The organism is Neisseria sp. P0024.S006, assembly GCF_051956595.1.
Taxonomy (GTDB): domain Bacteria; phylum Pseudomonadota; class Gammaproteobacteria; order Burkholderiales; family Neisseriaceae; genus Neisseria.
In genome coordinates this window covers 57,672-172,709 of record NZ_JBQCXH010000004.1, presented here as the reverse complement: position 1 = coordinate 172,709, position 115,038 = coordinate 57,672, and the positions used below count along the sequence as shown (strand labels likewise).

Sequence of the window (115,038 nt, the reverse complement as noted above, 5' to 3'; positions counted from 1 at the left end):
AACCTGCCAACGCTGCTTCATTGGCCAACACGACTTCGGAAATATTCAACTGGTTCAGACGGCATTGTGCCAGCAACTCGTCGCAGTTTTTGTATGGATACGGCACATCGGCATCTTCCTGCGCCTCTTGTGCAAACCCTTCGTCTGTTACGACAAAACCGCCGCCGACCGAATAATAAATCTGCTCTTTCAGCTTCCGGCCGTCTGAATGGTAGGCGATAAAGTTCAAGCCGTTCGGATGTTTGGGCAACACTTTGTCGCCGCGGATATCCAAATCTTTTTCGGGATTGAAGGCCATTTCGCGGCCGTTGAGTTTTAAAACGTGTTGCGTGCGGATGCGTTCCAAGCGTTGAGGGATATCTACCAGCGGAATATCGTGCGGCAGACTGCCTTCCAAACCGAGCAATAATGCGTCGAATGTACCGTGTCCGATACCGGTCAAGGCAAGCGAGCCGTACACTTCAATGACAATGCGCGCCACTTGTGTGTCCAAGTTTTCGGCATGCAGCAAATCGGCAAAGGCGGCCGCGGCCTTCATCGGGCCGACGGTGTGCGAGCTGGACGGGCCGATGCCGATTTTGAAAATATCAAAGATGCTGATCATAATTTTCCTATTATTGTGTGTGCGGTCTGTGTTTTTCAGACGGCCTTAAGGCCTAAAGAGGAATCTTGTGCGCCGCTTGCCAATGCAAGTACCAGATGTCCGACAGTCATCAAAGGATCGCCTGCTTCCGGCGAGGTGTATTTCAGCGTCAGCGGTTTTTTACGCAAGGGTTCGTAACAGCTGACTCTACAATGCGTGTCTTCCAAACTTGTAGAACCGGCGCGGTATCTGTATGCCAACAGCCGTAAATCGTTCAAGTCCATCTTCATGCCGTTGTCCAACAATTCGCGCAACTGGTTTTCCCAGGCAATATCGTTGCTTCCGTCTTTAATGGCAATCAAGATGGACTTTTCGAGGATTTTTTTGATGTGCTGGTTCAAGGAGCGGATTGGGAAATGCCCCAGCCACAACAAATCGGTCTCCGCAAATTGGGCGGAAAAATGCTCGATAAACCAGGAATGTAAACCTCGATAATCCGGCGAATGAAACAGGGTTGATTTAACCTTGTTGCCATCTTTATCCAACATGTAATGGCAGCCGATAATCACGCTGCAAGATTCGGCCGCCCATCTGGGGATAATGACTTTGGGGGTAAAGAGCGTTTCGAGGCGTTGCTCGGTAAATTGAGTGGTGAAATCGGGATTGTATTGCAACGATGTCGGCAAATAGCCGCGCCAAAGGTACATACCGATCCTGTTTTCGCCGATAACATCCAAAAGTTGTTCCAGCATGATACGGCTAGGACATAAAATAAATTCGTCCGCATCCAGCGGAAAAACGAAATCTATCGCTTCATCTTTTGCTACAAGCTGCTTCATCAGCTGGTTGACCAATTGCTCATGATTAAACTTGAGCGCTTGATATTGATAGATAAATATCGGCAAACCTTCTTCTTTCAATTGAATCAGGATTTCCCTTGTTCCATCGCTGCTGCCGTGATCGATGATGTGCATTTCATCCATCAGCTCGATATTGTGACGGACAAACGATTCGATCACGTCGTTTTCGTTGCGCACCATGCTGATGCTGATTAGTTTTTTTCCCATAAATTATGCAATGTATTGATAGGTTTTAATCATTTTTCAGACGGCCTTAATCCAGCCGGCAATGCGTTTTTCAATCGCTTCGGCACTCAAACCCAAGTCGTCCAACAATTTTTTCGGGTCACCGTGTTCGATAACTTTGTCTTCTACACCCAACAGCAACACCGGTTTGCAGATGCCGTGTTTCGCCAACACTTCCAACACCGCGCTGCCTGCGCCGCCTTGTTCGGCGTTTTCTTCGGCGGTAACGATGTAATCGTGGCTTCGGGCGAGACGGACGATCAGCTCTTCATCTATCGGTTTGACAAAGCGCATATCGGCAACAGTCGCGTTCAGTTTATCGGCAGCGGCCAATGATGGGGCAACCATGCTGCCAAAGGCGATAACGGCAATTTTCTCGCCTTCGCGACGGATGATGCCTTTGCCGATTTCAACGGTTTCCAGGCCGTCTGAAACAGTTGCGCCCGTGCCCGTACCGCGCGGATAACGGACAGCAGACGGCGAATTTGCCTGATAGCAGGTCGAGAGCAGCAGGCGGCATTCGTTTTCGTCGCTGGGTGCGGCAATAATCATGTTCGGCACGCAGCGCAAAAAGCTCAAGTCGTACAAACCGGCATGGGTCGGGCCGTCTGCACCGACAATACCTGCGCGGTCGATGGCGAACAAAACAGGCAGGTTTTGCAGGGCAACGTCGTGTACCAACTGGTCGTAAGCGCGTTGCAGGAAAGTGGAGTAAATCGCCACGACAGGCTTGATGCCTTCGCACGCCAAACCGCCGGCAAAGGTAACGGCGTGTTGCTCGGCGATACCGACGTCGAAATAGCGGTCGGGGAATTGCTGTTCAAACTCAACCAAGCCGCTGCCCTCGCGCATGGCAGGCGTGATAGCAACCAAACGCTCGTCAGCCGCCGCTTGATCGCACAGCCATTGGCCGAACACTTGCGTATAAGTCGGTTTGGCCGCGGCAGGCTTAATTTCCGGCGCAGGCACTTCGCTCGGCAGCTTGGCGACAGCGTGGTATTTGACAGGATCGTTTTCGGCGAATTTGTAGCCGTTGCCTTTTTTGGTGATGACGTGCAACAACTGAGGGCCTTTGCGGCCGCGCAAGTCTTTTAATACATCGACCAGATTTTCAACGTTGTGTCCGTCCACCGGGCCTGTGTAACGGAAACCGAAGTTTTCAAACAAAGACAGCGACTGCTTGGCGTGCTCCGCTTCGCCTGCCAAGGTTTTGATTTTGTTTTCGACTTTTTGGGCAAGCTCCATCGCGCCGGGCAATTTGTCCAACACTTTGCTCGATTGGGCTTTGATGGTGCTCAACAGGCCGTGCATATCGCGCACGACGTTGCTGGCGAGGTATTTCGGCAGCGCGCCGACATTGGGGGAAATCGACATTTCGTTGTCGTTGAGGATGACCAGCAAATCGACATCCATATCTCCTGCACAGTTCAGGGCTTCAAACGCCTGACCCGCCGTCATGGCTCCGTCGCCGATGATGGCGACGCTGCGGCGGTTGTTGCCCAACTGTTTGTCCGCAACGGCCATGCCCAAGGCCGCGCCGATGGATGTGGAAGAATGGCCCACGCCGAACGCGTCGTATTCCGACTCGCTGCGTTTCGGAAAACCGGCCAAACCGCCGTATTGGCGCATGGTGTGCATTTGATTTTTGCGGCCGGTGAGGATTTTGTGCGGATAGCTTTGATGGCCGACATCCCAGACCAAATGGTCTTCGGGCGTGTCGTACACATAATGCAGCGCCACCGTCAGCTCGACCGCGCCCAAGTTGCTGGCGAAATGGCCGCCCGTCTTACCGACGGAATCCAACAGAAATTCGCGCAATTCGGCGGCGACTTGCGGCAGCTGTTTTTTCTCCAGACGGCGCAAGTCCTGAGGCGTATCGATCATATCGAGCAAAGGGCTTGGGTTCATGATTTTTGGCGGTGATTTTTTGTGTAACGGACGATTATATCAAGAGATTGCACAACTTGTTACAAATGCTTTCAGACGGCCCGAACCTTTATCCTTTATAATACTGCCAACTGAAAACACAAGGCCGTCTGAAATGACCCAAAACGCAAACAACCTCTGCTGGCTCGATATGGAAATGACCGGCCTCAACCCGGAACACGACCGCATTATCGAAGTCGCCATGATCATTACCGACTCCGATTTGAACGTACTGGCGCAATCGGACGTATACGTCATCCATCAAAGCGACGAATTGCTCGATGGCATGGACGAATGGAACACCGCCACCCACGGCCGCACCGGCCTGACCCAACGCGTGCGCGAATCCAAACTGACCGAAGCCGAAGTCGAGCAAAACCTGCTGGACTTCATGTCCGCATGGATACCCGAGAAATCCACGCCCATGTGCGGCAACTCCATCCATCAAGACCGCCGTTTCATGGTCAAATACATGCCGCGCTTGGAAGCCTATTTCCACTACCGCAACTTAGACGTATCCACGCTGAAAGAATTGGCCAAACGCTGGAATCCGGCCGTTGCCAAAAGCGTGGTCAAACGCGGTTCGCACAAGGCATTGGACGACATCCTCGAAAGTATCGAAGAAATGCGCCATTATCGCGAGCATTTCCTCAAACTCCCTTCCGAACAATAATCCCAAGGCCGTCTGAAACCGGTTTGACACTATTCAGACGGCCTCATCGGCTTCCTTCATCTCATGAAAATCACCAAAATCTTTACCTTCGATTCCTCGCACATGCTCGACGGGCATGACGGCAAGTGCCAAAATCTGCACGGCCACACCTACAAACTCGAAATCACCGTCTCCGCGCCCGTTATCCAAGGCGGTGCAAAAGACGGCATGGTGATGGACTTTACCGACCTGAAAGCCATCGTTAAACAACACATTACCGACCCGTTCGACCATGCCTTCATCTATCACGGCAACAACGAACGCGAAAGCCAAATCGCCGCGCTTTTGGAAGGCTGGAACATGAAAACCCTGCGCCTGCCCTGCCGCACCACCGCCGAAAACATGAGCGTAGAAATGTATGGCCGTCTGAAAAACGCCGGTGTCAAAGTATGCAGCGTGAAATTATGGGAAACGCCGACTTCGTGTGCAGAATATGAAGGGGAATAAACCGGCATTTTGTATTTTTCAGACGACCTGTTCCCATAAATACCTCATACACTAAACATCAAAAGGAATCTTCATGAAACTCCTCTCCACCCTCCTCGTCCTCTTCGTCGCTGTCGAACATTTCTACATCGCCTGGCTCGAAATGACGCAAATCCCAAGCGAAAAAGCGTCAGAGCTGTTCAACATGCCTTACGAATTTATGGAACAAAAACGCGTACAAACCCTGTTTTCCAACCAAGGTCTGTACAACGGCTTCCTCGCCATCGGCTTGGTATGGGCTCGCTTTGCTGCACCCGACAACGCCGTTTATGGCGCGACCATCCTGTTCCTCGGCTTCGTCCTCATCGCCGCCGCATGGGGCGCGTTTTCATCCGGCAACAAAGGCATTTTGTTCAAACAAGGCTTGCCGGCATTTTTGGCCGCCGCAGCCGTCATTGCCGCTTAAGTACACACCAGCCATTCTTTCCTATTGAACTGACAGAAAGAATGGCTGCCTCACATCACTTCTTCAAACGCTTCACGACAACAATTCAATCCCACACACCTAATATTCATGACCATTCACATCACGCCGAACAATCCCCAATACCGCATTGTCGAAATCTTTGAAAGCCTGCAAGGCGAAGGCTGGAATACAGGCATGCCCGCCGTTTTCATCCGCCTGGGCAAATGCAATCTTGCGTGCAACTGGTGCGATACTGACTACCTCAAATTCGGCATGATGAGCCTGTCCGATATTTTGGGCCGTCTGAAAACCTACACGGCGCGCAACATCATCATTACCGGCGGCGAACCCACCATCCAACCGCATTTAGACGCCCTGCTCAACGCACTCAAAGCCGAAGGCTATTTTCTGTGTATCGAAACCAACGGCCTCAATCCCGCACCGCCGCAAATCGACTACGTTGCCACCAGTCCCAAAGCCTGTTACGCTGCCAAATACGAAAAAAGCTGCATCGAGAAAGCAGACGAAGTGCGCATTGTCGCCGACGGCGAAGTCATTGCATTTTGTCAGGAAATGGAACGCAAAATCCGCGCCCGACATTACTACCTCTCGCCTTGCGAACAAGACGGCGCGATGAATATCTACGACACCATCCGCCAAATCGGCGTGTTAAACAGCCGAGCCGACGCCCCCGTCCATTGGCAACTGAGCGTACAGACGCATAAATGGGCAGGAATAGAATAATTCGTTTGAAATCAATCAAAAATTAAACCTTTACAAAATATTGAATGTAAATACCATTCGATATTCAACCAAATGCACTACTGGCAAAGCGTTCAGGCCGTCTGAAACCCTATTTCAGACGGCCTTTTTTTGTTACAAACCTCTTGACCGATTACATAAGATTACGTAAAGTGTGCAACAGTTTCCATAAATTGGTATAACCAATTTACCTGATAACTAAACGCATCTGAGGATGCAAATATCTATTCGAAAAACATTTATTGCTCAACACATCGTATCAAACCGCCATTGCATTGACGGTTATGGTGCTTGTTGCCCCGAGGATATTCCTATGGCTCTCTTTCTCAGCATTTTCCCCATCATCCTGCTGATTTGGCTGATGGTTAAGAAAAACAGTATGCCGTCTTACATTGCGCTGCCGATTACCGCCGCGCTGATTTACGTCATCAAACTGTTTTATTTCGGCGACAACGCCATGTTGCTCAACGCAACGGCAGCGTCAGGTCTCGTTTCTACCCTGACCCCGATTACCGTGATTTTCGGTGCCATTATGTTCAACCGCATGATGGAAACCACCGGCTGTATCGACGTCATCCGCAAATGGCTGGCCACCATCAGCCCGAACCCGATTGCCCAATTGATGATCATCGGCTGGTCTTTCGCCTTTATGATCGAAGGCGCGTCCGGTTTCGGTACGCCTGCCGCCATTGCCGCGCCGATTCTGATGAGCTTGGGCTTTAATCCGCTGAAAGTAGCCATCTTTACTTTGGTAATGAACTCCGTGCCCGTTTCCTTCGGCGCGGTAGGCACACCAACTTGGTTCGGCTTCGCACCTTTGGGCCTGGATCAAAAAAGCATTATGGAAATCGGTATGCAAACCGGCGTCATGCACTTCTTCGCAGGTTTCATCATCCCTGTTATCGGCTTGAGCTTCATCGTGCCTTGGGCTGAAATCCGTAAAAACTTGGGCTTCATCGGCATTGCCGTCTTCTCCTGTACCCTTCCTTACGTCGCGTTGGCGATGGTCAATGAAGAATTCCCATCTCTGGTTGCCGGCGCAATCGGCCTGATGGTATCCGTATTTGCGGCAAACCGCGGCTGGGGCTTAAGCAAAGATTACGCCAAAGACCCGAATGCAGAAAAAGTACCTTTCGCACAAGTTGCCAAAGCACTGGCTCCTTTGGGTATGCTGATCGGTATGCTAGTAGTCACCCGTATCAAACAGTTGGGCATTAAAGGCCTGCTGACCAGCAAAGAAGAATGGTTCAGCTTCCAACTGCCGTTTGATTTGTCCAAAATCACCGTCAGCGACTCCCTGACCATCACCTTCGGCAACATCTTCGGCCAAGGCGTAAACGCTTCCTATCAAACCCTCTACGTTCCGGCTTGGATTCCGTTTGTCTTCACCGTTTGGATTTGCATCCTGCTGTACAAAACCAAATTCAAAGATGCCTGGTCTTTCTACGCTGCAACCTTCAACCAAACCAAAAAACCGCTGCTTGCCCTGATGGGTGCGTTGATTATGGTTCAACTGATGATGGTTGGCGGCGATGACTCCATGGTGAAAATCATCGGTAAAGAATTTGCAGCGATGGCAGGCGAACACTGGGTGTACTTCTCCCCTTACCTTGGCGCAATCGGTGCATTCTTCTCAGGCTCCAACACTGTATCCAACCTGACCTTCGGCCCGATTCAACAACAAATCGCGCTTGATACCGGCCTGTCCGTTACCCTCATCCTCGCCCTGCAATCCGTCGGCGGCGCAATGGGCAACATGGTCTGCATCAATAACATCATCGCCGTGTGCAGCGTGTTGAACGTGAACAACGCTGAAGGCGCGATCATCAAGAAAACTGTCATCCCGATGAGCATCTATGGCGTCATCGCCGTGACTATCGCTTCAATTTTCTTCTTGTAAACCGCTTCATATCAAAGGCCGTCTGAATATTCAGACGGCCTTTTTTGTATTCTTTCGCTATATTTCTTAAAGAATCATTAATGTATATATTCCGCAACAATCCGCATAGCCACTTTGCAACACCAAATTACAAACAACTTTCTATTAATAAACAATCGGGTAATCATAAGTAAACACTGTTTTGCAATTTACCTAATTGCCACTACCGACAAAACGCCTAAAATACGCTTCATCTGCAAACGGAAACCCTTTCTCATTTTGCAAGATAACACACAACCCTCATATGGAGCTTAGATCATGAAATTACTTTCTGTTATCACTGCAGCCGCATTGGCTACTGTTTCCTTCTCTGCTGCCGCTGCACCTGCCGGCTTCGTTTCTTACCGTTGTGACGGTGGCAAATCACTGAACGTGATGTACGGTTTCGACCGCAGCGGCCGCGCAGTTACTGCCGACGTAAACGCCGGTGGCAAAAAAGCCTCTTTGGTTGTCGACAAAAAACGTTCTGACAGCACTGGCACTACTTTCACCAACCGTCGTGGCTATGTAATGTCTGCCGGCTTCATCGACAAAAACACCCACACTACTTCTGAAGTAGTTGGCGTGAACGCCCCTAACGGCTCATTCCTGGTGAAAAACTGCGAACCACGTCCACGTTAATCCCAGTTTTCCTATTTAACCGAATCATCCCGGTTTAATCAAAAGGCCGTCTGAAAAACAATTTTCAGACGGCCTTTTGATTCAAGCCTATAAAAAAGAGCGTGTACCGTACACGCTCTTTTTGTTTGTCCCCCGCTTAAATACGCATCGGCATTACAATGTATTTGAAGTTCGGATTATTCGGCATAGTAAACAGCGTTGAGCGGTTGGCATCGCCGAAGGCAAGCTGCATATCGTCGGAGTGAATGTTACGCAACACATCCATCAGGTAGCCGATGTTGAAACCGACTTCAAGCTCTCCGCCTTGATAAGCGATTTCCAGCTCTTCGCGTGCTTCTTCCTGCTCGTTGTTACTACATACGACACTCAGCAAACCTGGCTGTAAGAACAGTCGCGCACCGCGGAATTTTTCATTAGCAAGAATGGCGGCACGTTCGAGCGCACCCAAAAGCTGGGTACGGGATACGAGGAAAATCTTGTCATTATCCAAAGGAATCACGCGGTTAAAGTCAGGGAACTTGCCATCGATGACTTTGCTGACAATAGTCGTGCCGTTGCATTGGAAGCGTACTTGATTGTCCAAAAGCTCAACGGTGATGGATTCGGACGGATTATTCAGCAGTTTGAAGAGTTCCAATACCGTTTTGCGCGGCAGGATCACTTCCGTTTTCGGCAGCTCTGCTTCAATTTGGCTGGCCGCATAAGCAAGGCGGTGGCCGTCGGTTGCAACAAGGCGCAGTTGGTTGCCTTCGACCTGCATCAGCAAGCCGTTGAGGTAATAGCGGATGTCTTGAACCGCCATGCTGTATTGCACTTGCGAAAGCATGGTTTTGAAGGTTTCTTGAGTCAGCGAGAAAGTCGCGCTGACATCGTTGCCGACACTCATCAAAGGAAAGTCTTCTGCCGGCAGGGTTTGCAAGGCAAAACGAGATTTGCCCGCACGCAGAGTCAAACGGTTGTCCGCCCAATCTAAGGACACCAGCGCACTGTCAGGCAGGGCGCGCAGGATGTCTTGGAATTTTTTAGCATTGGTCGTAATGCGGAAATCACCTGCCTGACTCTCAGGGCCGGCGGTATTGATTTGGATTTCCAAGTCGGTTGCCAAAAGTTTGGTTTGTCCGTCTTTGCTTTCCAGCAACACATTGGACAGAATCGGCAGAGTATGGCGACGCTCAACGATACCGGTAACGGCTTGCAACGGCTTGAGCAGACTGTCGCGGTCGGCTTGTAAAATCAGCATGTTCCATTCCTTTGAATTTGAAATCGGTTGATTTGGGTATTTTAAAATATTTTTTGTATTCAGACGGCCTCATATCGATATCAGGCCGTCTGAAATTGCATTGGGTCAGTTTTGAATCAAAATCAGCAGTTTTTCGTAGTCTTGCGCCAATTCGGGATCTTCTTCGCGCAGTTTTGCCACCGCTTTGACACCGTGCATCACAGTCGTATGGTCGCGGCCGCCAAAGGCATCACCGATAGAAGGCAGGCTGAGCGTGGTCAGCTCTTTGGTCAGGCTCATGGCGACTTGGCGCGGACGGGCGATATTGCGCGTGCGTTTTTTGCCCAATATATCGCTGATTTTAATCCGATAATATTTGGCCGTCGCATCGATAATGGTGTCGGCGGTAATGACTTTGTGTTTCTCGGCAATAATATCCTGCAAAGCCGTGCGCGCCAAATCCATGTCGATAACAGGGCGGTTCATAAAACGGCTGCTGGCGCTGACTCGGTTGAACGCGCCTTCCAGCTCGCGCACATTGGAACGGATCAGATTGGCAATAAACAAAGCGGCTTCGTCTTCGATACTGATACCGGCGGCTTCTGCCTTTTTCTGCAAAATTGCCACGCGCATTTCCAATTCGGGCGGCTCGAGTTCCAAAGTCAAACCCCATGAGAAACGGGACTTGAGACGGTCGTCCATGCCTTCGATTTTGGCAGGCAATACGTCGCACGTCAGGATGAGCTGTTTTTTCTCGTTGTGGAAATGGTTGTACAGATAGAAGAATTCTTCCATCGTACGGTCTTTGCCTTTGATGAACTGGATATCGTCGATAATCAGCAGATCGTATTGTTTGTATTGTTGCTTGAACACATCGTAAGTGTTGTTGCGCACAGCCTTCATAAAGCTGCGGATATAGTCGTCCGAGTGCATATAGCGCACTTTGGCATCGGGGCGGTTTTTCAGCAATTCGTTGCCGATGGCCTGCACCAAGTGGGTTTTACCCAAACCGGTGCTGCCGTACAGGAAAAACGGGTTGTAGCCCTGCCCCGGATTTTCAGCAATCGCTTGGGCGGCTGCGGCGGCAAGGCGGTTACCCTTACCTTCCACCAAAGTTTCAAATGTATAGTCGCGCGACAGATTGGTCTGTTCGTAGCGCGCTTCTTCCGCATCGTGTTGCGCGTCGGTTTTGGCTTTGGCAACCGCTTTAGACTCAGCCGGAGCGGCAGTTTGCACTTGAGGCTCATGCGGCAGGTTTTTCATGCGTTGCGCCAAAATCTCGGCAGCCGTCTTGGCTGCGGCAGGCTTGGACACCGTTTCAGACGGCCTGTCTTCTTCTACTGCAGCATCAGTTTGCAAAGGCATTTGAACAGGCTCTACACACTCTTCGACTTCAACAACTTCTTGCACTTGCACCGGCGCAACAGCCTGAGCCGCCATTTCATAATGCGTACCTACGCCCGGCTTAAACGCGAAAGCTACCTGCTGAGGCACCAATTCGGCACGCACGGCGTCAATCTTGGCGGCAAACTGGCTTTTGAGCATATTGCAGGCAAATTGGTTTTTACCATACACCACCCATACGCCGTTTTCTTCGCCCACGGTCAAAGGCGCAATCCATTGCGCAAACTGCCCGGCAGGCAACATTTCGTGAAGGCGGCAAAGGCACAGCGGCCAAAATTCAGCTAACGTCATGAGATTAAGCTCGGAAAATGGAAGATTTGGGAAATACAAGAAGGCGGAGCAGACAGGCAATCCAATAAAAATCAGATTTTTATAACACGCCCGCTGCTTTCAGACGGCCTTGCGCACAGAGAAAAGCAAGGTTGGGCGATTATACCCATTCCGCTCTTTTTTATCCACAACCGCCGCAAAATTTTATCCACAAATTCTATCAACGCATCAAACCCGTTGTCACACTTTAGCCGACGAAAAGTTTTTATATTGATTGACAAAAGCAACAAATTGGAGTGTAATTCACGGTTTAATTATCTACCAATTTTTAGGAAACATCATGAAACGCACTTATCAACCTTCCGTTACCAAACGCAAACGCACCCACGGCTTCTTGGTTCGCTCCAAAACCCGCGGTGGTCGCGCAGTATTGGCTGCACGTCGCGCCAAAGGCCGTAAACGCCTGGCTGTATAATTTTGAATTACGGCTTCTCGAAGCAGTATCGCTTATTAAAAACGGATGATTTTTCATCCGTTTTTGCGTTGAAAAACCGACGCAGCCGCGATTTGCTGCAAGTCTCCCAGTCCGCAGACAACGCGCTCGGCCATCCGCGCCTTGGTTTGGTCGTCAGTAAAAAGACCGCCAAACGTGCCCATGACCGCAATTATATGAAGCGCGTCATCCGCGACTGGTTCAGACTGAATCAACACCAGCTGCCGCCGCATGATTTTGTTGTGCGCGTGCGTCAGGCGTTTAATCGGGAAACCGCCCCAGAAGCCCGCAACCAACTTGCCCAGCTGATGAAAAAACGCCGATGAACACCCTGCTTTCCAAGCTCCTCCTTGCACTCATCCGCTTTTACCAATACTGCATCAGCCCCCTCATTCCGCCGCGCTGCCGCTATACCCCGACCTGTTCACAATACGCGGTCGAAGCCGTCAAAAAATACGGCGCATTCAAAGGCGGATGGCTGGCCATCAAACGCATCGCACGATGCCACCCTTTCGGCGGACACGGACACGACCCTGTTCCATAATGCTGCTGTCAACCATTTAAAGAACACGATTTCCTTTAATTTCCCGTCGGTTTCTATATAATGCCGTCTGAAGCAGTTTTCATCTCGATTACCTATCCGTCAATTCCAGGAATCTCTTATGGATTTTAAAAGACTTGTGGCATTTTTTGCCATCTCGCTGGCAATCTTTGCCGGCTGGGAACATTTTTTCCCCAGCCCCAAACCTAATCCGGCGCAACAAGCCGCGCAACAGCAAACGGCCGCCACTCCGGCAAAAGCCGCTGCCGAAGCCGCGCTTGCTCCAGCCACCCCCATTACCGTTACCACAGACACGGTTAAAGCCGTCATCGATGAGAAAAGCGGCGACCTGCGCCAGCTGACCCTCTTGCAATACAAAGCAACCGGCGACGAACACAAACCTTTCGTCCTGTTTAACGACGGCAAAGAATACACCTACGTTGCCCAATCCGAGCTTTTGGACGCGCAAGGCAACAACGTTCTGAAAGGCATCAGCTTTAGCGCTCCGCAAAAACAATACAGTTTGGAAGGCGACAAAGTTGAAGTCCGCCTGAGCGCACCTGAAACCAACGGCCTGAAAATCGACAAAGTTTATACTTTTACCAAAGGCAGCTACTTGGTTAACGTCCGTTTCGACATTACCAACAGCAAAGGCCAACCCGTCAACCTGAGCGCAGACTACCGCATCGTCCGCGACCACAGCGAACCCGAAGGCCAAGGCTACTTTACCCGCTCTTACGTCGGCCCGGTGGTTTACTCCCCTGAAGGCGGCTTCCAAAAAGTCAGCTTCTCTGATTTGGACGATGATGCCAAATCCGGCAAATCCGAAGCCGAATACATCCGCAAAACCCCGACCGGCTGGCTCGGCATGATTGAACACCATTTCATGTCCACTTGGATTTTGCAGCCTAAAGACGGCCAAAGCGTTTGCGCCGCAGGCGACTGCCGTATCGACATCAAACGCCGCAACGACAACCTGTACAGCGCAAGCGTCAGCGTGCCTTTAGCCGCCATTCAAGCCGGCGCGAAAGCCGAAACCGCCATCAACCTGTATGCCGGTCCGCAAACCACTTCCGTTATTGCCAACATCGCCGACAAACTGCAACTGGCCAAAGACTACGGCAAAGTACACTGGTTCGCCTCCCCGCTCTTCTGGCTCTTGAACCAACTGCACAACATCATCGGCAACTGGGGCTGGGCAATCATCGTTTTGACCATCATCGTCAAAGCCGTACTGTACCCATTGACCAACGCCTCTTACCGCTCTATGGCAAAAATGCGTGCCGCCGCGCCTAAATTGCAAGCCATCAAAGAGAAATACGGCGATGACCGCATGGCACAACAACAAGCCATGATGCAGCTTTATAAAGACGAGAAAATCAATCCGCTGGGCGGCTGTCTGCCTATGCTGTTACAAATCCCCGTCTTCATCGGCCTGTACTGGGCATTGTTCGCCTCCGTAGAATTGCGCCAAGCACCTTGGTTGGGTTGGATTACCGACTTGAGCCGTCCGGATCCTTTCTACATCCTGCCTTTGATTATGGCGGCGACCATGTTTGCACAAACTTATCTGAATCCGCCGTCAACCGACCCTATGCAGGCGAAAATGATGAAAGTCATGCCTTTGATTTTCTCCATCATGTTCTTCTTCTTCCCTGCCGGTTTGGTTCTGTACTGGGTAGTCAACAACCTCTTGACCATCGCCCAACAATGGCACATCAACCGCAGCATCGAAAAACAACGCGCCCAAGGCGAAGTCGTTTCTTGATAAAAGCTTAGGCAACACAAAGGCCGTCTGTTGTTCAGACGGCCTTTTTTTTATTTCCCCAAACAAATACAGTTTGAGATTGAATCCAATCCAGTTTTAAGCGGCATGCAACACAAAAATCGTCGGGCGTTTTTTCAAATTCGGCATTTCTTTTCTTTTTCGCCACTGCGCAATCGTCTGGCTGATGATTTCCTGTGTCGGCAAGGTTAAGTCCGTGGCCACGCATAATCGCGTTTCAGGATGCAGGTTTTCCACTGCATCAGCCAACAACGCATCGTTGCGATAGGGCGTTTCGATAAACAGCTGCGTTTCATTCTGCTGGCGCGAACGTTGCTCCAAAGCCTTCAAACGCTGAATACGCTCATTTTTTTCAGACGGCAAATAACCCTTAAACGCAAAGTTCTGACCATTCGCACCCGAAGCCATCAGCGCCAGCAACAAGCTGGACGGACCGACCAAAGGCCGTACTTCAAAACCGTGTTTATGCGCCAACGCCACCAAATTCGCACCCGGATCGGCAACAGCCGGGCAACCTGCCTCGCTGACAATACCCATACTGCGCCCTTCTTGCAAAGGTTTCAGTAATTCCGGCAAAGTCTTCAAATCCGTGTGTTCATTAAGCGTTTGCAGATTCAGCTCGCGGATAGGCGTAGTCACGCCCAAGTGTTTCAAATGCGCGCGCGCTGTTTTTTCCGCTTCCACGACAAAATCCGTCAGCCCGACAATCGCCTGTTGCTCATGCGGCAACAGGCATGGCGTATCAGGCGCACCCAAAGGGGTAGGAATCAAATACAAAATCGGTTTCATTCTTGCAACTCCCCAAAATCTCAGGCCGTCTGAACACATTCAGACGGCCTCAAACTATAAAACTTCCACACCTTCGTTTTTCAAAAAATCAATCAGACGGAAAATCGGAAGGCCGATCAAAGCATTAGGATCCGTACTTTCAATACGCTCCAACAAAGCGGCGCCCAAACCCTCGCTCTTCGCCGCGCCGGCACAATAAACCGCATCCGGCTCGCGTTCCAAATATCGGCTGATTTGTTCCTGCGACAACTGGCGCATGGTAACCACCGTATGATCGACATGATGCTGAACCTTACCCGTGGCAGTATTCAAAAGCACGATTGCACTGTAAAATTCAATCCGTTTTCCGCTTAAGTTTTCCAGCATCTGTTGTGCATTTGCGACGTCCATCGGCTTACCCAATTGACGTCCTTCGCACCATGCGACTTGGTCTGCGCCGATAATCAGCGCAGCAGGGAAAGCTGCCGCCAATGAATGGGCTTTGCCTTTAGCCAAACGCAGCGCCGTTTCGCCCGCATGCTCGCCCGCAATAGGCGTTTCGTCAAAATCAGGCGATGCCGTCTGAAAATCGACACCCAAACGGCGAAGCTGTCCGCAACGGAAAACCGAAGTCGACCCTAAAACCAAAGGCAGTTTTACTTCCATATTTTTACTTAAAAACATTGACGTTAGACCGCCGAAATTATATCATACTCCGTTTATGTCATACCCTAATTTGATTGACCCAGAAGTTTTCGCCGCCGAAGGGCAGAATCTGCAAGGCAGCTTCCTGCTCGAAGAATTGGATGAACGAGTCAGTTCGCACGATTATCCGGCCGACAAACAGACGCGCGTGTCGTTTACGCTGCAAGGCGGCCGCGACCGGCTGCAACGTCTGTTTCTCGATTTGAACGTCAAAGCCGACATGCCCCTGATTTGCCAGCGCTGCATTACGCCCATGCCGTTTCTGCTCGATGAAACCAGCCGTATCGTCTTGTTTGCCGATGAAAAGAGTTTGGACGAAGCCATGCTTGCCGATGAAGAATTGGAAGGCATGCTGCTCGAAAAAGAGCTAGACGTACGAACTCTGGTCGAAGACCAAATCCTGATGTCGCTCCCTTTCTCCCCTCGACACGAAGACTGCGGCAACAATGGGACACTGGAAGAAGTCAATCGGGACAAACCAAACCCCTTCGCTGTTTTAGCAGGTTTGAAAAGCAGTTAATTAGGACACAGTTTATTTATTTAGGAGCTTGAAATGGCCGTTCAACAAAACAAAAAATCCCCTTCTAAACGCGGTATGCACCGTTCACACGACGCTCTGACTGCGCCTTCTCTGTCTGTCGACAGCGCAACTGGCGAAGTGCATCGTCCACACCACATTTCTCCAAACGGTATGTACCGTGGCCGTAAAGTGGTAAAAGCCAAAGGCGAATAATCCGTTCGTCTGACTGAAAAAGCCAGAATATTGCCATGCAATGACTGGCTTTTTTGCATTGCACTCTGTATTTTCCTCTTCGGAAGCACACCATGAAATGTAAAATCTGGTACACCTACGACGACATCCACCGCGTAATCAAAGGATTGGCGGAAAAAATCCAAAACTCCGGCACCAAATACGATGCCATGATTGCCATTGGCGGTGGCGGTTTCATCCCTGCCCGCATGTTGCGCTGCTTCTTGGAAATCCCGATTTACGCCGTGACCACAGCCTACTACGACAACGATCACGAAGGTCAAGTGACCGAGGAAGTGAAAAAAGTTCAATGGCTCGATCCCGTTCCCGATGTACTGAAAGGCAAAAACGTACTGGTTGTTGACGAAGTGGACGACAGCCGCGTTACCATGGAATTCTGCCTGAACGAATTGTTGAAAGAAGATTTCGGCACCATCGGCGTGGCAGTATTGCATGAAAAAATCAAAGCCAAAGTCGGCAAGATTCCCGAAGGCATCCCTTATTTCAGCGGCATTACCGTAGAAGACTGGTGGATCAACTATCCTTGGGACGCGCTGGACATCGACGAACACAATAAATTGGCCGCGCAAAACCGATAAATCCGGCATGACCGTCGCAACAAGCCTTTCCATCTGATTTTCAATCCAGAAAATCAGATGAGTGTGCTTGTCCGATGGTCTGAAGCCGTCTGAAACACACAAACCGGAGAACAACATGATTACACTGGCCGTAGATGCCATGGGCGGAGATGCAGGCCTTGCGATTACCGTCCCCGGTGCAGTGGATTTCCTCAAGCAACAATCCGATGTACATCTGATTATGGTCGGCAATGAAGCAGCAGTCCGCCAAGCATTAAGCTCGGCAGGCGCGCCCATGGACCGCATTACCGTCTGCCATGCAGCGCAAGTCGTTGAAATGGATGAAGCGCCGCAATCCGCGCTGAAAAACAAAAAAGAATCATCCATGCGCATCGCCATCAACCAAGTTAAAGAAGGCAACGCGCAAGCCGCCGTATCGGCAGGCAATACCGGCGCATTGATGGCGACCGCCCGATTCGTCCTCAAGACCATTCCCGGCATTGAGCGACCTGCCATCGCCAAATTCCTGCCTTCCGACAGCGAACACGTTACCTTAGCTTTGGATTTGGGTGCAAATGTCGATTGCACACCCGAGCAACTGGTTCAATTTGCCATCATCGGCAGTGAGCTGGTACACGCCCTGCACCCAGAAAAAGGCAGCCCGCGCGTCGCCCTATTGAACGTCGGTACAGAAGACATCAAAGGTACGGATGCTGTCAAACAAACCTTTAAACTGTTGAGCAGCAGCAAACTCAACTTCATCGGCAATATCGAAAGCAACAGCGTTTTGTATGGCGAAGCCGATGTCGTTGTCGCAGACGGATTTGTCGGCAACGTTATGCTCAAAACCATCGAAGGCGCGGTTAAATTCATGAGCGGTGCCATCCGCCGTGAATTCCAAAGCACCCTGTTCAACAAACTTGCCGCTATTGCCGCCCTGCCCGCACTCAAAGGCTTGAAAGGCAAACTCGATCCGCGTAAATTTAACGGCGCCATCCTGCTTGGCCTACGCGGTATCGTGATTAAGAGCCACGGCGGAACCGACGAAGTCGGCTTCCGTTATGCTTTGGAGGAAGCCTACCACGAAGCCAAATCTGCCGGCCTCGCCCAAATCGAACAAGGCGTAGCCACCCAGTTGGCCGCTTTAGAAGCCGCCAAAGCAGAAGCAGAGCAGGAAGAGACCGCCGCTCCGGCAACGGAAGCTTAAGGCTGATATACACAGGCCGTCTGAAACTTCAAAATGTTCAGACGGCCTGTTTTTATCTTTGAAACACCAACTTCATGCTTCATATTGGGAATTTCCCCATTTTCGCTTACAATATCCGACTATCTGAATTAACTCTCTAAAAAGGCCGTTCTCATGCAATATGCCAAAATTTCCGGCACAGGCAGCTATCTTCCTGCCAACCGCGTCAGCAATGACGACCTTGCCAAAAAAGTGGACACTTCCGACGAGTGGATTACCACGCGTACAGGTATCAAATTTCGCCATATTGCAGATGAAAGCGAAAAAACCAGCGACTTGGCCGCCGAGTCAGCACGTCGCGCCTTGGAAGATGCCGGTTTGCAGGATGACGATATCGACCTGATTATCGTTGCCACAGCCACTCCCGATATGCAGTTCCCTTCTACAGCAACCATCGTGCAGCAAAAATTGGGCATAACCAACGGCTGCCCTGCCTTTGACGTCCAAGCCGTGTGCGCCGGTTTTATGTATGCCATGACCACTGCCAATGCCTATATCAAAAGCGGCATGGCGAAAAACGCTTTGGTTATCGGCGCGGAAACCTTCAGCCGCATCGTCGATTGGAACGACCGCACCACCTGCGTCCTCTTTGGTGACGGCGCAGGCGCGGTTGTCTTAAGCGCATCTGACGAACCGGGCATCATCCACAGCAAACTCAAAGCCGACGGCAACTACCTCAACCTTTTAAACGTCCCCGGACAAATCGCCAACGGCCAGGTTTGCGGGTCGCCCTACATCAGCATGGACGGTCCCGGCGTATTCAAATTTGCCGTCAAAATGCTGGCAAAAATTGCAGATGACGTTATCGAAGAAGCCGGATACACCGCCGACCAAATCGATTGGATTGTGCCGCACCAAGCCAACAAGCGCATTATCGACTCTACTGCCAAACACTTGGGCTTGAGCATGGACAAAGTGATCTTGACCGTCCAAGACCACGGCAACACTTCTGCAGCCTCCATTCCGTTGGCACTGGATGTCGGCATTAAAAACGGCCAAATCAAACGCGGACAAAACCTCTTGCTCGAAGGCATCGGCGGCGGTTTTGCCTGGGGTGCGGTTTTAGTGAAATACTAACGATTGGGCCGTCTGAACACCTCTTTCAGACGGCCTATTCTGCTCAAACCCATGAAATCCCTAACGTTTGCACTCTGCATCAGCAGCCTGTTTTTAAGCATAACGGCTGTAATATTGCCCAAACTGGCAATCGCCTATCTCGCACTGAGTGCATACGTTTTCCTGCTTTACTACCAAGACAAACAGCGCGCACGCAACCACGGCAGGCGCATACCCGAAGCAAAATTGCATCTGCTCAACCTGCTTGGCGGTTGGCCAGGCGGTTATTGCGGCAGCCTCGCATTCCGGCATAAAACCAGCAAACCCGAATTTGTCCGCACCTTTCGGCTGAATGCCGCAACCAATACTGTCGCCACCCTTCTTCTGCTGGCAGACACCCTCAAACATTCAAACCAATAAGGAATTACCATGTCTTTCGCATTCTTCTTCCCCGGACAAGGCTCACAAAGCCTAGGCATGATGAACGGCTTTGCCGAGCAAGCCATCGTTAAAGCCACATTTGACGAAGCTTCCGCCGTATTGGGTCAAGACCTGTGGGCAATGATTAACGGCGAAGATGCCGAATTAATCGGACAAACCGTCAACACCCAGCCCATCATGCTGGCCGCCGGCATTGCCACCTACCGCGCCTACTTAGAAGCCGGCGGCAAAACCCCTTCCGTCGTTGCAGGCCACAGCCTCGGTGAATACACCGCCCTCGTCGCTGCCGGCGCATTGGATTTTGCAGATGCAGTCAAACTGGTCCGCCTACGCGCCGAACTCATGCAATCCGCCGTACCGCAAGGCGTAGGCGCAATGGCCGCTATTTTGGGTTTGGAAGACGAACAAGTCAAAGCCATTTGCGCCGAAGCCGCACAAGGTGAAGTCGTTGAAGCCGTCAACTTCAACTCCCCAGGCCAAGTCGTGATTGCCGGCAATACCGCTGCAGTCGAACGCGCTATGGCTGCCGCCAAAGAAGCCGGAGCCAAACGCGCCCTGCCGCTGCCCGTTTCCGTTCCCTCACATTGCAGCCTCATGAAGCCCGCAGCGGAAAAACTTGCTGAAGCATTGAAAGACATCACCATCAAACAACCGCAAATCCGCGTCATCCATAACGCCGATGTTGCCTCTTATGATGATGCCGACAAAATCAAAGATGCCCTAGTACGCCAACTGTACAGCCCGGTGCGCTGGACAGAAACCGTCAACGCGCTTGTTTCCGAAGGCATCACCGAATCCGCCGAATGCGGCCCCGGCAAAGTCCTCGCAGGCCTCGCCAAACGCATTAACAAAGAAGCCGTATGCAGCGCATTGACCAATGCCGACCAAGTAGCTGCATTTATCGAAGCCCACTAAAACGTTTTCAGACGGCCTTATCCTGTCAGGCAAGGCCGTCTGAAAAATCAGCTCCACTCCAATCCGAATACATTATGAAAAAAACCATTATTCTTGCCGTTCCCTACATGTACGGACTGGATCAATGTATCGAAAAAAATCTGCGTTTTCTTGGTTTTGAGGTCATCAACCTGTGCTATGACGACCGAGATTCCTATTACCCGAACTTGGGCAGCAGACTCAAAAACCTCTACCACAAACACATCACCAAAGACGGCAACTATAAAAAATACCTCAAATACAGCCGCCACCTCGACGACATTCAGCAAAAATTAGCCTCGCTAAACGGTAAAAAAGCCGACTATGCACTCTGTATCCGCGCCAATATTTACCCCAAAGAAATCATCGCCACCATCCGCGAATACAGCAATGTTTGCGTGAATTATCAATGGGATGGCGTAGGGCGCTTCCCAGACATTATTGAATATTTGGATTATTTTGACCAATGCTGGGTTTTCGATCCCGACGATATTCAAAAATATCCACAATGCTGTTTCAAAGCCACCACCAATTTTTACTTTGACTTTCCCGTGGCGGAATATGCGCCTACCAACAAACTCTACTTTTTGGGCGGCTATGAACTCCGACGCGAAGAGCAAACCAAACGCTTTATCCAAGAAACTGAACGCCTCAATTTACCCTTGGATTTCCATATCTACTGCAAAGATGACAGGGCCGAAAAAGCCTTCGGACACAACGGCATCCGCTATCTCGACCGCAGCAGCATCCTCAGCTTTGAAGAAAACCTCAGCCAAGTACAAAGTTGCGGTGCGGTCGTCGATTTTGCACAATTCGAACATTACGGCTTATCATTCCGTATCTTTGATGCGTTGCGTTTCGATAAAAAACTGATTACCACCAACAAACATATCTTAGAGACCGACCTATACCACCCAGACCGTGTGTTCGTATGGGATGGCGGTAATTTAGACGCATTGCCTGAATTTTTGGCACGCCCGTATCAGCAACCTGACCCTGAAATCAAAGCCTATTATTCATTTACACAATGGCTAAACCGCCTACTCGGTATTGATTAATCCTATGCCGATAGCAAATATCCCTGTCTGACAAAATATTATATTGAATACATTATGAGTAAGAAAAAAGTCATTCTCGCCATGCCGGAACTCTTCAAAATCCACGAACTCATTATTGAGAACTTGGAGAAATGCGGATTTGAAGTGCTGTCCCTGACCTATGAAGAAAAAGAGTTCAAATACAAAAACGTATTTCAACGGCTGAAAAAAATCTGGTATCGAAATATTCTTGGGCAAAAAGACTTCAAAAAACGGACCATGTTCCGCGCCGTAGAAGAACGCCTCAATACCCTGTTAAGCGAACATCCCGAACAAGCAGATTATTGCTTCATGATTTGGCTGGGTGCCTATCCGAAAGATTTCATCGCCAAGCTCAGAGCGCATTCCAAACTGATGGTGTACTACAACTGGGAAGCCCTGACCTTCTTAAAAGAAGACTTCGACAACATCGAGTTTTTCGACAAATTTTACTTTTTCGATCCGTTTGACCAGGGCAAACATCCCGAATACACCGAAAAACTCTTTCCAACCACCAGCTTCTACTTTGACTGCTTCAGGCCGTCTGAAAACCCGCAAAACAAAATCTTGTTTATCGGCTCGTACGCTGCCGACCGCAACAACGACATCCGCGCATTTTGCGAAGCTGCACGTTCAATCGGTTTAGAAATAGATTTCCGCTTGGCCAGCAAGAAAATCGAAGAAGAAAAAGCGACTTTGGGCATTCCCGAAGTCGAGTTTTTCTCCTTTGAAAACGCCCTCTCCTATCGTCAAAACTTAGAAGAAGCGGCCAAATCCTCCGTATTGGTGGATTTCCTCAACCGCAAGCACTACGGCCTCTCTTTGCGGATTTTCGAAGCGATTGGTTTGGACAAAAAACTGATTACGACCAATCCGACCATCGTACATTACGATTTTTATCACCCGAACAATATGTTCTACTGGGACGGAAGCAACCTTGAAGAACTCAAAGCCTTCCTGACCTTGCCGTATGTACCGCTTGCCCCAGGCTTGAAGCACAAATACAGCTTCAGCAACTGGATCAGCTGCGCCTTTAACATCGAACCCAACATCCCCATTACCCTGCCCCAAGCGGACCCGTCCATTTTGGAGAAACAGCATGTTTGAAAAAGAAAAACTACTAACTGCCGTCCTGCCAGTCAGACAAAGGCCGCCTGAAAAAAATACACGGCACATCGTCTATGCAGCCGATCAAAATTACATCCGACATATCGGCACATCCATGCTTTCCGTATTGGAAAACAACCACTTCCCCATCCACTTCCACCTACTGGTCAGCGGATCGGAAAGCTACGACTTCAGCATTTTCAACCATCTCGAAACCATCAATCCCAACTATGCCGTAACGGTTTACCACCTCAACACCGAATACTTTACCACCCTGCAAACCAACAGCTATTTCACCATAGCCATGTACTACCGCATGTGCATACCTGCCATACTTGGCGGCATCAGTGATACTGCTCTTTATCTCGACACCGACGTATTATGCTTGGGCGACATCTCTGAACTCTTTACCATAGACCTTACAGGCCAACTCGTCGCTGCAGCTCCTGATACCATATTCCGCGCTTATATCTGCAAGCTAAATCCTGTCGGCTTCAACGACACCGCCCCCTACTTCAATTCCGGCGTATTACTATTCAACATCCAAAACTGGAACGATTCACAAACAGACAATATATTACAAAACAAAATAGAAGCCGTGGAAAACGCTGACATCCGCCTATCATGCCCCGACCAAGACATCCTCAACCTTACTTGTATCAATAAAATCCGCTGGCTTCCCGATACATACAACTGGATACATTGGCAAAAAAAAGCTTATGAATTAAACAAAAACCCAAATGCAATCAAACTCGTACACTTTACCGGCCACGTCAAACCATGGCACGTCTTAGGTTTCCATCCCGTTTACGACCGCTACTATCAAAAATCGCCTTGGAACGAAGGATATATTCATCAACCGTTAAACACATGGCTGCCCTTTCCTAAGCCTTACCAAGCCTTCAAACAAGCCGCCAAAAGACTTTTAAAGCAAGGGGATAAAAAACAAGCCTGGGCATATTACAAAGAATACCTGCTCAGAAAACTCAATCCAAACAGATTCAAAGCACCAGATTTTTAACTGTCAAATAGAAAGTTCAGACAGCCTACTTAATAAAATTAGATTAAAAAACCTATTCGTGGTATAAGGCCGTCTGAAACCATTTTTCCAATCGCAATTAAGGAATAAAACATGAGTACACAAGATTTGAGCGGCAAAATTGCTTTGGTAACCGGCGCATCGCGCGGTATTGGTGCGGCGATTGCCGATACTTTGGCTGTGGCCGGTGCAAAAGTTATCGGCACGGCCACCAGCGAAAGCGGCGCGGCTGCAATTAGCGAGCGTCTGGCGCAATGGGGCGGCGAAGGCCGTGCATTGAATTCCGCCGAACCCGAAACCATCGAAAACCTGATCGCCGACATCGAAAAAGAGTTCGGCAAGCTGGATATTCTGGTCAACAACGCCGGTATCACCCGCGACAACCTCTTGATGCGTATGAAAGAAGAAGAGTGGGACGACATCATGCAGGTCAACCTCAAATCCGTGTTCCGCGCCTCCAAAGCCGTCTTGCGCGGCATGATGAAGCAACGCGCCGGCCGCATCATCAACATCACATCCGTTGTCGGTGTGATGGGCAATGCCGGTCAAACCAACTATGCCGCGGCAAAAGCGGGCTTAATCGGTTTCTCCAAATCCATGGCGCGTGAAGTCGGCAGCCGCGGCATTACCGTCAACTGCGTCGCCCCAGGCTTTATCGACACCGATATGACCCGCGCCCTGCCGGAAGAAACCCGCAAAACCTTTGAAGCGCAAACTTCTTTGGGCAAATTCGGTGAAGCGCAAGATATTGCTGATGCAGTCTTGTTCTTGGCTTCCGATCAGGCAAAATACATTACCGGTCAGACACTTCATGTCAACGGCGGCATGTTGATGCCTTAAACCGTTCGTTTATTTAAAGGCCGTCTGAATATTTCAGACGGCCCTTTTTGTCAATCAAAACACTATTTTACATTCTATCTTGATATAATCTTAATAATCCGTTAGATAACGCTCGAAACAGTAAATCCAAATAAGCATGATACGGGAAATCAAATCGCAGAAATGAAGTTCATTCTGTGCGTTTTTATTTGGGTTTACTGTCAGTTTTCGACGTGTTTCAGACGGCCTATATAACAATAGCTACTTTTAATGAAAGGCCGCCCACTCTATGCACGAATTTTCCCTTGCTCCCATTGTCATTGTTCTGTTGGTTGCCGTTATTACTGTTATCTGCTGCCGCAAATTCAACATTCCTTCCATGCTCGGTTATCTTTTGGTCGGTTTTATTGCCGGCCCGGGTATGTTCAGACTGATTCCGCAAAGCCACGCTACCGACTATTTGGGCGAAATCGGCATTGTGTTTCTAATGTTCAGCATCGGCCTCGAATTCTCCCTGCCTAAACTCAAAGCCATGCGCCGCCTCGTGTTCGGTTTGGGCGGTTTGCAAGTCATCGTTACCATGCTCTCGATTATGGGCATTTTGATGGCGATGGGCACGCCGTTCAACTGGGCGTTTGCCACCGCCGGTGCACTGACCATGTCGTCCACCGCCATCGTCAGCCGCATTTTGTCGGAGAAAACCGAGCTGGGTCAGCCGCATGGTCAAATGGCCATGGGTGTTTTGTTGATGCAGGATATTGCCGTTGTACCGCTGATGATTCTGATTCCGGCGCTTGCAGGCGGCAGCGAAGGCAACTTGTGGGTAGAACTGGGCTTGGCCGGTTTGAAAATGTTGCTGACCTTGGGCATTTTGTTTGTTGTTGGCAGCCGTGTGATGTCGCGCTGGTTCAGACTGGTTGCCAAACGCAAATCGTCCGAACTCTTCATGATCAACGTTTTACTGGTTACTTTGGGCGTAGCCTATCTGACAGAGCTTGAAGGCCTTTCTATGGCATTGGGCGCATTTGTCGCCGGTATGCTGCTTTCCGAAACCGAATACCGCATTCAGGTGGAAGACGACATCCGTCCATTCCGCGACATCCTGCTCGGCTTCTTCTTCATCACCGTCGGTATGAAGCTCGATATTCAGGCGCTGATCGGCAATTGGCAGCAAATCCTGATTTTGTTAGTCATCCTGTTGGTCTTGAAAGCACTGGTCGTTTTCATCATCGCTTTGCGCATGAAAAACCCTGTAGGCGACAGCCTCAAGAGTGCACTTTATTTGGCGCAAGGCGGCGAGTTCGGTTTCGTGATGCTGGCCATTTCCAGCAAAATCAATATGGTTTCGCCCGAATTGGAACAAGCAGCCACCGCAGCCGTCTTGCTCTCCATGATTACCGCACCATTTATCTTGGGCAGCAGCGATGCCATCATCGGCCGCTTCGTCAAATCCGACTGGGACATGAAAGCCTTGGACTTGCACTCCATGCTGGTGGAAACCATGAGCAAATCCGAACACGTCCTGATTATCGGTTTCGGACGCGGCGGCCAATCGGTTGCCCGCGTATTGGCGCAAGAAGGCATCCCCTACTTCGCCCTCGACTTGGACATTGCACGCGTACAAGTGGCACGCAACGCAGGCGAACCGGTTTCCTTTGGCGATGCCAAACGCCGTGAAGTCTTGGAAGCCGCCGGCTTGGGACGCGCCAAAATGGTGGTCATTACGCTGAACAATATGCACGAGACCCAACATGTTCTCGGCAACATTATGTCCATGCATCCGAGCATGCCGGTTTATGTTCGCGCCACCAATGACGATTACGTCAAAACCTTCACCGAAATGGGCGCGGAAGAAGCCGTTTCCGACACCAAAGAAACCAGCCTGGTGCTGGCAAGCTATGCCATGTTGGGCCACGGCCTCTCCTACAACCACGTTTATCAAACCATAACCCATATCCGTCACAGCCGCTATGCATCGTTGCAAGACTTGTTTATCGGTAGCGACGATGACAGCTTCTCAGACGAAGATAGCAAAGCCATCTCCCGTCACGCCTTCCCGTTGCACGGCGAGGCACACGCCATCGGCAAAACCATCCGCGAATTGCCCTTGTCCGCCCATCATCTGAAGCTATTGTTTATCCGCCGCAAGACCGGAAAAATCCAAGATCTTGATCCTGATTTTGTTTTGGAAAACGGCGATATTTTGATTGTCGCAGGCAAGCAGGAAGAAATTATTTCCTTTGAAAACTGGTGCTTGCAGGGAGATATCTAATAATCGGCAAATAAATCTTGCGCGCATCAGGATTTTTTGGTTTAATAGCGTCTTCGCAATTTTGCGCACGGGTGATTAGCTCAGTTGGTAGAGCGTCTGCCTTACAAGCAGAATGTCGGCGGTTCGACTCCGTCATCACCCACCACTTTCCTTTTCATTGTCTTTGACAGTGGATGCGCGGTGGTAGCTCAGTTGGTTAGAGTACCGGCCTGTCACGCCGGGGGTCGCGGGTTCGAGCCCCGTCCGCCGCGCCATTATTTAAAAATACTGATTTTTCAGTGTCTCCCTTTTTCGGGTGATTAGCTCAGTTGGTAGAGCGTCTGCCTTACAAGCAGAATGTCGGCGGTTCGACTCCGTCATCACCCACCACTTTCCTTTTCATTGTCTTTGACAGTGGATGCGCGGTGGTAGCTCAGTTGGTTAGAGTACCGGCCTGTCACGCCGGGGGTCGCGGGTTCGAGCCCCGTCCGCCGCGCCATCAAGTTAAAAATAAAAATATCGGTTTTTACCGGTATTTTTTTCGTCTGTACCCTATTTTCGTAAAGAGCCTGATTATTTAGACAAGAGAAGCCGGAAATAAACTTAAAACATACGTCTTCAATACCAAAGATAAAACCATCCATCTCAAGCTGATTCACACCAAACGCTTATTCATCCAATCCCTCTGAATTATCCTTCAAAATAGACATAAATACTTGCCCCTTCTTACACAAAGGCCGTCTGAAACGTCAATACATTTTCAGACGGCCTTTTTTAGCTTATCAAGCCTGATACCTCATCACGCAGGAAGCTTTAGCATCAATCCAATGTTCGCCACCGGGCTGAACGATTTTAGACACCAGCTTATCCAAATCGCGTAAATAATCGGTTGATTTCTGACTATTGATAATGACGACAACCACTAACGGCTTTTCGCCCAACCAATATCCAGCCAGTGCGCGGACATCTTTGAGCGTACCGGTTTTGAGGCGCAGGTTTTCACCGGGCTGCTTCAAGCGTGTTTTAAGCGTACCGTCTTTACCGGCAATCGGCAGCGTACTGATAAACTCGTTTTTAAACGGGCTGAAGTAGGCTTTTTCCAACATTTGCGCCATCATTCGCGCATTGAGCCGTTCTACGCGGGACAGGCCTGAGCCGTTTTCCAACACCAGCCCTTCCGTATTGATACCGGCAACCGCCAACTCGCTTTTTACGATAGAGGCAGCCTTGGCCTGCGCCTGCTTGTAATCAGACATATGTCCGGCAAATTTAAGGAAAACCGAACGGGCAATCAGATTATTGGAATGCTTGTTCATATCGGTGAGGATATCGGCAAGCGGTTTGGATAGATGGCTCGCCAACACATGAGCGTCATGAGGCGCAACACCTGTCGTCAGGCCGTCTGAAACCGTGCCGTCTTGTTGACGCCATTGGTTGACAAAACTTTTGCCGACAAATTCTTTCATGCTGTACATATTCAGATACAGCTCTTTGCCCAAGCAGCTTTCCGGCAGCTTGCCCGATACGGTCAGCGTATTGTTTTTATAGGAAGTTTTCATGTGGTTTTTTAAAACGCTGCACTTCCCTTCCTTATCTTCAAGCGTCAATTTGTTTTGAATGTTCAGATTCGGCAGCGGCGGATTGGTACGGATGACCAAGCGTCCGTCTGCTTCTTTTTCGGCGCTAAGTTCAACGGTTTTATACGCCAACATATTGGGGTCGGGCGGCGTCATAAAGCTTTCGGCAGAATCGGAAGCAAAATCATCCGGATTCTTCACATCGCCCCACAGGCTGCGGTCGAGTATCAGATGTCCGTCAATATGGCGTATGCCCTTATCGCGTATCTGTTGCTGCATTTGCACCAGATCATGCTGGTCAAAAACAGGATCGCCGCTCCCCACCCAATACACATTGCCTTTCAGCGTATCGCCTTTAATTGCGCCGTTGGTTTTAAACTCGGTTTTCCAACGATAATCGCCGCCCAACACACGAAACGCGGTAAACGCCGTTACCAGCTTCATGGTTGAAGCAGGATTGCGCAACTCATCGGCACGGTGTTCCACAATCACTTTGCCGCTGTCCAGTTCCTGCACATAAACGGAAATTTCATTTTCAGGAATACGGCCGAAATCCAAAGCCCATGACGGACACGCCGCCACCATCAGGCTGATTAATAAAATATTTTTTAACTTCATTGTGTTACGAAAAATTGATACATCTGTACGAGGTACTGAGGCCGTCTGAACGTTTCAGACGGCCTGTTATTTATTTCTGATGCGCTTTCAAACGCAAAGCAAACATAACGACAACGACACCGACAACCAAAGCGCAACCCATCGCCAAATGGATACCGTCCAGCATTGCCTGTTGCGGCATATCTGCGCTGGAAAGTTTCTCGCCGATATTGGTCGCACCGACGAAAAACGCCGCGCCGATGGCACCGGCAATCGGGTTGATGGTGGTCAGAATTGCCGCACCGTGCGGATTGAGCGTTTTCGGCAACGCGTTCAGACCATGGGTTTCGCCGGTTACACAAGCAGACACGGAAAGCGCCAACAGCGTAAACATCGCCGTCAACATCACCACTTGCGTATCAATCCGCAAAAACAGCCACAATACCGCCAGCGACATCACCACCATCACTGTTGCCGGCAAAACGACAAAGCGTCCGCCCTTTTTGTCCAACAATTTGCCGAACAACGGCGCGGCAACTGCTTGGGCAATACTGGCAGGCATCAGAATCAGGCCGGTTGCCGTACCAGTCAGCATCAACACTTGCTGCGTGTACATCGGCACCATCAGCTCCAAACCCAAGAACAGGAATATCGCACCGGCCAAAATCACAACGCAATATCTGAACTGCTTGTATTCAAACGCACGAAGGTTCAACAACGGCGTAGCCAAACGGAATTGACGGTGCGCAAACCAACCCACCAGCACAACGGAAGCGGCAAAGAGCAGGATAAATTCCACCAACGGCATATGGGCAAAATTACTGCTCGCATAAACCAATCCGCCGAAGCCTGCAATCGACAACACGGCCGACAACATATCGATCTTCGGACGGCTGATGTTGCTCAAATTGACCGTCAGATACTTGCCCACCAACACCATCGCCGCCAGCATAAACGGCGCGGTAAAGCCGAAAAGCACGCGCCAATGCGTGTGGTCGATGATGATGCCCGACAGCGTCGGCCCCATTGCAGGCGCGGCGGTAAACATCATGGTAATGACGCCCATCGCCGTTCCACGCTTGTTGGGCGGGAAAATCGACAATACGCCGTTAAACAGGAGCGGAACGAAAAACGCGGCAGACACTGCCTGCACCATCCGCCCCACAACCAGAATTCCGAAAGTCGGCGCAAACGCGCAAATCATCGAACCAGCCAAAAACGTTGCCTGCGTAAACAGTACCATTTTGCGCGTTTCAAACCATTGAATCACGCCTGCCGTAATCGGCGTAAATGCACCCATGACCAGCAAAAAGCCCGTCGTCAGCCATTGAACCGTCGTCTTATCGACCCCGAAATCTTTCATAATCGGCGTAAGTGCGACATTCAGCAACGTGTCGTTGAGATAGCCGAAAAATGCGCCGATAAACAGCGTCGCCACAATGGTTTTAGCAGGAAAATCAGGATTATCGGCGTGGTATTCGTGCGCCGTATCATTCTCTTGAAAATCAGAAGCGTGCATAATAATTTGAAATATCAGCGAAACCGTTATTTTAGCATAAACTGTTTTGACAGGCCGTCTGAAACCTTGACCGCTTCCCTAGACAACACTAAAATCTAGAATAGTTTTCATTTTTATTATCAAACAGGAGAAAAACATGTCAAAAAAAGTCAGCATCTTGGTCGGCAGCCTGCGTAAAGGTTCGTTCGCACGAAAAATCGCACAAAACGTCATTTCCATGTTCCCCGAAGGCTACGAAGCGCAAATCGTCGAAATCGGCCATTTGCCTTTGTATAACTTCGACTACGACGATCCTGCCGTTACCGACTTCCCTACTCCGTCCAGCTATACCGAGTTCCGCGAAACCATCAAAGCTTCAGCCGGCGTATTGTTCGTGACTTCCGAAAACAACCGTACCGTCCCGGCCTGCCTGAAAAACGCCATCGACATCGGCTCCAAACCCAATGCCGATGTTGCCTGGAAAAAAACACCGGCCGGCATCATCAGCCATTCCGTCGGCAAAATGGGCGGTTATAGCGCGCAAAAAAATCTGCGCCTTGCCCTTTCGTATTTCGATATGCCGCTGACCGGCCAGCCGGAAGTATTCCTCGGCAACTCGCCCACCCTGTTTGACGACAACGGCCGACTCATCGAATCTGCGCGTGAATTTGTCCAAGGCTATATCGACCAACTGGTTGCCTTGATTGAGAAAAACCCTAAATAATCGGGATTGAAGCATACAGGCCGTCTGAAAACCGAATTTCAGACGGCCTCATCGTTTGCAAAAATCAGTTTTTCAACCCTTCCTAAATTTTTACTAATTGAGTGCGGTTATAATCACTGTCCACCCACTCTTTGGAGAACTTCCATGCGCGTATTATTGGTTGAAGACGATGCCATGATTGCCCAAGCCGTCAGCGCCAATCTGAAAGACGCCGGCTACGCTGTCGATTGGGTCAGCCGCGGTTCGGAAGTGGCCGCGGCAGTGGCGGCGCAGGCATACGATTTGCTGCTCTTGGATTTGGGTTTGCCCGGCAAAGACGGTTTGGACGTATTGGCGCAAATCCGCAACGGCGGCTGTACCGTTCCCGTCTTAATCGTAACCGCGCGCGATGATTTGCACAGCCGCCTCAACGGCCTGGACGGCGGCGCAGACGACTACATCGTCAAACCCTTCGACATGGCGGAACTGCAAGCCCGTATGCGCGCCGTATTGCGCCGACACGGCGGACAGGCGCAAACGCTGCTGAGCAACGGCATCATCACGCTCAACCCTTCCACCCATCAGGCAGAAGTGGTCGGGCAGGAACAGGCCATTATGCTCAGCAACAAAGAATTTGCCGTCCTCCAAGCCCTGCTGCTGCGTCCGGGCATGATTCTGTCGCGCAGCGATTTGGAAGACAAAATCTACGGCTGGGGCGAAGAAGTCGAAAGCAACGCCGTTGACTTCCTGATTCACGCCTTACGCAAAAAACTCGGCAAAGAAGCGATTCAAAACATCCGCGGGGTCGGCTGGCTGGTTGCACAAAACAACCAGGCCGTCTGAAAAACCATAACAATATCAACACACAAACCATGCAACGCCTTATCCACACCATCAAACAATCCCTGCAAGTCCGAATCAGCCTCGCCCTGATCTGCATGCTCCTGCCCCTCTCCATCCTTGCAGGCATATTTTCATATTACGATACTTATCACGAGACCCAAGAGGTTCAAGACGACCTGTTGCGCCAAGTCGCGAACTATCTCGACCCGAGCGATGCCGATGACGAGAAACACTCACTCGACAATGACAACAAGATTTCCGTTCAATTTCCCAATACGCCCAACCCCATTGTCAGCCTGCCTGAGAAGATTTCAGACGGCCTGCACACCATTCAGGCCGATGACGACGACGATTACTACCGCGTTTACACCCGCACCACCAAACAAGGCCGAATTACCGTCATGCAGGAAAGCGACTACCGCGAAGAGCTGGCCGAAATGGCCGCCGTGCAGAGCATCCTTCCCATGCTCCTCGCCCTACCCCTGATTATCCTGCTCACCGTCTGGATTACCCACCGCACCATGCGTTCCGTCAAAACACTGTCCAACGATTTGGAGCAGCGCCAAATCAACGACCTCTCGCCGATGGACACGCAAGACATTCCCAGCGAAATCCAAGGCTTTGTCGTCGCCATTAACAACCTGTTGCAACGTACCGATGAAAACGTCCGCCAACAGCAACGCTTTATCGCCGATGCCGCACACGAATTGCGCAGCCCCATGACCGCCCTTTCCCTTCAGGCAGAGCGGCTCAACAATATGCAGCTGTCTGCCGAAGCGCGCGAGCAGTCCGCCCTGTTGCAACAAAGCATACAGCGCAACCGCCACCTGCTTGAGCAACTCCTTTCCCTCGCACGCGCCCAAGCGCCCGAAATCCAACGCCCCAAAACCCTGATCAGCCTGCAAAACCAGTTCCGCCGCGTCTTGCAGGAACTCATGCCGCTGGCGCTGGCCAAAGGTCAAGACATCGGCGTTGCCGTTGAAAACGACTGCCAAATCCACGCCGACGACACTGAAATCTACACCCTTATCAAAACCTTTACCGACAACGCCATCCGCTATACCCCTAAAGGCGGCCGCATCGATCTGGGCTTTGACGAAACCGCCGAATACCTCAACATCTGGGTAGAAGACGACGGCCCCGGCATTCCCCCAAGCGAACGCCAACGCGTTATCGACCCTTTCTACCGCATTCTCGGCACCGAACAACAAGGCACCGGCTTGGGGCTTTCCATCGCAGACACCATTGTCAAACGCCATCAAGGCCGTCTGAAACTGGCCGACAGCCGACGCTTTGACAGCGGCTTGCTGATTATTGCCGAGTTGGATAAAAAGACGCTTTAAATAATTGATCTGCCCAAATTGGTTTATCTAGCTTTAAGCCGATGAATCAAAACGCTTTAAAATCAAAGGCCGTCTGAAAATGACTTTCAGACGGCCTTTTTATATTTTGAAGCAAACCTACTTCATTCCTCACAAATACGGCTGCAAGGTTTGGCGGAGGATTTCCATATCGGTAATTTCGGTAATATTGGCTTTGCCCAAGTATTCCAAACCGACAAAACGCATGATGCCGCTGCTGACTTTTTTGTCGTGGCTCATGTGTTCAATCCATTTTTCAAAGGAGAAAACGGGCGGCGCAGACGGGAGGGAAGCGGCTTCCATTAAAGCGGCAATGCGGTCGGTATCGGCTTGTCGGGTTTTGCCCAAGATGTGCGACAAACGGGAAGCGAGGACGCAACCGGCGGCAACGGCTTCTCCGTGCAGCCATACGCCGTAGCCCATTTCGGCTTCGATGGCATGGCCGAAAGTGTGGCCGAGATTAAGCCATGCGCGGATGCCCTGCTCGGTTTCGTCTTGGGCAACAATATCGGCCTTCATTTTGCAGCAATGGTAAACGGCTTCCGCCATTTTTTCTTGATGTTGCGCCATCAGGTCGGCCATATTTTCTTCCAACCAGGCAAAAAATTCGGCATCGCCCAATGCGCCGTATTTGATGACTTCGGCCATGCCTGCGGAAAGTTCGCGTTGCGGCAGCGTTTGCAAGGCGGTCAAATCGGCCAAAACGGCCTGCGGCTGGTAAAACGCGCCAATCATGTTTTTACCGAGCGGATGGTTGATGGCGGTTTTACCGCCGACCGAGGAATCAACCTGGCTGAGCAATGTGGTCGGCACTTGGATAAAAGGTGCGCCACGCTGATAAGTCGCTGCGGCAAAACCGACCATATCGCCTATCACGCCGCCGCCCAAAGCGATTAAAGTGGTTTTGCGTTCGGCACGGTTTTGCATCAGGCCATCGTAAATCAGGTTGAGCGTCTGCCAGTTTTTATATTCTTCGCCGTCGGGAAGGATAATGCTGAAATGCGGCACGCCCAATCTGTCTAAGGCCGTCTGAAGCTGCTTGAGATAAAGCGGCGCAACGGTTTCGTTGGTAATGATGGCCGCTTTTTTGCCTAAATAGGGCTGAAGCAGCGTATCGGCCTGCTCGATCAGTTTATGCCCGATAAAGATGGGGTATTGATGGGACGGGGTTTGGACAGTCAGGGGGCGCATGGTGTTCCTTTGTAAAGCGTGTTATTCGCTCAATATTTCAATCAGCCGTTTGAGCGTTTTGTGGCAGCTGTCGGATTCGATGACGAAATGGGCGGTTTGACGGTACAGCGTATCGCGCTGGTCATACAGCTCTTGCAGTTTGGCCAAAGGATTGGCAACTTGCAACAGCGGCCGGTTGCTGTCGTAACGGGTACGCTCCAGCAAGGTTTCAGGGCTGGCATGTAGATAAACAACCGTGCCGTTTTGGCGCAGAATCTGTCTGTTTTCACTGCGCAACACGGAGCCGCCACCGGTCGATAAAACGATGTTGTGCCGGGAAGCGAGCTTTTTCAGCATATTGGTTTCGCGGTTGCGGAAGCCTTCTTCCCCTTCCATCTCAAAAATGGTCGGAATGGATACGCCCGATGAAGTGCAGATTTCGTAGTCGCTGTCGTAAAACGGGCATTCAAACATTTGGGCAAGCTGCTTGCCCAAAGTGGTTTTGCCCGCGCCCATCAGCCCGACTAAAATTAAATTGCCGTTGATTTTTTCCATAAGGGTCATTTTATACGATATGGCGGTTTCGTGGAAAAGTTCGTGGTTTTTCAGACGGCCTGAAATAAAAAGGCCGTCTGAAAACGAAAACAGGCATACCTTTGCAGATATGCCTGTTTGTCATTTTAAAATCAATAACGCAGATTGTTACCCACATTGTCCATAATGCGCGGCGTGATGAAAATCAACAGCTCACGGCGGTTTTCACGCTTGCCGCGTGATTTGAACAAATTGCCGACAACGGGAATATCGCCCAAAATAGGTACTTTGTTCACCGCATTGGTGCTTTCTTCCTCGTAAATACCGCCGACAATCAGCGTACCGCCATCTTCAACCATGGCTTGGGTATTCAAGTGTTTGGTGTTGATACACTTGGTTGTCAGAGAATCTACGGTACAGTCGATCGGGGTATCGCGATTAATCTTCACAGTCATGATGATTTGACCGTCAGGCGTAATGTTCGGCGTTACGGTCAAGCCCAAAACGGCTTTCTTGAAGGTAATCGAAGTCGCACCGCTGGAAGAAGCTTCTTGGTAAGGGATTTCCGTACCGGATTCAATTTTGGCTTCTTTACGGTCTTGCGTCAGTACGCGCGGATTGGAAATGGTTTTGCTCTTACCTTGTTCTTCAGACGCGCTGATTTCCAAACCCAATGCGCCGGACGAGAATGCACGCACCAGCGCAATGCTGTTGACTGCGGCTGCGGTCGGCAGGCTGACGTTCGGATCCAAAGACCAAGTAGGATAGCCGACTTCACCACGGTTAAACGAAGCATTGGTGTTATGGTTGGCTTGCGCATTACTCCAGTTGCTACCCCATGCCGTACGGCCGCTCGCACCACCGGAACCGAATTTAACGCCCAAGTTGCGGAAGAAGGTATCTTCTGCTTCCACAATACGCGCTTCCACCATTACTTGACGGGTTGGAACGTCCAATTCATCAATCAGTTTGCGGAATTTCTCAATCACGCCGCGGTTGTCGGTTACGATCAGCGTATTGGTGGCCGGATCGATTAAGGCGCTGCCTCGGTTGCTCAACAGAGTGTTGCGGGTATTGGAATTATTGCTGTCGTATTCTTCCAAACGCAAAATTTTGCGGAATTCTTCCACGTTTTTGTATTTCAACTGGAAGGTTTGAGAATACAGCGGACCCAATTCGGCAATCTCTTTTTCAGCCTGCAAGAAGGCTTTGTCTTTTGCTAACAATTCATCGCGGGGGGCGATATTGATGATGTTGCCTTGACGGCGCATATCCAAATTGCGCGCCTGCATAACCAAGTCCAAAGCCTGATCCCAAGGTACATCTTTCAAGGACAGGGTCATAGTGCCTTTGACGGTATCGCTGGCAACAATATTCACGCCGGACTCTTTCGCCAAAATCTGCAAAATGGTACGAACCTCTACATCTTGGAAGTCCAAGGAAATTTTACGGCCTTTAAACGATTTATTCGCATTTTGGTTCAAGCCGCCGGATTCGGTATTGGCGGCTTTAGGCGATACTTCAAATACAAAACGGCCGGAAGAGGCTTTGGTATTGATGTCCCAATTCGCATTATTGTTGCGGATAATGAGCTGGGTAGAATTGCCGATACGTTTGAGCGTAACGTTTTGTACAGGCGTATTGAAGTCAGCCACATCTAAACTGCGTTGCGCTTGTGTCGGTAGCGTATGGTTTTTCAAGGTAACAACGACGCGGTCGCGTTGCTGTTTAATGTCCGGCTGTCCGCTGAAACCCGGGGCAGACAGTTCAATAATGCCGGAATTGCGTGCGCCTTTGCGGAAATCGATATTGGCGGCCGAAACGGCTTGATAAGCCTGAGTAGCGCGCGCGGTAGATGGTGTAGCCGCACGTTCATTTACAACGGCCGCATTGGTTTGGTCAGTAGATTCGTTTACGAATACCCAAACTTCGTTGCCGCGAATTTCAGTATTGTATTGGCTGATTTTGTTCAAACCCAAAACCACGCGTGCGCGGTCGTTGTTTTGTGCCGCAGTAATTTGATTCAGCAAGGGGTCGGCATATTCCAAAACAGGCTGGGGCAAACGGATATTGGTGTTGGCAAAATCCAATGCAATACGCGCCGGAGTAGATGTTACAAAACCATGAGGTGTGGTGACGTCTTTGTCGAAACGGATTTTGATGATTTTTTGGTTGTCAGGCAAAGTGGAAACGTTGATATCGGTAATATTGCCTGCAAAGGCCGTCTGAACAGCGAGGGCAACGCTGAAGCCGGCAAATAATTTTGTCATGTGCTTGGTTTTCATAATCGAGTGAGACCCCTAAATTAATTTGAATTCGAACTATCTGAGCTATCGGAAGAATCCGCGTCTTTGCTGCTCAACGGCAATTCGGCCTTCCGGTACACCCAGTTGCCGTAGCTGTCTTCAACTTGCTCGGTCAGGATAATTTTATCTTCAGTAATACTTTGGATTCTGCCGTAATTCTGACCGATGTAGTTTCCGGGATAAACGGTATAAACATGGTCGTTGACTTTGATAAATCCGGAAACTTTGCCGCCGCTTTGCAGCGTTCCGACAAAAGCCATGTTTTCCAGACTGAAGGCTTCCAAGGTTTCTTTCGGACGGTTTACATCCGGCGCATTACCGCCTTTAGGGGCGGTATCCAGACGGCGTGAATCAAACGCATTCAAGCCTTTAAAATTTGGAGGGTTATACGGCTTGGGCAATGTAACCGTAGGCTCTTCGAATGGAATAATCTTGGACTTCGCCTCCTGACGGGTTTGCGTCATCCATTGAGTCAAATCTTCATAGCTTTGCGTGCAGGCTGCCAAGGGAAGAAGACTTAAGAGTAAGATGATTTTTTTCATGATTTCCCTATTCTTTTATTTTTGCTCATTCTCGGCAGATTTGCCTTCTTCCTGCGCCTGTTGTGCAGCCAATTCAGCAGCAATCTCTTCGGCAGGACGGGCTTTGTAAGTCGTCGCAATCGCGCTCAATGTCAACTCGCCTTTATTGCCTTTGCCTTCTTTATCCTCGCCTGCGTTTACGAGCTTCAAAGAATCCAGCGTAATAATGCGCGACAAATCGCCTACGTCACGGGTAAATTGGCTGATCTGAGCGTATTTGCCTGTGATGGAAATCTGATACGGCAGTTTTTGAATCGGGCCATCGTTTTCAGGTTGGAGCGGTGCAACGCTGTCCAAACGCAAGCCGTTGGTCGAACCTGCCTGATGCAGCTCTTGAATCAGGTTCGGAATTTCCGCGTCAGTCGGCAGTTGTTTCAACAAAACGTCGAATGCAGAACGAATCGAAGCCAATTCTGCTTTCAGATTATTCAAACTTGCCGCCTGAATGCTTTTACGCGTAAAGGTTTCCTTCAGCTCATCTTCTTTGGCTTCCTGCGTGTTCAAGGTTTCAATCTGATCTTTAAAGACGCCGACATAGCCCAAAGCCAACATACCGACAATCAATAAACCTGCCAGCAAAAGTTTTGAAGGCATATTGAGCAGGTACAGGTTTTGTACGTCCAATTGTTTTAGGTTTTTAGATGCCATTATTGAGCCTCCGGAGCAGGTTCGGCCACAGGCTCGGCCATTTCACCGCTGCTTTGGGCAGTCGGTGCAGGAGCCGGCGTACTCACCTGGTTGATTGAAGATTTCAAAGTAAATTCTTGGTAGTTATCTACTTTTTTAATGCTCAACAATTCAGGCTGCAAGAAAATACCTGTACTTGGCAGGGAGCGCATCATAACGGCGATTTTATTGTCGCTGATGGCATGGCCGCTGATTTTATAGCTGGTCGGGCTTTCGGCTTCCAATGCGGTCAAATAAGTATTATCGGGCGTAAGCGTATTCAAAGAATCAAGGATATAGGCCGCTTGATAGCGTTTTTCCTGCAATTCTTCCACTTTCAGCTTTTTAGCCAAGAAGGCTTCTTTTTCTTGCTGAAGTTTATCGATTTCGCCCAATTCCCTATCGAGTCGGTCGATTTCGGTTTGCAGGAAGTTGTTGCGCCCTTCTTGATTGCTGATGGCGTTGTCAATACCAAGATAGGTTGCGGCCACCAAGCCCAAACCCACGGCAAAAGCGCTAAGCATCAATACTTTAAATTGCTGCTGCTTGCGCTGTTTAATCTCTTCCCGATACGGGAGAAGGTTGATTCTGGTTAATTCAATCATGTTCTCAAAGTCCCCTTAATGCCAATCCGAACGCCAAAGTCAGTGACGGCGCATCAATTTGAAGCTGCGGCAATTCTACTTTTGCACTGCGTTCCACATATGAAATCGGATGCAGATATTCTGTCGCCGTATTGGTTTGCGAGAAAATGCTTTCCGCCAAACCTGCCTGCTGCGCAGTAAAGCCGGTCAGCAGAATGTGTTTGATATTGGAGAAAGAATCAGTGGCCTGCGTGGTATAGTAAAATTGCAAAACACGCTGAACTTCTTGTGCAACCTGTACGTTAAAACGGTCGGCAATCTGAGATTGGTAGTCGGAAGGCTTGTTTTGAGAAGCCATCATTTGCGCGGCTTTTTCTTCCGTTACCTGATAAGTACGCTGAATCAGCTGATTGAGCTGCTCTGTACTGACCGGCGTTTCTTGTTTGTAGAGGATGCGGCCGTTTTGCAGGATCAGGGCATACATTTGCGTTGCATGAATGCCGAACACGGCAACTTTTTCATCTGCCATCTCGGGGGCATGCGTATTCATCCAATAGACGAAGGCATTGCGTTGCGCCAGCAAGTCCAAATCCAAAGCCGACAAAGGCAGGCCCGCATTCTCGAACATTTCAATGCGCGACTCGACATCGTCTTTTTTGGCGGCAACCGCTAAAACATGCTGACCCGAACCGACTTCTTCGGCTTGAAAGTCGTAGTTCATTTCTTCAATCGGCGCAAATTGGCCGACTTCCGCTTCGACAAACTCTTCCAAGTCCAAATCGGTATCACGCGGGTTGTAAATAATTTGTTCGACTGTCGCTAAGTTTTGTGGCACGGCCGCAACAATATTTTTGCAAGAACTGCGTAATTGTGCGTAAGTATGCTGGATGTAGGTAGCAAGCTGATCGTAGTCTTGAATTTTGTTGCCTTTGACAATATTTTTAGGCAATTTGGTAATAACGTATTTTTCCAGCTGAATTTGGTTTAAACTACGGCCTGTCAGTTGTACCATCTTAATGGCATGTTGACTGATGTCGACGCCGATGGCAGAGCGGTTGTTCAATCCGCTAGAAGCCTTGCCTGTTTTGGTATCTTTCGTGCTTTTAAATAAGCGCATGATTTGACTTCCCTGTATCATTTAGGAGTGAGTAACTGTTTCGTTATCCGTAAAGGACTTCTTATTCTTTGCACAGTATTGACTGTGGCTGATAGAAATCGTTTCCCATTTTACTTTATTTATCGCCATTAATGGCAAATTATTACTTAGTCATGATTAAAAAGATTATAACGACCTGCCTGGGTCTCTTATTGGGACTGGCTCTTTTCGGTGTGGGGCTGCTTGCAATTGCAATTTTGGTCACCTATCCGAAGCTGCCGTCTTTGGACACTTTACAACACTACAAACCCAAAATGCCGCTGACGATTTATTCTTCAGACGGCCAAGTGATTGGCGTTTACGGCGAGCAACGGCGTGAATTCACCAAAATCGGTGACTTTCCCAAAGTTTTGAAAAATGCCGTGATTGCCGCCGAAGACAAACGCTTCTACGACCACTGGGGCGTGGACGTTTGGGGTGTGGCGCGCGCCGCGATCGGCAACGTCATGGCCGGCGGCGTTCAATCCGGTGCCAGTACGATTACGCAACAGGTTGCCAAAAACTTCTACCTGAGCAGCGAGCGTTCGTTTACCCGTAAGTTCAACGAAGCCCTGTTGGCCTACAAAATCGAGCAGTCTTTGAGCAAAGACAAGATTTTGGAGCTGTACTTCAACCAAATCTATTTGGGTCAACGCGCTTATGGTTTTGCATCTGCCGCCCAAATTTATTTCAACAAAAATGTTAACGAGTTAACATTGGCCGAAGCCGCCATGTTGGCCGGCTTGCCCAAAGCCCCTTCCGCCTACAATCCGATTGTAAACCCTGAACGCGCCAAACTGCGCCAGGCTTATATTCTGAACAATATGCTGGAAGAAGGCATGATTACCCTGCAGCAACGCGATCAGGCTTTGAAAGAAGAGCTGCATTACGAGCGTTTTGTACAAAACATCGATCAAAGCGCCCTGTACGTTGCCGAAATGGTGCGCCAAGAGCTGTTTGAAAAATACGGTGAAGATGCCTACACGCAAGGCTTCAAGGTATACACCACCGTCGACACCGCACACCAGCGCGTGGCCACCGAAGCCCTGCGTAAAGTCCTGCGCAATTTCGACCGCGGCAGCAGCTACCGCGGTGCAGAAAATTACATCGACCTGAGCAAAAGCGACAACGTAGAAGAAACCGTCAGCCAATACCTTTCTACACTTTACACCGTCGATAAAATGATTCCGGCGGTTGTATTGGAAGCCTCCCGCAAAGGTGTACAGATTCAGTTGCCGAGCGGCCGTAAAGTGACGCTGAACAGCCACGCTTTAGGCTTTGCCGCCCGTGCCGTCAACAACGAAAAAATGGGCGAAGATCGCATCCGCCGCGGCTCCGTCATCCGCGTTAAAGGCAGCGGCGATACCTTTACCGTCGTTCAAGAGCCTTTGCTGCAAGGCGCATTGGTGTCTCTAGATGCGAAAACCGGCGCAGTCCGCGCATTGGTCGGTGGCTACGACTACCACAGCAAAACCTTCAACCGCGCAACTCAAGCCATGCGCCAACCCGGCTCGACGTTCAAACCGTTCGTTTATTCCGCCGCTTTGGCAAAAGGCATGACTGCTTCCACCATGATTAACGATGCGCCGATTTCCCTGCCGGGCAAAGGTGCAAACGGTAAAGCGTGGAACCCGAAAAACTCAGACGGCCGCTACTCCGGTTACATCACGCTGCGCCAGGCTTTGACCGCTTCGAAAAACATGGTGTCCATCCGTATCCTGATGTCTATCGGTATCGGTTACGCGCAACAATACATCCAACGCTTCGGCTTCAAGCCGTCTGAAATCCCTGCCAGCCTGTCTATGGCTTTGGGTACAGGCGAAACCACGCCGTTGCGTATTGCCGAAGGTTACAGCGTCTTTGCCAACGGCGGTTACAAAGTGTCCGCCCACGTCATCGATAAAATCTACGACAGCCAAGGCCGTCTGAGAGCGCAAATGCAGCCTTTGGTAGCCGGTGAAAACGCGCCTCAGGCCATTGACCCGCGCAACGCCTACATTATGTACAAAATCATGCAGGACGTTGTCCGTGTCGGTACCGCACGCGGTGCAGCCGCACTCGGTCGCTCTGACATCGCCGGTAAAACCGGTACCACCAACGACAACAAAGACGCATGGTTTGTTGGCTTCAACCCTAGCGTTGTGACTGCTGTCTATATCGGCTTTGACAAACCGCGCAGCATGGGTCGTGCAGGTTACGGTGGTACAATCGCCGTACCGGTATGGGTAGAATACATGCGCTTCGCCCTGAAAGGCACCAGCGTCAAACCGATGAAAGCCCCAGAGGGCGTGGTTTCGAACGGCGGCGAAGTGTATATGCGCGAACGCATGACCACCAGCTCCGACCTGGCCTTGGACAACAGCGGCGTTGCACCGCGTCCCGCTCAACCTGCCCGTCGCGCGGTTCCGAATGAAAACCGCCGCCGCACCGAGAGCGGCAATGCGCCAGCCCGTGAAGAATTAGACGAAACCCCAGTTCTGCCAAGCAATACCGGCAACAATAACAAACAACAACTGGACTCTCTGTTCTAACAAATCAAGGCCGTCTGAAACGTTCAGACGGCCTTTTTTGAGAAAATTCAAAGCAAAACCATGATTGATTTACACTGCCATTCGACCGTTTCAGACGGCATGCTCTCCCCAACCGAAGTCGTCCGACTCGCCCGTCAAAACGGTTGCACCCTGCTCGCCCTGACCGACCACGACCATACCGGCGGACTGGCCGAAGCACGCGCCGAAGCCGATACCCTCGGCCTCCCCTTCGTCAACGGCGTGGAAATATCCGTCACTTGGCGCGGCCGTACCATCCACGTTGTCGGCTTGGACTTTGACGAACACAACGAAACCCTGCAAAACCTGCTTGCCGAAGTCCGCAAAGGCCGTCTGAAACGATTGGAAGCCATCGCGGCCAAACTGGAAAAAAAGGGCATCACAGGCGCGTATGAAGGCGCACTGGCATTGGCCGCCAACAAAGAAATGGCCAGCCGCACCCACATTGCCGAATTCCTCATCCGCGAAGGTCATGTTAAAAACAAACAGCAGGCGTTTACCAAATACCTGGGTGACGGCAAATCCTGTTCCGTCAGACACGAATGGGCCACACTGGAAGACTGCGTAACCGCGATTAAAGGCGCGGGCGGCATGGCCATTATTGCCCACCCGATGCGCTATGAATTATCCGCCACCGCCAAACGAAACCTGTTTCAAGAATTTAAAAATCTCGGCGGCGCGGGGATTGAAGTACACAGCGGCAACTGCTGCAAAAACGACCGCCTCAACTATGCCCTGCTTGCCGACCGCTTCGACTTTCTCGCCAGCGCAGGCAGCGACTTCCACCGCCCCAACGACTTCAGCGGCGGCATACTTGGCGCCTGTCCCGACTTACCCGAACAATGCCGCCCAGTCTGGGAACACTTTAAGGCCGTCTGAATTTTTGACAGCAATTTTTCAGACGGCCCGCCAAGTATGAGACAGTTATAAACATATCACACTCTACATATTGAAACTGCCTGCCCGATACACCATAATAACCCTATAAATACCCCAAAAATAAAGGTTAACACCATGTGCCAACTGCTCGGCATGAATTGCAACACTCCCACAGACATCATGTTTTCTTTTGAAGGCTTCCGCCGTCGCGGCGGCATTACCGACCACCACGCCGACGGCTTCGGTATCGGCTTTTTCGAAGGCAAAGGCGTGCGCTTGTTTCACGACGACAAACCCAGTGCCAACTCGCCCGTTGCCGACTTGGTACGCGCCTACCAAATCAAATCTGAAAACGTTATCGCCCATATCCGCAAGGCCTCACAAGGCCAGACCTCATTGTCGAACACTCATCCCTTCATGCGCGAGATGTGGGGCGAATATTGGCTGTTTGCACACAACGGCCATTTGATTGATTTTTTCCCCGAGCAGGGTGAGTACTACCATGCCGTCGGCTCAACCGATTCCGAACGCGCGTTCTGCTTTATTCTCAACCGCCTGCGCAGCCGCTTTGCCACCAAGCCCGAACCTGAAGTTTTGTTTGACGCCATTGCCGGCCTGACCCATGAAATCCGCCGCTACGGCTTGTTCAACTTCGTCATGTCCAACGGCGACTGCCTGTTTGCCCATGCCAGCACCTTGCTTCACTACATCGTGCGCAAAGCCCCGTTTGGCAAAGCGCGTTTGCTGGACGATGATGTCATGGTCGATTTTTCAGAGGTGACCACCCCGAACGATAAAGTTTCCGTCATCGCCACCCTGCCCCTGACGCGGGATGAAACCTGGTCGCAATTGGCAGTCAATGAATTGGTGATGTTTCAAGACGGCGACATTGTCCTCAGCGACCGCCCCGACAATCCGGTTTACATGAGCGCGGAAGAAGGTTTGGAAATCGCCCGTGCCGTCGGCGTATCGGTTTGACGTTTGATTGACTGAAAAACACAAGGCCGTCTGAAAGCCCGACTTCGCCAAAGTTGCCCTTTTAGACGGCCTTTTTATACCTAAATTCTACGCAAAAGCCTTTACTATACGAAAATAACGCAATCCGCTACAATAATAGTTCACAAACAATAAATTCAATTGCTTAGCGACCTTGCCGAGCGTATGACAAGGAAACCCGATGAAGTGCCCGTTTTGCCAACACCCCAACACTCAAGTAACCGACTCGCGATGGCTGGAAGACACCAACAGCATCCGCCGTCGCCGCAAATGCTTGGAATGCGGACAACGCTTCAGCACTTTTGAAACCGTTGAAATGCGGATGCCGCAAGTTATCAAATCCAACGGCACACGGGTTCCCTTCAATCCGCACAAACTGCAGACCAGCCTTGAGCGCGCGCTGCACAAACGCCCTGTCACACAAGAACAAATCGACGAAACCGTTGCCCTGATCGAGCAGCGCCTCTACCGTTTGGGCAAAAAAGAAGTCGCTTCTCGCATCGTCGGCGAAATGGCGATGGAAGAGCTGGCAAAAATCGACCAAGTCGCTTATGTCCGCTTCGCGTCCGTCTATAAAAGCTTTAAAGACGTTTCCGAATTCACCCAAGTCATCGCCGAATGCAAAGCCAAATAAGGCCGTCCGAAACCATGTTTTCCGCACTTGATACCCAAATGATGCAAACCGCCCTCGAGCTGGCCAAGCTTGGGCGGTTTTCTACTTCCCCCAATCCCCGCGTCGGTTGCGTCATTGCACACGGCGCCCAAATCGTCGGAGAAGGTTTCCACGTCAAAGCAGGCGAGCCGCACGCCGAAGTTCACGCATTGAGGCAGGCCCAAGCGGCGGCAAAAGGCGCAACAGCCTATGTCACGCTGGAACCTTGCAGCCATTACGGTCGCACGCCGCCATGCGCCGAAGCGCTGATTCATTCCGGCGTAGCGCGCGTGGTCGCCGCCATGACCGACCCTAATCCATTGGTCGCAGGCAAAGGTTTGTCCATGCTGGAAGCCGCCGGAATCCGTACCGAAAGCGGTTTGCTGGAAGCACAGGCACGCGAGCTCAACCGCGGTTTCCTATCGCGTATCGAACGCGGCAGACCGTTTATCCGCCTCAAATGCGCCGCCAGTTTGGACGGCAAAACCGCCCTTTCAGACGGCCGCAGCTTTTGGATTACCGGCAAAGCAGCGCGCGAAGACGTACAAATTCTCCGCGCCGAAAGTTGCGCCGTTTTGACCGGTATCGGTACCGTACTTGCCGACAACCCGAAACTCAACGTCCGCAGCTTCCCCACCTTGCGCCAACCTGCGCGCATCGTCTTAGACAGCCGGCTGCAAATCCCTTTGGACTGCCACCTCATGACCGATACCGACAGTCCGACCGTTATCGTTACCCTTTCCTCAGACGAACAACGTTTGCAGGCTCTAAGTGCATTTGAACATATCCGCATCATCAGGCCGTCTGAACACATCAACGGCCGCATCAATCTTCCTTCCCTCATGCCGCAACTGGCAGAGCTTGGCTTTGGCGAAGTTCTGGTAGAAGCCGGCTCAACACTTGCCTCAGCCTTCCTGAAGGATGACTTGGTGGATGAAATCGTCCTCTACCAAGCGCCGAAACTATTGGGCGCAGGCAAACCTCTATTCTCCCTCCCTGAAAATCCGGCCGCCCTACTTTCAGACGGCCCTTGGCACAGTCAATCGGTAGAAATCATCGGGCAGGACATCAAATGGGTTCTACGGAAAAATCCGTCTGATTGCTTGTCATAAATAATTTAATTATTTTCAATAGAGTTATTCTATTGTTTATATAGCAATAAATGTGATTTATTCATCAATCTATTATAATGACTATAGCGTATTTCAATTTAAAACTTTGACTTAGGCTCATTATAATTAACCTGATTGTCAACAAAATTCTTTTTTTCTTCACGAAATAATAAACTTTTAAAATAAGTTAAGCCGAGAAAATTTATTAAAAGTTTTTATTCTAGAAGGGTTTTAAACGGCATAACCGACAGCTTGATTTCATGAACTAAGCATTTGACAGAAAATTATCCAAAATTAAAACATGTAGTTGCATAAAACCTTTTAAAATTAAATATTCAAAAATACCGTTTCCATACCTCAGAGGCCGTCTGAACGACCGTTAAACTTTTTTGATTGAGACGAATCAGATAAGTGCTTATGATTTCGTCTGCTGGGATTATAAGTACGGTTTTGAGGCTTCACACGATACGGCAGCAGCAAACAACTCAGGCATCGGGCAAACACTCCCGATTTACTCATTCATTACACGAAAGACATCATGAAAAACATTACGATACAAAAATTTGCCGATAAGACCGCAAAAATCGGCATCGTCGGCTTAGGCTACGTCGGTTTACCACTGATGCTGCGCTATGTGGACATCGGTTACCAAGTTTTGGGTTTCGACATCGACAAAACCAAAGTCGACAAGCTCAACAAAGGCGAAAGCTACATCGAGCATATTCCTTCCGACAAAATTGCCGCCGCTTCCAACAGCCTGTTTGAAGCAACGACCGACTTCTCCCGCATCGGCGAAGTAGAAGCCGTGATTTTGTGCGTACCGACTCCGCTGAACAAATACCGCGAACCGGACATGAGCTTTGTTATCGACACTACCGACGCGGTCAAACCTTACTTGCGCGCCGGTCAAGTGCTGTCCTTGGAATCCACCACCTACCCCGGTACTACCGAAGAAGAATTGCTGCCGCGCATGGAAGAAGGCGGCTTGAAAGTCGGTCAAGACGTGTTCTTGGTTTACTCTCCTGAGCGTGAAGACCCGGGTAACCCTAACTTTGAAACCCGTACCATTCCAAAAGTCATCGGCGGCCATACCCCTGCCTGTTTGGAAGTCGGCCTGGCGCTGTACCAACCTGCCATCGATAAAGTTGTTCCGGTAAGCTCCACCAAAGCTGCCGAGCTGACCAAACTTTTGGAAAACATCCACCGTGCCGTAAACATCGGCCTGGTGAACGAGATGAAAATCGTTGCCGACAAAATGGGCATCGACATTCATGAAGTCATCAATGCCGCGGCAACCAAACCGTTCGGCTTCGTTGCTTATTACCCGGGCCCCGGCTTGGGCGGCCACTGTATCCCTATCGACCCGTTCTACCTGACTTGGAAAGCCCGCGAATACGGCGTAAACACCCGCTTCATCGAGCTGGCAGGCGAAGTGAACTCCCACATGCCCGACTACGTTATCGAAAAAGTCGGCCTGGCTTTGAACGACCACAACCGTTCCATCAAAGACAGCAAAATCTTGGTACTGGGTATCGCCTACAAGAAAAACGTAGACGATATGCGTGAAAGCCCGTCTGTGGAAGTGATGGACCGCCTGCACAAACTGGGCGCAGTGGTTTCCTACTCCGACCCGCACGTTCCAGAGTTCCCACACATCCCCGGCCACCACTACTTCGACTTGAAGAGTGAAGCGCTGACCCCTGAAACTGTCGCCCAATACGACTGCGTGGTTCTGACCACCGATCACGACAAATTCGACTATGACATGATTACCGAACATGCCAAGCTGATTGTCGATACACGCGGCAAATTCCCAGTGAAAAATCCTAAAGTCATCAAAGCATAATCTTGCTTCAGACGCATCCGGCTGCCTCCGGTTTCCCCACCGGGACGGCGGCCGGTTTCCCAAGGCCATTTGTTTTTTCAGACGGCCTTGGGAAACCGGCAACGGTAACAACGCATCTCTTACGAAAAACGCTCAGCTCGAACTTCCGGCCGTCTGAAAACAAATAATATGAACGCGAAAAAAATACTCGGCTACGCATTGGGCCCGATAGGAAGCGCCGCTTTCGGCCTGCTTTCCCTGCCGCTCATCTCATGGTACTTCCCTGCGGAAGACATCGGCCGTATCGTACTCTTGCAGACCATTGCCGGACTGAGCATCCTGTTGCTGGGCCTGGGGCTGGACCAATCCTATATTCGCGACTATTACGCCGTTAAAGACAAGGCCGCGCTGTTCAAATCCGTTTTTTTATCACCATTGATTCTGACGGTGGCGGTTGTGGTTTTAGTGTTGCTGATAAACGCATCATGGCCGTCTGAAATCATTTTCGACATCCCCAGTGCGAATTTGGGGATTCTCTTCCTGATTTTCTTGGCCACCACGCTGATTATCCGTTTTTTAGCCTTGATTTTGCGGATGAAAGAGCAGGCACTGGCTTTTTCACTCAGCCAGCTTGCGCCGAAATTTTTGATTTTGGTGTTGGTTTTTGCCGTGATTGCTTCCGGCCTGCCCGCCAATACCACTTCGCTGGTTTTTGCCTACACCGCTGCCCAAGTGCTGACCGTTGCGCTGTTGATCTATCAACTGCGCCGAGACCTGCAAGCTGTTTCCCATGCGAAATGGTCGCCTGAGTTGCATCGGGACGGCCTGCGCTACGGCCTGCCGCTGGCATTCGGCAACTTGGCCTATTGGGGTTTGACTTCGATTGACCGCTTTGTCCTCAAGAATATCTCGGGCTTGGACGAGTTGGGCATTTATTCGATGGCAGTCAGCTTTGGCGCCGTCGCCTTGATTTTCCAAAGCGTGTTTTCCACCATTTGGGCGCCTTTGGTGTTCAAATGGGTGGAAGAAAAAACCAATCTGGACAAAATCGGCGACATCACGCTTTCCATGACCGTCCTCATCAGTGCAATGATTTGCCTCATCGGGATTTTTTCGCCGATGGCGACCTGGATACTGCCGGAAAAATACACGCAGGTTCAATTTATCCTGCTCTCGTGTATGCTCTTCCCCCTGTTTTACACGCTGACCGAAGTCAGCGGCATCGGTTTGAACGTCGTCCGCTCGACTTGGCTGATTACCGCCATCAACATCGTTGCCTTTATCGCCAATACCGCCCTGCTCTATCTGATGGTGCCGAAATTCGGTGCAAAAGGTGCGGCTATGGCCAGCGCAACGGCTTTTTGGCTGTTTTTCATCTTGAAAACTGAATTCTCTTCACGCCTGTGGCAACCTTTGCCGCGCCTGAAGATTTATACCAACTCAACGCTCTGCCTGATAATCTGCCTTGCCTACACTTGGCTGGGTACGCGCGACAACTACATTTGGTTTGCGCTGGCATGGGCAGTCGGACTGGGTTTCCTGTTCCTAAAATACAAACACGCATTATTTGCCGCGACCGAAAAAATCAAAGCCAAATTAAACCGTTCGGCAAAATAGCCAACCTGAGATTCACGTCTCTACGATAACAACAGCACGACTATGAAAATAAAACGTCTGAACTTATACACTTACATCCTCTACATCATGCTCGCAGCCTATATGCTGGGGCCCGCGCTGTCCTTTAAGGTCGGCGTGCCGCGTATCGACAACCCCTTGACCCTGATATTTGTACTGCTTGGTTTTGTCGTATTTTTTCTGGAAAGCAAGCATATTCCGCGCAAGATTTTTGCCATGCTCTGCGCCCTGACCGCCATGTGCATCTGGCCTGCCATCCACATGGGCATTACGTCGCTGACGCCGACGCAGTACATGGATATTTTGTTTTTTATGGCGGTTCCGGCTTTCTTCTACTTGTTTTACCAAGTATTGAAGCGCGCCGACGACCCTTTGAGGACAATTCAGAAGTTCCTCGTCGTATTTACGCTGTTTATCGCCGTGCCGCCATTTGCAGAGCTGGCCACCGGTATTCAGTTTGTGAGCGCTAGCGATGAATTGGCTATTGATGAAGGTTCGCTCAAAGGCTTGTTCTTTAACCCGAATAACCTTGCCGCCACCGCAGTCTGCCTTGCGCCTGCCATTTTGTTTTTCTTCCAACTCCAAGGACGGAAACACAAAGAAAAACTGCTGGGCTGGGGCTTGTTCCTGCTGTTGGGCATGGCCATTTTCGCCAGCGTATCGCGTACCGCCATCGGCTGTTACCTGTTAATTTTGCTGGTTTATACGGCCTATCGCAAAAACGGTTTTATTACGGTCGGCGTAGCAGGTTTGCTGGCGTTGGTGTTGTCGATGATTCCGTCTCGCGCAATTGCGGAATTTTTGCTCTCACTCAACGGCAACCAGTTTTTGGAACGCTTTTCCAGCCGCGTGTACCTCTTCCTGTATGACTTGGGCAGCGACAACTCCGTGTCCTACCGTCAGGAGATTTACAACTACTTTTGGAACAATCCGCCCCTGCTGCTGACCGGCTACGGCCCTAAAAACTTCCGCGAATATTTCGGCGGCCATTTGAGCGACAGCTTGGGCTTTGAAAACCCGCACAGCTTCATCATCGAGCTGTATCTGGGTTTCGGCATGATTTCCCTGCTCGGCTTTATTGCCTTTGTGGCGTGTTATTTCCTCTACACCGCCTCAAACCGCGCAGTAACCGGCAAATCGCGCGTTTTAGCTTGGGTTGCCTTGGGCATTTTCCTCATGGCCGGTTTTATTCCGTCCACCATTTTGCGTATGCCGTTTATCTGGCTGCCCTGCCTGCTGATTTTTATTTACAGCGTATTTGTCGCGCCCAAGCTGAAAGATATGGCCGCTTACGCATACAACGAAACACTATACGATACGAAGAAACCATCATGAAAATCATCCTGACTACCTCCATGTCCGGCCTCGGTGGCACTGAAAACGCCACTTTCCGCCTCGGCCGCCTGCTCAAACAACGCGGACACGATATCGTATTGGCCTCTTCAGACGGCCCTTTGATTCAGGAAGCGCAAGCATTGGGCATCCGTTGGCAGCCGATTGATTTTTACCAAGGCGGTCTTTTGGGTTACATCAAAGGCATGTTTGCCTACATGAAACTGCTGAAAAAAGAGAAACCCGATGTGATTCACTGCCAAATGGCGCGTATCGTTCCGGCCTGCGCCATTGCGGCCAAGTTTGCCTCGCCGAAAACCAAAGTGTTCTACCATGCGCGCGGCCTTGATCCGGAAACTTATCCGAAAATTGCCAAGCTTTTCGACAAGCTGGGCGTGTACATCATCGGCAACTGCAAACACGAACGCGAAAAACTCATCCGTTACGGTTTCCCTGCCAACCGCATCACCTACACTTACAACGCCCTGCACAAAGCGGATTACGTTCCTGAAAAAACAGTCAAAGACTATGTCCAACTGGGCACGCTTTCCCGTTTGGACACCGTCCGCGCCGTGCATTTAATGCTGGATATTTTGAAGAAAATGGTTGACCGCGGTATGCCTGTACGCCTTAACGTTGCAGGTATCGGCGAAGAAATGGACAACCTCAAAGCCCAAGCCAAACGTTTGGGCATCGAAGACAAAGTTACCTTCCTCGGCGGAGTCCGCGATTTGACCGGCTATTTCAAAGAAGTCGATATTTTGGTGAACACGCCGCATTGCGTGGGCGACCACGGTGCAGGCGTCGGCAACAATATTTTGGAGGCTGGCCTTTACGACACACCTGTCGTGACCTACAACATGGCGGGCATTTCCGAAATGGTCATCACCGGCCAAACCGGCTACTGCATTCCTTTCGGCGATGACGAAGCGTTTATCGAAGCCGTCGATACACTCATCAAGCATCCAGAGCTGCGCGGCCAAATGGGCAAAGCCCTGCACAAACACGTCGAAACTTTATGCTCCGACGACGAAATCTACCGCACCACCATGGCTGCGTACGAAATGTAAGGCCGTCTGAAACATGAACATTACCATCGTCGCCCCTTATTGCTCGCTGCCGTCCGAGCCGCATTTCAACCGCTTCTGGTATCTGGCCGAGCTGTTGTCGCAGTCGCATGACGTATTGCTGATTACCAGCAACTTCAAGCACTACGACAAATCTTTCAGACGGCCCGAAGATGCCGAGGCCGCCTCACAAGGCCGTCTGAAAGTGATGCTGTTGGAAGAAAGCGGATACAGCAAAAACGTGTCTTTAGGGCGCGTGACCAGCCATCACCGCTTCGTCAAACATTTTGAAAAATGGTTGGAAAACTGCCGTCCGGGCGAACAAGACGTCGTCTTTTCCGCCTATCCGCTGATTGCCACCAACCTGCTCTTGGGCAAACACAAAACGCGTTTAGGCTACAAGCTGATTGTCGATGTGCAGGACGTATGGCCGGAGTCCTTCTCCTCAGTCGTACCGTTTTTGAAAAAAGTACCGCATAACCTGCTGCCCTTTGCTTCACGCGCCAACCAAGCCTACCGCTACGCCGACGCGCTGGTTGCCGTATCGCAGACTTATCTCGACCGCGCCAAAGAAGCCAATCCGAACGTACCTGGCGAAGTCGTTTATATCGGCGCAGATTTTCCCAAACTCGATGCCGCACCTGCCAAAGATTTTGGCGACGATAAAACCCGCTTTTTCTACTTGGGCACACTCAGTTACAGCTATGACGTGGAAACCGTGTGCAAAGGCGTTCGCAAACTGTTGGACGCCGGCAAAAACGTCGAATTGCACATCATGGGCGGCGGCCCCGATTTAGACAGGCTCAAACAATATGCCTGCGACGGCATCCAGTTTTACGGCTACATTCCTTACGCCGAAATGATGTCGGTCGCCAAGGGCTGCGACATCTCCGTCAACGCCATCCACTCTTACGCCATGCAGTCGATTACCAACAAACTTTCCGACTATATGGCTTTGCAAAAACCGATTCTGAACAGCCAGGTCAACGACGAAGTTGCCGAAGTCCTCACCCTGCTGCCGCATGCAAACTACCGTTCCGGCGATGTGGACAGCTTCGTTAAAGCCGCCAAAGATATTTTGAAGCGCAAAGACGATCCTGTTCAGTCCGAAGAAATCGTCCGCCGCTTCAAGCGCGACGTTGCCTATCAAAAAATCGTCAACCTGATTGAAAGATTAGCTCATGAATAAATTTTTCAAACGCCTGTTTGACATTGTTGCCTCCGCCTCGGGGCTGATTATCCTGTCGCCTGTGTTTTTGATTTTGGTGTACCTCATCCGCAAAAACTTAGGCTCGCCCGTGTTCTTCATCCAAGAGCGGCCGGGCAAGGATGGCAAGCCGTTTAAAATGATTAAATTCCGCTCCATGCGCGATGCAATCGATAAAGACGGCAACCCGCTACCGGACAGCGAACGCCTGACCGATTTCGGCAAAAAATTACGTGCCACCAGCTTGGACGAACTTCCTGAATTATGGAATGTCTTAAAAGGCGAGATGAGTTTGGTTGGCCCTCGTCCGCTGCTGATGCACTACCTGCCGTTGTACAACGACTTCCAAAACCGCCGCCACGAAATGAAACCGGGCGTAACCGGTTGGGCGCAAGTCAATGGCCGCAACGCTATTTCATGGGACGAAAAGTTCGCCCACGATGTTTGGTACATCGACCACTTCAGCTTCTGGCTGGATATTAAAATTTTGTTCCTGACGGTTAAAAAAGTCTTCGTCAAAGAAGGCATCTCAGCCGAAGGAGAAGCCACTATGCCTTATTTCACGGGTAATAAAACTGATGAAAAAAAATAACATACTGATTCTGTCGGCAGGCCGCCGCGTCGAATTGGTGCAGGACTTCCAAACCGAAGCCGCACGTTTTTCAGACGGCATCGGCGTGTTTGCCACCGACCTCAATCCCCACATGTCTTCAGCCTGTCATGTCGCCGACCGCGCTTTCAGCGTACCACGCATCGACGCAGCCGAATATATCGACAGCATTTTCGAACTGGCCCAACAACACAACATCGGCCTGATTGTGCCGACCATCGATACCGAACTGCTCAAGCTGGCCGAAGCACGCGACCGTTTTGAAGCCGAAGGAATACACATCGTCATTTCCGACGCCAAACTGATTACCCTGTGCCGCGACAAGCGCCTGACCGCGGGCCTGTTTGCACAATACGGCATCCGTTCGCCTGAAATTTACGAACGGGACAGCCTGGCCTTCCCGTGTTTTGCCAAGCCTTACGACGGCAGCCGCGCCATCGGTGCGAAAAAAATCAACACTCCGGCCGATCTGACCGCCGACATTGCCGAAGATCCGAAAATGATGTTCGCCCAATACATCGATATTGAAAATGCTTTTTCCGAGTTTACCGTCGATATGTATTACGACCGTCAAGGCCGTCTGAAATGCGCCATTCCTCGCGAGCGTTTGGAAGTGCGTACCGGCGAAGTCAGCAAAGGCGCGACCCGGCGCAATGCCCTGTATGAAGAGTTGGTTGAAAAAATGGCCGTATTGGAAGGCGCACGCGGCTGCATTACCGCGCAGTTCTTCGTCAGCAAAACCGACAATACGACCTACGGCGTGGAAATCAACCCGCGTTTCGGCGGCGGTTTCCCACTGACCTACGCCGCAGGCGGCAACTATCCGGGCTGGCTGATTCAAGAATACATCGGCGGCCAAGACATTCCCTTCTCCGACGACTGGGAAAACAATTTAATCATGCTTCGTTATGATGCTAAGGTTTTGGTAAGAGAACATGATTAAGCCGGAAGAATCCGTCATCGTTTTTGACCTTGACGATACGCTTTACTCCGAACATGACTACAAATGCTCCGGAATACGGGCAGTTGTAGAGATGATTACGTCGCTTTATCCGCAATACAATGCCGGCGTACTATATGAAATTGCCGACAATAAAAGTAAAGACTGGCTCGACAATTTGTGTCATCATTGCAAATTAAACGAATCAGAGAAACAATCACTCTTGTGGCAATATCGGCTGCATCGGCCTGCCATCCGACCCTATGTCGAACCGTCTTTTTTACAGAAGCTGATGCGCCCTTTTGCCGCACGCGCCCTGATTACAGACGGCCGCAGCCTGACACAGCGGTTGAAAATACAGGCCTTGGGCCTGACCGATTTGTTTGACGACATTTTGATTTCGGAAGCCATGCAATCGGAAAAGCCCGACGACAAGCGTTTCGTTTTCCTGCAAAACAAATATCCGGCCGCAAAACGTTTTATTTACATCGGCGACAACATCAAAAAAGATTTTGTCGCACCCAACAAACTGGGTTGGCTCTCCATAGGCATCATGCCTAAGCCGCACAATATTCATCAAGCCGAGCCCGAGCAATACGGCCGCGAATACCAGCCTACCCTTTGGATAAACACCCTGGAAGAATTGACTACACTGACAACTTCCGCCACCGAAAAAGTAAATGCATAAGGGACATTTCTCCATGAAAATCTTATTTATGGGTCGTAAACAGGTTTCCGCCAACCTGCTTCGTTTTTTGACCAAACAAGACCATATCGAAATCGTCGGCGTTTTGACCGACAGTCATCTGCAAGGCTCGCCGACCACGGCTGCCGCGCAGGAATTGGGCCTGCCCCTGTACACCTTCGATACGGCTTTGGAAGCAATGCGTGAAGGCCGTCTGAAATACGATTTGGGCTTGTCCGTCCTTTACTGGCGCAAGCTGCGTGATGAATTCCTGAGCATTCCGACTTTGGGCACGATCAACTTCCACCCTGCGCTGTTGCCCGAATACAAAGGCACAGGCGGCTACAACCTGGCCATCATGGACGAGCTGAACGAATGGGGCAACACCGCCCACTACGTCGATGCCTCCATCGACACCGGCGAAATCATCGAAGTGGACCGCTTCCCCATCGACGCCGAAACAGAAACCGCCCAATCGCTCGAACGCAAAACCATGCAGGCGCTGGAGCCGTTCGCACAACGCATCATCGCCCGAGCCATCGAGTCGAAAACCAAATTGCCGACCACGCCAAACATTGGCGGCCGCTACGTCAGCCGCGACGAAATGGAAGCCATGAAGCAAATCCTCGACGGCGACAATATCGAGAAGAAAATCCGCGCCTTCTGGTTCCCGCCTTACGACGGCGCATACGTCGAAATCAACGGTCAGAAATATACCCTGATCAACCGCCAACTGCTGGAAGAAATCGCCCCCAAAGGCTCAACCAGTCTTTTCGCAGGAAAAACAAATGCTTAATACATCACTCTCCCCATGGCCAAGCTTTACTCAAGAAGAAGCCGATGCCGTTTCCAAAGTCCTGCTGTCCAACAAAGTCAACTACTGGACAGGTACGGAATGTCGCGAATTTGAAAAAGAATTTGCTGCCTTTGTCGGCACGCAATACGCCGTCGCCCTTTCCAACGGTACGTTGGCTTTGGACGTAGCCCTCAAAGCAATGGGCATCGGCCAAGGCGATGATGTGATTGTCACTTCGCGCACCTTCTTGGCTTCCGCATCCTGTATCGTGACCGCCGGCGCCAATCCGGTTTTCGCCGATGTCGATTTAAACAGCCAAAACATCAGCGCCGAAACCATCAAAGCCGCTTTGACGCCAAACACAAAAGCCATCATCGTGGTTCACCTGGCCGGTATGCCTGCCGAAATGGACGACATCATGGCTTTGGCCAAAGAACATAACTTGTGGGTTATCGAAGACTGCGCCCAAGCGCACGGCGCGAAATACAAAGGCAAATCCGTCGGCTCTATCGGCCACGTCGGCGCTTGGTCGTTCTGCCAAGACAAAATCATGACCACCGGCGGCGAAGGCGGCATGGTCACCACCAACGACAAAGAGCTGTGGAGCAAAATGTGGTCGTACAAAGACCACGGCAAAAGCTACGATGCCGTGTACCACCGCGAATACGCCCCCGGCTTCCGCTGGCTGCACGAAAGTTTCGGCACCAACTGGCGCATGTTGGAAATGCAGGCGGTCATCGGCCGCATCCAGCTCAAACGTATGCCCGAATGGACGGCGCGCCGCCAAGAAAACGCCGCCAAACTGGCTGAAAGCTTGGGCAAATTCGCCAGCATCCGTTTGGTTGAAGTGGCCGACTACATCGAACACGCGCAATACAAGTTCTACGCCTTCGTCAAACCCGAACACCTGAAAGACGGCTGGACACGCGACCGCATCGTCAGCGAACTGAACGCGTGCAAAGTCCCCTGCTATCAAGGCAGCTGCTCCGAAGTGTATTTGGAAAAAGCCTTTGACAACACGCCTTGGCGTCCGAAAGAGCGACTGAAAAACGCTGTCCAACTGGGCGACACCAGCCTGATGTTCTTGGTGCATCCGACCCTGACCGATGAAGAAATTGCGTTCTGCAAAGAAAACATAGAAGCCGTATTGACTGAAGCCACGGCATAATCATTTTCAGACGGCCTGCAACTTCAGGCCGTCTGAAAAAAGCAAAACAGCCTGCTTCAAACAATCCGTACCAAGCCACATTACAACACTCAGACACGTAAAAAATAAAATGAACTTGGAAACCCTGCTGGCTCTGCCGCGCAATCTAAAAAAAACCTTCTTCGTCATTCACGATATCTTGATGATCTTCGTGGCGTTTTGGTTTGCCCAAAGCCTTAAAGTGCAATACTCCGACGAATGGTTGAGTATCGCCAACTGGCTGGCTTTCGGCAGCACCGCGTTGCTGACCATCATCCTTTTCATCCGTATCGGCCTCTACCGTGCCGTTACGCGCTTCGTCAGCGTCCGCGTCCTGACCGCCGCCGCATTCGGCAGCATTATTTCAGCAGTCTTGTTCTGCCTGACCACCCTGATTTTTGAGCAAAAACTGCACCTTGCACTGCCCATCGTCTATTTCTTGGTCTTGGTGGTCGGCGTGACCAGCTCGCGCATGATCCTGCGCGCTATTCTGACCGATCATCACCGCAAACAGATGACCCCCGTCATCATCTACGGTGCAGGCCAATCCGGCCGCCAATTGTTGGAAGCCATCAAACAGGTTAACGAATACTCGGCCATCGCCTTTGTCGATGACAACCCGAAAATCCAACGCACCGTCATCTATGACCTTGCCGTCTACAACCCCAACGAAATCCCGATGCTGATCAGCCGCTACGGCGTACGCAAAATTCTGCTGGCGATTCCAAGTTCTACGCCTGAAGAACGCAAAGACATCATCCGCCGCCTCGAAGCCTACAAATGCGAAGTCCTGACCATTCCGGGCATGAAAGATTTGGTGGACGGCAAAATCAGCGTCAGCTCATTGAAAAAAATCTCCGTGGTCGATTTGCTCGGCCGCGCCCCTGTGGCACCGCGCCCTGAATTGATGAGTGCCGACATCAGCGACAAAGTCGTGATGGTGACCGGCGCAGGCGGCTCTATCGGCTCCGAGCTTTGCCGTCAAATTCTCAACTGCCGTCCGACCAAACTGCTGTTGTTTGAATTGTCCGAATTCGCCCTGTACAGCATAGACAAAGAATTGCGCGAAACCCAAGCCGCGCAAGGCAGCCTAGTCGAAGTCGTACCGCTTTTGGGTTCGGTTCAAAACAAAGAACGCCTCAGCAGCGTCATGAAGGCCTATCACGTCGATACCGTCTATCATGCCGCGGCCTACAAACACGTCCCTATGGTCGAGTTCAACACCATCGAAGGCATTCAAAACAACGTGTTCGGCACACTCTGCTGCGCACAGGCCGCCGTAGATGCGGGTGTTTCCACCTTTGTTTTGATTTCCACCGACAAAGCCGTCCGCCCGACCAATACCATGGGCGCCAGCAAACGCATGGCCGAACTCTGCCTGCAAGCCCTTGCCGCCGAGCCGGAACAAAAAACACGCTTCTGCATGGTCCGTTTCGGCAATGTATTGGGCTCGTCCGGCTCCGTTGTCCCGGTATTTGAAAAACAAATTGCCGAAGGCGGCCCGATTACCCTGACCCACCAAGACATTACCCGCTACTTCATGACCATTCCCGAAGCGGCGCAACTGGTTATCCAAGCCGGCGCAATGGGTAAAGGCGGCGACGTCTTCGTCCTCGACATGGGCGAATCCGTCAAAATCATCGACCTTGCCCGTCAAATGATTGTCCTCAGCGGCCTCAAAGTCAAAGACGAGCAACACCCGCACGGCGACATCGAAATCAAGATTACCGGCCTGCGCCCGGGCGAGAAACTTTATGAAGAACTGCTCATCGGCGACGAGGTGCAAAAAACCACTCATCCCCGGATTATGACCGCCAGTGAAGTAATGCTTCCATGGACGCAATTATCTGACATACTGTCGGAACTCCAAACCGCTTGTCTCCAAAGCGATCAAAACAGCCTGCGCCAGCTTCTGTTGCGTGCACCGACAGGCTTCGTACCCAAAGACGGCATCTGCGACTTGGTTTGGCAACAAAACAACAAGGCCGTCTGAACATTTTCAGACGGCCCGGACACCATACTGCAAGGACTACTACATGAAAAAAACGCTCTCCCTGCTTACTCTATTTGCACTGGCTGCCTGTAACAGCACGACAGTCATTCCCGGTTCGACCATCAAAACCCGAACCAAAACCATTGTTTACACCGACAACGACACCGCAGCCGATACCAACCTCGACAGCCGCGTTGCCGTTTACCCCATCACGCCCAACCTGATTGAAAAAATGCGTACGCCGCCCGTACTTTCCCAAGCCAACCAAGGCTTGGAGCAAAGCAAAAGCGCTTACCGCTACCGCATCGGCAGCGGCGACGTCCTCAACATCATGGTTTGGGCGCATTCCGACCTCAACTCCCCCATCCAGCAAAGCAACCCGCAAACCAACCAAGTCAGCCGCGGCGCCTGGGTGGATGAGGGCGGTTACATCACTTACCCATTGGCAGGCAAAATCCAAGCCAAAGGCAAAACTTTGGACGAATTGCAAAACATCTTGACCAACCTTTTAAGACGCTACATCAAAAACCCTCAAGTCGCCATCAACGTTACCGAGTTCCGCTCGCAACGCGTTTCCGTTTCCGGCGCCATCAACCAAGCCGGCCAATTACCGATTACCAATATCCCGATGACCATTTTGGATGCCATCAACCAAGCCGGCGGCGTTACCCAAAGCGCCGACACCCAGCACATCAAATGGACGCACAACGGCGTTGACCGCACCATTTCCCTGCAAAATATGCTGCAATACGGCGATATGTCGCAAAACCACCTCCTCAGCCATGGCGACATCGTTTACGTTCCTAACAGCAGCAACAACAAAATCTACATCATGGGCGAAGTCGGCAAACAAGCGACCCTGCCGATCGGCAACCACGGCCTCAACCTGACCCAAGCGCTCGGCGAAGTGGGCGGCATGAACCAAGCCTATGCGGATGCAACCGGCGTATTCGTGATCCGCCGCGTACCTGAAGATGCGGCCAAACCTATCCACATCTACCAGCTCAACCTGAAAGATGCGACCTCTTACGCACTGGGCAGCGAATTCAAACTGCGTTCGGAAGACACCGTTTACGTTACCTCCGCCCCGGTTACCCGTTGGAACCGCGTAATGTCACAAATTACCAACTCCATCAGCAACGTCAACACCCTCGACAATACGTTTAAATAAGCAGTGGTTCCTGCTGTCAGACCCCGTTTGACAGCAGGATACAAAATCACGCACAATCCGACCAAATTACATAAACGGCATATAAAAGCCGTACACACCGCACAAACGGAAAAGCAGTACCTTATAGTCTGACTCACGCTTTTTTCAGACCATAAACCGAAACAATATCATGTACCACAACATACTCATCGTCTGCCTAGGCAACATCTGCCGCTCCCCCACCGCAGAGCGGATTATGCAGAAAAAACTACCCGGCCACCGCATCAGCAGCGCCGGCATAAAAGCACTGGCAGGTAAGGATGCCGATTTCCAAGCCATCAAAACCGCACTCAAACACGGCGTTATCGTTGCAGGCCATACGGCACGCCAACTGACCGCCCAAATGTGCGAACAGGCCGATTTGATTCTCGTCATGGAGCCCTGTCAAATCGACATGGTGGCCGACATCCATCCGCCGGCACGCAGCAAAACCATGCTGTTTGCCCAATGGTTGCCGAAGAAAACCGTACCTGACCCATACAAACAAAGCAGCGAAATGTTTGAAGCCGTTTTCGAACAGCTCAATGCTGCCGCAGACACTTGGAAAACCAAACTAAACGGAAAAACTCAACCGGTATAAAACCGGCATGAACAAGAAAGCAAGCAATGAAAAAAACGACCTACACACCTTATAGCGCAGACAACGACGAAATCGACTTCGGCCAACAGCTCCGCGTCATTTGGATGCACAAATACAAAATCCTCGCCGCCCTGCTTGCAGGCGGCATACTCGGCGCAGCCTTCAGCCTGGCATCCACCCCGCAATACCGCGCTGATGCCATGCTGGAAATCGAAACGCGACAAAACCAAATCCTGACCGAAATCAACAGCATCTTCAACAACCAAACCACGCCGTCTGAAGCAGAAGTCGAGCTGGTTCAATCACGACTGGTGCTGGGTAAAACCGTTGACGACCTCCAACTCGACCAAGAAGTCAAAGCCAAATACACGCCCGTTATCGGCAGCCTGATGCACAATCTCAGCGGCAACCCCAATCCCAAACTGACCGTCGGCAACTTTACCGTACAAGAAGAATGGTTCAACAAAACCTTCACGCTGACCGTCAAAAACAACAAAGCCTATACCCTCACCCTTCCCGACAAACACGTTGTCGAAGGCAAGGTCGGCGTGCCTCTGAAAATCAACAACCAAACCATCCTCAAAATCGATCAAATCCTGGCCGATCCGGGCCAAGAGTTTGCGTTGACCAAGTTCTCACGCATCAGCGCCATCGAAAACATCCAAAGCAAACTGGCGGTCATCAGCAAAGGTAAAACCAGCCCCATCATCAACCTTACCTTTACCGGCACCGACCCTAAACGCACCAGCGTCATCCTCAACAGCATTGCCGACAACTATGTTGCGCAAAACCGCGAACGCGACGTCCAAGTCGCATCCAGCGGCTTGGCTTTCATCAGCGAAGAATTGCCACGCTTGAAAGAAACCTTGCAAGACGCTGAAAACAAACTCAATGCCTACCGCCAACAATCAGGCTCCCTCGACATTCCGCTCGAGTCAAAAGGCGCATTGGAAAGCCTGACCGGCATCGAGACCCAAATTACCCTGCTCAAAACCGAAGAAGCAGGTTTGGCCGAGCTGTACACGCCGGAACACCCTTCCTATAAAGCCGTATTGGACAAACTCTCCGTCCTCGAACGCGCCAAAAACAAAATCAACCAACAAATCGCCGAATTGCCCAATACCCAACAAGAAGTCATCCGCCTGACCCGCGATGTAGAGACCAACCAAGCAACCTACGTCCAACTGTTGAGCAAACAACAAGAGCTCAACATCATGAAAGCCAGTGCGCAAGGCAATGTCCGCATCGTCGATTATGCTTACGTCCCTGAAAACCCGGTTGCACCGCGCAAAGCCGTCATCACGCTCCTGAGCGCACTTGCCGCAGGCTCGTTAACCGCTTTATGGCTGATGATTCGCAACCGCATGAAAAACGGCATCACTTCATCCGAAGAAATCGAAAACCTCAATTTGGAAGTCGTCGCTCTTGTTCCGCATTCCAAAACCCAGCAAAAACGAGACTTCTTCAAAAACAAATTCAAAAAAACCGGCGGCCGTTCCAACTATCTGCTGGCCAGCGAAGACCGTACCGACACGGCCGTCGAAGCCATCCGCGCCCTGCGCACCAATATCTACTTCTCCATGCTGGACGCGCCCAACAACGTCCTCATGATTACCGGCGCCGCGCCTGAAGCAGGCAAGTCCTTTATCTCCGCCAACCTTGCCGCTGTAATGGCGCAGTCGGGCAAACGCGTTCTGCTTATCGATACCGATATGCGCAAAGGCTATCTTGACCGACTCTTCGGCCTTACCCCCGAGTTCGGCTTGTCCGACATCCTAAGCGGCAAAGCGGCTCCGGCCAAAGCCGTACAAGAGACCGGCATTGAAAACCTCCACCTCATCAGCAGCGGCAGCTATCCCAGCAATCCGTCCGAACTTTTGATGGACAACCGCTTCAACGAGTTGCTCGCCCACGCACGCCAACGCTACGATTACGTCATCTTGGACACGCCGCCCGTATTGGCCGTGACCGACGCCGTCATCATCGGCCAACATGCCGGCACCGTCCTGATGATCAGCCGTTATGCACACACCCGTGCACGAGAGCTTGAGGCCAGCGTCGAACGCCTCAAACAAAACCACATCAACATCAAAGGTGTCGTCCTCAACGGCATGAAGCGCGAAGCCAACAACAGCTACGACTACTACGCCTACGATGCCTACCATTCCGGCAACAATAAATCATAAACCGAAGCAGGCCGTCTGAACTTTCAGACGGCCTGAGGCTTTTTAAACGGCACAAAATGTTTTTCACAAACGCCGCCCTTGCACCCCAAAGCCGTTTGTTTTAAAGTAAGCCCCGTTCCCATATGGAAGAGAAACATGAAAATTACCGTCATCGGCGCAGGTTCGTGGGGTACAGCTCTCGCGTTGCACTTTGCGCACCACAACAATGAAGTCGCCCTTTGGACACGCAATCCCGACCAAATCCGCACCCTGCAAGCAGACCGCGAAAACAAACGCGGCCTGCCCGGCTTCCCTTTCCCCGAGTCCCTGAACGTTTATGCCGATTTGGGTGAAGCGCTGAAAGACAGCCAACTTGCCTTGATCGTTACCTCCGTAGCCGGCCTCAGAAGCAGCGCCGAGCTGCTCAAACAGCATAACGCCGCCGATATTCCCGTTCTCGCAGCCTGCAAAGGTTTTGAACAAGATACCGGCCTTTTGACTTTCCAAGTACTGAAAGAAGTCCTGCCAAACAATAAAAAAATCGGCGTTCTCTCAGGCCCGAGCTTTGCCCAAGAACTGGCCGCCCAACTGCCTTGCGCCGTCGTTCTCGCCTCCGAAAACAAAGAATGGGTGGAAGAAACCACCGCCCAACTGAACACCAACGTAATGCGCCTGTACGGCAGCACCGACGTCATCGGCGTTGCCGTGGGCGGTGCCGTTAAAAACGTCATGGCGATTGCCACCGGCCTTTCAGACGGCCTCGAATACGGCCTCAATGCACGCGCAGCCCTAGTAACGCGTGGCCTCGCCGAAATTACCCGCCTTGCCATCGCCATGGGCGCGCAACCCAAAACCATGATGGGTTTGGCCGGCATCGGCGACCTTATCCTGACCTGTACCGGCGCACTCTCGCGCAACCGCCGCGTCGGCCTCGGCCTTGCAGAAGGCAAAGAATTGCATCAAGTACTTGTCGAAATCGGCCACGTTTCCGAAGGCGTCAGCACCATCGAAGAAGTCTTCAATACCGCCGCCAAATACCAAATCGATATGCCCATCACCCAAACCCTGCTGCAACTCATCCGCAAAGAAATGACCCCGCAGCAAGTCGTTGAACGACTGATGGAACGAAGCGCGCGCTTCGAATAAACGGTCGCGCCGTCTGCCATTCAGACGGCCTGACGCACAATATGACGGCCATCAGGCCGTCTGAAGGGAAATACATGAACCAATCATTGAACAATCTGGAAATCAACGTTTACCAACTTGTCCAAAAATTTGAAACGCTGGTGTCAGAAAACCGCCGCCTCAATGAAGAAATCGACAGACTCAAACTCGAGCAAGAGCAACAAAAACGCCAACACGACGCGGCCATTGACGAACTCAGCGAAGCCTTGCTGGTTCAAGTCGGCAAACTCAAAGAAGACCTGCAAAGCAAAATTGACAGCCTGACCGTCGAAAAAGAAAACTACCGCAACGCACTGGCCCAAAGCGCAGACCAAATCCGCAGCCTCATTGCCCGACTGCCCCAAGAAACACAACAATAAAAGGACACCCCGTGAGTATCGAACAAGTCAATCTCGACATCATGAATGTCAACTTCACCATCAACACGCCGAGTGAAGAAAAAGCCACCCTCCTGCAAGCCGTTGAAATGCTCAACAAAAAAAGCGACGCGATTAAAGAAAGCGGCCGCATCGTCGGCACGGACAAAATCGTCGTCATGGCAGCCCTCAACGTCGTACACGACCTCTTAAAAACCACCCTCAACGACGATTTGGCAATCGGTGAATTTGAGCGTAAAATAACCGACATGAACAACGCGTGCCAAAAAGCACTGGCGCGCTTGGAGCAAAACTAATTTCCCCTTTTCCCTGCGGTGTTCGCGAAGGCATATATTCCTTTGAACCAATACGTTCGCTTTAGGTTGCCGGGAGCTGTAGTGGGCGCGAGCGTCCGTTTGCCGGACGCACCCGAAACTACCCGAGGTGACCGCCTTGTCAGCAAGGTTCAAGCGGATTCAGCCTAAACGGCACTCGTGGGGATTCCCTAAAAAAGCCATACCGAGAGGTGTGGCTTTCCCCTTTCCGAGTAAAGACTTTCGTAAAGATTTCCGGCCGTCTGAAAAAACCGCATATTCATGCATCAAACACGCTCAATTAAGATTGACAAAAACCAATCTCCTCTTTAAAATCCATAACTTTCTATATATATCTGGATTCCAACCATGAAAACCTTCTCTGCAAAACCCCATGAGGTGAAGCGCGAATGGTTCGTCATTGACGCAGAAGACAAAGTTCTGGGTCGTGTCGCAGCCGAAGTCGCACACCGTCTGCGCGGCAAACACAAACCCGAATACACCCCTCACGTTGATACCGGCGACTACATCATCGTCATCAATGCAGACAAACTGCGCGTGACCGGTGCTAAATTCGAAGACAAAAAATACTTCCGTCACTCTGGTTTCCCAGGCGGCATCTACGAGCGCACTTTCCGCGAAATGCAAGAGCAATTCCCTGGCCGCGCTTTGGAACAAGCCGTAAAAGGCATGTTGCCTAAAGGTCCTCTGGGCTACGCCATGATCAAAAAACTGAAAGTGTACGCCGGTGCCGAACACGGCCACGCTGCACAACAACCTAAAGTTTTGGAACTGAAATAATAAGGACACGACATGAACGGTAAATACTACTACGGCACAGGCCGCCGCAAAAGTTCAGTGGCTCGTGTATTCTTGACTAAAGGTACCGGCCAAATCATCGTAAACGGCCGTCCCGTTGACGAATTCTTCGCACGTGAAACCAGCCGCATGGTTGTACGTCAACCTCTGGTTCTGACTGAAAATGCCGAATCTTTCGACATCAAAGTTAACGTAACTGGCGGCGGCGAAACCGGTCAATCCGGCGCTATCCGTCACGGCATCACCCGCGCCCTGATCGACTTCGACGCAGCCCTGAAACCAGCTCTGTCTCAAGCAGGCTTCGTTACTCGCGATGCTCGTGAAGTTGAACGTAAAAAACCAGGTTTGCGCAAAGCACGTCGTGCAAAACAATTCTCCAAACGTTAATACGTTTTCAGAATCGAATCAAAAGCCTTGCTCTGCAAGGCTTTTTTCATTTATCAAACAATCATTCAATCTTTTTTTCACGGCAAATACATGACGAAAACCCTGCTCCACTACGCCAAATCATTGCTTCAGGCCGTGATTATTTTCATCTTTCTCTCCTTGATTGTCGACTGGGTACGCAAACCCGACCAACCCTTGCAATCAGCAGCGCAAACCCTCACGCTAACCAACGGACAAACCACCTCCCTCCAATCCTTCAGCCAGAACCGTGTTGCCGTTGTTTACTTTTGGGGTAGCTGGTGCGGTATTTGCTCATACACATCACCGACCATAGAAAAACTGCATCAAGACAATATTCCGACTCTGGGCGTAGCCTTACGCTCCGGAAACGACAATGATATTGCCCGCCATATGCAAGAAAACAATCTATCCTTTCCAAACGTCAACGATTCAGACGGCCTGATGGCCCAAAAATGGAATATCGCCGTCACACCGACCATTATCATATTAAAAGATGGAAAAATGATTCATCACACATCCGGACTTTCCAGCTACATCGGCTTAAAAATCAGAATTTACTTAGCAGACATCTTCGGCTAAATTCATTGAAAATCCACTAAAAATAGAAAATCCAAAGAATCATCTCCGCCGAATATATTCACCCTATTCCATTTCATAAATAAATAAACTATCTCTTTCCCGATAACATATGATTTTGTTGAGATTATAAAGAAAATAGACTAAGATATAACCATAAGAACAATTGGAAACATTATTATCAAAACAAACTGTTAGAGATCTTCATCTAATATTGTGGCCGTGATGCTTTTGTTCCCATAGATCCGGTTGCCGACGGCAGCCTTAAAACAGCAATATTCGCCTTTATTAATTTACCTCACGCTTCAACGGTTTGATTTTTGATAACCCCGGAGACTTAGTAATGCCCAACCAATCTAAACATGCATCTATCAATATCGGTCTGATTCAGGCAAGGGAAGCATTGATGACCCAATTCCGCCCTATTCTGAACCAAGCCAATATTACTGACCAGCAATGGCGTATCATCCGGCTCTTAGCGGAAAACGGCACTCTCGACTTTCAAGATTTGGCCAATCAGGCCTGCATCCTCCGTCCCAGCCTGACCGGCATTCTGACCCGCTTGGAAAAAGCAGGTTTGGCCGTGCGCCTGAAGCCTTCCAACGACCAACGCCGCGTTTATCTGAAACTGACGCCCGAAGGCGAGAAACTCTATGAGTCCACCGGCGCATTGGTTGACGAGCGCTATGACGCAATTGAAAAAGTCCTTTCCAAAGAAAAAATGGCACAACTCAAAGAACTCTTGGCAGAGCTGGCAAAAATCGAACAGGCATTAAAATAAAGCGAGCCGGATGACAGATTCAACACACACACTCAAGAGATCCTTCCGAGATGCCATGGCCTCCTGTGCCGCCGGTGTACACGTTATCACGACAGACGGTGAAGCAGGGCGCTATGGCATTACCATGACTGCCGTCACTGCCGTTACCGACGAGCCGCCGACGGTCATGCTGTGCATCAACCGCCAATCCGCCATCATCCCCATCCTACAGGGCAACCGCGATTTGTGTATCAACACGCTCAACGACAGCCAGCAGGATGTTGCCGAACACTTTGCCGGACTGACCGACCTCTCGCCCGAAGAACGCTTCGAATACCATATTTGGCATAGAGGGCAAACCGGACAGCTCGAAGTCGAAGGCGCGCTGGCGCACCTGCACGGCAGTATTGTCGATCAACGCGAAATCGGCACACATTACGTCTTTTTCGTTCAGATCAACGAAATCCGCAATACCGACGCGCAAGCGCCGGCATTGCTGTATTTCCGTAGGCAATTCAAATCTTTGGCATAAATAAAGGTCTCAGGCCGTCTGAAACATCGGTTTCATTTTTTCAGACGGCCTGAGACTTTTTCTGTTTCACACATTATAGGCACACCCATGAAAGCAATGATATTGGCCGCCGGCCGCGGCGAACGCATGCGCCCCCTAACCGACCACACGCCCAAACCTTTACTCGAAGTGGCAGGTACGCCGCTTATCGGCTGGCACTTACGCCGCCTGCGGAAGGCCGGTTTCACTGAAATCGTCATCAACCATGCCTGGCTTGGCCAACAAATCGAAGATACATTGAAAGACGGTTCAGCCTACAGCGTACACATTGCCTATTCTCCCGAGCGTGCCGGAGGCCTGGAAACTGCAGGAGGCATTGCCACCGCCCTGCCGCTTTTGGGCAACGAGCCGTTTTTGGTCGTCAATGGCGACGTGTTGACCGACATTGATTTCCAAGCTGCACGACTGGCTGCACAGCGCATACAGGAACACAACCTTCTCGCCCATTTGTGGTTAGTGGACAATCCGCCCCATCATCCTGAAGGCGACTTCGGCCTGCTTTCAGACGGCCTGGTATCCGCATCATCCACAGACGGCCAAGCCCTGACTTTCAGCGGCGTGGGCGTTTATCATCCCGCGCTTTTCAAAGACACCCCGGCACACCAGGCTGCCAAGCTTGCCCCTCTGTTGCGTCAAGCCATGAGCCAAAACCAAATCAGCGGCGAACACCACAACGGCCTTTGGTTGGACGTCGGCACAGTCGAGCGCCTGCAAGAAGCCGACCGTATTGCCCAAAGCTGGTAAAACAAAAGGAACGTATCCAATACATCCCTTTCAATATCAAAGGCCGTCTGAAAATATTGATCAAATCATTTTCAGACGGCCTCAATCCATCAACCAAGCTTTGCCCATTTCTTTTCTTTCTTCATTCCCAACAGGCCATTGGCAATCATCACGCACAATCCCGACCAAATCAGCCCGTAGCCGATCAATGCGCCGCCTTGTACCGGCTCGCCCAGCCACACAATCGACACAATAAAAAGCAATACAGGCTCCAAATAGCTCAACATACCGAACACTGCCACCGGCAGCAACTGATTCGCTTTCAAATTCAAATGCATGGATATTGCACTATTAAAACCCAGCAAAACAATAAAAAAGATTAAAACCGGTTTGGCCGCAATCATCGCCGGCGTATCCGTTGCCAGCACAATATACGCCAACGCAAACGGCGTAATCATCATCAAATCAAAGGTCAGCCCGATTAAGGAAGGCACGCCCAGCTTGCGGCGCAGCAGATAATAAAACGGATAAGTACCGAACACCCATACAGTCGTCCACGAAAACGCGCCCGACCGCACCAATTCACATGCCACGCCTGCACACGCCAAGATTACCGCCACCCTCTGCAACCGGTTCAAACGCTCTTTAAACCAAATCCGTCCGCCCAGCATCATTGCCAAAGGAAACAGGAAATAACCCATGGCAATGTTTACCCCTTCCCCATTGACCGGCCCCCAGACAAACAGCCACAACTGGCTGGCAAATATCGGCGTTGGCAATACAATCAGCAGCCATCGTTTCCAATCCCGGCCGACGCCATAAGCAAAACGCATTGCCGCCTGCCAACCGTTGACCATGGTCATCAGCACGCACAAAGCCGACAGCATGGCGACCATGCGCCAGGCAAACACCTCTGTCCCCGTCATCGGCCTCATCCACATACCGTACAGAAACAGCATGGAAAATAACAAATTGGACGCTACCGCAGCCAGCAAACCTTTGGATAAATTCGTCATTTCAGACGGCCTTTTGCAATCAATCAAAGTTAATATTGTAGAAAAAACGGATGAAAAAATTACTCATCTTTTTGAATGAAGTTTTACCGCAAACATCTATTTCATTAAAGGCCGTCTGAAAACCCTGTCTTCGGGTTTTCAGACGGCCTTTCATTACATCGAAGCAGTCTAATGTATCAACCTTGCTTCACAATATCCGACAGCGGCCAGCGCGGCTTGACATTGAATGCACCGACAGCCTGACGCTCGGCAAGACGCATCGCGCCGGCAAAGGCAATCATTGCGCCGTTGTCGGTGCAATATGCTATCGGCGGGAAATAGACGTTGATTTTTTCTTCCTGCGGCTTAGGTTTGCCTTTTTCAGACGGCATCTTGACGGTCAAGCGCGAAAATTCATCGCGCAGTTTCCAGTTTGCACCCACACCGCCGGCAACTACCAAAGTTCTGAAACCAGTATCCAACAACGCTTTTTTGGCTTTGGCCGCCAACACGTCAACCACCGCATCTTGGAAGGCGCGACAAATGTCGTTGCGTGTTTGGTCCGGAATTTCATCGCAACCGGTTTCGGCACGGACTTTTTCGACAGCGGTCAAAACGGCGGTTTTCAAACCGGAAAAGCTCATCTGCAAATCGTGTGAATGAAGCATGGGGCGTGGGAATGCGAAGGCATCAGGCGTACCGAGTTTGGCCAACTCGGATAATTTGGCGCCGCCGGGATAAGGCAAACCCAACAGCTTGGCCGTTTTGTCAAACGCCTCGCCTGCCGCATCATCCACACTCTCGCCCAGCAAGGTGTAATCGCCGATACCGCGTACAGCCATAAATTGCGTATGTCCGCCCGACACCAGCAATGCGACAAATGGAAATTCAGGTTTATTATCTGCCAACAAAGGCGAGAGCAAATGGCCTTCAAGATGGTGGACAGGGATAACGGGCTTGCCGATGGCAAATGCCAACGCATTGGCGAAGCCCGAACCGGCCAGCAATGCGCCGCCCAAGCCCGGGCCTTGCGTAAAGGCAACCGCGTCGATGTCGGCATAACCTACGCCTGCTTCCTTCAAGCAACCTTGCGTCAACGGCACGACACGGCGGATATGGTCGCGGCTGGCCAATTCGGGGACAACGCCGCCGTATTCGGCGTGCATCGCCATTTGTGTGTGCAAATGATGCGCCAACAGGCCGCGCTCGGTATCGTAGAGCGCAACGCCGGTTTCGTCGCAAGATGATTCAATTCCTAATACCAACATGGTTTGAGGCCGTCTGAAAAAATGATTAAAAACGATTCAGACGGCGTTTTCTCCGAAAACGGAAAAAGGCCGTCTGAAATAAAGTGCGGAATAAGCGGTTTACAAAGTGCCGTAAGAATGCAGGCCGCTCAAGAACATATTCACGCCGATAAAGGCAAAGGCGGTAATGACCAGGCCGATGACCGCCCACCAAGCCAACACTTTGCCGCGCCAGCCTGCCACCAGCCGCAAATGCAACCAGACCGCGTAATTCAGCCAAACGATGAATGCCCAAGTCTCTTTCGGGTCCCAGCTCCAATAGCGGCCCCACGCGTCGGCCGCCCACAATGCGCCGAGAATGGTAGCAATGGTGAAGAACAGGAAACCGACGGCAATCGCTTTGTACATGACTTCTTCAATGACTTGAGATTGCGGCAGCCATGATTTTTTGCCCGCATCTTCTTTTCTGAGCGCCAGCAGTTCGGCAATACCCAGCATGGCGGCGATACAAAATGCGCCGTAGCCGATAAAGTTGGCCGGAACGTGGATTTTCATCCACCAAGACTGCAAAGCAGGAATCAGCGGCTGAATGGCATGAGCCTCGCGCGAAACGCTGTACCACAAGACAAATCCGACCACGACCGCCATAAAGCTGAAGACAAAGCCACCCAGTTTTTGTACGGCAAAACGGCCTTCGTAATAGAGGTACATCAGCGCCGTAATGACCAAGAACAAGATGAATACTTCGTAAAGGTTGGAAACCGGAATATGGCCGGCATCGGGACGCAGCAGATAGCTTTCATGCCAGCGTACCAGCAGGCCGACAAAGCCCGCCATCGCGGAAACCCACGCAAACACGCTCCCCATGCCCAAAAGCGTATTGGACGGCACATTCTTGCGCACCGCCGCTATCGCGCCGACGATATAGGCAAACAAGGCAAAGAATACAAACGCGCATTGCCACATAATCGCCGACTGGCTGCTTAACAGGTATTTGAGCAGGAAGCCGTCTGCGCGTTTGATGTCGCCGCCATACAAATCAACAGCCAAATACGCCAGACACACGCCCACAGGGATAAACCAGCGCATCGGTTTGAAAAACCAACCCAGAAAAACGGCAATACCGGCACTCGCCCACAAAATCACCATTTCGTAGATGTCCATGTGCAGACCGGCCTGGGTTTGGGCAATAAACGCACCGATGGCAATCAGCAGTGCGAATGCCCAGTCGAAGAGGTTGAGGTTTCGGATAAATGATTTGTGTGTCAGAAGCTCATGCTCGGGCAAGGCCTGATGTTTGTTATTCATGGTTCAAATCCTTGGCAAGCTGCTGCAATTGCCGTGTGTGTTGCGGAAATTCTTTCTGCAAGTCGCGTTCGTTGCGGCTGGAAGACATGGCAAAACGGATACGGCCGTCTGAAAACAGCAGCCAAGCGCGTTTTTCACGAATATAGAACATAAACACCGTACCCAACACCAGCAATACCGAACCCAGATACACCAAGAATGCGCCCGGCGAACGGGTCATCTGCAATCCGGAAGAACGCACTTCGGAATAGCCGTCCAATTGCAGCAACATCGGCGCAGGATACTCGGTCAAACCGGTGTACGCGTCCATTGCATGCAGCAGGAAGCGGTTGCGCTTTTCGTCTTGCGGCCAAGCCGGCAGGTTGTATGTACTGATCGTGTCTTCCAAAGCGGCATTCATCACGCCATAGAGCATCTCGTAGAAATAGCCCTGCATTTTTTCCTGCTGGTCTTTGGGAATATTGGTGGTAACAAATTTGTCCAAAGCCAAATAGCCGCCTTTGGCAAAAATCGACAAAGTATTTTCCGCCGCCGCCATGAATTGCTCGCGGATTTCGGCGGGTGCGCCTTTAACGGCGTTGGCAACGGTTTTACGGCGTGCCGCATCGTCTTTCAAATATTGGCGCAAAGCCATAAAGGTATCGATTTTACCGTTTTTATCCATCGGAATGCGCAACCAGCGGTATTGCTGCGCCAAGCCGCTGCGCGTACCGGTAATGAAGAAATAGTCTTCATCTTGTTTCAGCGGCAACATATAGTTTTTATATTCGACCGCCTGCCCCGCTTTGTCGCGGATGCGGTAAACGATAGACGGGCCGATATTGGTGTATTTTTTGCCTTCTTGACGGACGGAGCGGACATCATTAAGGGCGGATTTCAGGTTTTGCTCTTTTTCAGACGGCTCGCTCATGTCTTCGACGTTCATCGAAGTAAACTGGTCGAATTCCAGTTTATAAGAAGCCTTGCCCAAATCCAGCGGAAACTCGCGCATGGAAGTTGCTTTGAGTTTGACCGGAGTGCGGTCGGCATCGGCCAGATTCCACGCTTTAAACGTCAAGTCCGAGCCGCCGTCAGCGAAACTTGCCTGATAAACCGTAATACCGTGCAACGTCAAAGGATGGTTGACGCGGATGGTGTGTTCGCTGACTTTGCCGGTTGCCTTGTCCGTGACTTCCAAGTCGCTGGCGAAATCGCGCGGCATACCGGTATCGTAAAAGTCGATATGGAATTTCTTCAATTTGACGGAAAACGGCAAGTCTTGCACGAGCATGCCGTTATCCGCATTCAGAAACACTACGTCCGCGCTCTGCCCTTCCGAAATATTGACATTGCCCCTAAACGACAAATTGGACGCACCCAACACGCTTTCGGGCTTAAAGTCTTTGGCGTAAACCGCCGTATTGTCCGGTACGACCCGGCCGGTGAGCATGCCAATTTTCAGCAGGATGTTGCTGTCTATCAAACCACCCAAACAAATCACAATCAGCGCAGCATGGGCAAAGATATAGCCCCATTTGTTCATCGCGCCTTTTTTCGCCGCCACCAAAACCGAACCGTCTTCACGCGTAACGGTTTTGCAGCCGTAGCCCTGCACTTCCAAATAACGTTGCGCGACTTCGGGCGTTACCTGTCCGTCTAAAACGATGGAATGGCGCATTGCTGCCAGCGATTTTTCCTTGGCGTTTTCACGGAAGGAACGAATCTCGCGCAAAAACGGCGGAACATTGCGAATCAGGCATAATCCGGTGGAAATCACTAAAAACATCATGATGACAACGAACCACGCCGAGGCGTACACGTCGTACAGACCCAAAAAGCCGAAAATCTGCGACCAAAACGGGCCGAATTTCACCAAATAATCGACTTGCGGCTGGTTTTGTTGCAAGACCGTACCGATAATCGAAGCCACGCCCAACAGGCTGAGCAGGGCGACGGCAAAACGCATGGAGCTGAAAAAGGCAAACCACGGTCTGCGGATGAGTGGGACGGATGAAGAAGATTTACTCATGTCTCAAATGTCGGCTTGGGGCAACCCGATTGATGGAACGGACTGCTATGACGTGTGATGCGAAAGGAAGAATACTGCATATTGCAGTAAAAATCTTGCCGTCGCTATTTGAAAAAACCAATCAGGCTTATCGGTTTATATTGGCTAAGGCCGTCTGAAGGGTTTTCAGACGGCCTGTATCAATAAACTCGTTTCAGAACGAAATTTAGTGCAAACCTTGAATGAAGTTGGCTACTGCGTTCAACTCTTCTTCGCTCAGGCGGTTGGCAATATCGGCCATGATGGCGTTTTTACGTTGGCCGGATTGGTAAGCTTTCATTTGCTCGACAACGTAAGCTTTGTGTTGGCCGCCCAGACGAGGATAGGCTTGGATTTCAGTACCGCCGCCAGGGATACCTGCGCCGCTAGGACCGTGGCAAGACATACATGCCGGCAGTTTTTTAGCGCTCAGGCCGCCGCGATAGATTTTCGCGCCCAGCTCTGGGTTTTCTTTAGGATTGGCTTCGCCCGGTTTACCTTGTTGTTTGGCGTAGTAGGCGGCAGCGTCGCGGATGTCTTGTTCGGACAAGTTCATCACCATCGGTTTCATCACGCCGGCGGCGCCGTGGGTACGGGTACCGTCTTTGATGGCCATGGTTTGGCCGTAGACGTAGGCCGCAGCCTGACCTGCCAGTTTAGGATAAGTTGCGATACCGCTGTTACCATCGGCTGCGTGACACGCCGCACAGATAGTAGTCGCTACCTGTTTGCCTTTTTCAGCATCTGCTTTAGGGGCAGCGGAAACCGCACCGGCAGCCAATACCAAGGCCAATAAAGTCAATCGTTTCATGGAGTGCTCCTGATTACAGCATTGCGTACCGCGTCAATGCCTTTTTTATACTCAAATACCGGGGAATTTTCCCGATTAAAACCGATAATTCTATAAACGTGCTATTCTATACCAAGTTTACATTAAATTACTACTCAAATTACCAAACTGCTGCAACATAAATGCCCGATACAAATTATGATGTTGCAGTTTTGTTTCCATGTAAGGAAATACTGATGAACCTTTTTCAAAACGCCAAATTCTTTACAACGGTCAACCATCTGAAAGACCTGCCCGACACGCCGGCCGAGATTGCCTTTGTCGGCCGAAGCAATGCCGGCAAATCCAGCGCCATCAACACGTTAACCAATCATGTGCGCCTTGCCTATGTTTCCAAAACACCGGGCCGCACCCAACACATCAATTTCTTTGAACTGGAAAACGGCAATTTCATGGTCGACTTGCCCGGCTACGGCTACGCGCAAGTACCGGAAGCCATTCGTGCGCACTGGGTCAAACTCTTGGGCGACTACCTGCAACAACGCCGCCAACTGATCGGCCTGATTTTGATTATGGACTCGCGCCATCCGCTCAAGGCTTTAGACATTCAGATGCTGGACTTTTTCCACATTACCGGCCGCCCTGTGCATATCCTGCTGTCAAAAGCAGACAAGCTGTCTAAAAACGACCAGATTAAAACTTTGGCGGCGGTAAAAAAATCACTCAAACCCTACACCGAACGCCAAAAAATCAGCGTTCAACTGTTTTCCAGCCTGAAAAAGCAAGGTATGGACGAAGTCAATCAAGTGGTCGGCTCATGGTTTGACGCGCATCGCGAAGAAATCGAGAATTTTGCAGGCGAAACATCGCCTGAGTGATTGTAAAACAAGGAGGAATAAGATAAGTTGACCAACCGCAAATCTTATTCCGTCATTTGGTTTCTCAACATCGCGTTTACCATTTAATTCGGGGCATGTCTCACACATGCCCTTTTTTTCATCACGCTTTTTTGTTTTCACACGCAAACCACAATCTCCACCAAATATACCATCATAATATATCAGCAAGACCGTCTGAAAGCGTGGCTTCAATCTCCATTATTATTAAAGTGTTAATTTTAGTATTGCAACTAATTACACATCTTAGCATTTTGCTCATATTCAGCTAATTGTTGAGGCATAGAATGCATTCATCGTTCAACAACACAGTAGGAAAGAAAATCATGAAACGCATTAATGCTTTTATTTCAAAAAAACTCATCATTGCCGGTATTATTGCTTCAAGTTTGGGCGTTGCCGGTGCTGCGGGTGCCGTGGCTTTTAAAGAAGGCATGTTTGCGCAGGTTTCCGGTCAGCAAGCGGCAGCAACGGCAGTGGTGCAAGTTGGCGGCGTGGCCAAAGATGTTGATTATAAATACAAACAGCATTTGGGTGGCCGTTATAAGGTGGAAATTTTAAAAGACGGGGTCGAATATGAGGCTCTGGTTGATGCTCAAAGCGGCAAAGTATTGGCGGTAGCGCAAGATAACGATCAAGACAAACGACACTTTGATAAGTATGATAAGCATGATAAGCATCATAAACATGACAATGCTGAGCCCTCTTCATCGCAAAATACAGATTATCAGGCTCCTGCCGATGCTGCACCTGGCACACCTGAAAATGCAACCGCTTCCGAGGTAACAAAATCTTAATTTATTTAAACTTTAAAAAAGCCAATGCCGTCTGAAACTTTCAGACGGCATTGGCTTTAATGCAGCATTGTTTGAAACACAGCTCCTATCAAGCCCAATCGTTTTCAGACGGCCTTTGCCTCATCTTCGCCATCAGTCCAACCCGCTTCTTTCAATTTCCGCTGTTGCGCATCATATCTGGCTTTTTCCGCCCAATACATTGTCTGGATACAGGCATCGCCGCACTCGCTGCCGCAACATTCCCACGACTCAGGGCGGATAGGTTCGTCTAAAAGCGGCTCGCCCAAGATGGCTTCGGCTTTATTCTTCAGGGTCGTATCCATCGGCGATTTCCAAGCGCGCACCGTCAAACTCAATCACTTCGCCGCCACGGATTTTGGCGGTCTTACGCGTTTCGGTTTCGCCGTTGCGCAACACCAGCCCTTCGGCGATAAACGCTTTTGCCTGTCCGCCGCTTTCGGCAAGACCGACCAGTTTCAATAAGTCGCACAAAGCGATGTATTCGTTGTCTTCAAGATAGACAGTTGCTTCCATCATTTAATCCTTTTCAATAAGGGCGATATTTTAACATGGCCGTCTGAAAGAAAGCCCCCTTCTGTTTTATTTGCTTTATCCAACCCCATTACATTTGGTTTTCAGACGGCCTTTAGCTGCCAACCCTGCTACAATACGCCTTTTATTGTTCACGCCGATTTTGCCATGACCGAGCCGACCTACATCCCCCTGCGCCTGCATACCGAGTTTTCGATTACCGACGGTATGGTGCGGATTAAAAAACTGATTGCCAAAGCGCAGGAATACGGTTTGCCTGCTTTGGGCATCAGCGATTTGATGAACGAATTCGGTTTGGTGAAATTCTATAAAGCCTGCCGCGGCGCGGGGATTAAGCCCATCGGCGCGGCGGACGTATGGATAGGCAATCCGAATGCGCCCGACAAGCCGTTCCGCGCCATGCTGATTATCCGCAACGATGCGGGCTATCTGCGCCTGAGCGAGCTTTTGACGGCGGCTTATGTCGGCAAAGACCGCAATGTCCATCATGCGGAACTCAATCCCGAATGGCTGGAAAACGGCAACAACAGCGGCTTGATTTGTTTGAGCGGCGCGCATTACGGCGAAGTGGGCGTGAATCTGTTGAACGGCAATGAAGACGCGGCGCGTGCGGCGGCGTTGAAGTATGCGGCGTGGTTTCCCGATGCGTTTTATCTGGAGCTGCAACGACTGCCCGAACGCCCCGAATGGGAGGCTTGCGTTTCGGGCAGCGTGAAGCTGGCAGAGGAATTGGGTTTACCGGTGGTAGCGACGCATCCGACGCAGTTTATGAGCCGCGACGATTTCAACGCGCACGAGGCGCGGGTGTGCATCGCGGGCGGCTGGGTGCTGACGGACAAAAAACGTCCGCGTGATTTTACGCCGAGCCAGTTTTTCATTCCGCCGGAAACGATGCTGGAGCGTTTCGCCGACTTGCCCGAAGCCTTGGAAAATACGGTGGAAATCGCCAAACGCTGTAATCTACACATCACATTGGGCAAAAACTTCTTGCCCCTGTTCCCGACGCCAGACGGCCTGTCGCTGGATGATTATTTGGTGAAACTGTCCAACGAGGGTTTGCAGGAACGAATGGTTCAGCTTTATCCCGACGAGGCGGAGCGGGCGGCGAAAATGCCGGAATATCAGGAGCGTTTGGATTTTGAGCTGAACATCATCATCCAGATGAAATTCCCCGGCTATTTCCTTATCGTACAAGACTTTATCAACTGGGCAAAAACGCATGGCTGTCCGGTCGGGCCGGGCCGTGGTTCGGGCGCAGGCTCGCTGGTGGCGTATTCGCTGAAGATTACCGACCTTGATCCGCTCAAATACGCGTTGCTGTTTGAACGTTTCTTGAACCCTGAACGCGTCTCCATGCCCGACTTCGACGTGGACTTCTGTCAGGCAAACCGCGGTCGCGTGATTGAATATGTGCGCGAAAAATACGGCGCGGAGGCGGTAAGCCAAATTGTGACCTTCGGCACGATGTCGTCCAAAGCGGTCATCCGCGACGTGGGGCGCGTGCTGGAGCTGCCGTTTATGCTGTGCGACAAACTGTCCAAGCTGATTCCGTTGGAAGCCAACAAACCCCTGAGTTTGGAAAAAGCCATGGAGGCCGAGCCGCAGATTCAGGAATTAATCGAAGCGGAAGAAGCGGACGAACTGATTACGCTGGCGAAAAAGCTGGAAGACCTGACGCGCGGTTTGGGTATGCACGCAGGCGGCGTGTTGATTGCGCCGGGCAAGATTTCCGATTACAGCCCTGTGTATCAGGCGGACGAATCCGCCTCACCCGTATCCATGTACGACAAGGGCGACGTGGAAGACGTGGGTTTGGTGAAATTCGACTTTTTGGGTCTGCGCAACCTGACCATTATCGAAATGGCGCAGAACAACATCAAAAATACCACCGGCGATATCGTCGATGTCGGCAAGATTCCGCTCGACGACCAAGCCGCCTACCAAATCTTCCGCGATGCGAACACCACCGCCGTCTTCCAGTTCGAGTCGACCGGCATGAAAAAAATGCTGAAAACGGCGCACACCACCAAGTTTGAAGAACTCATCGCCTTCGTATCGCTCTACCGACCCGGCCCGATGGACAACATCCCCGACTTCGTCGCGCGCATGAAGGGTCAGGAATTCCAATACATCCACCCGCTGCTCGAAGGCATCCTCGCGCCGACCTACGGCATTATGGTGTATCAGGAACAAGTGATGCAGGCGGCGCAGATTATCGGCGGCTACTCGCTCGGCGGCGCGGACTTACTGCGCCGCGCCATGGGTAAGAAAAAACCCGAAGAAATGGTGAAACACCGAGAAATCTTCGCCGAAGGCGCGGCAAAACAAGGCATTTCGCGCGAAAAATCCGACGAAATCTTCAACTACATGGAAAAATTCGCCGGCTACGGTTTCAACAAATCCCACGCCGCTGCCTACGCCCTGATTTCCTACCAGACCGCATGGCTCAAAGCCCATTATCCCGCTGAGTTTATGGCGGCAACCATGTCGTCTGAATTGGACAACACCGACCAGCTCAAGCATTTCTACGACGACTGCCGCGCCAACGGCATCGAGTTCCTGCCGCCCGACATCAACGAATCCGACTACCGCTTCACGCCGTATCCGAACATGAAAATCCGCTACGCACTCGGCGCGATTAAAGGCACGGGCGAAGCCGCCGTCGAATCCATCATCGCCGCACGACAAAGCGGCGGCAAGTTTACCGGCCTCTTGGACTTCTGCGAGCGCGTCGGCAAAGAACACATGAACCGCCGCACCCTCGAAGCCTTGATACGTGGCGGCGCGTTCGACAGCATCGAACCCAACCGCGCCATGCTCTTGGCAAACATTGACCTCGCCATGAACAACGCCGACCAAATAGCCGCCAACGCCAATCAGGGCGGGTTGTTTGACATGATGGAAGACGCCATCGAACCGGTGCAGCTCATCGATGCGCCCATGTGGAGCGAATCGGAAAAACTCGCCGAAGAAAAAACCGTCATCGGCTTCTACCTGTCCGGCCACCCGTTCGGCCCGTATGCCCAAGAAGTCCGCCAAATCGCTCCGACCAAATTAGGCCGTCTGAAACCGCAAGACAGCGTGCGCCTCGCCGGATTCGTTACCGCCGTGCGCACCATGATGGGCAAGCGCGGCAAAATCGCCTTTGTCAGCCTCGAAGATTTGAGCGGGCAGATTGAAATCATGGTCAGCGGCCAGACGCTGGAAAACTGCGCCGACTACCTCAAGTCCGACCAAGTGCTGATTATCGAATCTAAAGTCAGCCGCGACGACTATGGCGGCGGCGATGGGTTGCGCATCATGGCAAACCAAGTCATGACCCTGCAAATGGCGCGCGAACGTTATGCCCGCAGCCTCAGCCTAGCCCTCGCCCCCGGCCACGATATCACCCGTCTCGCCGCCATTCTCACCGCCCACCGCCTGCCCGACACGTCGCACATTCCGCTGCAACTGTCGTACAGCAACGGCAAAGCATCAGGCAAATTGAAAATTGCGCCCAAATGGATGGTAACACCAAGCACCGCTTTGTTTGAAGAACTGGAAACATTGCTCGGCAGCAGGGCAGTCCGCGTGAATTGGTAACATAAAGGCCGTCTGAAACCATACGTTCAGACGGCCTTTTTCAATTTCATTACAAAAGCTATTTTCCTTTATGATTTTTCTAGAATGAAAGTATTGCCATAAAATAAATACCCTGTAGTTTTAACAAATTCTATCCGGCGTATTCATTCCTAAATCAAAATATTGTGCCCAAACATAAGACCGTACCATCACCGCAATAAATATTGCAAGCACCAATATACAGAAAATCTGTCGTCGTTTGGTCTTTTATGTAGAAATCACAACATAGCCTAGCTTTCCCGACGCGGTACTTTCAACCCCATACTCTTCACGACACCGTTCTGATCGGTTTCTTTAACCGTCAATGAAAACCCGTCAACGACAATGCGGTCGCCCTCGACGGGCTGCGCGCTGCCTCCTCTGGATTGAAACCATTCGAGCAGGCTCATACCGGCTTCGCCGTCTTCCAGCTTCAACCCGTACGCCGCTGCCAAATCGCCGGTATTGACATACGGGTCGACGGCAAATTCGCCGAAGAAATCAAAATTTTCGCGCACATTCTGCCCGGTTTCACTGAAGTATTTCGCCATTTTGTCCACTTGGCTGTCAGGCAGGATATACCAAGCCGTATCGCCTTCCCTCAAAACTGTATCATTCTGCATTTCGATTTTCCGCCCGTCACGTATCAGAGCGAAACAGCGCAAGTCAAACGATTCCGAAATGGGGGCGACGGCATCGGGATGCTTGCCTTCCGCCTCAGATTCCTTCGTTACCTTGAAAGAAAACAAAGCCACAGCTTCGCGTTCCGACAGCCAAATGTCGTGCATTCCTTCCGGCTCGGGTTTGGGTGGCATGGCGACCTTGAGCAGACGCGCCATGACGGGTATCGTCGTTCCTTGAATCAGCAGGGAAAGTACGACGACGGCAAAGGCGACATCGAACAACAGTTCAGAATTCGGCACGCCCATGACCAAAGGCATCATCGCCAAAGAAATCGGTACTGCGCCGCGCAACCCGAGCCAACTGATGTAGGCTTTTTCACGCACACTGTATCCAAATTTCCACAAGCCGCTGAAAACGGCAAGCGGACGGGCGACCAGCATGAGGAATACGGCGATAACCAAGGCATCGACGCTTTTTTCCCAAACGCTGCTGGGCGTTACCAACAAACCCAGTACGACGAACAAAGTCGCCTGCGCCAGCCACGCCAGGCCGTCCATCACACGCCAAACGTGTTCGGTTGCGCGGGCATGCTGGTTGCCGACGATAATCCCCGCCAGATAAACCGCCAAGAAGCCGCTGCCACCGATGGTATTGGTAAATGCGAATACCCACAGGCCGCCTGACACAATCATCAGCGCGTACAATCCTTCCGCAAGGTTCAGACGACGTACGAGTTTCGCCAACACCATTCCGCCCGCCCACCCCATCAGCAGGCCGAAGCCGATTTGGAGCAGCAGCATCCATAAAAACGCCAACACACCTGATTGTTCGGGGTTAGTAATCATGGTAATCAGGGCGGTAACTAAAAAAATCGCCATCGGATCGTTCGCACCGGATTCGATTTCCAAAGTCGCCTGTACCCTGTCATTTAGGCGCACGCCGCTGTGGCGCAGCAGGCTGAACACGGCCCCCGCATCGGTTGAGCCGACAATCGCCGCCATCAGTACACCGAATTTCCAATCCAAACCCAAATAGAACGTGGCGAACAATCCTAAAGGCAACACAGTGGCAAACACGCCCCATGTCGCCAATACCGCAGAAGGCTTCAATGCAATTCGGAAACTTGAAAGCTGGGTCCGCAACCCGCCGTCAAGCAAAATGACGGCTAACGCAAGCTGACTGATGACGTTGGCCAAAACGAAATTGTCAAAATCGATGCGCCCGATACCGTCCTCACCCGCCAACATTCCAACCGCCAGAAACACTAACAAAAGCGGCATCCCCAGCCTTGCCGACAAAGTGGTCGAAACCACGCTTAAAAACAATAACGCCCCGCCGAGCAAAAACAGATTGTTCATCCAGTCCACGTTGCAAAAGTCCTACCGTTAATAAAAACGAGGCGAAATTGTATCATAAAATCAATAAGATTTACTGAAGGCCTACCCATTATACAGAAATAAAAAAACCGTCTGAAAGACGGCTTCGTTCATACAACAAACCGCTTTACCCAAACGGCTTTTTCTGCCAATAAAACTTACCCCTTCTCAGGCGGCCTTATTGAATAGAGCAATTATCTGAAAAGCTTATTGCATAAAACCTTTGACTAATAAGGAAAGATAACCCACAACAAAGGGGAACGACAATGCCGAAAGAATGCCAAGCACCCAGTAAATACATTGGTTCAGTACAGTTTTTGAGGCGGTAAGCCGCAACAGTTTGAAATACAGGGATAAACAAGTAAAGGGGGTGAAAATACACCCCCCCCTTTTTCTACAAATGCCCCATATTAAAGGCCGTCTGAAAAACAGTTTTATTTAACGATTTCAACCGGGCCGTGGTCGTCGCAGTGGTCTCCGTGTTGGTGATGCAGACGGCCGTTGACGATGTAGTCGACGTGATCACCGTGCGGTACGGCTTCGTGGCCGCAACCTTCACCGTGAACGTGGCTGTGGCAGGTGTCAACCGGATGGCAACCGTCAGGGTTGGTTTCATTGACGCTCAGGGCGTGCTCGTCATAGTGGCCGTTGTGTTCATGGTGCAGGTGGCCGTCGTGCAGATAATCGACGTGGCCTTCGTGTTTGATGGCAGTGTGGCCGCAGTTTGCGCCGTGAACGTGGTCATGATGTTCGTGGGTTTTGCAGGTCATTTTTTTCTCTCCTAATGTTCAGTGAATAGCAATCTTTCTCGATTGATTATTCCATCTTATCTTTTTTTGATGCAAGCGTAAAAAAATTTACAGTTATTAATATATTGTTACGATATATCATCTATTGATATATCAGCCTATTTTGTTTTTCAGACGGCCTTTTATTTATCATTCATTTATTTTCAGCGGGTAATTTAACCCTTTCCGCCTATGCTGAATATCGAATTTTTCAGCCGTAACGGGTAATATTGAAACCAAGGGATGAATCCTTCAAACAAACAGGTACTGCAATGGGAAAACAAGCCAGACTTTATATGGTTCGCAGCACGCAAGGTGCGCTTTATGATGTATTTTTTGAACGCGGCGTGGCGGCATTGGCCTGGCCTATGCTGGCCGAAGCGGCGGCCAAGGGTTTTGGCCGTGAGGAGCTGACGGATATTTACCGTTCGGCCGTGCCGGATGTGAAGTTGAGAACGGCGCAATCGGGTGCGGCTCAGATGTGGCGGTTTGTCAACGAGTTGGCCGATGGAGATGCCGTACTGACCTACTCGCCCGCCCTGCGCCGTTATCGGGTCGGCAGGATTACGGGCGGCGCGGTGCATTGTCCGCAATGGGACGATGAAAAAATGTCGCTGGTGCGGCCGGTTGAGTGGCTGGGCGAAGTGTGCCGCGACGATTTGAGCGCGGCGGCGCAACGGGCTTTGGGCAGCGTGGCGACTTTGTTTGCGGTATCGGAAGCGTGTGCGGCAGAAATTTTTGAACGCGTGGGTTTTCAGACGGCCTAAGAAGGGAAAGGAAACAGGATTATGTGGAACACCATGCATGAATGGCTGAACGCTTTGCCTGTCAGTGAAGAAATCATCAAATCAGCATTGATGTCGGTATTGATGATTGTGGCCGTCATTGCCGGGCGCAGCATCTTGCTCTCGGCGCATTTTCGCAGCCATCCGGATTTGAGCATTGAAAACAAACGCCGCTCGCTGGTGTTCAGCCGCAACGTAACCATGCTGCTGATCCTGCTCGGGCTGGCGATGATTTGGGCGGCGCAGATTCAAACTTTGGCCTTGTCGATGTTTGCAGTGGCCGCGGCGATTGTGGTGGCAACCAAAGAGCTGATTATGTGTTTGTCCGGCAGCATCCTGCGCTCGGTAACCAAACAATACTCCATCGGCGACTACATCGAAATCAACGGCCTGCGCGGACGGGTGGTCGATATCAATATGCTGAACACGCTGATGATGCAAATCGGCCCTAATCCGTTGATCGGCCAGCTTTCCGGCAAAACGCTCTCGTTTCCCAACAGCCTGCTTTTGAGCCATACCGTACGCCGCGACAATATTTTGGGCAATTATGTGATTCATACGGTGGAAATCCCCGTGCCGATTCATTTGGATTCGGACGAAATCATAGGCCGTCTGAAAGACGTGCTTGAGCCGTTGTGCGCGGCCTATGTTCCCGTTATCCAACAATATTTGGAAAACGTTCAAGCGCAAAAACTCTTTATTACCCCCGCCGCCAAGCCGCGCGTGTCCCGCGTGCCGCACGATGACAAGGTGTACCACATCATCGTACGCTTCGCCTCCCCCGTTTCCAAACGGCTGGAAATACAACAGGCCGTCTTAGACGAATTTTTGCGCATGCAATACCGACTGATCAACCAAACAAAATAGTACGGTGTGTTTATTGATACAATCAAATCCCTTACAATAATAAAGTTCACAATCAACAATAAGGAAAAGTCATGTTGCCCGAATCAGCCCTTGCCGAAATGTACCCCGTCATTATGACCCCCAGCCATGACGGCAAATATTTCCACAACTACACCCTCTCGCTTTTGAACATCGTCCACACCAACGCCTCCCTCGGCCTGCCGCTGCAAGTAATGATGCAGCGCGGCGAAAGCCTGATTACGCGCGCGCGCAACAACTGCGTGGCCAGATTTTTGGAAAACAAAGAATGGACGCATTTATTCTGGATTGACTCCGACATCGGTTTCTCTCCCGATTCATTCTACCGCCTGCTCTTGGCCGATAAAGACGTTGTGGCCGGCGTTTATCCGCTCAAACGCGAAAACTGGCCCCAAGCAGGCCTTCCTGCCGGCATGACCCAAGCCGATTTCGAACGTATGTACACTTCTTACACCGTCAACACCAACGACAAAGACGAAAACGGCGAAATCGTCCTGAAAGTCGATGAAGAAGGCTTTATGAAGGTTCATGACGCGCCAACCGGCTTCATGGTCATCAAGCGCAGCGTATTTGAAAAAATGATAGAGGCTTATCCCGAGTTGAACTACGTCTCCGACAGCGACTACAGCCCGGAAAACAAAGGCCTGCACTACCGCTTCTTCGACTGCATGGTCGATCCCGAAAGCAAACGCTATCTGTCCGAAGACTACACCTTCTGCCACCTCTGGCGACAAATCGGCGGCGAAGTGTACGTCGACGTACAATCCAACCTGACCCACCAAGGCGCAAAAGTGTATCACGGCTCGTTTGCCGAATCCTTGCAAACCAATCTTGCCAATGCAGTTTACGCCCCCGAAGGCACCACCATGCGCCTCGAACTGGCCGCCCCGTTGCACGCCAATCCGCGCGGTCCGGAATAAGGTTGGCCGACAGGCAGGCAAAACACTTTAATTCTGCCTGTCTGCCACCATATAACGCCTATCGTTTTCTTTTCAGACGGCCCCAAGGCCGTCTGAAACCATCTTATTCAGGAGAAACCATATGAGCGACAACGTCCTGCTCCACTTGGGCGAAGAACCCCGTTTCGACCAAATCAAAACCGAAGACATCAAACCCGCCCTGCAAACCGCCATTGCCGAAGCGCGCGAACAAATCGCCGCCATCAAAGCGCAAACGCACACCGACTGGGCAAACACTGTCGAAAAACTGACCGACATTACCGAACGCGTCGGCCGCATTTGGAGCGTGGTTTCCCATCTCAACTCCGTGGTCGATACGCCCGAATTGCGTGCCGTATACAACGAATTGATGCCAGAAATCACCATCTTCTTCACCGAAATCGGCCAAGACATCGAGTTGTACAACCGCTTTAAAATCATCAAAAACTCTGCCGAATTCGACACCCTTTCCCCAGCGCAGCAAACCAAGCTCAACCACGACTTGCGCGATTTCGTCCTCAGCGGTGCCGAATTGCCGCCCGAACAGCAGGCAGAACTGGCGCAACTGCAAACCGAAGGCGCGCAACTGGGTGCCAAATTCGCACAAAACATCCAAGACGCAACCGACGCTTTCGGCATTTACTTTGACGATGCCGCACCGCTTGCCGGCATTCCCGAAGACTCCATCGCCATGTTTGCCGCCGCCGCGCAAAGCGAAGGTAAAACAGGCTACAAAATCGGCCTGCAAATTCCGCACTACCTCGCCGTCATCCAATACGCCGACAACCACGAACTGCGCGAACAAATCTACCGCGCCTACGTTACCCGCGCCAGCGAATTGTCTGACGACGGCAAATTCGACAATACGGCCAACATTGACCGCACCCTCGAAAACGCATTGAAAACCGCCAAACTGCTCGGTTTCAAAAACTACGCCGAGCTGTCGCTGGCAACCAAAATGGCCGACACGCCCGAACAGGTTTTAAACTTCCTGCACGACCTTGCCCGCCGCGCCAAACCGTTTGCCGAAAAAGACTTTGCCGAAATCAAGGCCTTTGCGCGCGAAAACCTGAATATCGAAGACCCGCAATCGTGGGATTTGAGCTACGCCGCCGAAAAACTGCGCCAAGCCAAATACGCCTTCAGCGAAGCCGAAGTGAAAAAATACTTCCCTATCAGCAAAGTATTGGCAGGCCTGTTTGCCCAAATCAAAAAACTCTACGGCATCGAGCTGGCTGAAAAAACCGTCCCTGTTTGGCACAAAGACGTGCGCTATTTCGAGCTGAAACAAGACGGCCAAACCATCGGCGGCGTTTACATGGACTTGTACGCACGCGAAGGCAAACGCGGCGGCGCATGGATGGACGGCTACAAAAGCCGCCGCCGTTTCGCCGACGGGACGCTGCAACTGCCGACCGCCTACCTCGTCTGCAACTTCACCCCACCGGTCGGCGACAAAGAAGCGCGTTTGAGCCACGACGAAATCATTACCCTCTTCCACGAAACCGGCCACGGCCTGCACCACTTATTGACCCAAGTTGACGAAGTGGGCGTATCCGGCATCAACGGCGTCGAATGGGACGCAGTCGAGCTGCCCAGCCAATTCATGGAAAACTTTGTTTGGGAATACGACGTATTGGCGCAAATGTCCTCGCACGAAGAAACCGGCGCGGTATTGCCGAAAGAGCTGTTCGACAAAATGCACGCGGCTAAAAACTTCCAACGCGGTATGTTCCTCGTCCGCCAAATGGAATTTGCCATCTTCGACATGGAAATCTACCATCAGGAAGATGAAGGCCGTCTGAAAGAATGGCCGCAAATCTTGGACAAAGTGCGTCAAGAAGTCGCCGTAACCCAACCACCGGCATACAACCGCTTTGCCTTGAGCTTCAGCCACATCTTCGCCGGCGGCTACGCCGCAGGCTATTACAGCTACGCATGGGCGGAAGTTTTGAGCGCAGACGCTTACGCGGCGTTTGAAGAAAGCGACGACGTGGCCGAAACCGGCCGCCGCTTCTGGAAAGAAGTGCTGGCCGTCGGTGGTTCGCGCAGCGCAGCCGAATCCTTCAAAGCCTTCCGCGGCCGCGAACCAAGCCTGGATGCCCTGCTCCGCCACAGCGGTTTCGACAACGCAGCTTGATTTGAAAATCCGCCGTTTTAAACAGAACGGTTGCTGATTCAAAGTTAAAGGCCGTCTGAAATGTTTCAGACGGCCTTTCGGTTGGCACAATTAATGAGGAACAATAAATACGTCCAATCTCTAACAATTTTTTCGGGAGAAACTGAAGCCCGCATTTCAAACTCCTATCTCCCCCGGCCCATCGCTCAAATCAATTTTTGCCCTTTTTATCGCCGGTGGCCAAACGCATATTGATAAATTCCATCATCAAATCTTTTTTCGTCCAGAAAAAAGATTTCATTTTTTCCAAAGAATAGATTTTCCGAATCATCGCCGGCAATCCTGCGTGAACGATGGCCGCGACTTCGCCATTGGTTGTTTCGTTGTCCATGGCGGCTTTGAGGTTTAGATTGTGCGTATTCAGGTAGTTGCTAAGCTCTTTCCTGACGCTGTTGCTGATTTCGAATTGTTTCATGTTTTCCGTCCATAATGTTTTTATAATTAAATAGCATAGGATTTTAACAAGTTTTTTGCATCGTGCATATCTCAACTTGCATATTGTTGCAGAATTTACAATTTGGTTTTTGGGTAAAATCGTACCTGCAACACATTGTTGCGGCGCACCCTGTCGGATTGTTTTGACTATTTTGTTTCGGCTTGGGCCGCATTGCGGATAAAATAACGGTTTTAGGTGTTGAGGCCGTCTGAAATGTATTTGTGGTTTAAGCTGTTGCACATATTTTTTGTAATTTCTTGGTTTGCCGGACTGTTTTATCTGCCGCGGATTTATGTGAATCTGGCGCAATTAGAGCCCGGCAGCGTGGAATATGTACGGCTGACGGATATGTCGCGGCGGCTGTACCGCTTTATGTCGCCTTTGGGCTGGGGAACGCTGATATTCGGCGCGGCCATCGGGTTTGTAAATAATTGGTGGGGCAACGGCTGGCTGGCGGTTAAATTATTGTGCGGCCTGCTGCTCTTGGCTTATCAGCTTTATTGCGGCCTGCTGCTGCGCCGTTTTCAAAACGGCAGCAATATGTATTCGCACCGCTGGTATCGGGTATTCAACGAACTCCCTGTATTGATGATGGTGGCCGCGCTTTATATGGTGGTTTTCAAGCCGTTTTGATCTTCAGACGGCCTGTTTGGTAAATAAGGAAAGAATTCATGACGGTCGAAATCGAACGCCGCTTTTTGCTGGCGGATGACAGTTGGCGCGAAGCGGCAAGCGAGTCGCTGGTGTTGCAACAGGGCTATTTGAGCGTGGAAAAAGAGCGCACCATCCGCGTGCGGATTATCGGTTCGCAAGCATGGCTGACCCTGAAAGGCTATATTTCCGACATGACGCGCAGCGAGTTTGAATACGAAATTCCGCTGGCGCACGCGCAGGCGATGATGGCGGACATGTGCCCGTTTAAAATGGAAAAATACCGCTATCGTGTCGAATTTGAAGGCTTTGTGTATGAAATCGACGAATATTTCGGCGACAATGCACCCTTGATTGTGGCGGAAATCGAATTGCCGTCTGAAGATACCGAGTTCCCCAAACCGGCTTGGCTGGGCAAGGAAATCACGTCTGACGGTAAATTCACCAATGCGTATTTGAGCAAACATCCGTATTCGTCTTGGACGGAATAAGGGCGGCAACCACTCTACACACAAAAAAAGGCATGTATCGCACATGCTTTTTTCTTTTCAGACGGCCTGATTTGCCTTACCGATATTTGTATTAAGCTGCTTTCGACATACCGTTTCAAATATCGGGCAAGTCCGTGTGTTTTATCCGTTGAACCTTACGCCGGACGGCAGGCAACCATGTAGTTAACTTCGGTCGAGTCGCACAGGGAATAACGGCCGCTCAACAAATTGTAGGTCATGCCCTTGCTGCCGACGGTATCCAATCCGGCTTGGCGGCACATGCGCGCGAGCTCTGCCGGCGTGATGAATTTTTTCCAGTCGTGCGTGCCTTTGGGGACGAATTTCAACAGATATTCCGCACCGACTATCAGATGCAGATAAGATTTGGGATTGCGGTTGATGGTGGAGAAAAACACCATGCCGTCGGGTTTGACCAGTTTCGCGCAGGCTTGAACGATGGCGGCCGGATCGGGAACGTGTTCCATCATTTCCATACACGTTACCACATCGAAGCTGTGCGGCTGCTCGGCGGCGAGGTCTTCGACGCGGATGCAGCGGTAATCGATATTGGCAACGTGTTGAGCAGCCGCATGGGCAGCGGCGGTTTGCAGGGATTTTTCCGCCATATCGATGCCGGTCACGTGTTCTGCGCCGCGTTTGGCCATGCTCTCCGACAAAATACCGCCGCCACAGCCTACATCCAGCACGCGTTTGCCTGCCAATCCGGCATAGCCGTCGATATAGTCGAGGCGTAAGGGGTTGATGTCATGCAGGGGCTTGAATTCGCCGTTTTTATCCCACCATTTGTCGGCGATTTGGCTGAACTTGGCGATTTCGCCGGCATCTACGTTGTCGTGTTGATTGCTCATGGTTTGCTCCTGCATAAAATCATTCGCCTGATTTTAGCCGATTGTGCTTCAAAATAAAATGTTTCAGACGGCCTTTGCCTGTTTATCGGCCCTATTTCAACTTTCATCCGCCTGCCCATAAAAAACGCACCTTGTAACAAGGTGCGTTTCAATCTGCATGATTTAGAATTTAGCGCCGGATTCGTTGGCCATGTAGTCAACTGCGGCTTTCACTTCGTCGTCGCTTAAGCTGCCGTTGCCGCCTTTGGCAGGCATGGAATTGAAGCCTTCGAGGGCGTGTTTGTGCAAGGTGTCTTTGCCTTGTTTAATGCGAGGCGCCCAGTCTTCTTTTTTGCCTACAGCCGGAGCGCCGGGAATCAAGCCGCCGTGGCACGCTTTACAGTTCGCTTCAAAAACAGCTTTGCCGTCCACTTTGGCGGATTCGGCAGGCTTGGCTTCAGCGGCAGGTGCTTCGGCTTTCTCTTCGGGCTTGGCGGCTTCTTCAGGCTTGGCAGCTTCCTCTGCTTTGCTGGCAGCGGCTTCAACCTTATCGGCAGCTTCTTGAGCGGCAGATGCAGTCGTATCGGCAGCAGAAGCGGCTTCGTTTTTCACTTCAGATGCAACGGCTTGAGCAGCCTCTTGTGTCTCCTGTTTAGCCTCTTGGGAACAAGCTGTCAAACCAGCCATCATCATTGCGGCAATCAGTAATTTGTTCATGTTCTGTCTTTCCTTAATTTTATTTAAATCACTGTTTTATATAAACAGCTCAAAAATTCTAACACAGAAACTAATACTTTCGACCTACACTATAATAAATATTGGTATAAATCAGATTTTGTCGCAAAAACTGAAAAACATATTGACACCACCTCTCTACTCGGATAGAAATTCACCCCATTTGTCATGAAGCGCGATAACTTTCATTTTATTGTTCAAACAGTTACTCATTTTATTTTCAAAGTTTCTTTTAGAATTCAACTTTTTACAAGCTTTCCAGATAATACCATAAGCATTAAACCGCCTCTTATCCTAAAAAGGCCGTCTGAACCCCAATCAGGTTTCAGACGGCCTGTTTGAATCATGTTAATAAACATTTGCCGCTTGGCCATGCAAAAGACACCGGCGGGCTTACTTGTTTATAGAGTTTTTCATATTCCGACTACGATTTAATCCAATGCCATTAGCCTTTTGCCAAGGTTTCAGCTTCAGTCCACAATCCCCGCTTCTGCTCCGCCGTCAATTTCTTAATCCCGATTTCCCGTTTCAGCGCCTCACTTTTAGTCAGGCCGTCTGAAACGATGTGCATCTCGACAGGCTTGTTCAAACGCGTGTATTTTGCGCCTTTTCCTGACAAGTGCGCCGCAAACCGCTCTTGCGGACGGTTGCTGATGCCGCAATAAAACGCGCCGTTTTCGCACAAAATCAGATAAACACACCAATTTTCCGCGTTCATAAATCCCCTTCCTTGGCAAAACTCTCGGTAAAAATGCGCACGGTGGCTTCGGTTTTGGCAGACTGCACACGATAAGGTGTGACCAAATAAAGGCTGACCGGCGGCAATGTCCATTCGGGTAAAACGCTTTTCAGACGGCCTTGGGCAATTTTCTCCCGAACTTCGCCGCCCACTTGCAACGACAACCCGAAACCGCTTTCGGTCAGGCTGCACACGGCGGCAAGATGCGTACAGGCAATGCTGTCGGCAATATCGAGAAAATAGTTTTCTTCACCATTTTGCAAGGTCGTGCGGACAGGTAAAAAATGCAGCCAGCGGTACGCATGAAGCTGCGCGGGATGGGTAATGGGCGGATGCCGGTCGAGATAATCAGGAGCGGCGCAAATGATGTACGGCCAAGTTACGAGATGGCGCGCAACCAAGTTGGGATCATCCAAAGCCCGGTCGCCGCCGCGTATGGCGATGTCGGTCTGATTGTGTTGCAGGTTGTCCAAAGTATCGCTGAAATTAAGGACGGGACGGATTTTTGGGAACTCGGTTTGCAATCGCGAAAAGGCCGTCTGAAAAGCGCGGGATTCAATAACTGTAGAAGTCAGGGAAATCCGCAACTCGCCGACGGGTTCGGTTTTCAGATTGTCGATAACGGTGCGCGTATCGGACAAGGTAGCGGCGAGGCGGCGGCAGTATTCGCCCAAGGCACGGCCGGCATCGGTGGGCGAAAGGCTGCGCGTGCTGCGGTTTAACAGCTTGATGCCGTGCAGAGTTTCGAGGCGGTTGATGTGCTGGCTGACGGCAGACGGGGTCATGCCCAGCGCGACAGCGGCAGCATTCATGCTGCCGTGTTCGAGGACAGCGGCGAAAACGAGCAGGGGTTTGATGTCTTGCATTTTGACTGATTATGTAGTTTAACTTCACAATCATAACAGCAAAACAAGGATTATCAAGCGTTTCAGACGGCCTTACAATGCACTCATCTAATCAATCACACCTCAACAAGGAGTCAAACATGAAAATCGCAGTCATCGGTGCAACAGGTTATGTCGGCAACGCAGTCGTGCAAGAACTGGCAGGCCGCGGTCATGAAGTAACCGCCTTCGCCCGCAATACAGACAAAGTGTTCCAAGCGCAAAATGTTGCCGCCGTCTCCGCAGATGTCAATGCGGCGGACTTCGCCGACAAACTGGCAGGCTTTGACGCCGTGGTCAGCGCGTTCAACCCGGGATGGACCAATCCCAACATCGGCGCGGATTTTACACGCGGCGCAAACAGCATCGTCGAAGCGGCAAAAGCGGCGCAAGTGCCGTATCTCTTGATTGTCGGCGGCGCGGGCAGCCTGTATGTCGCGCCCGGTTTGCAAGTTATCGATACGCCCAACTTCCCGAAAGAAATTTACGACGGCGCCAATGCCGCACGCCATCTCTTGGCAGAACTCCTGCCGCGCCGCGACGTGAACTGGTCTTTCGTTTCCCCTCCGGCACGGCTGGGCGCGGACAGCGGTTTCAGCGAAGATAAAACCGGCAAATACCGCTTGGGCAAAGACGATTTACTGATGGACGGTGAAATTCCGGCAGGCATCAGTGTGGCCGATTTGGCAGTCGCCATCGCCGACGATGCGGAAAACAAAGCGCATTTGTTTGAACGCTTTACCGTTGCTGCCGCTTAACCGCCTCCATTTAAAGGCCGTCTGAAACCCAAAGTTTCAGACGGCCTTTTGCTATAATACGCACATTAAATTTACCTATACGCGAGTTCTCATGTCCGCACCCCAACCCACCATCGCCGCCATCGCCACCGCACCCGGACGCGGCGGCGTCGGCGTGATCCGTCTTTCCGGCAAAAACCTGCTGCCTTTGGCGCAAACCCTCAGCGGCGGCAAAACGCCCAAACCGCGTACCGCGCTTTACACCGACTTTCTCGGCGGCGACGGGCAGCCGATAGACAACGGCATCCTGCTCTACTTCGCCGCGCCCGCCAGCTTTACCGGCGAAGACGTGATTGAATTGCAGGGACACGGCGGCCCCGTCGTGATGGACATGCTGCTTTCGCGTTGCCTCGAACTGGGCGCGCGTATGGCGGAGCCGGGCGAATTTACCAAACGCGCCTTCCTCAACAACAAACTCGACCTTGCCCAAGCCGAAAGCGTCGCCGACCTCATCGACGCCTCTAGCAAGTCCGCCGCCCGCATGGCGTTGCGTTCGCTCAAAGGCGCGTTTTCCCAACACATACACGAGCTGGTGGACGACCTTATTACTTTGCGGATGCTGGTTGAAGCCACATTGGACTTCCCTGAAGAAGATATCGACTTTCTCGAAGCCGCCGACGCGCGCGGCAAGCTCCAAGCGTTGCAAGGCCGTCTGAAAACCGTGCTTGCCAGTGCGGAACAGGGCGCGATTTTGCGCGAAGGCATGAACGTCGTCCTCGTCGGCGCGCCCAACGTCGGCAAATCCAGCCTGCTCAACGCCTTGGCGGGCGACGACATCGCCATCGTAACCGACATCGCCGGCACCACCCGCGACACCGTGCGCGAACAAATCACCCTCGACGGCGTGCCTGTCCACATCATCGACACCGCCGGCCTGCGCGAAACCGACGACGTAGTCGAACAAATCGGCATCGAACGCAGCCGCAAAGCCGTCTCCGAAGCCGATGTCGCCCTGATTCTGATTGACCCGCGCGAAGGCGTGAACGCCAAAACCCAAGCCATTTTGAACAGCCTGCCCGAAGGTTTGAAAAAAATCGAAATCCACAACAAAGCCGACCTGACCGGCGAACCCGTTGCCGTCCGTTCAGACGGCCTCGCGCAAACCGGTGCGGACACCGTCATCAGCCTGTCCGCCAAAACCGGCGCGGGTCTCGACTTGCTCAAACACGCGCTCTTGCAGGAAGTCGGCTGGCAGGGCGAAAGCGAAAGCCTGTTCCTCGCCCGCAGCCGCCACCTCAACGCCCTGCACGAAGCCGAAGCCGAGCTGGAAAACGCCGCCCTCTGCAACAACAACCAAATCGAGCTTTTCGCCGAACACCTGCGCCTCGCCCAAAACGCGTGCAGCGAAATTACCGGTGAATTTACCGCCGACGATTTGCTGGGCGTGATTTTCTCGCGCTTCTGTATCGGCAAATAAAACGGTTTACCATCAAATACAAAGGCCGTCTGAATGTTCAGACGGCCTTTTTATCACCAAAACAAGCTTTGTTTTACTCGTATTTATTTATCGGCAGCTTCTGCCATATTCTTGACGATATTGGTCGCACCCACTGTCAAACCGGACATGCCGATCAGAGAAGCTGCGGCCAATTTGATTAATTTTTTCATTCTGACTCTTTTCTGTGTATTGATTTGAGGAAGCGTTGTGTGTTTTTATTTGTCGGCATCAGCCATATTGTGGGCAATATTGGTTGCACCGGCGGTCAGGCCGGACATGCCGATTAAAGAGGCTGCAGCCAGTTTGATTAAAGTTTTCATTGTTTGTCTCACTTTCTTGTCTGTCGGCCGAAAAACGGCCTAAGTTGCGTTTTCTAAGGTATTGTAATTGATTCGTTTATAATTGAATTATTTGTGTATGGCCGTTTCGATATTACGGGAGATGCCGATGGCAGAAGCCGATATTCCGGACATACCGATTAAAGAAGCGGCAGCAAGCGTTATTAAATTTCCCATTTTAAGTAGTCCTTTTTCATAGAAACAAAATGTTATTTAACAACATACACATTTTTTCATCGGCATCTGCGCTACCGACAGGGCGAATCATACCGTTTTAAATGTAAACTAATACAGCTTAATCGTAAATATATAGCGCAAAAATCAAACATATCAATATTTTTTGTTAATTTCCATTATTTTTTGAAAATGACACCGATGTCTTACCAAATGACACCGATGTCTTGATTACATACGCACTACAAACGTGTTTCATTCCCCCCATAAAATCCCACTTTTTTTGTTGCAAAATTGCACTCTAAATAAAATAAATTTTAAAATTCAATATCTTATAAATTTATATTTTTTACAACAAAAATATTTAATTAGTCAAAACCAATACCCTTGATAGCTTCTTTTAAAAGAAAACCCACGTTACCCGCACACATCCGACCATAAAATGCGTTGCAAATATATGATATAGTGAAACATTCCGCATATTGACTATTTCCAGCATGAACACCACCCTAATCCTGACCGGCGCGGCCGCATTTTTTATCGGCGCGCTGTTTGCTTGGCTGATAACACGCTACCAAGCCCAAAACCGACACTTTATTGTTTTGCAAGAATTGGCCGAAAGCCGCCGCCTGCATGAGTTTGCCGAACAGGTACAGGCTCAAACTGCGGCGGACTTGGCGCAAAGCCGCCATACCGTGCAGGAATTGCAAGACGAATTGCAGGAGACGGGCAACCGCTTTGCCGCAGCCGAAAAACAGATTGCCTATCTGCAAGATTGCGAGGCCGAAGCCGAAGCTTTAAAACACGAATGTGCAAAATGGCAGCAAAGTGCGCAAAACCTGCAAATCAACAACGAACTCCTAAACACGCAACTGGCTCAAGAACAGGCATTGAGTGCGGATAAAAATACACTTTTACAACAGCAGGAAACGGAAAAAGGCCGTCTGAAACAAGACTACGACACGCTTTTGGAGCAAAACCATGCGCTGCAAGTCCAAAACGAGCGCCTCTCCACACAACTGACGCAAGAAAAAGCCAATATCGACGACAAAAACAGCCTTTTACAGCAACAGGAAGCCGAAAAAGGCCGTCTGAAACAAGAATACGCCGCCCTTTTGGAGCAAAACCACGCGCTTCAAGTCCAAAACGAGCGCCTCAACACCCAATCGGAAAAAGACCGTCAGGCTGCCGAAGAAAAGCTGGCACTGCTGGCAGATGCGCGTAAAAACCTGAGCGACCAGTTCCAAAACCTCGCCAACACTATTTTGGAAGAGAAAAGCCGCCGCTTTACCGAGCAAAACCACGACCATCTCCAACAACTGCTCAATCCGCTCAACGAACGCATCCACGGCTTCAGCGAGCTGGTTCAGCAGACTTATGAAAAAGAAGCCAAAGAACGCCTGACCATCGAAAACGAGCTCAAACGCCTGCAAACCCTCAACACCCAGCTCCACCACGATGCCAAAGCGCTGACCACCGCACTGACCGGCACGCAAAACAAAACCCAAGGCAACTGGGGCGAGATGATTTTGGAAAGCGTATTGGAAAATTCCGGTCTGCAAAAAGGCCGCGAATACATCGTTCAAGCCTCCAGCGTCCGCCACGAAGCAGATGGCACCCAGCGCCGCCTCCAACCCGACGTCCTCATCAATCTGCCTGACAACAAACAAATCGTCATCGACTCCAAAGTATCGCTGACCGCCTACGTCCGCTATACGCAAAGCACCGGCGCAGAAGCAGAGCGCGAGCTTGCCAACCACGTCGCCAGTATCCGCGCCCATATCAAAAACTTGGCAGCCAAAGATTACACCGACCTTGAAGGCGTCAAAACGCTGGACTTCGTCTTTATGTTCGTCCCTGTCGAACCGGCCTACCTCCTCGCCCTGCAACACGATCCTAACCTCTTCCAAGAGTGTTTCGACAAACGCATCATGCTGACCGGCCCCAGCACCCTGCTCGCCACCCTGCGCACCGTTGCCAACATCTGGCGCAACGAGCAGCAAAACCAAAACGCGTTGGCGATTGCCGAGGCAGGCAGCAAACTTTATGACAAATTTGTCGGCTTTGTCGAAAGCATGGACGGCATCAATAAAGCGCTTGGTCAGGCACAATCCCAGTTTCAGACGGCCTACAGCCGCTTGGTTTCCGGCAGGGGCAACCTCATCAGCAGTACTGAAAAACTGCGCAAATTGGGCATCAAAGCCGGCAAACAGCTGCAACGGGATTTAGTAGAAAAGGCCGTGTCGGAAACCGAAGACCATACCGCTTTACCCACCACGCAAAATCAAGAAAATAACTGATAAACTCCAAAACATTGTATAAAAGGGAATTTAACCAATGAGCAACATCACCATCGTCCTTGCCGCCGATACCGGCTACGCCGAGCAGGTTCATACCCTAATGAAGTCCGTCTGTACGCACAATACAGGTGTCAATTTCTACCTCATGCACAACACCTTCAGACGGGAATGGATTGACTATACCAACCAAAAACTCGCCGCCAGCGGCAGCCGTCTGAATGATGTCAAAATCGAAATGGACTTCAGCCAATATCGCCGCCTGTCCCATATTTCGGATGCCGCATTTTTCCGCCTGATGATGCAGCACCTGCCCGTCGACCGTGCCCTTTATCTCGACAGCGATATGGTGGTGACCCAATCCCTGCACGATTTGTTCAACCTCGATATGCGCGGCTATCCCGTTGCGGCGGTACAAGATTCCTTTCTTGCCCGTACCGAATGGAGTCACCCGACCGGCCTGCACACCACGCCCTATTTCAATTCCGGTATGTTGTTGGTCGACCTGGCGCAATGGCGGGAACACAATATCGCGGCGCAACTGCTGCAAACTGCTGCCACCATTGATAAATCCGTTCCCTACGGCGACCAATGCTTTCTAAACACCGTATTTCAAAAAAACTGGCTGCAACTAGAAGAATCTTGGAATTTCCAAACAGGCGCAGTCGAATACTTCCAAAAACGAAACCTCAGCGAAGTATTCCCCAAACCCGACACCGTTCCGCCCGTTATCCACTACACCACACGCGCCAAACCGTGGTTGTGCGATTACGGCGAAATTCCTTTTATTGAAGTCTATTGGCAATACTATTGCGCCGACTGGCCGAAAGCGTAGTCGCAGACAGGGAATACCCTTCCCTTGCCTCAATTGACCTTAAAACAACCCATCATCAAAAACAAAAGGCCGGCTGAAATCGTTTCAGACGGCCTTTAAGCCATAAAAAAACAGGCAGAATATTCTACCTGTTTTGTGTTCAAACCCGACTGTAAAGTAAGCATTGCCACCCTCAGCCGGCGTCATCGTTATCCGATTAAATACCGCGCAACAATTCATTCACGCTAGTTTTTGCACGGGTTTGCGCGTCCACACGTTTGACGATAACTGCGCAGTAGAGGCTGTGGCTGCCGTCTTTGGAAGGCATACTGCCGGATACGACAACCGAACCAGCCGGTACGCGGCCTTGATAGATTTCGCCGGTAGTACGGTCAAGGATTTTGGTAGATTGACCGATGAACACGCCCATAGAAATCACGCTGCCTTCTTCGACAATCACGCCTTCAACGATTTCAGAACGCGCACCGATGAAGCAGTTGTCTTCAATAATGGTAGGACTGGCTTGCAGAGGCTCGAGTACGCCGCCGATGCCGACGCCGCCGCTCAAGTGCACGTTTTTACCGATTTGCGCGCAAGAGCCGACAGTCGCCCAAGTATCGACCATCGCACCTTCGTCAACGTATGCGCCGATGTTGACATAAGAAGGCATCAACACGACATTTTTCGCCACAAAGCTGCCGCGGCGGGCAACGGCACCCGGAACTGCGCGGAAACCTGCGCTGCGGAATTCATCTTCCGACCAATCGGCAAACTTGGTCGGCACTTTGTCGAAGTATTTGTTCACGCCGTCGTTGAGGATTTCATTGTCCTGAATGCGGAAAGACAGCAATACGGCTTTTTTCGCCCATTCGTTAACTTTCCACTCGCCCACGCCCAAACGCTCGGCAACGCGCAGTTTGCCGGAGTCGAGTTGATGAATGGTTTCCAAAACCGCTTCACGCACTTCCGGAGTAACGGTATTCGGATTGATTTCGGCACGGTTTTCAAAAGCCGTTTCAATGATGTTTTGCAAAGACATGTTGATTCCTTCAAGAGATCAGGGCCGTCTGAAACCTATTCAGGCCACCCTATTACAAATTTTTAACTCGTTATTTTGCCATGTAAAAGCGATTTCGTCAGCTATTAACATGATGAGCGCCAAGCGTTACACGGCCGGATTTCGGCTAAGCCAAGATTTTCAGACGGCCTGTTCAAGTGAATGGCATGGCATTTATTTTCTAACTAATTTTCCAGCTACGATATGCAAGCTGTCGATTCTACCGACACGCCGTGCCGATAAATCAATCTTCGCCGCCAATCTTTTGCAGCAGATTTTCAGCCACCACGCCGCATCCGATATTCCGCTTTAACGGTTTCGCATTTAAATCCTTCAAGGCCGTCTGAAAGTCGGCAAAACCTATCAATTGCGAACCGAAACGGCGCATATGTTCCGTATCCTGCTGACAGTCTATCAGCGCAACGCCCAAATCCGCCAAAAACGGGACGGCTCGGGCAAACGCAATCTTGGACGCATCGGGACGCAAAGCAAACATCGACTCGCCATAAAACACGCAGCCGATTTGCACGCCGTAAAACCCGCCAGCCAACTGCATTTCGCCTTGTTCATCCGGCAGCCAACATTCAAACGAATGCGCATGCCCCTGATGGTGCAGCTTCAAATAGGCCGTCTGAAACGCAGGCTCTATCCACGTTCCGTCCTGTTCCGGACGCGGCACATCGGCGCAATGGGCAATCACTTTTTCAAAGCAGCGGTTGACCGTTACCCGATACGGCTTGTTGCGCAAAGTTTTGGCGAGCGATCGGCCGATATGCAGGCTTTCCGGCACAATCACGGCTCGCGGCGCAACCGCATACCAGAAAAACCAACCGTCGCGGCTAAACCACGGAAAAATCCCCTGTCTATACGCCGACAACAGCCGCCCCGTATCCAAATCGCCGCTGACGCCGACCAAGCCGTCGCATTCTGCCAAGGCGTAAGACGGGTCGGGGAAACGATAATCCTGTGGCGCAAGTAAAGGAATCTTCATCGCAGAGCCCATAAAGTTTCAGACGGCCTCAAGCGGAAAATGCCCAAGGCCGTCTGAAAAATCAACATCCAAACTGATTAACGTTTGGTTTTGGTTTGGCAATCGCCGCATACGCCGTACATATACAGCGCGTGATCGACGATGCGGTAGCCGTTTTCTTCGGCGATTTTGTCTTGCAGCGCTTCGATTTCCGGATTGTGGAATTCGGTTACTTCGCCGCATTTCACGCAAACGATGTGGTCGTGGTGATCGCCTTTGTCCAATTCGTAAACCGCTTTGCCGGTTTCAAAATGGTGGCGTTGCAAAATGCCGGCCTGTTCAAACTGGGTCAGCACACGGTAAATCGTCGCCACGCCGATTTCCACGCCCTCTTCCAACAGGATGCGGTACACATCTTCCGCACTCAAATGCTCCTCGGCATGAGTCTCGAACAAGTCCAAAATTTTCAAACGCGGACCCGTAACTTTCAAACCACTGTCTTTCAATTGCGCAATGTTGCTGAATTTTTCCATAATATTCAATATCCCTGTAAGGTAATAACCGTTATAATACGCACTTTCCGCCCGTTTGCCCACTATTGGGCCGTTAAAGGACGGCAATCTGCCGCCGGTCTTGCAATTGAAAATCGGCGAAAAGAAAAATTAAGAAGATGATTATCGTTTGCTTTTTAAAAATATTCAAGCGATGATAAACATCTTTCCCGAAATGACACAGAAAGGTAAGCCCGTGAATAAAGCCTTATACCTTGCCATCGCCGCTATTTTAGGTCTGGCCTCATGCAGTGCCGAGCGCGTATCCAACTTTCCATCCTACAAACTTAAAATCATTCAAGGTAACGAGCTCAATCCCCGCGCCGTGGTTTCCCTGCGCCAAGGTATGACCCGCGACCAAGTCCAACTGCTGCTCGGTACACCGCTCCTGCGCGACGCCTTCCATGCCGACCGCTGGGATTACACTTTCAACACCAGCCGCAACGGCATCATCAAAGAACAAAGCAACCTGACCCTGTACTTTGAAAACGACGTCCTCGCACGCGCCGAAGGCGATGCCATTCAAAAATCCATCGAAGCGGTTCAAGCCGGACAAAACGTCGTTCCGACCACAGAAACCAAGCCGAAATAAGGAAGCCCCATGAGCGCATTGAAAATCGCCATCGCCGGCGTCAACGGCCGCATGGGCCGCGTCTTGGTTGAAGCAGTCAACAACCATCCCGACACCGTCCTATCCGGCGCACTCGAGCATTCCGGTTCGGAAGTATTGGGTTTGGATGCAGGCTTCGCCTCCGGCCTCAAAACCGGCGTCGCCATTTCAGACGACGTGGATGCCGTACTGGCTCAAAGCGATGTCCTTATCGACTTTACCCGCCCCGAACCAACCCTGAAACACCTGCAAAAATGCGTGGAAAAAGGCGTCAACATCATCATCGGTACGACCGGTTTTGACGACGCAGGCAAAGCCGCCATCCAAGCCGCAGGCGAAAAAATAGGCGTTGTCTTCGCCGCCAACTTCAGCGTCGGCGTCAACCTGACCTTCCACATCCTCGACACCGTCGCCCGCGTGTTGAACGAAGGCTACGACATCGAAATCATCGAAGGCCACCACCGCCACAAAGTCGATGCCCCAAGCGGCACCGCGTTGCGCATGGGTGAAGTCATTGCCGACGCACTCGGCCGCGACCTCAAAGAATGCGCCGTTTACGGCCGCGAAGGCCACACCGGCCCGCGCGATCCGTCCACCATCGGTTTTGCCACCGTCCGCGCAGGCGACATCGTCGGCGACCACACCGCCCTCTTCGCCACCGACGGCGAGCGCGTGGAAATCACCCACAAAGCCAGCAGCCGCATGACCTTTGCCGCCGGTGCCGTACGTGCCGCAGTTTGGGCAAACGGCAAAAAAGGCCTGTACGATATGCAAGACGTACTGGGTTTGAAAAACCGATAAACCCGCATTATCAGGTTTCATCCCTGACAAGGCCGTCTGAAAGCACAACGTCGATTTTCAGACGGCCTTATTAAAAAGAAAGCCCCACCATGTCCTATCAACAAATCACCATCAACGTCAACGATGCCGTCGCCGAACGCCTTGCCGATGCACTGATGGAACACGGCGCATTGTCCGCCGCCATTGAAGATGCCTACGCCGGTACAGAAAACGAGCAGGCCATTTTCGGCGAGCCGGGCATGCCGACCGAGCAAATCTGGCAACAAAGCAAAGTCATCGCCCTTTTCGGCGAAAGCGACGACGCCGCTTCCATTATCGAAGCCGCCGCGCAGGAATGCGGTTTGAACGATTTGAAATACACCGGCGAAATCCTTGAAGATCAAGACTGGGTACGCCTGACCCAAGCGCAATTCGACCCGATTCAAATTTCCGATCGCCTGTGGATTACCCCGTCTTGGCACGAAGCACCCAACGGCAACGCCGTCAACCTGCAACTCGACCCGGGCCTTGCCTTCGGCACCGGCAGCCATCCGACCACCCGCCTCTGCCTCAAATGGCTGGACACGCAGCTCAAAGGCGGCGAAAGCGTATTGGACTACGGCTGCGGCTCCGGCATTTTGGCCATTGCCGCCCTCAAACTCGGCGCAGGCTCCGCCATCGGCGTAGACATTGACGAACAAGCCATCCGCGCCAGCAAAGACAATGCCGCGCAAAACAACGTCGACGCGCAGTTCTACCTGCCGGACGGCCTACCGCAAGGCCAATTTGATGTCGTTGTCGCCAACATTCTGGCCAATCCCCTGCGTATGCTCGGAGAAATGCTTGCCGCGCGTACCAAACAAGGCGGCCGCATTGTCTTGTCCGGCCTTCTGGACGAACAAGTCGAAGAACTCAGCGGCATTTACAGCCAATGGTTCGACATCGAACCTGCCGAAATCGAAGAAGGCTGGGCGCGATTGAGCGGCGTCAAACGCTAAAGCTGTTTTCCGATACAAAGGCCGTCTGAAATTTAAGCTTTCAGACGGCCTTTTTGCACTTAAAACGCTGAATATTCCAGCAAAATCAGGTATAATTGCCTATTATTTTGACCTTTCGGAACACATCCGCCGCGCCCGTTTGACATTTCATTGCGCGCACGGAAAAATTCCTTGAAATTCAGCAAGAAAAGACCATGACTGACCAAAAACACGAAGAATACGGCGCCGACAGCATACAAGTGCTGGAAGGCTTGGAAGCGGTACGCAAACGCCCCGGTATGTATATCGGCGACACGCAGGACGGCAGCGGCCTGCACCACATGGTGTTCGAGGTGCTCGACAACGCCATTGACGAAGCGCTCGCCGGACATTGCGACAAAATCACCGTAACCATCCATGCCGACAATTCCGTCAGCGTGGCCGACAACGGCCGCGGTATGCCGACTGGCATCCATCCGAAAGAAGGCCGCTCCGCCGCCGAAGTCATCATGACTGTCTTGCACGCAGGCGGCAAATTCGACAACAACAGCTACAAAATCTCCGGCGGCCTGCACGGCGTGGGCGTCTCTGTCGTCAACGCACTGTCCGACTGGGTAACACTGACCATCTACCGCGACGGTAAAGAACACTTCGTCCGCTTCGTACGCGGCGAAACCGAAGAGCCGTTGAAGGTTGTCGGCGATTCCGACAAAAAAGGCACGACCGTACGCTTCCTTGCCAGTGCGGAAACCTTCGGCAATGTCGAATACAGCTTTGACATCCTCGCCAAACGCATCCGCGAACTTTCCTTCCTGAATAACGGCGTGGACATCGAACTGACCGACGAACGCGACGGTAAACACGAAAGCTTCGCCCTCTCCGGCGGCGTGGCAGGGTTCGTGCAATACATGAACCGCAAAAAAACACCGTTGCACGAAAAAATCTTCTACGCGTTCGGCGAAAAAGACGGCATGAGCGTCGAATGCGCGATGCAGTGGAACGACAGCTACCAAGAAAGCGTGCAATGTTTCACCAACAACATTCCGCAACGCGACGGCGGTACGCACCTGACCGCACTGCGCCAAGTGATGACCCGTACCATCAACAACTATATCGAAGCCAACGAAGTCGCCAAAAAAGCCAAAGTGGAAACCGCCGGCGACGATATGCGCGAAGGCCTGACCTGCGTGTTGTCCGTCAAACTGCCCGATCCCAAATTCTCATCGCAAACCAAAGACAAACTGGTTTCCAGCGAAATCGGCCCCGTCGTCAACGAAGTCATCAACCAAGCCCTGACCGACTTCCTTGAAGAAAACCCGACCGAAGCCAAAATTATCACCAGCAAAATTGTTGATGCCGCGCGCGCGCGCGAAGCCGCACGAAAAGCCCGCGAAATCACCCGCCGCAAAGGCGTGATGGACGGTTTGGGCCTGCCGGGCAAACTGGCCGACTGCCAAGAAAAAGACCCTGCCCTGTCCGAACTCTACCTCGTCGAGGGCGACTCTGCAGGCGGTTCCGCCATGCAGGGCCGCGACCGCAAATTCCAAGCGATTTTGCCGCTCAAAGGTAAGATTTTGAACGTCGAAAAAGCACGTTTTGAAAAAATGTTGGCCAGCCAAGAAGTCGCCACGCTGATTACCGCTCTAGGCGCAGGCATCGGCAAAGAAGAATTCAATGCCGAAAAACTGCGCTACCACCGCATCATCATCATGACCGATGCCGACGTGGACGGCGCGCACATCCGCACCCTGCTCCTGACCTTTTTCTACCGCCAAATGCCCGAGCTGGTCGAACGCGGCTACATCTACATCGCCCAGCCGCCTTTGTACAAAGCCAAATACGGCAAACAAGAGCGCTATCTCAAAGACGAATTGGAAAAAGACCAATGGCTGCTCGGTTTGGCCTTGGAAAAAGCCAAAATCGTTTCAGACGGCCGCACCATCGAAGGCGAAGAGCTTGCCGATACCGCCAAACAATTCCTGTTGGCCAAAACCGTCATCGAGCAAGAAAGCCGCATCATTGACGAACTCGTCCTGCACGCCATGCTGCACGCTTCGCCGGTCGATCTCAGCACCGCAGAAAGCGCAGACCGCGCCGTTGCCGAATTGAGCGGCCTCTTGGACGAAAAAGAAGTCGCGCTCGAACGTATCGAAGGCCACGAAGGACACCAGTTCATCAAAATCACACGCAAACTGCACGGAAATGTGATGGTGAGCTACCTCGAGCCTAAGTTCCTCAACAGCAAAGCCTACCAAACCCTTACCCAAACCGCCGCCGCACTCAAAGGCATGGTCGGCAAAGGGGCGAAGCTCTACAAAGGCGACAACGAATACGACATCGACAGCTTTGAAGCCGCTTTGGACATTTTGATGAGCGTTGCCCAAAAAGGCATGTCCATCCAACGATACAAAGGCTTGGGCGAGATGAACCCGGAACAACTTTGGGAAACCACGATGGATCCTACCGTCCGCCGCCTCCTGAAAGTCCGCATCGAAGATGCCATTGCCGCCGACGAAGTGTTCGTCACCCTGATGGGCGACGAAGTCGAACCGCGCCGTGCCTTCATCGAAAACAACGCCCTGCTGGCACAAAATATCGACGCCTAAGCATGGAAAGATAAAAGGCCGTCTGAAAAACATTTTCAGACGGCCTTTTTGTTTTTGTACTTTATTTCTTACAACTCAAATTCCAACAACTTCACGTGTTTTAGTAGAGCGTTCCAACTGATTCAGATTCGGGTCAATCCCAAATACCCCGTTTAAAACGCTCCAATCCGTTTCCGATTTATTCCGCCTTCCCCAAAATCATCGCATCGCCATAGCTGAAAAAGCGGTATTCCTGTTCCACGGCATGGCGGTAAACGCTGCGGATATGTTCCATGCCCGAAAACGCGCTGACAAGCATCAGCAAGGTTGATTTGGGCAGGTGGAAGTTGGTAATCAATCGGTCGGCAACATTGAAGCGGTAGCCCGGCGTAATGAAAATATCGGTATCGCCGCGACCGGCTTTCAGACGGCCTGTCTCGCGTGCAGCGGATTCCAAGGCGCGCATAGAGGTTGTGCCCACTGCCCACACTTTATTGCCGCGCGCTTTGGCGGCTTCAACGGCAGCAACGGTCTCGGCCGGTACGTCAAACCACTCGCTGTGCATTTTGTGTTCTTCAATTTTATCGACGCGCACGGGTTGGAATGTGCCGGCACCGACGTGCAGGGTTACTTCTGCGGTTTCTACGCCTTTGGCTTTCAGACGGCCCAACAATTCATCGGTAAAGTGCAGACCTGCCGTCGGCGCGGCCACTGCGCCTTGATACTTGGCGTACACGGTCTGATAGCGGCTGTCGTCTTCATCATCGGCCGCGCGTTCGATATAAGGCGGCAAGGGCAGATGGCCGTTTTGCTCCAAAAGTTCGTAAACGGTTTGCTCGCCTTCAAATTTCAGGCAAAACAATTCTTCCGCACGTTCCATCATGACGGCACGGATATCGCCTTCAAAAATCAATTCTGTACCCGGTTTCGGCGATTTGGACGAGCGGATGTGCGCCAATGCGGTATGCGCGTCCAATACCCGCTCAATCAGGGCTTCGATTTTGCCGCCGCTGGCTTTTTGGCCGAACAGGCGTGCCTTCATCACTTTGGTATTGTTAAACACCAGCACATCGCCCGGTGCGACATAATCGGGTAAATCGCCGAAATGTTTGTCTTCAATCGGCAATGTGGGCAAGGCAACCAGAAGCCTGCTGCTGCCGCGCACTTCCGGCGGATGCTGGGCAATCAGTTTTTCGGGCAATTCAAAATCAAAATCGGAAATATCCATTGTCGTGCATAATTTAAAAAAACAGGCGCCATTATACGCGCAAAGTGGGTTTTCAGACGGCATGTTTTGTCGAAAAACCAATAAATTAGAATAAACGCTCTTGGGAAAATCACTTTTTAACGAAAATCAGCGTTCCTTTCTTTTTTCGCCGAAAAACGCCTTTTTTCTATCTTTTACTGGACATTTGCCGACAAGTTCGGGAAAATAACCGGATTCATTTCTCAGGCTCCGCCCTGTTCCGACATTATTTAAACGCCGGATGGCAAACCTGCCTTCCGACGTCTCAGGAAATCATCTAAAACCACAGCGGCGCATACCTAATATGCACTTTATGCCGCGCTAAAAAGGAAAAGCAATGGATTTGCGTAAATTAAAAAAACTGATTGATTTGGTCGAAGAATCAGGCATTGCAGAAATTGAAGTTACCGAAGGCGAAGAAAAAGTCCGCATTACGCGCACCACTGCCGCCGCAGCTCCCATTTATGCTGCTCCGGCACCTGCCGCAGCTCCGGTTGCCGCACCTGCCGCTGCTCCGGCTGCAGCCGCTCCGGCCGCCGCCCCTGCCGCTCGCGATTTGTCCAACGCGCAAAAATCGCCTATGGTCGGTACGTTCTACCGCGCCCCCGGCCCGAACGCCGCCGCGTTTGTCGAAGTCGGCCAACAAGTCAAAGCCGGCGATACTTTGTGCATCATCGAAGCCATGAAGCTGATGAACGAAATCGAAGCCGAGAAATCCGGTGTCGTTAAAGAAATTCTGGTTGAAAACGGTACTCCGGTCGAATACGGCGAGCCGCTCTTCATCATTGAATAATCCGTTTTTTCAGACGGCCTTTATCTTTAAGGCCGTCTGAAATTCCTTTTTCTGTTCATCAAGGACAAACCATGCGTCTGATTTTGGCTATTTTCTTGCCATGGCTTCAGTTTTTCACCATCGGCCGTCCGTTTGCAGGCATTATCTGTCTGATTCTGCAATGTACGCTGGTTGGCTGGATACCGGCAGCCATGTGGTCGGTTTACGCCTTGAGCCAATATAAAACCGACCAAAAAATCCGCAACGCATTAGGCGGCCGACAATAGGCCGTCTGAACCATCCGGAAAGATTATCATGCTGAAAAAAGTATTGATCGCCAACCGGGGCGAAATCGCCCTGCGCGTCCTGCGTGCCTGCCGTGAAATGGGCATCGCCACCGTCGCCGTCCATTCCGAAGCCGACAAAGACAGCCTGCACGTCAAACTCGCCGACGAATCCGTGTGCATCGGCCCTGCCGCATCCGCACAAAGCTACCTCAACATTCCCGCCCTCATTGCTGCCGCCGAAGTAACCGAAGCCGACGGCATCCACCCGGGCTACGGCTTCCTCGCCGAAAACGCCAATTTTGCCGAACAAGTCGAACAATCCGGCTTTGTCTTCATCGGCCCTAAAGCCGACACCATCCGCCTGATGGGCGACAAAGTATCCGCCAAACACGCCATGATCGAAGCCGGCGTGCCTTGCGTTCCCGGCTCTGACGGCGCATTGCCGGACGATGGCGAAGAAATCCTCAAAATCGCCGATAAAGTCGGTTATCCCGTCATTATCAAAGCCTCCGGCGGCGGCGGCGGCCGCGGTATGCGCGTCGTCGAGAAAAAAGAAGACCTCCTCCAGTCTGTCGAAATGACCAAAGCTGAAGCAGGTGCGGCATTCGGCAACCCGATGGTTTACATGGAACGCTATCTGCAACGTCCGCGCCACGTCGAAATTCAAGTGATTGCCGACGAACACGGCAACGCCATCTACCTCGCCGAGCGCGACTGCTCCATGCAGCGCCGCCACCAAAAAGTCATCGAAGAAGCACCGGCTCCGTTCATCACTGAAGAAGAACGCGCCAAAATCGGCAAAGCCTGTGCCGACGCTTGCAAACGCATCGGTTATCGCGGCGCAGGTACGTTTGAATTCCTGTACGAAGACGGCGAATTCTTCTTTATCGAGATGAACACACGCGTTCAGGTTGAGCATCCGGTTACCGAGCTCATCACCGGCGTGGACATCGTCCAAGAGCAATTGCGCATCGCATCCGGCCTGCCTTTGCAATACAAACAGGAAGACATCCACGTTGAAGGCCATGCTTTTGAATGCCGTATCAACGCCGAAGACCCGTACAACTTCATTCCAAGTCCGGGCCTGATTGAAAGCTGCCACCTGCCCGGCGGCTTCGGCGTCCGCGTCGACAGCCATATTTACCAAGGCTACCGCATCCCTCCTTACTACGACAGCCTGATCGGCAAAGTCTGTGTCGTTGGTAAAGACCGCGACCAAGCCATGGCCAAAATGCGCGTTGCCCTCGATGAGCTGGCGATTACCGGCATCAAAACCAATACGCCGCTGCACCGCGACTTGTTCAGCGATCCGGGTTTCCAAAAAGGTGGCGTCAGCATCCACTACTTGGAACACTGGCTGGAAGAACGCAAAGCCAAACAGGCTAAATAATCCCTTGTTTTGACTAAAAATCAGGCCGTCTGAAACGCAAAATGAAGTTTCAGACGGCCTTTTTTATTGGATTCAAACGTGGTGGATAACCAGTTTTTTGCCTTCGTAATCGAGGACGTTGACGTCCATATCGAATAGGGATTTGATGTTTTCGGCGGTAAAAATGTCGTTGGGCGCGCCCTGCATGGCGACTTGGCCGTTTTTCATGGCGACAACGTGGTCGGCGTAGGCGGCGGCCTGGTTGATGTCGTGCAGGACGACGACGGTGGTGCGTTTGTACTCATCGGTCAGCCGACGCAGGATTTGCATGAGGGAGCGGGCATGATACATGTCGAGGTTGTTCAGCGGCTCGTCTAGCAAAACGTAGTCGGTGCGCTGGCAGAACACCATGGCAATCATGGCGCGTTGGCGTTGTCCGCCGGAAAGCTCGGTCAGGTAGCGGTCGGCAAAGCCTTGCAGGTGGAACTCGGCGAGTGCTTCTTCGACGATGGTTTTATCCGTTTCAGACGGCCTGCCTTGGTGGTAGGGATAGCGGCCGAACATGAGCAGGTCGCGCACGGTAATGCGGCTCATGATGCTGTTTTCTTGGGTGAGGATGGAGAGCGTGCGGGCGAGTTCGGCGGTGGGCGTGGTTTTGATGTCTTTGCCTGCGTAGCTGATGTCGCCGTGTACCAAGGGTTGCAGGCGCGCCATAAAGGAGAGGAGGGTGGACTTGCCTGCGCCGTTCGGGCCGATTAGCGCGGTAATGCCGCCTTCGGGGATGTCGAGGCTGACGTCGTTGAGGATGGGGTTGCTGCCGATGGTGTGGCTGACGTTGCGGATGGTAATCATAGGCGGATTCGAGTATGGAAAACTTGGGGTTTCAGACGGCCTTTCAGCGTGAGGCCGTCTGAATTTTATTTCTGTATGGAGTGGTTAGATTTCGCTGACGGTCACAAATTCGGGATTGTCGGCTTGGTCGATCAGGAAGGCGCGGACGCGTTCTTGCCAAAGCTCGCCGAATTGTTTGAGTTCGTCGGCACTTGCGCTGCCGCTGACGGCTTTGGGCATGATGTCGCGCATTTGCGGCGCGAAGGGTTGGAGTGCGGCGTTGAGGCTGACGGCAACGGTTTTGCCGGTATCGCGGCGGCGGAGCGCGAGTGTGCCGTTGATTTCGCCTGCACCAAAGGACAATAAATGGCGGCGGGCAAAGCGTCCGGCAGGGCCTACGCCGCCAAAGCCGGTTTCGGGTGCTGCGCCGGTAAGGAGTTGGACGACGGAAGCGGTAACGCCGGTTGTGCCTTCGTCACGCTCGCCCTGCATAAAGGCTTCGATGTCGCCGCGTTGCGGCAGCTCTTCGCCGTAAAGGGCTTTCAGGCCTTTGATGACCATCAGGTAGGCACCAGCGACGGTCGGGCAGGAGTGGCCGCACAGGCGTACGGCATCGGCGTAGTGGTAAGTGAGGATGCCGTTTTCGGCTGCACCGAGGAAGTTGGCCAATGCGTCTTGGACGGTGATGGTCGGGGCTTGGTTGAAGAATGATGGGAAATGTTCTTGTGTCATGAGGGTTGTCCTTTGCGGGTTTGCCCGGGCCGTCTGAAATATTCAGACGGCCTTGGGCATGAATGTTATTTTAAGAGTATTTGTTTGTCCTGTATAAATTTTTCGGCCAGTTTTGTCGCACCGTGGGTGTTGAGGTGGTTGGTGTCGAAATATATCGGCAGGCCGCCTATGTTTTTATCTGCCGGAATCGGACCCATGATGTTGACCCAATGCACGGCAGGCCGCTGTTTGACAATGTTTTCTATGGTTTTGTCGGCTTCGGCGGAGCGGGCGATTTCGGTTTTTTTATGCTCGGAAACGTATTGCATGTCGAGGCCGAAGCGTTGTTTCAGGTAGTAATGGCGCAGGGGCAGTTGTGCGTTCATCGGCGTGTCGGCAAAGACGTAAACCTGCTTGCCCTGTTGAATCAGGGTGTCAAGCATTTTGCCGAAATGCTCCGTAAAACCGGGCTTGTCGGTATGCAGGAACCAACGTTGCGAGATAAAGACCACCGGATAGTTTTCGATCTTTTGTGCGATAAAGCGGTTGTAAGGGTTGCAACGGTCGGCACGGCGGTCGCTTTGCGGCAACATAAAGCCGAAGGCAACGCCACAGCTGTTGGACGAGATAACGTCGGCGGCAAAGCCTTCCTGTTTGCCCACCATATCGATAAAGGGCGTCAGGTGGGCGGCGTGGGAATCGCCCATCAGCAGGACTTTGCTGCTTTGGTTTTCCGTACCGACAGCGCAGTCGGTTTTGGTCAAGGTATCCGCGCAGATTTTACTTTCGTCAACCGTATATAGGTTTGCCTCGTATGCGGCCGGTTTGGCCGTCAGCAGGTAGCCGGCGGCAGGAATCAGCAGAGCGAAATAGGCGGCGATTACCCCGATGAATTTTGGGGTGGTGAAATTCTTTATCCGTCGCGCTGGTGTTTCGACGAAGTAATAGGACAAAACGGACAAGCCCGACATCAGCACCACGGCCAATACAATCGCGGACATCGGTAAAGCGTTGTCCATGTAAACATAGCGCATGACGGCCAAGACCACCCAATGCCACAAATACAGCGAATAGGAAATCAAACCGATAAACACAACAGGCTTGAGGCTCAACAGTTTGGCGGTATTGAAGCCGTTTTGCGTCTGCAGGGTTTTGCCTGAGTAAATCAAGCCGCCGACCGCCGTACAGCACAGCAATCGTTCGATATTACCTTCACCGGGCAACACGCCGTAAGGAAGCAGCAACATGGCGGCAATCACCGCCATCATCGCCCAGCCGACCAAAGGCGTGCTGAAGTGGTCGTTGTTTTGCGAGGGCGGAATAAAGGCGAAAAGTGCGCCGATCAGCAGCTCGTATGCGCGCACATAAGGCAGGAAATAAGGGTCCATGCCGAAGGTGGGCAAAAAGACGGACAGCAGGCTCAATACAATCAGCAAAAGGATGAATTGGCGGATGCTGCGCCCTTTGCTGAAGCGGAAAAAGGCAATCAGCAAAACCGGGAAAACAAAGTAAAACTGCTCTTCCAGCGATAAAGACCAAATGTGTTGCAAAGGTTTTTCCGCCGCATCGGCATCAAAATAGCCGCCGCGCCGTGCAAAAAACAGGTTGGCCGAAAACAGTAATGCAAACACTGCCGATTTTACGTATTGGCGCAGGTCAAACGACAAGAAAAAGATTGCGGCGGCCAAGCTCGTACACAGCAATACGCAGGCGAAAACGGGCAAAATACGCTTGGCGCGGCGTTTGTAGAATTCTAAAAACGAAAAACTGCCGTTTTGCATTTCGCGGCTGATGATGGTGGTAATCAGATAGCCGGACAAAACGAAAAACATATCCACGCCGAGAAAGCCGCCGGGCAGCCAAGCGGCGTCGATGTGGAAAATAATAACGGCCAAGACGGCCAAAGCCCGGATGCCGTCCAAGTCGGGACGGTATTTTAATGTCGTACTCATTTTTTGTAATTTTAGTAAATTTAGTGATGTTTACTATGAGTACATGTTAGAAATTTAGTTTCATTTCAATGGTTAAATATTTTTTAACACGGGTTTCAGACGGCCTGAAGCTGTTTGGGCACGTTTAATTTATTTCTTTTTCAACACCAAATATAAAAATACCAAGCCACCTGCAAATTCGACGACCACGCTCAATACGGCCTGCATACCGAGGAAGTGTTCG

General features: G+C 51.3%; 111 protein-coding genes, 4 tRNA genes and 1 other RNA gene (2 of these 116 running past the window's edge). 78 read left to right on the top strand and 38 right to left on the bottom strand.

The window, feature by feature from the left end; all coding sequences use genetic code 11:
- The 3 genes in view from ACTHUF_RS08630 to dxs are tightly spaced (at most 36 nt apart) and all read right to left on the bottom strand, a layout consistent with a single transcriptional unit that may run on beyond the window.
- Positions 1–604, bottom strand: the beginning of a protein-coding gene (locus ACTHUF_RS08630) for an L-serine ammonia-lyase (protein ID WP_315092889.1). It extends 797 nt beyond the left edge of the window; only the first 604 of its 1,401 coding nucleotides appear in the window; the start codon lies at positions 602–604; the stop codon falls past the left edge of the window.
- 35 nt (positions 605–639) lie between these two features.
- Positions 640–1,650 (bottom strand): glycosyltransferase family 2 protein, encoded by a 1,011-nt coding sequence (locus ACTHUF_RS08625; RefSeq protein WP_440407489.1) that lies wholly within the window; start codon positions 1,648–1,650, stop codon positions 640–642.
- Between the two features lie 36 nt (positions 1,651–1,686).
- A complete protein-coding gene (gene dxs, locus ACTHUF_RS08620; RefSeq protein WP_070460389.1) occupies positions 1,687–3,576 on the bottom strand; it encodes a 1-deoxy-D-xylulose-5-phosphate synthase in 1,890 nt (629 codons plus the stop codon).
- Positions 3,577–3,709: 133 nt separating this feature from the next.
- On the opposite strand from dxs, the gene orn reads away from it, so the two are divergent.
- The 6 genes from orn to ACTHUF_RS08590 all read left to right on the top strand — a co-directional run bounded on the left by orn (position 3,710) and on the right by ACTHUF_RS08590 (position 8,520).
- A complete protein-coding gene (gene orn, locus ACTHUF_RS08615) occupies positions 3,710–4,267 on the top strand; it encodes an oligoribonuclease (protein ID WP_039862353.1) in 558 nt (185 codons plus the stop codon).
- 63 nt (positions 4,268–4,330) lie between these two features.
- Positions 4,331–4,753, top strand: coding sequence for a 6-carboxytetrahydropterin synthase QueD (gene queD / locus ACTHUF_RS08610; RefSeq protein WP_003748900.1), 423 nt, complete (start codon positions 4,331–4,333; stop codon positions 4,751–4,753).
- A gap of 73 nt (positions 4,754–4,826) precedes the next feature.
- The gene (locus ACTHUF_RS08605; protein WP_049359223.1) at positions 4,827–5,198 is read left to right on the top strand and encodes a DUF1304 domain-containing protein; all 372 of its coding nucleotides are present in this window, start codon (positions 4,827–4,829) and stop codon (positions 5,196–5,198) included.
- Positions 5,199–5,306: 108 nt separating this feature from the next.
- The gene (locus ACTHUF_RS08600; RefSeq protein ID WP_315092885.1) at positions 5,307–5,942 is read left to right on the top strand and encodes a 7-carboxy-7-deazaguanine synthase QueE; all 636 of its coding nucleotides are present in this window, start codon (positions 5,307–5,309) and stop codon (positions 5,940–5,942) included.
- 331 nt (positions 5,943–6,273) lie between these two features.
- Positions 6,274–7,860: an L-lactate permease gene (locus ACTHUF_RS08595; protein WP_070836805.1), complete on the top strand. Its 1,587-nt coding sequence runs from the start codon at positions 6,274–6,276 to the stop codon at positions 7,858–7,860.
- 297 nt (positions 7,861–8,157) lie between these two features.
- Entirely contained in the window at positions 8,158–8,520 is a 363-nt protein-coding gene (locus tag ACTHUF_RS08590) for an ACP-like domain-containing protein (protein WP_003748906.1), read from the top strand.
- Between the two features lie 136 nt (positions 8,521–8,656).
- Here ACTHUF_RS08590 and dnaN read toward each other — a convergent pair whose 3' ends face one another.
- Both dnaN and dnaA read right to left on the bottom strand, forming a co-directional pair.
- Positions 8,657–9,760 (bottom strand): DNA polymerase III subunit beta, encoded by a 1,104-nt coding sequence (gene dnaN, locus ACTHUF_RS08585; protein ID WP_003748908.1) that lies wholly within the window; start codon positions 9,758–9,760, stop codon positions 8,657–8,659.
- Positions 9,761–9,865: 105 nt separating this feature from the next.
- A complete protein-coding gene (dnaA, locus tag ACTHUF_RS08580) occupies positions 9,866–11,434 on the bottom strand; it encodes a chromosomal replication initiator protein DnaA (protein ID WP_049348095.1) in 1,569 nt (522 codons plus the stop codon).
- A 319-nt stretch (positions 11,435–11,753) separates the two neighbouring features.
- On the opposite strand from dnaA, the gene rpmH reads away from it, so the two are divergent.
- The 4 genes from rpmH (at position 11,754) to yidC (ending at position 14,215) form a co-directional block, all read left to right on the top strand.
- Positions 11,754–11,888 carry a 50S ribosomal protein L34 gene (gene rpmH / locus ACTHUF_RS08575; RefSeq protein ID WP_002214728.1) on the top strand — a complete coding sequence of 45 codons (135 nt, stop codon included), beginning with the start codon at positions 11,754–11,756 and terminating at the stop codon, positions 11,886–11,888.
- 2 nt (positions 11,889–11,890) lie between these two features.
- The gene (gene rnpA, locus ACTHUF_RS08570) at positions 11,891–12,232 is read left to right on the top strand and encodes a ribonuclease P protein component (RefSeq protein WP_003748912.1); all 342 of its coding nucleotides are present in this window, start codon (positions 11,891–11,893) and stop codon (positions 12,230–12,232) included.
- Positions 12,229–12,450: a membrane protein insertion efficiency factor YidD gene (yidD, locus tag ACTHUF_RS08565; protein ID WP_003682178.1), complete on the top strand. Its 222-nt coding sequence runs from the start codon at positions 12,229–12,231 to the stop codon at positions 12,448–12,450. Before rnpA ends, yidD begins: the two co-directional genes overlap by 4 nt.
- Positions 12,451–12,568: 118 nt before the next feature.
- Entirely contained in the window at positions 12,569–14,215 is a 1,647-nt protein-coding gene (gene yidC, locus ACTHUF_RS08560; protein ID WP_314553464.1) for a membrane protein insertase YidC, read from the top strand.
- A gap of 96 nt (positions 14,216–14,311) precedes the next feature.
- Here the strand turns inward: yidC and ACTHUF_RS08555 are convergent, their stop codons facing one another.
- Both ACTHUF_RS08555 and ACTHUF_RS08550 read right to left on the bottom strand, forming a co-directional pair.
- A complete protein-coding gene (locus tag ACTHUF_RS08555) occupies positions 14,312–15,022 on the bottom strand; it encodes an SAM-dependent methyltransferase (protein WP_004520414.1) in 711 nt (236 codons plus the stop codon).
- 54 nt (positions 15,023–15,076) lie between these two features.
- Positions 15,077–15,667: a Maf family protein gene (locus ACTHUF_RS08550; protein WP_049348129.1), complete on the bottom strand. Its 591-nt coding sequence runs from the start codon at positions 15,665–15,667 to the stop codon at positions 15,077–15,079.
- Positions 15,668–15,722: 55 nt separating this feature from the next.
- Between ACTHUF_RS08550 and ACTHUF_RS08545 the strand changes: the two genes are divergently transcribed.
- From ACTHUF_RS08545 to ACTHUF_RS08470, 16 genes are all read left to right on the top strand, one after another.
- Entirely contained in the window at positions 15,723–16,226 is a 504-nt protein-coding gene (locus ACTHUF_RS08545; RefSeq protein WP_049348092.1) for a YceD family protein, read from the top strand.
- A gap of 33 nt (positions 16,227–16,259) precedes the next feature.
- Complete coding sequence (gene rpmF / locus ACTHUF_RS08540; protein ID WP_002240035.1) at positions 16,260–16,439, top strand: 50S ribosomal protein L32; 180 nt, start codon at positions 16,260–16,262, stop codon at positions 16,437–16,439.
- A 92-nt stretch (positions 16,440–16,531) separates the two neighbouring features.
- Complete coding sequence (locus tag ACTHUF_RS08535; RefSeq protein ID WP_440407488.1) at positions 16,532–17,056, top strand: phosphoribosyltransferase; 525 nt, start codon at positions 16,532–16,534, stop codon at positions 17,054–17,056.
- A 115-nt stretch (positions 17,057–17,171) separates the two neighbouring features.
- Positions 17,172–18,242: a phosphate acyltransferase PlsX gene (gene plsX, locus ACTHUF_RS08530; RefSeq protein WP_315092882.1), complete on the top strand. Its 1,071-nt coding sequence runs from the start codon at positions 17,172–17,174 to the stop codon at positions 18,240–18,242.
- A 153-nt stretch (positions 18,243–18,395) separates the two neighbouring features.
- Complete coding sequence (locus ACTHUF_RS08525; protein WP_315092880.1) at positions 18,396–19,358, top strand: beta-ketoacyl-ACP synthase III; 963 nt, start codon at positions 18,396–18,398, stop codon at positions 19,356–19,358.
- Between the two features lie 51 nt (positions 19,359–19,409).
- Entirely contained in the window at positions 19,410–19,757 is a 348-nt protein-coding gene (locus ACTHUF_RS08520) for a DUF1294 domain-containing protein (protein ID WP_315092878.1), read from the top strand.
- Positions 19,758–19,766: 9 nt separating this feature from the next.
- On the top strand, positions 19,767–20,693 hold the full coding sequence (gene fabD / locus ACTHUF_RS08515) for an ACP S-malonyltransferase (protein ID WP_036492858.1): 927 nt from the start codon (positions 19,767–19,769) through the stop codon (positions 20,691–20,693).
- A gap of 74 nt (positions 20,694–20,767) precedes the next feature.
- A complete protein-coding gene (locus ACTHUF_RS08510) occupies positions 20,768–21,769 on the top strand; it encodes a hypothetical protein (protein ID WP_049348087.1) in 1,002 nt (333 codons plus the stop codon).
- A 54-nt stretch (positions 21,770–21,823) separates the two neighbouring features.
- A complete protein-coding gene (locus ACTHUF_RS08505; RefSeq protein ID WP_049348086.1) occupies positions 21,824–22,894 on the top strand; it encodes a hypothetical protein in 1,071 nt (356 codons plus the stop codon).
- On the top strand, positions 22,887–23,915 hold the full coding sequence (locus tag ACTHUF_RS08500; protein WP_049348085.1) for a glycosyltransferase family 8 protein: 1,029 nt from the start codon (positions 22,887–22,889) through the stop codon (positions 23,913–23,915). Before ACTHUF_RS08505 ends, ACTHUF_RS08500 begins: the two co-directional genes overlap by 8 nt.
- 111 nt (positions 23,916–24,026) lie before the next feature.
- Positions 24,027–24,773, top strand: a complete 747-nt coding sequence (gene fabG / locus ACTHUF_RS08495; RefSeq protein ID WP_315092873.1) for a 3-oxoacyl-ACP reductase FabG — start codon at positions 24,027–24,029, stop codon at positions 24,771–24,773.
- Between the two features lie 268 nt (positions 24,774–25,041).
- Complete coding sequence (locus tag ACTHUF_RS08490) at positions 25,042–27,024, top strand: monovalent cation:proton antiporter-2 (CPA2) family protein (protein ID WP_440407487.1); 1,983 nt, start codon at positions 25,042–25,044, stop codon at positions 27,022–27,024.
- Positions 27,025–27,093: 69 nt separating this feature from the next.
- Positions 27,094–27,169 (top strand) — tRNA-Val (locus tag ACTHUF_RS08485).
- Between the two features lie 32 nt (positions 27,170–27,201).
- A tRNA-Asp gene (locus ACTHUF_RS08480) sits at positions 27,202–27,278 on the top strand.
- A 39-nt stretch (positions 27,279–27,317) separates the two neighbouring features.
- A tRNA-Val gene (locus tag ACTHUF_RS08475) sits at positions 27,318–27,393 on the top strand.
- Positions 27,394–27,425: 32 nt separating this feature from the next.
- Positions 27,426–27,502 (top strand) — tRNA-Asp (locus tag ACTHUF_RS08470).
- A gap of 283 nt (positions 27,503–27,785) precedes the next feature.
- On the opposite strand, the gene dacB is transcribed toward ACTHUF_RS08470, so the two are convergent.
- Both dacB and ACTHUF_RS08460 read right to left on the bottom strand, forming a co-directional pair.
- Positions 27,786–29,198 (bottom strand): D-alanyl-D-alanine carboxypeptidase/D-alanyl-D-alanine endopeptidase, encoded by a 1,413-nt coding sequence (gene dacB / locus ACTHUF_RS08465; RefSeq protein WP_315092868.1) that lies wholly within the window; start codon positions 29,196–29,198, stop codon positions 27,786–27,788.
- 70 nt (positions 29,199–29,268) lie between these two features.
- A complete protein-coding gene (locus tag ACTHUF_RS08460; protein ID WP_440407486.1) occupies positions 29,269–30,696 on the bottom strand; it encodes an MFS transporter in 1,428 nt (475 codons plus the stop codon).
- 136 nt (positions 30,697–30,832) lie between these two features.
- Between ACTHUF_RS08460 and ACTHUF_RS08455 the strand changes: the two genes are divergently transcribed.
- The 3 genes from ACTHUF_RS08455 (at position 30,833) to ACTHUF_RS08445 (ending at position 33,564) form a co-directional block, all read left to right on the top strand.
- The gene (locus ACTHUF_RS08455) at positions 30,833–31,399 is read left to right on the top strand and encodes an NADPH-dependent FMN reductase (RefSeq protein ID WP_440407485.1); all 567 of its coding nucleotides are present in this window, start codon (positions 30,833–30,835) and stop codon (positions 31,397–31,399) included.
- A gap of 144 nt (positions 31,400–31,543) precedes the next feature.
- Entirely contained in the window at positions 31,544–32,221 is a 678-nt protein-coding gene (locus tag ACTHUF_RS08450) for a response regulator (RefSeq protein WP_440407484.1), read from the top strand.
- 29 nt (positions 32,222–32,250) lie between these two features.
- Positions 32,251–33,564 (top strand): sensor histidine kinase, encoded by a 1,314-nt coding sequence (locus tag ACTHUF_RS08445; protein ID WP_440407483.1) that lies wholly within the window; start codon positions 32,251–32,253, stop codon positions 33,562–33,564.
- Positions 33,565–33,693: 129 nt separating this feature from the next.
- On the opposite strand, the gene aroB is transcribed toward ACTHUF_RS08445, so the two are convergent.
- The 7 genes from aroB to pilM all read right to left on the bottom strand — a co-directional run bounded on the left by aroB (position 33,694) and on the right by pilM (position 40,540).
- On the bottom strand, positions 33,694–34,773 hold the full coding sequence (gene aroB / locus ACTHUF_RS08440; RefSeq protein ID WP_440407482.1) for a 3-dehydroquinate synthase: 1,080 nt from the start codon (positions 34,771–34,773) through the stop codon (positions 33,694–33,696).
- A 21-nt stretch (positions 34,774–34,794) separates the two neighbouring features.
- On the bottom strand, positions 34,795–35,307 hold the full coding sequence (locus tag ACTHUF_RS08435) for a shikimate kinase (RefSeq protein WP_315092857.1): 513 nt from the start codon (positions 35,305–35,307) through the stop codon (positions 34,795–34,797).
- A 131-nt stretch (positions 35,308–35,438) separates the two neighbouring features.
- Complete coding sequence (gene pilQ, locus ACTHUF_RS08430) at positions 35,439–37,571, bottom strand: type IV pilus secretin PilQ (protein ID WP_315092855.1); 2,133 nt, start codon at positions 37,569–37,571, stop codon at positions 35,439–35,441.
- 20 nt (positions 37,572–37,591) lie between these two features.
- Positions 37,592–38,134 carry a pilus assembly protein PilP gene (locus ACTHUF_RS08425; protein ID WP_036492826.1) on the bottom strand — a complete coding sequence of 181 codons (543 nt, stop codon included), beginning with the start codon at positions 38,132–38,134 and terminating at the stop codon, positions 37,592–37,594.
- Between the two features lie 15 nt (positions 38,135–38,149).
- Positions 38,150–38,821 (bottom strand): type 4a pilus biogenesis protein PilO, encoded by a 672-nt coding sequence (locus tag ACTHUF_RS08420; RefSeq protein WP_070822735.1) that lies wholly within the window; start codon positions 38,819–38,821, stop codon positions 38,150–38,152.
- Positions 38,821–39,444 (bottom strand): PilN domain-containing protein, encoded by a 624-nt coding sequence (locus tag ACTHUF_RS08415; RefSeq protein WP_315092851.1) that lies wholly within the window; start codon positions 39,442–39,444, stop codon positions 38,821–38,823. Before ACTHUF_RS08415 ends, ACTHUF_RS08420 begins: the two co-directional genes overlap by 1 nt.
- 4 nt (positions 39,445–39,448) lie before the next feature.
- Positions 39,449–40,540, bottom strand: coding sequence for a type IV pilus assembly protein PilM (gene pilM, locus ACTHUF_RS08410; protein WP_440407481.1), 1,092 nt, complete (start codon positions 40,538–40,540; stop codon positions 39,449–39,451).
- Between the two features lie 152 nt (positions 40,541–40,692).
- Here pilM and ACTHUF_RS08405 point away from each other — a divergent pair, with 152 nt between their 5' ends.
- The 29 genes from ACTHUF_RS08405 to murU all read left to right on the top strand — a co-directional run bounded on the left by ACTHUF_RS08405 (position 40,693) and on the right by murU (position 69,710).
- Positions 40,693–43,089, top strand: a complete 2,397-nt coding sequence (locus ACTHUF_RS08405) for a penicillin-binding protein 1A (RefSeq protein ID WP_188211924.1) — start codon at positions 40,693–40,695, stop codon at positions 43,087–43,089.
- A gap of 60 nt (positions 43,090–43,149) precedes the next feature.
- Positions 43,150–43,986 carry a PHP domain-containing protein gene (locus tag ACTHUF_RS08400; protein ID WP_315092848.1) on the top strand — a complete coding sequence of 279 codons (837 nt, stop codon included), beginning with the start codon at positions 43,150–43,152 and terminating at the stop codon, positions 43,984–43,986.
- 135 nt (positions 43,987–44,121) lie between these two features.
- Positions 44,122–44,964, top strand: a complete 843-nt coding sequence (locus tag ACTHUF_RS08395) for a class II glutamine amidotransferase (RefSeq protein ID WP_315092846.1) — start codon at positions 44,122–44,124, stop codon at positions 44,962–44,964.
- Positions 44,965–45,163: 199 nt separating this feature from the next.
- Entirely contained in the window at positions 45,164–45,616 is a 453-nt protein-coding gene (nrdR, locus tag ACTHUF_RS08390) for a transcriptional regulator NrdR (protein ID WP_003748978.1), read from the top strand.
- Between the two features lie 14 nt (positions 45,617–45,630).
- Positions 45,631–46,746, top strand: a complete 1,116-nt coding sequence (gene ribD, locus ACTHUF_RS08385; RefSeq protein WP_049347896.1) for a bifunctional diaminohydroxyphosphoribosylaminopyrimidine deaminase/5-amino-6-(5-phosphoribosylamino)uracil reductase RibD — start codon at positions 45,631–45,633, stop codon at positions 46,744–46,746.
- A gap of 538 nt (positions 46,747–47,284) precedes the next feature.
- Positions 47,285–48,592, top strand: coding sequence for a nucleotide sugar dehydrogenase (locus ACTHUF_RS08380; protein ID WP_036492804.1), 1,308 nt, complete (start codon positions 47,285–47,287; stop codon positions 48,590–48,592).
- Between the two features lie 168 nt (positions 48,593–48,760).
- Positions 48,761–50,188 carry an oligosaccharide flippase family protein gene (locus ACTHUF_RS08375; protein ID WP_315092842.1) on the top strand — a complete coding sequence of 476 codons (1,428 nt, stop codon included), beginning with the start codon at positions 48,761–48,763 and terminating at the stop codon, positions 50,186–50,188.
- A 42-nt stretch (positions 50,189–50,230) separates the two neighbouring features.
- Positions 50,231–51,541 carry an O-antigen ligase family protein gene (locus ACTHUF_RS08370; RefSeq protein ID WP_070615863.1) on the top strand — a complete coding sequence of 437 codons (1,311 nt, stop codon included), beginning with the start codon at positions 50,231–50,233 and terminating at the stop codon, positions 51,539–51,541.
- Positions 51,538–52,608 (top strand): glycosyltransferase family 4 protein, encoded by a 1,071-nt coding sequence (locus tag ACTHUF_RS08365; protein WP_004520868.1) that lies wholly within the window; start codon positions 51,538–51,540, stop codon positions 52,606–52,608. The genes ACTHUF_RS08370 and ACTHUF_RS08365 overlap by 4 nt, the downstream gene beginning before the upstream one ends.
- 13 nt (positions 52,609–52,621) lie before the next feature.
- Positions 52,622–53,794 carry a glycosyltransferase gene (locus ACTHUF_RS08360; RefSeq protein WP_061370986.1) on the top strand — a complete coding sequence of 391 codons (1,173 nt, stop codon included), beginning with the start codon at positions 52,622–52,624 and terminating at the stop codon, positions 53,792–53,794.
- Positions 53,787–54,404 carry a sugar transferase gene (locus ACTHUF_RS08355; RefSeq protein ID WP_036492790.1) on the top strand — a complete coding sequence of 206 codons (618 nt, stop codon included), beginning with the start codon at positions 53,787–53,789 and terminating at the stop codon, positions 54,402–54,404. Before ACTHUF_RS08360 ends, ACTHUF_RS08355 begins: the two co-directional genes overlap by 8 nt.
- Positions 54,391–55,365, top strand: coding sequence for an ATP-grasp domain-containing protein (locus ACTHUF_RS08350; RefSeq protein WP_440407480.1), 975 nt, complete (start codon positions 54,391–54,393; stop codon positions 55,363–55,365). Before ACTHUF_RS08355 ends, ACTHUF_RS08350 begins: the two co-directional genes overlap by 14 nt.
- Positions 55,358–56,050 (top strand): HAD family hydrolase, encoded by a 693-nt coding sequence (locus ACTHUF_RS08345; protein ID WP_440407479.1) that lies wholly within the window; start codon positions 55,358–55,360, stop codon positions 56,048–56,050. Before ACTHUF_RS08350 ends, ACTHUF_RS08345 begins: the two co-directional genes overlap by 8 nt.
- Positions 56,051–56,063: 13 nt before the next feature.
- Positions 56,064–56,843 (top strand): methionyl-tRNA formyltransferase, encoded by a 780-nt coding sequence (locus tag ACTHUF_RS08340; RefSeq protein WP_049322614.1) that lies wholly within the window; start codon positions 56,064–56,066, stop codon positions 56,841–56,843.
- Positions 56,836–58,011 carry a DegT/DnrJ/EryC1/StrS family aminotransferase gene (locus ACTHUF_RS08335; protein ID WP_440407478.1) on the top strand — a complete coding sequence of 392 codons (1,176 nt, stop codon included), beginning with the start codon at positions 56,836–56,838 and terminating at the stop codon, positions 58,009–58,011. The genes ACTHUF_RS08340 and ACTHUF_RS08335 overlap by 8 nt, the downstream gene beginning before the upstream one ends.
- 109 nt (positions 58,012–58,120) lie before the next feature.
- Positions 58,121–60,022: a polysaccharide biosynthesis protein gene (locus ACTHUF_RS08330; RefSeq protein WP_440407477.1), complete on the top strand. Its 1,902-nt coding sequence runs from the start codon at positions 58,121–58,123 to the stop codon at positions 60,020–60,022.
- 43 nt (positions 60,023–60,065) lie between these two features.
- Positions 60,066–61,193, top strand: a complete 1,128-nt coding sequence (locus ACTHUF_RS08325; protein WP_070836772.1) for a polysaccharide export protein — start codon at positions 60,066–60,068, stop codon at positions 61,191–61,193.
- A 169-nt stretch (positions 61,194–61,362) separates the two neighbouring features.
- Positions 61,363–61,812, top strand: coding sequence for a low molecular weight protein-tyrosine-phosphatase (locus tag ACTHUF_RS08320; protein ID WP_004520878.1), 450 nt, complete (start codon positions 61,363–61,365; stop codon positions 61,810–61,812).
- A gap of 26 nt (positions 61,813–61,838) precedes the next feature.
- Positions 61,839–63,998 (top strand): polysaccharide biosynthesis tyrosine autokinase, encoded by a 2,160-nt coding sequence (locus tag ACTHUF_RS08315; RefSeq protein WP_315092827.1) that lies wholly within the window; start codon positions 61,839–61,841, stop codon positions 63,996–63,998.
- Positions 63,999–64,133: 135 nt separating this feature from the next.
- Complete coding sequence (locus ACTHUF_RS08310) at positions 64,134–65,123, top strand: NAD(P)H-dependent glycerol-3-phosphate dehydrogenase (protein ID WP_254343561.1); 990 nt, start codon at positions 64,134–64,136, stop codon at positions 65,121–65,123.
- A 74-nt stretch (positions 65,124–65,197) separates the two neighbouring features.
- Positions 65,198–65,521 carry a hypothetical protein gene (locus ACTHUF_RS08305; RefSeq protein WP_036492772.1) on the top strand — a complete coding sequence of 108 codons (324 nt, stop codon included), beginning with the start codon at positions 65,198–65,200 and terminating at the stop codon, positions 65,519–65,521.
- 11 nt (positions 65,522–65,532) lie between these two features.
- Positions 65,533–65,835, top strand: a complete 303-nt coding sequence (locus tag ACTHUF_RS08300; RefSeq protein ID WP_003681511.1) for a cell division protein ZapA — start codon at positions 65,533–65,535, stop codon at positions 65,833–65,835.
- Between the two features lie 7 nt (positions 65,836–65,842).
- Positions 65,843–66,023, top strand: a non-coding RNA gene (gene ssrS, locus ACTHUF_RS08295) — 6S RNA.
- A 178-nt stretch (positions 66,024–66,201) separates the two neighbouring features.
- Positions 66,202–66,633 (top strand): 50S ribosomal protein L13, encoded by a 432-nt coding sequence (gene rplM, locus ACTHUF_RS08290; protein WP_003684605.1) that lies wholly within the window; start codon positions 66,202–66,204, stop codon positions 66,631–66,633.
- Positions 66,634–66,645: 12 nt separating this feature from the next.
- Positions 66,646–67,038: a 30S ribosomal protein S9 gene (gene rpsI, locus ACTHUF_RS08285; RefSeq protein WP_003681515.1), complete on the top strand. Its 393-nt coding sequence runs from the start codon at positions 66,646–66,648 to the stop codon at positions 67,036–67,038.
- Between the two features lie 90 nt (positions 67,039–67,128).
- Positions 67,129–67,638 carry a protein disulfide oxidoreductase gene (locus ACTHUF_RS08280; protein WP_315092823.1) on the top strand — a complete coding sequence of 170 codons (510 nt, stop codon included), beginning with the start codon at positions 67,129–67,131 and terminating at the stop codon, positions 67,636–67,638.
- A gap of 340 nt (positions 67,639–67,978) precedes the next feature.
- Positions 67,979–68,416 (top strand): homoprotocatechuate degradation operon regulator HpaR, encoded by a 438-nt coding sequence (gene hpaR, locus ACTHUF_RS08275; RefSeq protein WP_003681518.1) that lies wholly within the window; start codon positions 67,979–67,981, stop codon positions 68,414–68,416.
- A 10-nt stretch (positions 68,417–68,426) separates the two neighbouring features.
- Positions 68,427–68,927 carry a 4-hydroxyphenylacetate 3-monooxygenase, reductase component gene (hpaC, locus tag ACTHUF_RS08270; protein WP_049322621.1) on the top strand — a complete coding sequence of 167 codons (501 nt, stop codon included), beginning with the start codon at positions 68,427–68,429 and terminating at the stop codon, positions 68,925–68,927.
- A gap of 87 nt (positions 68,928–69,014) precedes the next feature.
- Complete coding sequence (gene murU, locus ACTHUF_RS08265) at positions 69,015–69,710, top strand: N-acetylmuramate alpha-1-phosphate uridylyltransferase MurU (RefSeq protein WP_315092821.1); 696 nt, start codon at positions 69,015–69,017, stop codon at positions 69,708–69,710.
- 89 nt (positions 69,711–69,799) lie between these two features.
- Here murU and rarD read toward each other — a convergent pair whose 3' ends face one another.
- The 5 genes from rarD to ACTHUF_RS08240 all read right to left on the bottom strand — a co-directional run bounded on the left by rarD (position 69,800) and on the right by ACTHUF_RS08240 (position 76,076).
- The gene (gene rarD, locus ACTHUF_RS08260; protein ID WP_315092820.1) at positions 69,800–70,705 is read right to left on the bottom strand and encodes an EamA family transporter RarD; all 906 of its coding nucleotides are present in this window, start codon (positions 70,703–70,705) and stop codon (positions 69,800–69,802) included.
- A gap of 176 nt (positions 70,706–70,881) precedes the next feature.
- Complete coding sequence (gene tsaD, locus ACTHUF_RS08255) at positions 70,882–71,952, bottom strand: tRNA (adenosine(37)-N6)-threonylcarbamoyltransferase complex transferase subunit TsaD (RefSeq protein ID WP_315092818.1); 1,071 nt, start codon at positions 71,950–71,952, stop codon at positions 70,882–70,884.
- A gap of 99 nt (positions 71,953–72,051) precedes the next feature.
- Positions 72,052–73,239 carry a c-type cytochrome biogenesis protein CcsB gene (gene ccsB / locus ACTHUF_RS08250; protein ID WP_315092816.1) on the bottom strand — a complete coding sequence of 396 codons (1,188 nt, stop codon included), beginning with the start codon at positions 73,237–73,239 and terminating at the stop codon, positions 72,052–72,054.
- On the bottom strand, positions 73,232–75,184 hold the full coding sequence (locus tag ACTHUF_RS08245) for a cytochrome c biogenesis protein ResB (protein WP_315093103.1): 1,953 nt from the start codon (positions 75,182–75,184) through the stop codon (positions 73,232–73,234). Before ACTHUF_RS08245 ends, ccsB begins: the two co-directional genes overlap by 8 nt.
- 268 nt (positions 75,185–75,452) lie before the next feature.
- Positions 75,453–76,076: a c-type cytochrome gene (locus ACTHUF_RS08240; protein WP_003749030.1), complete on the bottom strand. Its 624-nt coding sequence runs from the start codon at positions 76,074–76,076 to the stop codon at positions 75,453–75,455.
- Positions 76,077–76,291: 215 nt separating this feature from the next.
- On the opposite strand from ACTHUF_RS08240, the gene yihA reads away from it, so the two are divergent.
- Together yihA and ACTHUF_RS08230 are read left to right on the top strand one after the other, a co-directional pair.
- Entirely contained in the window at positions 76,292–76,933 is a 642-nt protein-coding gene (yihA, locus tag ACTHUF_RS08235) for a ribosome biogenesis GTP-binding protein YihA/YsxC (protein WP_049347869.1), read from the top strand.
- A gap of 344 nt (positions 76,934–77,277) precedes the next feature.
- Positions 77,278–77,748: a PepSY domain-containing protein gene (locus tag ACTHUF_RS08230; RefSeq protein ID WP_315092813.1), complete on the top strand. Its 471-nt coding sequence runs from the start codon at positions 77,278–77,280 to the stop codon at positions 77,746–77,748.
- Positions 77,749–77,852: 104 nt separating this feature from the next.
- Here the strand turns inward: ACTHUF_RS08230 and ACTHUF_RS08225 are convergent, their stop codons facing one another.
- On the bottom strand, positions 77,853–78,071 hold the full coding sequence (locus tag ACTHUF_RS08225; protein WP_070836763.1) for a hypothetical protein: 219 nt from the start codon (positions 78,069–78,071) through the stop codon (positions 77,853–77,855).
- A complete protein-coding gene (locus tag ACTHUF_RS08220; RefSeq protein WP_315093101.1) occupies positions 78,049–78,282 on the bottom strand; it encodes an RNA-binding S4 domain-containing protein in 234 nt (77 codons plus the stop codon). The genes ACTHUF_RS08225 and ACTHUF_RS08220 overlap by 23 nt, the downstream gene beginning before the upstream one ends.
- A 165-nt stretch (positions 78,283–78,447) precedes the next feature.
- On the opposite strand from ACTHUF_RS08220, the gene dnaE reads away from it, so the two are divergent.
- Entirely contained in the window at positions 78,448–81,882 is a 3,435-nt protein-coding gene (gene dnaE, locus ACTHUF_RS08215) for a DNA polymerase III subunit alpha (protein ID WP_440407476.1), read from the top strand.
- A 269-nt stretch (positions 81,883–82,151) separates the two neighbouring features.
- On the opposite strand, the gene ACTHUF_RS08210 is transcribed toward dnaE, so the two are convergent.
- Complete coding sequence (locus ACTHUF_RS08210; RefSeq protein ID WP_440407475.1) at positions 82,152–83,882, bottom strand: potassium/proton antiporter; 1,731 nt, start codon at positions 83,880–83,882, stop codon at positions 82,152–82,154.
- Between the two features lie 452 nt (positions 83,883–84,334).
- A complete protein-coding gene (locus tag ACTHUF_RS08205) occupies positions 84,335–84,670 on the bottom strand; it encodes a hypothetical protein (protein ID WP_204788780.1) in 336 nt (111 codons plus the stop codon).
- A 290-nt stretch (positions 84,671–84,960) separates the two neighbouring features.
- Between ACTHUF_RS08205 and ACTHUF_RS08200 the strand changes: the two genes are divergently transcribed.
- The 4 genes from ACTHUF_RS08200 (at position 84,961) to ACTHUF_RS08185 (ending at position 89,436) form a co-directional block, all read left to right on the top strand.
- Complete coding sequence (locus tag ACTHUF_RS08200) at positions 84,961–85,455, top strand: restriction endonuclease (RefSeq protein WP_003749044.1); 495 nt, start codon at positions 84,961–84,963, stop codon at positions 85,453–85,455.
- A 21-nt stretch (positions 85,456–85,476) separates the two neighbouring features.
- Positions 85,477–86,340, top strand: coding sequence for a mechanosensitive ion channel domain-containing protein (locus ACTHUF_RS08195; RefSeq protein ID WP_440407474.1), 864 nt, complete (start codon positions 85,477–85,479; stop codon positions 86,338–86,340).
- 71 nt (positions 86,341–86,411) lie between these two features.
- Complete coding sequence (locus ACTHUF_RS08190) at positions 86,412–87,278, top strand: hypothetical protein (protein ID WP_315092804.1); 867 nt, start codon at positions 86,412–86,414, stop codon at positions 87,276–87,278.
- Between the two features lie 121 nt (positions 87,279–87,399).
- A complete protein-coding gene (locus ACTHUF_RS08185; RefSeq protein WP_315092802.1) occupies positions 87,400–89,436 on the top strand; it encodes a M3 family metallopeptidase in 2,037 nt (678 codons plus the stop codon).
- A 190-nt stretch (positions 89,437–89,626) separates the two neighbouring features.
- Here the strand turns inward: ACTHUF_RS08185 and ACTHUF_RS08180 are convergent, their stop codons facing one another.
- The gene (locus tag ACTHUF_RS08180) at positions 89,627–89,890 is read right to left on the bottom strand and encodes a hypothetical protein (RefSeq protein WP_315092800.1); all 264 of its coding nucleotides are present in this window, start codon (positions 89,888–89,890) and stop codon (positions 89,627–89,629) included.
- Positions 89,891–90,124: 234 nt separating this feature from the next.
- On the opposite strand from ACTHUF_RS08180, the gene ACTHUF_RS08175 reads away from it, so the two are divergent.
- Both ACTHUF_RS08175 and ACTHUF_RS08170 read left to right on the top strand, forming a co-directional pair.
- Positions 90,125–90,544 (top strand): CopD family protein, encoded by a 420-nt coding sequence (locus ACTHUF_RS08175; RefSeq protein ID WP_315092798.1) that lies wholly within the window; start codon positions 90,125–90,127, stop codon positions 90,542–90,544.
- Positions 90,545–90,582: 38 nt separating this feature from the next.
- Complete coding sequence (locus ACTHUF_RS08170; RefSeq protein WP_440407473.1) at positions 90,583–91,053, top strand: CYTH domain-containing protein; 471 nt, start codon at positions 90,583–90,585, stop codon at positions 91,051–91,053.
- Between the two features lie 155 nt (positions 91,054–91,208).
- On the opposite strand, the gene ubiG is transcribed toward ACTHUF_RS08170, so the two are convergent.
- The 4 genes from ubiG to ACTHUF_RS08150 all read right to left on the bottom strand — a co-directional run bounded on the left by ubiG (position 91,209) and on the right by ACTHUF_RS08150 (position 94,241).
- The gene (gene ubiG, locus ACTHUF_RS08165; RefSeq protein ID WP_049333599.1) at positions 91,209–91,922 is read right to left on the bottom strand and encodes a bifunctional 2-polyprenyl-6-hydroxyphenol methylase/3-demethylubiquinol 3-O-methyltransferase UbiG; all 714 of its coding nucleotides are present in this window, start codon (positions 91,920–91,922) and stop codon (positions 91,209–91,211) included.
- A 162-nt stretch (positions 91,923–92,084) separates the two neighbouring features.
- The gene (locus ACTHUF_RS08160; RefSeq protein ID WP_049347861.1) at positions 92,085–92,618 is read right to left on the bottom strand and encodes a c-type cytochrome; all 534 of its coding nucleotides are present in this window, start codon (positions 92,616–92,618) and stop codon (positions 92,085–92,087) included.
- Positions 92,619–93,081: 463 nt separating this feature from the next.
- Complete coding sequence (locus tag ACTHUF_RS08155) at positions 93,082–93,354, bottom strand: GIY-YIG nuclease family protein (protein ID WP_049347860.1); 273 nt, start codon at positions 93,352–93,354, stop codon at positions 93,082–93,084.
- Positions 93,351–94,241, bottom strand: a complete 891-nt coding sequence (locus ACTHUF_RS08150) for a LysR family transcriptional regulator (RefSeq protein ID WP_315092790.1) — start codon at positions 94,239–94,241, stop codon at positions 93,351–93,353. Before ACTHUF_RS08150 ends, ACTHUF_RS08155 begins: the two co-directional genes overlap by 4 nt.
- Positions 94,242–94,360: 119 nt before the next feature.
- Here ACTHUF_RS08150 and ACTHUF_RS08145 point away from each other — a divergent pair, with 119 nt between their 5' ends.
- The 4 genes from ACTHUF_RS08145 (at position 94,361) to ACTHUF_RS08130 (ending at position 100,138) form a co-directional block, all read left to right on the top strand.
- A complete protein-coding gene (locus ACTHUF_RS08145; protein ID WP_315092788.1) occupies positions 94,361–95,017 on the top strand; it encodes an NAD(P)-dependent oxidoreductase in 657 nt (218 codons plus the stop codon).
- A gap of 91 nt (positions 95,018–95,108) precedes the next feature.
- Positions 95,109–96,473, top strand: a complete 1,365-nt coding sequence (gene mnmE / locus ACTHUF_RS08140; RefSeq protein ID WP_440407472.1) for a tRNA uridine-5-carboxymethylaminomethyl(34) synthesis GTPase MnmE — start codon at positions 95,109–95,111, stop codon at positions 96,471–96,473.
- Between the two features lie 1,030 nt (positions 96,474–97,503).
- Positions 97,504–99,306 (top strand): DNA recombination protein RmuC, encoded by a 1,803-nt coding sequence (rmuC, locus tag ACTHUF_RS08135; RefSeq protein ID WP_440407471.1) that lies wholly within the window; start codon positions 97,504–97,506, stop codon positions 99,304–99,306.
- 37 nt (positions 99,307–99,343) lie between these two features.
- A complete protein-coding gene (locus ACTHUF_RS08130; RefSeq protein WP_440407470.1) occupies positions 99,344–100,138 on the top strand; it encodes a glycosyltransferase family 8 protein in 795 nt (264 codons plus the stop codon).
- A gap of 196 nt (positions 100,139–100,334) precedes the next feature.
- Here ACTHUF_RS08130 and dapD read toward each other — a convergent pair whose 3' ends face one another.
- The 3 genes from dapD to fur all read right to left on the bottom strand — a co-directional run bounded on the left by dapD (position 100,335) and on the right by fur (position 102,740).
- Positions 100,335–101,156, bottom strand: coding sequence for a 2,3,4,5-tetrahydropyridine-2,6-dicarboxylate N-succinyltransferase (gene dapD, locus ACTHUF_RS08125; RefSeq protein ID WP_003749076.1), 822 nt, complete (start codon positions 101,154–101,156; stop codon positions 100,335–100,337).
- 262 nt (positions 101,157–101,418) lie between these two features.
- On the bottom strand, positions 101,419–102,165 hold the full coding sequence (gene aat, locus ACTHUF_RS08120; RefSeq protein WP_315092780.1) for a leucyl/phenylalanyl-tRNA--protein transferase: 747 nt from the start codon (positions 102,163–102,165) through the stop codon (positions 101,419–101,421).
- Between the two features lie 77 nt (positions 102,166–102,242).
- The gene (gene fur / locus ACTHUF_RS08115) at positions 102,243–102,740 is read right to left on the bottom strand and encodes a ferric iron uptake transcriptional regulator (protein ID WP_079453813.1); all 498 of its coding nucleotides are present in this window, start codon (positions 102,738–102,740) and stop codon (positions 102,243–102,245) included.
- Between the two features lie 151 nt (positions 102,741–102,891).
- Between fur and ACTHUF_RS08110 the strand changes: the two genes are divergently transcribed.
- From ACTHUF_RS08110 to gyrB, 4 genes are all read left to right on the top strand, one after another.
- Complete coding sequence (locus ACTHUF_RS08110) at positions 102,892–103,287, top strand: outer membrane protein assembly factor BamE (RefSeq protein ID WP_314576118.1); 396 nt, start codon at positions 102,892–102,894, stop codon at positions 103,285–103,287.
- Between the two features lie 9 nt (positions 103,288–103,296).
- Complete coding sequence (gene dapB / locus ACTHUF_RS08105; protein WP_036492678.1) at positions 103,297–104,106, top strand: 4-hydroxy-tetrahydrodipicolinate reductase; 810 nt, start codon at positions 103,297–103,299, stop codon at positions 104,104–104,106.
- Positions 104,107–104,195: 89 nt separating this feature from the next.
- Positions 104,196–105,083: a 50S ribosomal protein L11 methyltransferase gene (gene prmA / locus ACTHUF_RS08100; RefSeq protein ID WP_003684134.1), complete on the top strand. Its 888-nt coding sequence runs from the start codon at positions 104,196–104,198 to the stop codon at positions 105,081–105,083.
- 194 nt (positions 105,084–105,277) lie between these two features.
- Entirely contained in the window at positions 105,278–107,668 is a 2,391-nt protein-coding gene (gyrB, locus tag ACTHUF_RS08095; RefSeq protein ID WP_070836747.1) for a DNA topoisomerase (ATP-hydrolyzing) subunit B, read from the top strand.
- Positions 107,669–107,846: 178 nt separating this feature from the next.
- Here gyrB and queA read toward each other — a convergent pair whose 3' ends face one another.
- On the bottom strand, positions 107,847–108,875 hold the full coding sequence (gene queA, locus ACTHUF_RS08090) for a tRNA preQ1(34) S-adenosylmethionine ribosyltransferase-isomerase QueA (protein ID WP_070633218.1): 1,029 nt from the start codon (positions 108,873–108,875) through the stop codon (positions 107,847–107,849).
- A 355-nt stretch (positions 108,876–109,230) separates the two neighbouring features.
- Here queA and accB point away from each other — a divergent pair, with 355 nt between their 5' ends.
- The 3 genes from accB to accC all read left to right on the top strand — a co-directional run bounded on the left by accB (position 109,231) and on the right by accC (position 111,342).
- Positions 109,231–109,686, top strand: a complete 456-nt coding sequence (gene accB / locus ACTHUF_RS08085; protein WP_314598185.1) for an acetyl-CoA carboxylase biotin carboxyl carrier protein — start codon at positions 109,231–109,233, stop codon at positions 109,684–109,686.
- Positions 109,687–109,757: 71 nt separating this feature from the next.
- Positions 109,758–109,952: a YqaE/Pmp3 family membrane protein gene (locus tag ACTHUF_RS08080; protein ID WP_039862547.1), complete on the top strand. Its 195-nt coding sequence runs from the start codon at positions 109,758–109,760 to the stop codon at positions 109,950–109,952.
- 28 nt (positions 109,953–109,980) lie between these two features.
- The gene (gene accC, locus ACTHUF_RS08075; protein ID WP_296115267.1) at positions 109,981–111,342 is read left to right on the top strand and encodes an acetyl-CoA carboxylase biotin carboxylase subunit; all 1,362 of its coding nucleotides are present in this window, start codon (positions 109,981–109,983) and stop codon (positions 111,340–111,342) included.
- 72 nt (positions 111,343–111,414) lie between these two features.
- Here the strand turns inward: accC and ACTHUF_RS08070 are convergent, their stop codons facing one another.
- From ACTHUF_RS08070 to ACTHUF_RS08055, 4 genes are all read right to left on the bottom strand, one after another.
- On the bottom strand, positions 111,415–112,173 hold the full coding sequence (locus ACTHUF_RS08070) for an iron ABC transporter ATP-binding protein (protein WP_003749115.1): 759 nt from the start codon (positions 112,171–112,173) through the stop codon (positions 111,415–111,417).
- 84 nt (positions 112,174–112,257) lie between these two features.
- A complete protein-coding gene (locus tag ACTHUF_RS08065; protein WP_315092756.1) occupies positions 112,258–112,884 on the bottom strand; it encodes an FmdE family protein in 627 nt (208 codons plus the stop codon).
- A 65-nt stretch (positions 112,885–112,949) separates the two neighbouring features.
- Positions 112,950–114,815 carry an acyltransferase family protein gene (locus ACTHUF_RS08060; protein WP_440407469.1) on the bottom strand — a complete coding sequence of 622 codons (1,866 nt, stop codon included), beginning with the start codon at positions 114,813–114,815 and terminating at the stop codon, positions 112,950–112,952.
- Between the two features lie 129 nt (positions 114,816–114,944).
- Positions 114,945–115,038: the final stretch of an iron chelate uptake ABC transporter family permease subunit gene (locus ACTHUF_RS08055; protein WP_070615889.1), read on the bottom strand. It continues 878 nt past the right edge of the window; the window shows 94 of its 972 coding nt (coding positions 879–972); its start codon lies beyond the right edge, outside the window; its stop codon occupies positions 114,945–114,947.

Excerpts from the sequence above, each read along its gene's own strand:
- ACTHUF_RS08625 (WP_440407489.1), bottom strand. The coding sequence starts at position 1,650 with ATGGGAAAAAAACTAATCAGCATCAGCATGGTGCGCAACGAAAACGAC.
- dxs (WP_070460389.1), bottom strand. The coding sequence starts at position 3,576 with ATGAACCCAAGCCCTTTGCTCGATATGATCGATACGCCTCAGGACTTG.
- orn (WP_039862353.1), top strand. The coding sequence starts at position 3,710 with ATGACCCAAAACGCAAACAACCTCTGCTGGCTCGATATGGAAATGACC.
- queD (WP_003748900.1), top strand. The coding sequence starts at position 4,331 with ATGAAAATCACCAAAATCTTTACCTTCGATTCCTCGCACATGCTCGAC.
- ACTHUF_RS08605 (WP_049359223.1), top strand. The coding sequence starts at position 4,827 with ATGAAACTCCTCTCCACCCTCCTCGTCCTCTTCGTCGCTGTCGAACAT.
- ACTHUF_RS08600 (WP_315092885.1), top strand. The coding sequence starts at position 5,307 with ATGACCATTCACATCACGCCGAACAATCCCCAATACCGCATTGTCGAA.
- ACTHUF_RS08595 (WP_070836805.1), top strand. The coding sequence starts at position 6,274 with ATGGCTCTCTTTCTCAGCATTTTCCCCATCATCCTGCTGATTTGGCTG.
- ACTHUF_RS08590 (WP_003748906.1), top strand. The coding sequence starts at position 8,158 with ATGAAATTACTTTCTGTTATCACTGCAGCCGCATTGGCTACTGTTTCC.
- dnaN (WP_003748908.1), bottom strand. The coding sequence starts at position 9,760 with ATGCTGATTTTACAAGCCGACCGCGACAGTCTGCTCAAGCCGTTGCAA.
- dnaA (WP_049348095.1), bottom strand. The coding sequence starts at position 11,434 with ATGACGTTAGCTGAATTTTGGCCGCTGTGCCTTTGCCGCCTTCACGAA.
- rpmH (WP_002214728.1), top strand. The coding sequence starts at position 11,754 with ATGAAACGCACTTATCAACCTTCCGTTACCAAACGCAAACGCACCCAC.
- yidD (WP_003682178.1), top strand. The coding sequence starts at position 12,229 with ATGAACACCCTGCTTTCCAAGCTCCTCCTTGCACTCATCCGCTTTTAC.
- yidC (WP_314553464.1), top strand. The coding sequence starts at position 12,569 with ATGGATTTTAAAAGACTTGTGGCATTTTTTGCCATCTCGCTGGCAATC.
- ACTHUF_RS08555 (WP_004520414.1), bottom strand. The coding sequence starts at position 15,022 with ATGAAACCGATTTTGTATTTGATTCCTACCCCTTTGGGTGCGCCTGAT.
- ACTHUF_RS08550 (WP_049348129.1), bottom strand. The coding sequence starts at position 15,667 with ATGGAAGTAAAACTGCCTTTGGTTTTAGGGTCGACTTCGGTTTTCCGT.
- ACTHUF_RS08545 (WP_049348092.1), top strand. The coding sequence starts at position 15,723 with ATGTCATACCCTAATTTGATTGACCCAGAAGTTTTCGCCGCCGAAGGG.
- rpmF (WP_002240035.1), top strand. The coding sequence starts at position 16,260 with ATGGCCGTTCAACAAAACAAAAAATCCCCTTCTAAACGCGGTATGCAC.
- ACTHUF_RS08535 (WP_440407488.1), top strand. The coding sequence starts at position 16,532 with ATGAAATGTAAAATCTGGTACACCTACGACGACATCCACCGCGTAATC.
- plsX (WP_315092882.1), top strand. The coding sequence starts at position 17,172 with ATGATTACACTGGCCGTAGATGCCATGGGCGGAGATGCAGGCCTTGCG.
- ACTHUF_RS08525 (WP_315092880.1), top strand. The coding sequence starts at position 18,396 with ATGCAATATGCCAAAATTTCCGGCACAGGCAGCTATCTTCCTGCCAAC.
- ACTHUF_RS08520 (WP_315092878.1), top strand. The coding sequence starts at position 19,410 with ATGAAATCCCTAACGTTTGCACTCTGCATCAGCAGCCTGTTTTTAAGC.
- fabD (WP_036492858.1), top strand. The coding sequence starts at position 19,767 with ATGTCTTTCGCATTCTTCTTCCCCGGACAAGGCTCACAAAGCCTAGGC.
- ACTHUF_RS08510 (WP_049348087.1), top strand. The coding sequence starts at position 20,768 with ATGAAAAAAACCATTATTCTTGCCGTTCCCTACATGTACGGACTGGAT.
- ACTHUF_RS08505 (WP_049348086.1), top strand. The coding sequence starts at position 21,824 with ATGAGTAAGAAAAAAGTCATTCTCGCCATGCCGGAACTCTTCAAAATC.
- ACTHUF_RS08500 (WP_049348085.1), top strand. The coding sequence starts at position 22,887 with ATGTTTGAAAAAGAAAAACTACTAACTGCCGTCCTGCCAGTCAGACAA.
- fabG (WP_315092873.1), top strand. The coding sequence starts at position 24,027 with ATGAGTACACAAGATTTGAGCGGCAAAATTGCTTTGGTAACCGGCGCA.
- ACTHUF_RS08490 (WP_440407487.1), top strand. The coding sequence starts at position 25,042 with ATGCACGAATTTTCCCTTGCTCCCATTGTCATTGTTCTGTTGGTTGCC.
- dacB (WP_315092868.1), bottom strand. The coding sequence starts at position 29,198 with ATGAAGTTAAAAAATATTTTATTAATCAGCCTGATGGTGGCGGCGTGT.
- ACTHUF_RS08460 (WP_440407486.1), bottom strand. The coding sequence starts at position 30,696 with ATGCACGCTTCTGATTTTCAAGAGAATGATACGGCGCACGAATACCAC.
- ACTHUF_RS08455 (WP_440407485.1), top strand. The coding sequence starts at position 30,833 with ATGTCAAAAAAAGTCAGCATCTTGGTCGGCAGCCTGCGTAAAGGTTCG.
- ACTHUF_RS08450 (WP_440407484.1), top strand. The coding sequence starts at position 31,544 with ATGCGCGTATTATTGGTTGAAGACGATGCCATGATTGCCCAAGCCGTC.
- ACTHUF_RS08445 (WP_440407483.1), top strand. The coding sequence starts at position 32,251 with ATGCAACGCCTTATCCACACCATCAAACAATCCCTGCAAGTCCGAATC.
- aroB (WP_440407482.1), bottom strand. The coding sequence starts at position 34,773 with ATGCGCCCCCTGACTGTCCAAACCCCGTCCCATCAATACCCCATCTTT.
- ACTHUF_RS08435 (WP_315092857.1), bottom strand. The coding sequence starts at position 35,307 with ATGGAAAAAATCAACGGCAATTTAATTTTAGTCGGGCTGATGGGCGCG.
- pilQ (WP_315092855.1), bottom strand. The coding sequence starts at position 37,571 with ATGAAAACCAAGCACATGACAAAATTATTTGCCGGCTTCAGCGTTGCC.
- ACTHUF_RS08425 (WP_036492826.1), bottom strand. The coding sequence starts at position 38,134 with ATGAAAAAAATCATCTTACTCTTAAGTCTTCTTCCCTTGGCAGCCTGC.
- ACTHUF_RS08420 (WP_070822735.1), bottom strand. The coding sequence starts at position 38,821 with ATGGCATCTAAAAACCTAAAACAATTGGACGTACAAAACCTGTACCTG.
- ACTHUF_RS08415 (WP_315092851.1), bottom strand. The coding sequence starts at position 39,444 with ATGATTGAATTAACCAGAATCAACCTTCTCCCGTATCGGGAAGAGATT.
- pilM (WP_440407481.1), bottom strand. The coding sequence starts at position 40,540 with ATGCGCTTATTTAAAAGCACGAAAGATACCAAAACAGGCAAGGCTTCT.
- ACTHUF_RS08405 (WP_188211924.1), top strand. The coding sequence starts at position 40,693 with ATGATTAAAAAGATTATAACGACCTGCCTGGGTCTCTTATTGGGACTG.
- ACTHUF_RS08400 (WP_315092848.1), top strand. The coding sequence starts at position 43,150 with ATGATTGATTTACACTGCCATTCGACCGTTTCAGACGGCATGCTCTCC.
- ACTHUF_RS08395 (WP_315092846.1), top strand. The coding sequence starts at position 44,122 with ATGTGCCAACTGCTCGGCATGAATTGCAACACTCCCACAGACATCATG.
- nrdR (WP_003748978.1), top strand. The coding sequence starts at position 45,164 with ATGAAGTGCCCGTTTTGCCAACACCCCAACACTCAAGTAACCGACTCG.
- ribD (WP_049347896.1), top strand. The coding sequence starts at position 45,631 with ATGTTTTCCGCACTTGATACCCAAATGATGCAAACCGCCCTCGAGCTG.
- ACTHUF_RS08380 (WP_036492804.1), top strand. The coding sequence starts at position 47,285 with ATGAAAAACATTACGATACAAAAATTTGCCGATAAGACCGCAAAAATC.
- ACTHUF_RS08375 (WP_315092842.1), top strand. The coding sequence starts at position 48,761 with ATGAACGCGAAAAAAATACTCGGCTACGCATTGGGCCCGATAGGAAGC.
- ACTHUF_RS08370 (WP_070615863.1), top strand. The coding sequence starts at position 50,231 with ATGAAAATAAAACGTCTGAACTTATACACTTACATCCTCTACATCATG.
- ACTHUF_RS08365 (WP_004520868.1), top strand. The coding sequence starts at position 51,538 with ATGAAAATCATCCTGACTACCTCCATGTCCGGCCTCGGTGGCACTGAA.
- ACTHUF_RS08360 (WP_061370986.1), top strand. The coding sequence starts at position 52,622 with ATGAACATTACCATCGTCGCCCCTTATTGCTCGCTGCCGTCCGAGCCG.
- ACTHUF_RS08355 (WP_036492790.1), top strand. The coding sequence starts at position 53,787 with ATGAATAAATTTTTCAAACGCCTGTTTGACATTGTTGCCTCCGCCTCG.
- ACTHUF_RS08350 (WP_440407480.1), top strand. The coding sequence starts at position 54,391 with ATGAAAAAAAATAACATACTGATTCTGTCGGCAGGCCGCCGCGTCGAA.
- ACTHUF_RS08345 (WP_440407479.1), top strand. The coding sequence starts at position 55,358 with ATGATTAAGCCGGAAGAATCCGTCATCGTTTTTGACCTTGACGATACG.
- ACTHUF_RS08340 (WP_049322614.1), top strand. The coding sequence starts at position 56,064 with ATGAAAATCTTATTTATGGGTCGTAAACAGGTTTCCGCCAACCTGCTT.
- ACTHUF_RS08335 (WP_440407478.1), top strand. The coding sequence starts at position 56,836 with ATGCTTAATACATCACTCTCCCCATGGCCAAGCTTTACTCAAGAAGAA.
- ACTHUF_RS08330 (WP_440407477.1), top strand. The coding sequence starts at position 58,121 with ATGAACTTGGAAACCCTGCTGGCTCTGCCGCGCAATCTAAAAAAAACC.
- ACTHUF_RS08325 (WP_070836772.1), top strand. The coding sequence starts at position 60,066 with ATGAAAAAAACGCTCTCCCTGCTTACTCTATTTGCACTGGCTGCCTGT.
- ACTHUF_RS08320 (WP_004520878.1), top strand. The coding sequence starts at position 61,363 with ATGTACCACAACATACTCATCGTCTGCCTAGGCAACATCTGCCGCTCC.
- ACTHUF_RS08315 (WP_315092827.1), top strand. The coding sequence starts at position 61,839 with ATGAAAAAAACGACCTACACACCTTATAGCGCAGACAACGACGAAATC.
- ACTHUF_RS08310 (WP_254343561.1), top strand. The coding sequence starts at position 64,134 with ATGAAAATTACCGTCATCGGCGCAGGTTCGTGGGGTACAGCTCTCGCG.
- ACTHUF_RS08305 (WP_036492772.1), top strand. The coding sequence starts at position 65,198 with ATGAACCAATCATTGAACAATCTGGAAATCAACGTTTACCAACTTGTC.
- rplM (WP_003684605.1), top strand. The coding sequence starts at position 66,202 with ATGAAAACCTTCTCTGCAAAACCCCATGAGGTGAAGCGCGAATGGTTC.
- rpsI (WP_003681515.1), top strand. The coding sequence starts at position 66,646 with ATGAACGGTAAATACTACTACGGCACAGGCCGCCGCAAAAGTTCAGTG.
- ACTHUF_RS08280 (WP_315092823.1), top strand. The coding sequence starts at position 67,129 with ATGACGAAAACCCTGCTCCACTACGCCAAATCATTGCTTCAGGCCGTG.
- hpaR (WP_003681518.1), top strand. The coding sequence starts at position 67,979 with ATGCCCAACCAATCTAAACATGCATCTATCAATATCGGTCTGATTCAG.
- hpaC (WP_049322621.1), top strand. The coding sequence starts at position 68,427 with ATGACAGATTCAACACACACACTCAAGAGATCCTTCCGAGATGCCATG.
- murU (WP_315092821.1), top strand. The coding sequence starts at position 69,015 with ATGAAAGCAATGATATTGGCCGCCGGCCGCGGCGAACGCATGCGCCCC.
- rarD (WP_315092820.1), bottom strand. The coding sequence starts at position 70,705 with ATGACGAATTTATCCAAAGGTTTGCTGGCTGCGGTAGCGTCCAATTTG.
- tsaD (WP_315092818.1), bottom strand. The coding sequence starts at position 71,952 with ATGTTGGTATTAGGAATTGAATCATCTTGCGACGAAACCGGCGTTGCG.
- ccsB (WP_315092816.1), bottom strand. The coding sequence starts at position 73,239 with ATGAATAACAAACATCAGGCCTTGCCCGAGCATGAGCTTCTGACACAC.
- ACTHUF_RS08245 (WP_315093103.1), bottom strand. The coding sequence starts at position 75,184 with ATGCGTTTTGCCGTCGCCCTGCTCAGCCTGTTGGGCGTGGCTTCGATT.
- ACTHUF_RS08240 (WP_003749030.1), bottom strand. The coding sequence starts at position 76,076 with ATGAAACGATTGACTTTATTGGCCTTGGTATTGGCTGCCGGTGCGGTT.
- yihA (WP_049347869.1), top strand. The coding sequence starts at position 76,292 with ATGAACCTTTTTCAAAACGCCAAATTCTTTACAACGGTCAACCATCTG.
- ACTHUF_RS08230 (WP_315092813.1), top strand. The coding sequence starts at position 77,278 with ATGAAACGCATTAATGCTTTTATTTCAAAAAAACTCATCATTGCCGGT.
- ACTHUF_RS08225 (WP_070836763.1), bottom strand. The coding sequence starts at position 78,071 with ATGGATACGACCCTGAAGAATAAAGCCGAAGCCATCTTGGGCGAGCCG.
- ACTHUF_RS08220 (WP_315093101.1), bottom strand. The coding sequence starts at position 78,282 with ATGGAAGCAACTGTCTATCTTGAAGACAACGAATACATCGCTTTGTGC.
- dnaE (WP_440407476.1), top strand. The coding sequence starts at position 78,448 with ATGACCGAGCCGACCTACATCCCCCTGCGCCTGCATACCGAGTTTTCG.
- ACTHUF_RS08210 (WP_440407475.1), bottom strand. The coding sequence starts at position 83,882 with ATGAACAATCTGTTTTTGCTCGGCGGGGCGTTATTGTTTTTAAGCGTG.
- ACTHUF_RS08205 (WP_204788780.1), bottom strand. The coding sequence starts at position 84,670 with ATGACCTGCAAAACCCACGAACATCATGACCACGTTCACGGCGCAAAC.
- ACTHUF_RS08200 (WP_003749044.1), top strand. The coding sequence starts at position 84,961 with ATGGGAAAACAAGCCAGACTTTATATGGTTCGCAGCACGCAAGGTGCG.
- ACTHUF_RS08195 (WP_440407474.1), top strand. The coding sequence starts at position 85,477 with ATGTGGAACACCATGCATGAATGGCTGAACGCTTTGCCTGTCAGTGAA.
- ACTHUF_RS08190 (WP_315092804.1), top strand. The coding sequence starts at position 86,412 with ATGTTGCCCGAATCAGCCCTTGCCGAAATGTACCCCGTCATTATGACC.
- ACTHUF_RS08185 (WP_315092802.1), top strand. The coding sequence starts at position 87,400 with ATGAGCGACAACGTCCTGCTCCACTTGGGCGAAGAACCCCGTTTCGAC.
- ACTHUF_RS08180 (WP_315092800.1), bottom strand. The coding sequence starts at position 89,890 with ATGAAACAATTCGAAATCAGCAACAGCGTCAGGAAAGAGCTTAGCAAC.
- ACTHUF_RS08175 (WP_315092798.1), top strand. The coding sequence starts at position 90,125 with ATGTATTTGTGGTTTAAGCTGTTGCACATATTTTTTGTAATTTCTTGG.
- ACTHUF_RS08170 (WP_440407473.1), top strand. The coding sequence starts at position 90,583 with ATGACGGTCGAAATCGAACGCCGCTTTTTGCTGGCGGATGACAGTTGG.
- ubiG (WP_049333599.1), bottom strand. The coding sequence starts at position 91,922 with ATGAGCAATCAACACGACAACGTAGATGCCGGCGAAATCGCCAAGTTC.
- ACTHUF_RS08160 (WP_049347861.1), bottom strand. The coding sequence starts at position 92,618 with ATGAACAAATTACTGATTGCCGCAATGATGATGGCTGGTTTGACAGCT.
- ACTHUF_RS08155 (WP_049347860.1), bottom strand. The coding sequence starts at position 93,354 with ATGAACGCGGAAAATTGGTGTGTTTATCTGATTTTGTGCGAAAACGGC.
- ACTHUF_RS08150 (WP_315092790.1), bottom strand. The coding sequence starts at position 94,241 with ATGCAAGACATCAAACCCCTGCTCGTTTTCGCCGCTGTCCTCGAACAC.
- ACTHUF_RS08145 (WP_315092788.1), top strand. The coding sequence starts at position 94,361 with ATGAAAATCGCAGTCATCGGTGCAACAGGTTATGTCGGCAACGCAGTC.
- mnmE (WP_440407472.1), top strand. The coding sequence starts at position 95,109 with ATGTCCGCACCCCAACCCACCATCGCCGCCATCGCCACCGCACCCGGA.
- rmuC (WP_440407471.1), top strand. The coding sequence starts at position 97,504 with ATGAACACCACCCTAATCCTGACCGGCGCGGCCGCATTTTTTATCGGC.
- ACTHUF_RS08130 (WP_440407470.1), top strand. The coding sequence starts at position 99,344 with ATGAGCAACATCACCATCGTCCTTGCCGCCGATACCGGCTACGCCGAG.
- dapD (WP_003749076.1), bottom strand. The coding sequence starts at position 101,156 with ATGTCTTTGCAAAACATCATTGAAACGGCTTTTGAAAACCGTGCCGAA.
- aat (WP_315092780.1), bottom strand. The coding sequence starts at position 102,165 with ATGAAGATTCCTTTACTTGCGCCACAGGATTATCGTTTCCCCGACCCG.
- dapB (WP_036492678.1), top strand. The coding sequence starts at position 103,297 with ATGAGCGCATTGAAAATCGCCATCGCCGGCGTCAACGGCCGCATGGGC.
- prmA (WP_003684134.1), top strand. The coding sequence starts at position 104,196 with ATGTCCTATCAACAAATCACCATCAACGTCAACGATGCCGTCGCCGAA.
- gyrB (WP_070836747.1), top strand. The coding sequence starts at position 105,278 with ATGACTGACCAAAAACACGAAGAATACGGCGCCGACAGCATACAAGTG.
- queA (WP_070633218.1), bottom strand. The coding sequence starts at position 108,875 with ATGGATATTTCCGATTTTGATTTTGAATTGCCCGAAAAACTGATTGCC.
- accB (WP_314598185.1), top strand. The coding sequence starts at position 109,231 with ATGGATTTGCGTAAATTAAAAAAACTGATTGATTTGGTCGAAGAATCA.
- ACTHUF_RS08080 (WP_039862547.1), top strand. The coding sequence starts at position 109,758 with ATGCGTCTGATTTTGGCTATTTTCTTGCCATGGCTTCAGTTTTTCACC.
- accC (WP_296115267.1), top strand. The coding sequence starts at position 109,981 with ATGCTGAAAAAAGTATTGATCGCCAACCGGGGCGAAATCGCCCTGCGC.
- ACTHUF_RS08070 (WP_003749115.1), bottom strand. The coding sequence starts at position 112,173 with ATGATTACCATCCGCAACGTCAGCCACACCATCGGCAGCAACCCCATC.
- ACTHUF_RS08065 (WP_315092756.1), bottom strand. The coding sequence starts at position 112,884 with ATGACACAAGAACATTTCCCATCATTCTTCAACCAAGCCCCGACCATC.
- ACTHUF_RS08060 (WP_440407469.1), bottom strand. The coding sequence starts at position 114,815 with ATGAGTACGACATTAAAATACCGTCCCGACTTGGACGGCATCCGGGCT.